The organism is Halomonas shengliensis (assembly GCF_900104135.1).
In the GTDB taxonomy this organism is placed as follows: Bacteria; Pseudomonadota; Gammaproteobacteria; order Pseudomonadales; family Halomonadaceae; genus Halomonas; species Halomonas shengliensis.
On record NZ_FNIV01000001.1, the window covers coordinates 53,449 to 166,229 of the forward strand.

A 112,781-nucleotide genomic window follows, 5' to 3' on the forward strand; every position below is an offset into this window, starting at 1 on the left:
GGAGCTCGGCGGCAACAACCCGCTGGTGGTCAAGGATGTCCCCGACCAGGACGCCGCGGTGCTGACCATCCTGCAGTCCGCCTTTCTTTCCGGCGGCCAGCGCTGCACCTGCGCGCGCCGCCTGATCGTTCCCGAGGGCCAGGTGGGGGATCACCTGCTCGACGCCCTGGCGGACGCCATCTCGCGGCTGCGGGTGGCGCCTCCCTTCGCCGAGCCGGCGCCCTTCTACGGCGGCCTGGTGAGCGTGGCCGCCGCCGACGGCCTGCTCGAGGCCCAGGCGGCGCTGGAGGCCCAGGGCGGCACGGTGCTCGCGCGCATGGAGCGCCTGGAGGCAGATACCAGCCTGCTCAGCCCGGCGCTGATCGACGTCACCGGCCTGGCGGTGCCCGACGAGGAGCACTTCGGCCCGCTGCTCAAGGTGTATCGCTACCGCCACTGGGACGAGGCGATCGCGCTCGCCAACGACACCCGCTACGGCCTCTCCGCCGGGCTGATCGGCGGCGAGCCGGATGACTGGGATGACTTCCTGCTGCGCATCCGCGCCGGCATCGTCAACTGGAACCGCCAGACCACCGGCGCCTCCGGCGATGCCCCCTTCGGCGGGGTGGGCGAGAGCGGCAACCACCGCCCCAGCGCCTACTACGCGGCGGACTACTGTGCCTACCCGGTGGCCTCCATGGAGAGCGAGGAGCTGCACCTGCCCGACCAGCTGCCGCCGGGGGTGAGCCTGTGAGCCGGGATGCCATGACCGACGTCCTCGAGGTCAACTTCGACGGCCTGGTGGGACCGACCCACAACTACGCCGGCCTGGCGCTTGGCAACGTCGCCTCCATGCGCCACGGCGGCCTCGAGGCCAACCCCCGCGAGGCTGCCCTGCAGGGGCTGGCCAAGATGAAGTCGCTGATGGACGCCGGCTACGCCCAGGGGGTGCTGCCGCCCCAGCAGCGCCCGGATCTCGGCGCGCTGCGCGCCCTGGGCTTCTCAGGCAGCGACGAGCGGGTGCTGGCCCGGGCCGCCGGCGAGGCGCCGCAGATCCTGCGCGCGGTGTGCTCCGCCTCGAGCATGTGGACCGCCAACGCCGCCACGGTGACGCCGAGCCTCGATGCCCCGGATGGCCGGGTGCACTTCACCCCGGCCAACCTGCAGTCGAGCTTCCACCGCTTCCTGGAACCCGCCACCACCGGTCGGGTGCTGGCGGCGATCTTCCGCGATGATGCGCACTTCGCCCACCACCCGGCGCTGCCCGCCACCCCGGCGTTCTCCGACGAGGGCGCGGCCAACCATACCCGCCTGGCCGGCGACCATGGCGAGCCGGGGGTGCACCTCTATGTCTACGGCCGAGAGGCGTTTGGCTGGGGCACCGAGGAGCGCCCGGCGCCGCGGCGCTTCCCGGCGCGCCAGACCCTGGAGGCGAGCCAGGCGGTGGCCCGCCAGCACGGCCTCGCCGAGTCGCGGCTGGTGTTCGCCCAGCAGCATCCCGAGGCCATCGACGCCGGGGTCTTCCACAACGATGTGATCAGCGTGGGTAACGGGCCGGTGCTGCTCTACCACGAGATGGCCTTCCTCGACGAGCCGGGCACCCTGGAGGCGCTGCGCCAGCGCATGGACGCGCCGCTGATCCCGGTGCGCATCCCCGCCGAGGCGGTGAGCCTGGCGGACGCGGTGTCGTCCTACCTCTTCAACTCCCAGCTGCTCTCCAACCCGGACGGCAGCATGTCCCTGGTGGTGCCCGGCGAGTGCCAGGAAAACGAAGCGGTGTGGCGCACCCTGCAGGACCACCTGCTGGCCGGGGCCAACCCCATCGGCGAGGTGGTGGTGAAGGACGTCAAGCAGAGCATGCGCAACGGCGGTGGCCCCGCCTGCCTGCGCCTGCGGGTGGTGCTCTCCGCCGCGGAGCGCGCGGCGCTCTCCGGCCGGGTGCTGCTGGACGATGCCCTCTATGACGCCCTGGTCGCCTGGGTGGAGCGCCACTACCGCGACCGCCTGCTGCCCGAGGAGCTGGCCGACCCGGCGCTGACCAGGGAGTCGTTGACGGCTCTGGACGAGTTGAGCCGTCTGCTCGGGATCGGCAGCGTCTACCCCTTCCAGCTGGAGGGAGCGTGACACGCCAGGGGAATGGCGAGGAGGCCAGTCACCGGCACGCCCTGTCTTCTCCCCTGGCCGCCTACCATGAGGCCCTGGCGCACCAGGGGTTCGTCGCCGATTCGTCGCAGCGGTCCGCCGCCGAGGTCCTCGAGGCCTGCTTCGACGCCGTGCATGGCGCGTCGCCGGTCGCCCAGCCCGGCGGGGTCTACCTGTGGGGGCCGGTGGGGCGTGGCAAGACCTGGCTGATGGATGCCTTCCATCAGGGGCTGCGCGTGCCTGCACGCCGCCAGCACTTCCACCACTTCATGCGCTGGGTGCACCGCCGGCTCTTCCAGCATGGCGGCACGCCGAACCCCCTGCTGACCCTGGCTGGCGAGCTGGCGGCCGAGGTTCGGGTGCTCTGCCTCGACGAGCTGTTCGTCAGCGACATCGCCGATGCGATGCTGCTCGGCCGCTTGCTGACGGCGCTCTTCGAGCAGGGCGTGGTGCTGGTCTGTACCTCCAACCAGGCGCCGCGGCAGCTGTATGCCGACGGCTTCAACCGTGAGCGCTTCCTGCCGGCCATCGCCGCTATCGAACGTCATATGCGCGAGGTTGAGCTCGACGGCGGCCAGGATCATCGCCTGCACCCCGGATGGACCCGGCAGCGCTACTGGGTCGTGGGCCCCGAGCAGACGGCCGCCCTGTCGGAATCCTTCGGCCGGCTCAGTGAGGGGGAGGAGAGGTCGACGACGCCGATAGAGCTGGGTCACCGCACCATCGCGGTGCGGGGACGCAGCGCCTCGGCGGTATGGTGCGACTATGCCGAGCTCTGCGAGCAGCCCCTGGCGGCGCTGGACTTCATCGAGCTGGTCGACCGTTTCGAGCATATCCTGCTGGAGGGGGTGCCCTGCCTGAGCGATGCCCGCCTGGCGGGCGGCATCGCCCGGGGAACCGAGGATGGGGTCAGCCGGGTCGAGGCGGGAGATCGGGAATTGCCACCGCTGTCACGGCGTGATGACGGCGTGCGTCGCTTCATCGCGCTGGTCGACGAGTGTTATGACCGGCGCACGCCACTCTACCTCGCCGCGGAGGTGCCCATGGAGGCACTCTATCCCCGGGGGCATCTGGCCTTTCCCTTCCGGCGTACCCTCAGCCGGCTGCGCGAGATGCAGCTGGCCAGGTTCGGCACAGGCGACCCGCCGAAACAGCGCTGACCCCCTTCCCCATGGCCGAAATTGGTCTATCCTGTGCGGCCATTCGAAACCGGTCGGCGGGAGGAAGCTGACGTTGAACGCTCTGATCTATTGGCTGGACATGGCGGGGGTCATCGTCTTCGCGCTGTCGGGGGTGGTGCTCGCCTGCCGCACGCGCATGGATCCCTTCGGCATGCTGGTGCTTGCCGCGGTCACCGGCATCGGCGGCGGCACCCTGCGCGACATGGTGCTCGGGGTGGGGCCGGTATTCTGGGTCACCGACCCGACCTACCTGTGGGTCATCCTGGTAACGGTGGGGCTCTCCATCCTCGGTTTCCACTACATCCACCGTCTGTCGCGCGGCTTCCTGCCCGTGGCCGACGCCTTCGGACTGGCGCTGTTCGTGGTGATCGGCGCCCACAAGGCGTTACAGCTGCAGATGCCCGGCCTGGTGGCCGTGCTGATGGGCATGATGACGGGAGTGGCGGGTGGCATGGTGCGCGACATGCTGGCGCGCCGGGTGCCCATGGTGCTGCGCGAGGAGATCTACGCCACCGCGGCCATCGCCGGCGGCATCGCCTATGTCGGCCTGGATGCCCTGGGGGCGCCGGGTCCCCTGGCCGTCGCTGTGTCGCTGGCCACCACTCTCGGCCTGCGCCTGGCCGCCATCTACTGGCACCTGGCGCTGCCCACCTTCGCCTGGGTGGTGATCCCGTCAGCTTCCGAGGCGGCGCCACCCGCCGATCAGGAGGTGGCTCCACCGGCACCTCCCGCCGAACCTCCACGCCCCAAGGTGCGGGTGCGCATGATCCGCCCCGAGCAGTCACGGCGCAGGAAGAACCGCTCATGAGCCTGGTGGCTCTCCACCCCCGGTGGCTGGCCTGGCTTGCCCTCGGTGTACTGGCGCTGCAGCTCTCGGCCTGCGCCCTGCAGCCCGCCGAGGGCGACCCTGCCGAACGCCACCGCCAGGCGGCGGCGCTGATCCGCGCCACCTATGACGCCGCCTTGCCCGAGCTGCCTGCCAGCAAGCGGCGCCACTATGCCCAGCGCCTCTACCGGCTGACCGGGGAGGCGCGCTACCTGGCCGATAACCATGACTACATGGCGCGTCTGCAGGCGCGTCTCGAGAGCGAGGTCGCCATGCTGGCGGTGCCGGGGCGCACGGAGGCGCTGGCGCGTGAAAGCATCGACGGCTACCCCCGCCGCACCGAGAAGCAGCGTGCCCGGGCGGCGATGTTGGCCGACTGGGGCGAGATCGCCTACGCCCGTGGCCTGCTGTTCCGGATGGTCCAGGCGGACTATCACGGCCTCCTCCAGGAGATTTCCGGGCATGAGCGGGCGCTGGACTACCTGGGCGAGCTGCCATGGGAAGCCTTCCTCACCGACCCCGAGGTGCTGCGCGTCTACGCCGCCCAGGTGGCCAACCAGGTGCACTACCTGCATCAGTTAGGGGTGGTGGACCTGCGTGCGGAGGTCGAGGCGGCGTTCCGGCGGCGCTATCCCCCCGAGGTGGTGGAGGGGCTCGACAACCGCGAGTACCGCAACTGGCTCTATGGCCTGACCCACTTCGTCATCGCCGCCAGCCGCTACTATCAGCAGCGAGTCGATGGCGAGGCGCATGCCTGGGTGCTGACGGCCTTCGAATCGGATCCCGAACGGATCCTGCGTGAAGCCACCGAGGATATCCAGGCGGAGGTGGCGCTGAGTTTCCTGCTGGCGCGTCAGGAGCAGCACCCGCTGGTGGCGCGGATCCGCGATGTCCTGGTCGCGGCGCTGGATCGCGAGCACGGCATGATCCCGTCCCCGGCGGGCAGCACAGACCTGGCCCGGGGGGAGCATCGCAACGTGCTGGCGATCATGGTGCTGGGCTGGCAGGGCCGGCTCCATCCGGGGCCATGCTTCGATGGTTGACCGCGGCCGGGCAGGTGAATCAGATCTGCGGCTCGGCATCGCCCATCATATCCATTAAAGGTTCATGGCCGCCCTGTGCGTCAGGTCATCCGATGAGATGAGCTGTGCCTCCAACTGGTCGCGTATGTGCTCGTACAAGGGGATCAGCTGCCGATTCATACCGGATTCTGCCTGCTCGCGTGTGATGCAGTAGGCACTGCGGCGACCATGAAAGTCGATGGTGTCGCCTACCTTGGTGAAGTGGAAGCCTGACATCGAGAGGAGCCTGGGTAGACGCGGCTCCATCATCGCGAAGGCGATGCTCTTGTCCAGCAGTCTGCCTATCGCATACCCGGAAATGAAGAGCCCGCTGACCAGCATGGAGAAGGTTTCCCGTTCCTTGTCTGTAAACTCGAGGGGGGTGTCGCAGATTCCCGGAACCGCCTTGCCATGAAGCCGGGTTCGAAAGGCCCTGGCCACCGCCAGTCGAGAAATCTCGTAATAGTCGGCAGGGGGCAGCCTTTGTGGATGAAGTTCCGGGTGGGTCAGGCTTCTTCCTCCGTAGCTCTCCATCGGCAAGCGATCGAAAGGCGGCTTCGCGTCCGGCTGGGGCAGTACGATTCTCGTGCAGGCGGCAGTCACGCCGGTACGGCGATGCTCGATCAAGCAGTGGATCGCCCTTTCATCGTAGCCATCGTATTCAAGCTTGTTGACCGGGTCGCTCGGCGGTTCGTAGTTCAGTTCTTCACAGTAGATATCGTGTCGCAATCGGTAGACACGACGCTTCTGGCTATCGTCGGAAGCGATCATGAACGAGAACTCGTTCATGAAACGAGCCAGGAGAGGTTGCAGGTCCATCACCTTTCCTTCATTAACTCTGGAAGTATGCATTCCACCTCTTCCTTGCCAGTTGTCTAGTGGTCGGACGGCTTGACATTATCCTTCCCCCTGGAGCTCGACAGATAGCCGAAGGCGTCGGCGACATGCCTCGGTTTGCCGAGGTGAAAGCCTTGTCCATATGCGATGCCATAGTCGCTCAGAATGGGCAGGAGCGCCTCCTGGTCGACGAACTCAGCGATGGCCTGCTTGCCGAACCCGTTGGCGATATCGGCGATCGCCTTGACGATGACGCGACTGTCGGCATCGTGAGCCAGGTTGCGAATAAAGCTTCCATCGATCTTGATGTAGTCTACCGGCAATTGGCTGAGATAGTGGAAGCTGCTGAAGCCCACCCCGAAGTCATCCAGGGCGGTGCGACATCCCAACTCACGCAGTGACTGCAGGACGCCACGGGCCGTCGAGAAGTCGGTTACCGCGGCGGTCTCGGTCACCTCAAGGATCAGGAATTGGGGATCGGCGCCGCTGACGGCGATCTCATTGGCCAGGTAATGCCTCAGGTCATCATCATGGAGTGACTGCCCCGACAGGTTGATCGCCAGGCTGACGCCCGACCCCTCCAGCGCCTTGACGACCCTCAGGGCATGGTGAAGGACCCAGCGGTCGATCTGCAGGATCTGGCCGCTGCGTTCGGCCACCGGGATAAAGGCACCGGGGGAGATCAGCTGCCCGGCCTCGTCGCGCATCCTCAGCAGCACCTCGTAGTGGCGGATGTCGCGATCCTCCAGGCGCACGATGGGCTGCACCATCAGCTCGAAGCCATCCTCCTCCAGGGCGTGGTGGATGCGCTCCTCCCAGTAGACACGCTCCTGCAGTTCGCCACGCGCCGCGGCCAGGGTCGATAGCAGGTGCCAGCGCTGGCTGCTGGAGGCCTTCGCCTTGTACATCGCCATGTCGGCGCTGGCCATCAGGTCGATGGCGTTGTCACCGTGGACCGGGAACAGGGCGATCCCGATGCTGGCGCCGGCGCGGTGGCGGCGATCGCCCACATCGAGCAAGACGGTGGCCAGGATCTGGTTGACCTGCTGGGCGATGCGGGTGGCCAGGGTCTCGCCGGCGCCCACCAGGAGCAGCGCGAACTCGTCACCGCCGAGCCTGGCCAGGGTGCCGCGGTGACCGAGCTCCTCGCCGAGTACCGTGGCGACCTTGCGCAACAGCTGGTCGCCTGCCTGGTGGCCACTCAGTTCGTTGACGTCCTTGAACTGGTCCAGGTCGAGCAGCAGCAGGGCACCGGCGTGTCCCTGGGTGATGGCGCCGTCGAGGGCCTCCTTGAGGAAGCGACGGTTGTAGAGCCCGGTCAGCGGGTCGCGCTCGGCGAGCCAGGTCAGGCGTGCCTCGGCGGCCTTGCGCTCGGTGATGTCCAGGCCGACGGAGATGCGGCCGTCGGGCTCCCCGGGATTGCCGGGAAGCGAGGCGTGGTACCAGGCGATGGTGTGCCGCTTGCCATCGGCGGTGGTGAGGTTGCGCTCCTCCTGCCCCTTGCCATCGCTCCCTGCCAGTGACTGGCGTTGCCCTCCGAAGACGTCATCGAAGAGACGCTTGAGCAGCAACGCCTCGCTCACCCCCATGACCGACAGTGCATAGTCGTTGACCAGCGTGATCCGGCCATCCGGATCCTGGGTCACGATGAACACGCGTGCCGTATCCAGCAGGCTGCCGATGAAGTCGCGCTCGTGGGCCAGCTCATCCACCCGCTGGGCCAGCTGTTCGCCGCGGGAGCGAACCTCGCCCTCGAGGGTCTCCAGCTGGTCGGCCAGGCGCAGGGTGGCACCCTCGAGGATATCGATCTCGTCGGCCAGGCGCGGATCGGGAGGGGGAACCGCGGCGCGGGCCTGGGCGAACTCGCCCCTGGCCAGGTTCGGCAGGATGCCGGAGATGCGTCTCAGGCGAGCCATCGGGCTGAGCAGGATGGCCAGCAGCAGCAGCTCGGCGGCCACCCAGCCGCCGAGGCCGACCATCGTCAGGGTGCGCGTATCCTGGCGAATGGCCTGGATCTGGTCGGTAATGTCGTTGGTGAACAGGACATAGCCGGTGCTGCGGCGGTCGCCGTCACCCTCCATGCGCACCGCACTGAGTTCCATGTCACGCCCCGAAAGCCGGAAGCGGCTGGGACTCGTGGTGATCTCGCCGAGGGTCGTCACCTCCGCCGCTCGCTGGAGTACCGGCAGGCTATGCTCTTGCTCGGTCAGGGCGACCAGCTGTCCCTGCCAGCGCGGGAGCTGGCGTTCGGGAGGGATCTGGGAGTCCTGCAGGTTGCCGGTCACCAGCAGCGCCACATTGCCCTCCGCGATCTGGTGGGCCTGGCGCATCAGGTCCGCCAGCGAGCGCGACAGGATCACCACGCCGGCGCTGCTGCCCGCCATGAGGACCGGCACCGCGGCGTACTGGCGGCAGTCGCTGGAGCAGCGCAGGGCGGTGAGCGGGGTTTCGGTCTCGATGACGCGGCGCACCCACTGCTGGACGGGGCGGCCGTTCTCCGCCTGGGGCGTGCCCCACTCCGCGGCGAGGCGGCCATCGGCATCGAACAGCAGGATCTCGTCGACCCCCGACTCCAGCTGCAGGGTCGGCCACTGCGGACCCAGGCTCTCCAGCAGCTCCTCGCCGGTGCGGCGGGTGAGGGCGGCACCCAGCCCCTGGGTGGCGGCCACCAGCGAGGCCAGCTGGCGAACCCCCTCCGCGGAGCGCTCCATGGCCAGGCGTATCTCGCCGGCCTGGCGGCTTGCACTCTCGTTGCGGCTCTCCTCGAACTGGCGGGTGAGGTTGGCATGGCCGACCCAGGAGAAGGCCAGCACCAGGCCCAGCACCAGCAGGCTGCTCAGCGCGATGACGCGCCAGGTCAGGCTGAGGCGGTGACGTGTGGTGATTCGGCTGGCGGGGCTCATGGCGGCGTGATCTCCCTAGGCTTCGTAGGCTCAGAAGCGCAGGGAGAGCTGGAAGAGCAGCATGTTCCAGCGGCGCTCGGTCTCCGAAGGATCCGGGTTGTCTTGTATCGGCAGCCAGCCGGTGCCATCCACATGGTGATATTCGGCCGCCAGCATCAGGCGGGGGTTCACGCTCCACTGCAGGCCCAGGGTGATGTCATCGGCGAACTGGCTGTGGGCGGGGCCGGCGCCGCTGGCTGCATAGGCCTCGCCGTCGCGATCGTCGCGGTTGCTGGTCAGGCTGTCGTAGCGCACCAGCCACTGCCAGTTATCGTTGAAGCGCCGCGCATACTGCACATACCAGCTTTCTCCTGTCACGTCGAAGTTGACGCTGTCATTGTTGAAGTTCTCCAGTCCCGAGTTACGCCAGGCATATTCGGCGGTGAGGCTCCAGTTCTCTTCGTTGTACTGCAGCGACAGTATCCAGGGGCGAAAGTAGAAGTCGCCATTGCTCAGGAACGGTGAGCCGGACTCGAAACGCGCATTGGCATCCGCCCCACTGATGGCTGCTACGAAATGCCCTCCCTGGTGCTCGTACTTGATCTGGCCGATAGCGGAAGCGCGAGGGTCCAGGGAGCCAGGAATGGTGTCGAGTCTCAGGGTGCTGCTCAGGTCGTCCCCAGCTTGTGGCACACCGAAGCCCAGCTGGGCCCTCAAGGTACCGGAGGGGATGCGCTCTTCCATGTAGGCGGCGATACCGTCACCCGAGAGTGCCAGGGAGCGGGTCCTGTCGAAGTAGATCGACTGTGGCAGCAGGATGCTGGGTCGCGTGAAGGCGACATCGCGGGTCTGGTTGTAGAAGCCGAAGGGGTTCTTGGTTCGGCCGAGCTGGACGCCAAGGGTTCGCTGCTGATTGGAAAGGAACTGGTAGTCGAGAATGCCGTAATCAAGCACTGGCCTGGCATCACTGCCATCTCCGCCGGCTCGACGACTCAGCACTTGGGCCGCCAGCAGCACGTTCTCGTGAGGGCGCAGCGACACGTTAGCGCCGATCTCGGTGTATTTCAGGCTGCCGTCGCTTTCGCTGCTGGGCCCGAAGAAGTTGTTGTCGTCGGTGATCACCAGCGCCTGGCTGAGGAAGCCGTGCATCTGCAGCGTATCCAGGACCCCCTCGTCGGCCCACGCCTGTCCCGCCGGCAGTGCCAGCGTGGCCAGCAGGCCCAGGGCGACAGGGGCAGGCCCGTCAATCCATCGAAATGACTTGGATACGCTCATCCAGGTACTCCCTTTCCAGATAGCCCACCGCGCCGGGGGTGGTGGCGATTCGCTCGCGCATCTCGGCCTGGTCTCGCACCCGGTCCGGTGCCTGACCGGTGCCTGAGAAGACCATGCGGTCCCACGCCAGCTGAAGTTGATGGGGATAGACGGCCAGCCGCTCCTTGACGAAGCGTTCATGGACCGGGTGGTCGTTGTGCAGCACGAAGACCCGAGCCGACTGACCATCGGGCCAGGTACGCTGGCGCATGGCGAAGATGGCCCGGGTGGTGTCGCGGGTCAGGCGCTGGGTGGCGACGTCGGCATGGGCTACCAGCAGGGGGGCCGGTTCTTCGGCAGTGGCCTTGCCGCCCGCCACGGCGAGCAGGCAGAGCAGCAGGGTGGCCTTCAGCCACGCCATGGCTCGACCCCTGGTGGCGTCGTATGGCGGAAGGGCGGCGAGGCGTGCTGGCGGGTCGTCATGGCGTATCGGCTTCCCTTGTGTCGGGCTCTGGTTGCCTGCAGTCACGGTAGTCGCGTCACGGTGACAGGCCTCGCGCTGACCGTGAACGAGCCGACACGCAGCGGTGTGCCGTGACGGTCATCTTCTCTCTACGCTACATCAAGGGAAGGGAATGTAAAGCGCTGCGCTTCAACGCAACCGCTGCCCGGCGGCCGTGCCGCCGGGCAGCGAGGGCTCAGCCGAAGACCTGGAAGGTACCGGCGTTGAGCCACAGGTGGGTGGCGATGCTGGCCGCATAGCCCAGGGCGATCACCGGGGCCCAGCGCAGGTGGCCCATGAAGGTGTAGTTGCCGCGGGCCTGGCCCATCAGTGCCACCCCGGCGGCGGAGCCGATGGAGAGCAGGCTGCCGCCGACACCGGCGGTGAGGGTGATCAGCAGCCAATGGCCATGGGACATCTCCGGCTCCATGGTCAGTACCGCGAACATCACCGGGATGTTGTCGACCACCGCGGAGATCAGGCCCAGGGCGATGTTGGCGTTGGTGGCTCCCCAGCCGCTATAGAGGGACTCGGAGAGCATCGCCAGGTAGCCCATGTAGCCCAGGCCGCCGACGCACATCACCACCCCGTAGAAGAACAGCAGGGTGTCCCACTCGGCGCGCGCCACACGGTTGAAGACGTCGAAGGGCACCACGCTGCCCAGCTGGGCCAGCTTCTTGTCGTCGCCGCGACGGGCGTAGCGGGTGCGCTTCTTCTCCAGCGAGCGCGGCAGGGTGCGGCGCAGGAAGTAGCCGAAGAACTGCAGGTAGCCCAGGCCCGTCATCATGCCCAGCACTGGCGGCAGGTGCAGGAAGGTGTGGCAGGCCACGGCGGTGGCCACGGTGAGCAGGAAGAGGAAGATGATGCGTCGGGCGCCGCGTTTGAGCCACACCTCCTCTTCCATGCTGTCCGGCTTGCGGTTCTTGATGAAGAAGCTCATCGCTACCGCCGGGATCAGGAAGTTGACCAGCGACGGCCCCAGCAGCACGAAGAACTCCTGGAACTGGATCATGCCGGCTTGCCACACCATCAGGGTGGTGATGTCGCCGAAGGGACTGAAGGCGCCACCGGCGTTGGCCGCCACCACGATGTTGACGCAGGCCAGGTTGATGAAGCGCTTGTCGCCCTCGGCCACCTTGGTCACTACCGCGCACATCAGCAGGGCGGTGGTCAGGTTGTCGGCGATGGGGGAGATCACGAAGGCCAGCGAGCCGGTGATCCAGAACAGCTGGCGATAGGTGAAGCCCTTGCGCACCATCCAGCTGCGCAGCACGTCGAAGGCGCGGCGCTCGTCGAGGGCGTTGATGTAGGTCATCGCCACGAGCAGGAAGAGCATCAGCTCGGTGAACTCGAGCAGCGTCTCGCGGAAGGCGTGCTCGGCCTCGGTGGGCATGCCGGCCTGCACGTAGACCCAGCCGATCAGCGCCCAGATGATACCGGCGGCGACCAGCACAGGCTTGGACTTGCGCATGTGCAGCTTCTCCTCGCCCATGACGAGCGCATAGGCGAGGACGAAGATACTCACGGCGACAAGGCCGACCACCGAGTCGGTGAGGTCCAGCTCGCCGGTGACGGCGAAGGCCGCGGGGCTGAACAGCAGACAGGCGAGCACAAGGCATCCCGACCACCAGGCGGGGTGCCGGGGCCGTAAGGTTTGTCGTCCGAAGGATGGCATGGTGTGGAATCCAGGAAAGGGGTGGGTGGGAAGGGGTTGGAAAGCGTGCCTATTCTAGCACCGCTAGTGCAGCGCAATATAGGCGCAAAGCCTTACCACCAAAGGAGTAGTGCCACGAACGCGGGGCCTCCGGCTCCCCCAAAGGCGGTTTTGTGGCATCATCTGCCCTCCGGCAGTCGCCGGCCGCTTTCGGATCGCCAACGACGCAGGCAAGTCACGCATGTTTCTCGATGAATTTCATACGCTGGCAGGGGACCGCATCACCATCTCGGCGGAGCAGGCCAGCCGCTTCGCCAAGGGAGTCGCCGGCGACTACAACCCCATCCACAACCCGGATGCCCGGCGCTTCTGCGTCCCGGGGGACCTGCTGTTCGCCATGGTGCTGGCGCGCTTCGGTCTCTCCCAGCGCATGGAGTTCCGCTTCCTCAACATGGTGGGGGACGGTACACCGCTGCGCTTCCGGGAGCATGAAGACGGGGTGATCCGGGTCTGCGACGACGCCGACAAGTGCTACCTGGAGGTGACCCGCAGCGGCGAGACCACCCGTGACGAGGCGGTCGTCGAGGCCTTCACCCGCTGCTACGTCGCCTTCTCCGGCAAGAACTTCCCCCACTACCTCAAGCCGTTGATGGAGGAGAAGGGGGTGATGTTCAACCCGCGTCGACCGCTGGTGATCTACGACAGCATGGGCTTCTCGCTGGAGCGCCTCGATGGCCTCGCGCCCGCCCTGGAGCTGCGCGATGCGACGCTCGAGGTCAACGGCAAGCGTGGCGACACCCTGCTCGACTTCCGCATCGACTCCGGCGGCGAGCCGGTGGGCACCGGCTCCAAGAAGCTGGTGGTCAGTGGCCTGTGCGACTATGACGCCGCTGCGATGGACGAGATCGTCGCCGAGTTCTACCGCCTCAAGGCCGCCTACGAGGCCTGAGCCCCGCTTCAGGGCACTACGCAGACGGGGCAGGGGGCCAGGTTGATCACTCGGTGGCTGACGCTGCCCAGCAGCGACTCCCGCCAGCGGCCCAGCCCACGTCGCCCCATCACGATCAGCGGCCGCTCGGCCTGGCGCCGGCGCGCCAGCTCGACGATCGCCTCCGCGAAGCGCTCCGCCGGCAGCACCGTCTCCACCACCTCGGCGGGGGCCTCGCCCAGTGTCTCGCGGGCACGCCGGAAGACGGCGGAGGCGGAGTCAGCCTCGCTGTCCGCGGCCTGGCCAGGACGGCAGAAGAGCAGCTCCACCGCCACTCCGGCCGCTCGCGCCAGCTCGCCGGCCAGGCTAGCCGCTCGCCGGGCGTGCTCCGAGCCGTCCACCGGCAGCAGCACGCGGCCGATGGCGGCGGGATCGACCCCGGGTTCGTCATGGACGATGGTGACCGGACAGCCGACCTGGTGCAGCACGCCATGGCTGACGCTGCCCTGCACGAAACGGTCGACGCCGCGAAGGTGCCGGGCGCCCATCACCAGCAGGCAGCCCGCCTCGCCCGCGACATGATCGGCGATGGCCCGCTCGGGGCTGCGCAGGAAGCGGGCGTCCTCCACCATGCGCTCCTCGGCCTCCAGCGCCGGGTCGAGCGCCTCGCGCGCCCGGGCGATGGCGGTTTCGGCCCGCTCGCGCCGTATCGCGAGGTCGTGGTCGGCCGTGGCCTGGCGGTTGGCGGGGATGTCACTGAGCTCCGCCGGGGGCAGCGGCACCACATGCAGCAGTCGCAGCGGCACCTGCAGCAGGGTGGCCAGGTGGCCGGCATGGCGGACCGCGGCGCCGGCCGCGGGGGAGCCATCCACCGGCACGACAAGACGGGTGATCGGGGTGGGCATCGGCGCACTCCTCGAGCGGGATGAGCCTAAGCGTAGCAGCCGGCGAGGCGGGGTGTCGCCGCTCGGGCCAGCGATACCCTGGACCGGCCAGACCCCGGGCCGGCAAGGTCATGGCCGACGGGAGACAGCGGCCGGCGACTCTGCAAGACTCAGCGCATCGACCACCGGGAGAGCAAGGGATGATTCGCGCGATACTCACCGAGGCCGACGGCCATGCCACCCGCGGCGATGCCGCCCTGATCGAGCGCTGGCGGGCGACGCCACACAGCCACCTGTGGCTGGACCTGGAGGGGGAGCCCGAGGCGCGCGAGCGCGAGCTGCTGGAGGCCTTCGGCTGCCACCCGCTGGCCATCGACGACGCCCATCGCGACCGTCATCCGCCCAAAATCGAGGAGTTCGAGGGGCACACCTTGATCATCTACCGTGGCATCGGCTCCTTCGATGCCGAGCTCGAGTTCGTGCCCCAGCGGGTCGCCTTCTTCATCGGCGAGCGTTTCCTGATCAGCCTGCACCCCGGCACGGCGCTGAGCCTCGATCGCCTCTACGGCGCCGAGGGCGAACGGCTGCTGGCGCGCTCCCCGGAGCATGTGGCGCTGCGTGCCATGTACCTCTCGGCGGGCTACTACCTGGACAGCCTGCTGCAGTTCGAGAACCGGCTGAGTGACCTGGAGGATGGCCTGGTCGAGGGCGGCGACGATGCCCTGATGCGCCAGTTGATCGGCTACCGCTCGCGGCTGGTCAAGATGCGCCGGGTGTTCAACTACCACGTGGGCATCACCCAGGAGCTGACCGCCTACGACTACGCCCACCTGCCCCGGGACGTCGACGAGACGCTGCACGCCATCAACGACGTCCACGAACGGTTCGAGCGCCTGCACAGCCTGACCCAGATGTACTACGACATCTGCGGCGACCTGATCGACGGCTACATCTCGCTCTCATCCCACCAGCTCAACATCACCATGCGCCTGCTCACGGTGATCACCGCCATCTTCGTGCCGCTCACCTTCCTCGCCGGCATCTACGGCATGAACTTCGCCCATATGCCCGAGCTCGGCTTCCGCTACGGCTACTTCATGCTGCTCGGCGTGATGCTGGCGATCGCGGCGGGCCTGATCTGGCTGTTCCGGCGCATCCGCTGGCTATAGGCGCCTCTCGGGCCAACACTGATCGACTGCGAGATCCGACTCTCTCGTGACGATCGATCACACCCGCCAGGCGCCTGGGGCCCGTTGACGCAGGCGCTTGGCGCGGCGGGGTGGGGGCCGTAGGCTCCAAGGCTACCCCTTTCGAGACTCGACCATGCACCCACAGCGAGAGCGACTGCACAACGAGCTGCACGCCCGGCCCTCGATCTATTTCGACGAGCCGGCCACCCTCCACCACTACGCCCTGCTCGACGAGGCCGGCGCCTGCGAGGCGGTGCTGGCCCGCCTGGTCGAGCGCACCGGGGCACCGCCACCGGTCGATGCTGTCCAGCAGATCCTCGAGGTCGAAGGCCTGACCCTGAAGTGGGAGCGCCACACCGAGTTCCTCACCCTGACCCTGCTGGCGCCGCGCGAGCCGGAGGAGACCGCCTGGCCACTCCCACCGCCGCTGCTGGAGACTCTGGTGGCGGGCCACGAGGATCAGCTGATCGGCGTCACCCAGGTGCTGGTGGCGTCCGCCCACCGCTGGGCCGGCAGCGCCGCGGCCTATGGTTTGCGCGACCCGGCAGGCTCGCGGGTGGGCGACGGCGACGCCATTGTATGGAGCGACTTTCGCCTGACCGAGCAGGGCATCAACCGCCTGCTGCTGGTCAACCAGGGACTGGATGCCTTCCGGCTGGGACGCATGACGCGTCGCCTGCTGGAGATAGAGACCTACCGCATGATGGCGAGCCTGGCGCTACCCCTGGCCAAGGAGCTGGAGCGCGAGCTGCAGGTCCACGAACAGGAGCTCGGTGAGCTCTCGGAGCGCAACGCGGAAGGGCAGGCGGAGAGCTCTCGGCCGCTGCTGGCGGCCCTGTCGTCGCTCTCGGCGCGCCTCGAGCGCTCCGGGGCGCGCTCGCGACGCCGCTTCAGCGCCACCGAGGCCTACGCGCGGATCGTCTTCACCCGTATCGAGGAGCTGCGCGAGAGCCGGGTCGGCGACAGCCCCGGGCTCGGCACCTTCATCCTGCGCCGCTTCCGGCCCACGGTGCACTTCTGCGCCTCGATCCATCGCCGCCAGCAGGACCTGGCCGAGAGCGTCGCGCGCCTCAACGACCTGCTGCGTACCCGCGCCCAGGTGGAGATCGAGGAGCAGAACGCCGCGATGCTGGCGAGCCTCAACGAGCGCACCAGCAGCCAGCTGAAGATCCAGAAGGCGGTGGAGGGGCTGTCGATCATCGTGATCAGCTACTACCTCTTCAGCCTCTTCAAGCTCGGCCTGCAGAGCCTCGACGCCCTGGGGGTGAGCATCGTGCCCGCGGTGGCAGCGGCGGTGCTGGGACCGCTGGGGCTGAGCATCATCGGCGTGCTGGCCTGGCGCATCCGGCGCGTCAAGCAGCACTGAGGCCCTCTGCCGCGCCGGTCCTGCCGCGCCGTGGATTCAGGCAGGAGCGTCGTCGGTGACCGGCCAGCCCTCGGCCTCCAGGCGCTGCCAGACCGCCTCGCGGGCATCCTCGTCCAGGCGCGACCAGGCGGCGATCTCTTCGAGGCTGCGTCCGCACCCCTCACAGCGGCCGCCGCCTGGTGTCACGCGGCAGATCCGCACGCAGGGCGAGGCCGGTCGATCCTGACGCCTTTTGCTCATGGGCTCACCTTGCCGCGCAGGGCCTTGGTCCTGCCCTTGCGGGTCTTGGCATCCACCCGGCGGCGCTTGGCGGCGCGGCTCGGCTTGGTGGGCTTGCGCACCTTGTGCTGCTTCACCGCCTCGCGGATCAGCTCGCTCAGCCTCTCCAGGGCATCCTCGCGGTTCTGCTCCTGGGTGCGGAAGCGCTGGGCCTTGATGACCACTACCCCGTCGCGGGTGATGCGCTGGTCGGAGAGCGCCAGCAGCCGCTCCTTGTAGAAGGGCGGCAGGCTGGAGCGGGGGATGTCGAAGCGCAGGTGGATGGCGCTCTCCACCTTGTTGACGTTCTGGCCGCCGGCGCCCTGGGCGCGGATCGGCTGGAGCTCGATCTCCCAGTCGCCGAGCGTCACGCTGTTGGAAATCTTCAGCATCACCGGGTCCGTGGTCGGGTCAGGAACGGCGCAGCGGCTCTAGTAGGCCGCCCAGGCCGTTGTGGTCGATCTCGTGCATAAGGGCGAGCAGTCGCCCGAGCTCGCCGTGGGGAAAGCCCTCGCGGGCGAACCACGCCAGGTAGGGGCCGGGCAGGTCGGCCAGCAGCCGCCCCTCGTACTTGCCGAAGGGCATGCGCATCCTCACCAGGGTCAGCAGGTCTTCGGGATTCACGGGCCACCTCACGGCTCGCCGATGGCAGGGGGCGCCATGCTACCCGGATTTCGTGGCCTTGCCCATGACCGGTTGCGCGGCCTCCAGCACCCGGTTGCGCCCTGCCTCCTTGGCGCCGTAGAGGGCGCGGTCGGCGCGCTCCATCAGGGCGTCGCTATCCTCGCCTGGGGCCAGCTCGGCGACCCCGGCGGAGAGGGTCAGGGTCAGCGGCGGCGCCTCCAGGGGCGTGGCGGAAAGCGCCAGGCGCAGACGCTCCATGGCCTGCCACCCCTCGGCCAAGGAGATGCCGGGCAGGATCACCAGGAACTCCTCGCCGCCCGTGCGCACCAGGTGGTCGTGCTGGCGCAGCGCCCGGCGCATGCGCATGGCCGCCTCGCGCAGCACGTTGTCGCCGGCGGCATGGCCGTGGCGGTCGTTGATTCGCTTGAAGTGGTCGAGGTCGCAGGCGGCGATGGCCAGCGGCGTGGAGTAGCGGCGGGAGCGGGCGATCTCCTCCTCCAGCAGCGCCAGGCCGGCGCGGCGGTTGAGCAGCCCGGTCAGCTCGTCATGGCGGGCCAGGAACTCCAGGCGCTGCTCCATGCGCTTGCGCTCGGTGATGTCCACCACGAAGGTGACCTTCTTCACCGCCCCCTGGTTGTCGACGATGCGTGCCGCCCGGGCCAGGATGTTGCGCAGCTCGCCGTCCTTGCCGTGCACCTCCCACTCTTGGGCCAGTTCCTCGTCATCCTCGCCGGCGATGAAGCGGTCGTGGAGCGCCTGCAGGATGGGGCGGTTGGCCTCCGGCACCACCAGAGTGAAGGGCTGGCCGATCAGCTCCTCCTCGCGGTAGCCATAGAACTCGCAATAGGTGGGGTTGACCCGCTCGAAGCGTCCCTGGGCATCGGTCACGCAGATGCCGATGGGGGCGGCCTGGATCACCCGCTCGACATTGTCGAGCCGGTCCGGTGTCAGCGGCATCGGGACACTCCGGCGGGAAGGGGAGCGAGCACCGCCGCGAAGGCGGGCTCGAGGTCGCCGGCCAGGGCATCCACGGCCGGGCGGGCATAGAAGTAGCCCTGCTGCAGGGGGATGCCGGCTTGGTGGAGCCAGCGCGCCTCGTCCACCTCCTCCACGCCCTCGGCGATCAGCTTGATGCCGAGCCGGCGGGCGGCGGCCACCATGGCATCGACCAGCGCCTGGCGGCGCGGGTCACGGTGGCAGCCCTGGATCAGCTGGCGGTCCAGCTTGAGCTTGTCGGGGGTCAGCTCGGTGAGCAGGTCGAGGTTGGCGTAGCCGGTGCCGAAGTCGTCCAGCGCCACGCGGAAGCCCATGCGACGGTAGGCGGTGATGATGTCATGCAGATGCTCGCGGTCGGTGATCTGCTCCGACTCGACCACCTCGAAGATTAGCTTCTCGAGCGGGAAGCCGGCGCGGCGCGACGCCTCCAGGGTGGCCTGGATGCACGCCTCGGGCTCGTAGACGGCGTTGGGCAGGAAGTTGATGGAGAGCGACTCCTGGATCCCCAGCCGGCTGGCCTGCTCGATGGCCTGCACCCGGCAGGCCTGGTCGAAGCGGTAGAGCAGCTCGTCGGTCACCCGTTCCAGCACCTGGCCGGCGGACTCGCCGCCGGCGCCGCGCACCAGCGCCTCGTAGGCGTGGATCTCGCGGCGCTCGAGATCGACGATCGGCTGAAAGGCCATGATGATGTCGAAGGGCAGGTCCCCCTCGCAGCGACGGCATTCCCCGTCCACTCTTGCGCAACCCATGGGGCCTCCTGTGGGCGATGTCGGCGATCGATACTCATGGCGGTCGGCCCGTGGGCGTACCGTCTTTTCTTCTTTTATGGTGCCGGGCCTCGCGTGGGGCCCGGTTCCTGCAGCATACAGGTTCCGCGGCGGCCTGACGCCCCTGCCGTCAGCGCAGCCGTGCCTCGAGGTCGGTCAGGAAGGTGTGGATGCGCGCGGCGTTGGTGCCCAGGTCGCTGCGCCCCAGGCGCGAGGCCGAGCGCACGTCGACCCGCACGCCATCGGCCTGCTCGGTGAGGCGCACCGCGACATCGTCCTCGAAGCCGAACCAGCGGGTGGTGGCGGTGGCCTCCAGGTGCGTCTCCTCCACCGCGGCGATGGCCCAGCCGCGTTCGCGCGCCTCGGCCTCGGCGGCGGCCATGACCTCGTCGAGCGGGCGATCCACCACCAGCGGCTGCAGGCCGGGGTAGGCACGGCGCTGCTGGCTGGCGAAGCGCTCGCCGGGGTAGTCCACGGCGTTGGGGGCGGCCTCGCGGGCGGCGGCCAGGGCCTCGAAGGCCGGCGGGTCCACCATGTCGGTGGTGATGTCATGGATCGGCGGTACCGCCTGGGCGCGCTGCATCAGCTGCCAGGGCACCGCCATCATCGCCGCCACCAGCGCGATCACCAGCAGGCCGACGAAGGCCGGCCGCCAGCGGCGGCAGAGGCTGGCGATCACCAGGGTCAGCAGGCCCAGGGCGGCGGCGCCGACGCCCAGGTAGGCGCCCAGGCGCAGCAGGTCGAAGGCGGTGCCCAGCGGCAGCAGGCCGAGGCGATGGGCCGGGCCGGCGCCGCCCATCAGGACCGCGGCGGCCACCAGCAGCAGCACGCCGAGCCAGGCGGGGGCCGTCGGCCAGCGGCCACCGCGTGGTCGAGGTCTCAGGCTGAAGGTCGACATGGGCTCTCCCTGTGGCGATTGTTGTTGTGGCCACAGCATACCGATTCGCGCGGTGAGGTTGGACTGTGCCATTCCACGCTGGTCCTGCTGCCTTGAGTCGCTACGCCCGCGGTGGCAGTGCCAGCAGCAGCGGTTCCCCGGCCAGCCCCTGGGCGACGCGGCTGGCGAGCAGCTCGAGGATGCCGTCGTGCTCGCCCACCAGCCGGCTGGGGGTGACCGAGAGCCCCGGCGAGGCGGCCATGGCCCGCGCGGCGATCTCGGCGATGTCGCCGCCCTCGCCGGCGTGGCGACCGGGGGAGAGGAACAGCATCGCCAGGATCACCTCGCGACCGGCCAGCGCCGGGTCGGCAAGCAGGTCCTCCAGCAGCGGCTCGTTGAAGCGGTACGCCTCGCCCTCGCGGCGCTCCATGGAGGCGAAGGTGACGCTGCCCGCCTCGCCCTCCAGCAGGGCACCCAGCTGGCCGGCCAGCACGTTGCGCACCGCGGCCACCTCGGGGATCGGGCTGCCGTGGTCCACCAGCACCACCGTGGGGCGGCACGCATCTTCGCCGCCCTCGCGGGCCGGTCCCATGGCCTCTCGGACATTGTCGGCCAGCAGGCGCGCCAGGCGCAGGTCCAGGCCGTGCAGGGTGTTAAACAGCGGCAGCGCCACCCGAACCGCCAGGCGCGGATGTGCCGCCTGTACCTCCGCCAGGCGCTCCGGCAGGTAGCGGGTCAGCGCCTGGCTGGGACCGAAGAAGAAGGGCACCACCACCAGTTCCGTCTCCCCCTCGGCGGCCAGTCGCTCCGCCAGCGGGCCCAGGGTCACCGCCTTCTCCCCCTCCAGCCGCTCGGCGGGCACCTTGTGGGAGTGCAGCAGCGAGGCGGCCTCCACCGTCTCGCCGGTGCGTCGCGCTAGCGCCGCGGCCAGGCGGCGCAGGTTGAGGGTGGCCTGGGGGCGCAGGGAGCCGTTGTCGACGAGCAGGATGCGTGGCATGCGGGGCCTCGGGGCGGCAAGGGAGAGAGGTCACACCCTAGCCGGCGCCGGCGGCGCTGAAAAGCACGGCGGTGAAAGGCGGTGCAAGCGGCGGGCGCGTCATGGAACAATGAGCGGGATAACGACACACCCACCCGTCGAGCGAGGCCCCATGAACCCCACCATCGAGTTGCTGAAGTCCCACCGCTCCATCCGCAAGTTCACCGACCAACCCGTCTCCCGGGAATTGCTGGAGACGCTGATCGAGGCCGGCCAGGCCGCCGCCACCTCCAGCCACGTGCAGGCCTACTCGGTGATCCATGTGACCAAGCCAGAGAACCGCGAGGCGATCGCCGAGCTCGCCGGCGGCCAGGGCTACGTGGCCAGCTGCGGCGCCTTCCTGGTGTTCTGCGCCGACATGAAGCGGCCCACCGACGCCGCCGAGCGCACCGGTGCGCGGGTGGTGCGCGGCATGACCGAGCAGCTGCTGGTGGCCACCGTGGACACCGCGCTGATGGCCCAGAACGTGGCGGTGGCCGCGGAGTCCGAGGGGCTCGGCATCTGCTACATCGGCGGCATCCGCAACAACCCCCAGCAGATCAGCGACCTGCTGGGGCTGCCGGACCACGTCTACCCGGTGTTCGGTATGTGCCTCGGCTATCCGGCCCACGACCCCGACGTGAAGCCGCGCCTGCCGGTGTCGGCCATCCTCAAGGAGGACCGCTACCAGGACGACGGCGAGGCGGTGGCCGCCTACGACGATGCCATGCACGCCTACTACCAGAGCCGCAAGGGCGGCCCCAAGGACACCACCTGGTCGCGCAACCTCACCCCGCTGTTCGACACCAAGCTGCGCCCCCACATGCGCGACTTCCTGGTCAAGCGCGGCTTCGAGATGAAGTGATCCGCGCCCGGGGTCAGGCCCCGCCGTCCTCGAACGCCTCGGGATAGCGGCGCTTCGCCCGCCACAGGCGCCAGATGGTGAAGGCGTTGGTGACCACCACCAGCGCCTCGGCCAGCGAGCCGCCCACGGCGCCCACCAGCAGGTGGCTGAGCAGCCAGGCCACCGCGGCCAGCCCCAGCATCACCCGCATGGGGATGCCGCGCAGCAGGAACATGCCCACGGTGCCGAGCACCATGGCCACCAGCGCCGGCAGGTCGGCCCAGCCCTGCCAGGTGACCAGGGCGGCCACGGCGCTGGCCGCCAGTACCCCGGCCATCACCGCCTTGCTGCCCGGGTAGCGTCGCGCCAGGGCGATGCGCACGATCACCAGCACGGTCAGCGCCGCCGCGGTCCAGCTCTCCAAGAACAGGAACTGCAGGGCGAAGGCGACATTGGCCGAGATCAGCAGCACCAGCAGGCGCTCGTCGCGCTTGCTGGCGAAGGCGGCGATGCACAGCAGCAGGGCGGCCAGGCCGGCCGCCTGGCCGGCCAGGGCGGTGGGGTTGTCCAGCATCGGTGCTCCGGGCGGGAAGGAAACGCCGCACAGCATACCCGCTCCGGCGGCGGTTGACGCAAGCCGCCGGCGCCGCGCATCTTGGCAGCACCACCCAGCAGGAGGCGCCATGGACACACTGCTCGATGCCAGCACCCCGGTCAGCGAGGCGGCACTCGTCGCCATCGCCTACATGCCCACCCGTAGCCTGCCGACGCTGATGAACGACGACTTCGCCCGCCGGCTCTCCGACGCCGACTTCATGCGCATCGCCGTGTGGCTGGCGCAGAAGAGCTTCGACGAGGGCGGCTGTCCCATCGGCGCGGTGATCGTCGACAACGCCACCCGGCGCATCCTCGGCAAGGGCCACAACACCCTGGTGCAGGAGAACCACCCCTACCACCACGGCGAGACCTCGGCGCTGCGCGACGCCGGGCGCATCGACTTCGGCCGCACCACCCTCTTCACCTCGCTGAGCCCCTGCGAGATCTGCGCCACCCTGCTCAGCATGCGCGGCTTCTGCCGGGTGGTGGTGGGCGACGTCACCAACGCCTCGGGCACCGAGCCGCTGCTCAAGGCCCGGGGCGTGCGCGTGGATATCCTCGAGGATGCGCGCGGCATCGAGCTCTACGCCCGCTTCCGCGCCGAGAAGCCCGAGCTGGACCTGGAAGACTGGAAGGGGCTGAGTGCCACCCGCTGAGCGGACCTTCGCCCTCGAGGCGCCTGTCGGGGTGATCAGCGACACCCATGGCCTGCTGCGTCCCGAGGCGCTGACACTGCTGGAGGGCTGCGGGCTGATCCTGCACCTGGGCGACGTGGGCCACCGTGACGAGGACGCCGCCATGCTCGAGCGGCTGGCCGAGCTGGCCCCGGTGCTGGCGGTGCGCGGCAACGTCGACACCGCGCCCTGGGCCGAGGCGCTGCCGATGACCCTCGACCTCACGGTCAACGGCTGGCGCCTGCACCTGGTGCATCGCCTTTCCGACCTCGACCCGGCCACCGCCTGCGACGCCGTGCTTCACGGCCACTCCCACAAGCCCCGCAACGAGTGGCAGGAGGGGCGGCTGCTGTTCAACCCGGGTGCCGCCGGCAAGCGACGCTTCCGGCTGCCCATCACTCTGGGCAAGCTGTGGGCCGACCCTCGCGGCCTGCGCGGCGCCATCCTGCACCTGCCGCTGTGATGACGGCCCCTCGCGCCCTGCGCTGCTCACTCCCCGGGAGGGAAGACACCTCGTGAACGACCCTGACGATCTCGCCCCGCGCCTGCGGGAACGGCTGGAGCAGCTGCCTTCCGAGGCGCTGCCGATCAGCTACCACCAGGCCGCCGAGGCGCTGGGGCTCTCGCCGCCGCGTACCATCCAGCGCGTCGCTCAGGCCCTGGAGGCGCTGATGCGCGAGGACGTCGCCGCCGGGCGGCCGATGATCGCCACCCTGGTGGTCAGCCGCCGCGGCGACCTGCCTCGGCAGGGCTTCTTCGACCTGGCGGTGGCGCTCGGCCGCTTCCCGGCCGACCCGGCCGCGCATGAGGCGGCCTATCGGCAGGAGCTGGAGCGGGTCATGGCGCTGCGGGAGTAACCAGTAGTCGAGGTCAGGGCGAAGTCACTCATAGCGGTGTTGCCAGCCCTTCACCGCGATCTGCTCCTTGAGCAGCTCCAGCATGTCCACCAGCACCTGCTCGGTGACCTGCTCGGTGTGCGGGTCGGTGCGCAGCCAGGCGTCGAAGCCGCTCTCGGCGAGGTGCTCCACCAGGGCGGTGAACTCCGGCGACTGCAGCCCCGCCAGGGCCTCGTTGACCAGCCGGCAGGCCAGGTCGGAGAGCGAGGCCTCGAGCCCGCGGGTCAGCTGGCCGCCCAGCGGCAGGCGCTCCAGGCGGCGGACCTCCGGGCTCTCCGCCAGGGTGCGGCCCACCAGGCCGCGCACGTAGCGCAGGATGTCCTCGCGGTTGTGGGTGTAGGCGCTGTCGGCCATCGCCTCCAGGCGCTGGCTGATCTCGTGGATCAGCGCCTGCTGGCGGGGGCGCACGACCTGCTCCACCACGCCGCGGGAGAGCGAGTCGCTGGCGCGGATCTCCGCCTGGACGTTGTCCAGCAGGCGGATGGCGATGCGGTCGGTGAGCTCCTCCAGCAGGATGTCGTAGTACTTGGCGAACACGCCGTAGAGGTACCAGCGGCGCACGTCGATCAGCCCCATGCGCTGCAGGCGATGCAGCAACGAGATCACGCGCAGGATGCGCAGCAGACGGAAGCCGCCCACCGGAATGCAGCCCAGCACGTCGTACCAGTGCACGAAGGGGTAGAAGAACCAGCGGTGGTAGCGCCGCTCGGCGATGGCCACCGCCCAGCCAAGCAGCACGTCGAGCACGAAGACGGCCACGAAGGCCAGGTCGATGGCCAGGAAGTTGGCGTGGACATGGCGCTCGTAGGCGCCGTGCAGGCCCGGTGCCGTGGCCTCGAAGGCGGCATTGAGCGGCGCCAGCAGGAAGAGGCTGTCGAACAGCAGCAGCGACAGGTTGGCGACCACCAGGGCGATGACCAGCAGGTCCCACCCTAGGTGAAGCCGCTCCAGGGTGGGATGCAGGCGTCTCTCTCGGGTCTCGCTCATGCTGGCGCCTCCCCGGGGCCGTCAGCCGGCCCGGCTACTTGAAGCGCGAGCGGGCCTTCTCGAAGGCGTCGCTCATCGACTCCCATGCACGCTCCGCGCCCGCCCGGATGTCGTCCCAGGCGTCGTCGCCGGCCTCGCGCAGCTCCTCCAGCCTGCGGCGCACCTCCTCGCGCCTCTCCTCCAGGCGCTCGGCCTCCTTCTCCCGCTCGATGCGGGCATCGGCATCGGCGCCGCGGGCCTGGGCCTTCAGCTTGTCGATCTCCGCTTGCCACTCGTCCAGCTTGGCACGCAGCTTCTGCTCGTAGGCGTCACGGTGGCTCATGCGTCACTCTCCTCGTTGTCGACGGTCTGGATGACCTCGAAGCCCTCGAAGCTCGGCGGGCCCAGGTAGAGCCCCTCGCGCTTGCTCTGGCCGGCGTTGGCGTGGGCCTGGCGGAAGGCCTCGGAGCGGGTCCAAGCCTCGAAGTCCTCCCGCGAGCGCCACACGGTATGGGAAGCATAGAGCACATGTTCCTCGCGCTCCGGTCCGCGCAGCATATGGAAGGCCTCGAAGCCGGGCAGCCCCTGCAGGTGGGTCTCGCGCTCCAGCCAGATCTGCTCGAACTCCTGCGTGCGCTCGGGGTTGACCCGAAAACGGTTCATGGCGATATACACGGCGTGATCTCCCTGTCTGGTGACACTGCCGCCCGACCATGACAGCTCGCCCCGGGCGGGACAAGGTCGCATCTGCGGGTCGCGGCCCTTGTCGATACCGCCATGCTGCTCCACGCTGGGAGGGTGCCGGCGCGTCTGCCCCCGTGACGGCGGCGACGCACTTCCTCCACGCGGTCTGGCGGAGGACACATGATGAGGCTTACCAGCACGGGGTTCGCCATCCTCGGGGCCGGGCTGATCGCGATCAGCTACGGTCTCGCCCGTTTCGCCTTCGGGCTCTTCGTCCCCCCGATCCGCGACGAGTTGGGCCTCTCCTCCTACGTGATCGGCATCATCGGCTCGCTGCCGCTGATCAGCTTTCTGCTGGCCACGGCGGTGGCGCCCCTGATCACCGACCGCCTCGGTGCCCGTTATACGGCGGTGCTCTCCGGCGGTTTCGGCGTCGCCGGGCTCATGCTGATCAGCCGGGCCACGGGCCCGGTGATGCTGGGCTCTGGGGTGTTCGCCTGCGGCATCTGCACCGGCCTGATGATGCCCGCGCTCACCGCCGCCATGCAGGCGATGGTGAGGCGCTCGTTGCACGGGCGGGTCAGCTCGGTGATGAACGCGGGCACCAGCATCGGCGTGATCGTGGCCGTGCCCACGGTGCTGTTCATGGTCGGCGCCTGGCGCCTCGCCTATCTCTCCTTCGCCGTCATGGCCGGCCTCGGCGTGATTGCCGCCTGGCTCTTCTTGCCCTCGGTCTCGCGCATCGTGCCGGCGGATGCGGCAGACCCACCGCCGCTCAATGAGCTGCCCTGGTCGCGCCTGGTCAGGCTCACGCTGTTCGCCTACCTGATGGGCTTCGTTTCCGCCGCCTACTGGATCTTTGCGCCCGACCTGGTGGTGAGCCTCGGCGAGCTGCCCGCCAGCGCTACCGCCTGGCTGTGGTTCGCGGTGGGCCTGGCCGGCCTGGGTGGCGCCGTGGTGGCCGACCTGGCCGATCGCAACAATCCACCGATCACCCAGGCGCTGATGCTGATGATGCTCTCCGCGAGCCTGGCGCTGCTCGCCGCCAGCCCCGCCCAGCCGCTGCTGGCGGCCTTCTCCGCGCTGGTCTTCGGCCTGGCCTACATGAGCCTGGCCGGGCTCTACCTGATGACCGGCATCCGCCTGCTGCCTGGCCGCCTCTCCGTCGGCCCGGTGTTGCCCTTCATGGCGGTATCGCTGGGCCAGGCCACCGGCTCGCCGGCGGTCGGTGCGCTGGTGGGAAGCTTCGGCTACGCCGACGCCTTCGCCATGTTCGCCGCGCTGGGTATCCTGGTGGCCGTGCTCTCGCCCTTCTACCCGGGCGCCATCGCCCAGGCGGAGGAGGAAGAGGTCGCCGAGGAGGAGACCGGCCTCCAGGCGGCCTACGACCAGCAGCTCCAGAACGAGGAGGGCGAGCCGCTGGAGGACCCCCTCGAGGAGGAAGAGGAGCAGGTCACCACCACCTGGTGAGCGGACCAGTTGGCCGAGAGTTCGCCCGGCCATGACGTGTCAGGCTGGACGTTGGTCATAAGCGATCTGTCGTCGGCGATGGCGCCCAGGCCTGTTACGCTATGCAGATCAATATTAGAAAAAACACAGAGAATGATCATGGACGATGCCACCGAGCCCCGCATCACGCTGCATCCGCATTCCCGCCGGGTGCGCGTCGTCATCGATGGCACCCTGCTTGCCGACACCACCCGCGCCATCGAACTGCGCGAACGTGGCTACCCGCCACGCCAGTATCTCCCCCGCGAGGATGTGCGAATGGACCTGCTGACTCCCTCGGACACTGTGACCCACTGCCCTTTCAAGGGGAATGCCTCCTACTTCACCTTTGGTGAGCATAAGGATTTGGCGTGGAGCTATGGGCGGCCGAAGGAAGGAATGGAGGCGATCGAGGAGCGGGTGGTCTTCTATCGAGGCGTCATCGACTGACATGCCTGGCGGGCGAGCGTGACCATGATGAATGAAGTAGTGAAGATCGTCGTACTGACGCTGATCGCCGGCCTGGCGATGCCGCTGGGGGCGACGCTGGCGGCGGTCGAACGGATACGGCCATTCTGGCTGGAAAACGAGCTGCGCCACGCCGTGATCGCCTTCGGGGGAGGGGCGTTGCTCGCCGCCGTGGCCCTGGTGCTGGTGCCGGAGGGAATGCATGGCCTGCCGCCGTGGGCGGTGGTGGCGTCCTTCGTCAGCGGCAGCCTGCTGTTCATGTTGCTGGACATGCGGCTGGCGGCGAACGACACCCAGCTCAGCCAGCTGGTCGCCATGCTCTCCGATTTCGTGCCGGAGGCCCTGGCGCTGGGCGCGGCGTTCACCTTCTCGGAGAGCGCGGGGCTCCTGATGGCCGGCATCATCGCCCTCCAGAACATGCCGGAAGGCTTCAATGCCTATCGGGAGATCATGGCGTCCACCGACTATCGGCGCCTGCCCATCATCGGTGCCTTCGTCCTGATGGCCCTGCTGGGGCCCATCGCCGGGCTCACCGGCTATGCCTTCCTGGCCGAGTATCCCCGAGTGATCTCCTGCATCATGCTGTTTGCGGCCGGCGGTATCCTGTACATCATCTTCCAGGACATCGCCCCCCAGGCCAGGCTGAAGAGCCACTGGGCGCCTCCCCTGGGCGCTTCCGCCGGCTTCCTGCTTGGCGTGGTGGGCAAGATGCTGACGGGGGCATGACCGGCAGCCGACGACTTCTCCATCCATGTCGCCGATGGCCTGGCTTTGGGCTCGCGCTCCCTGTGGTGGCAGTCCTGACTGTCCCGTCACGCCTCGTCACTCACTTCCTGGCTCACCACGGCCCGATTCCTGCCGGCGTGCTTGCCGGCGTAGAGGGCCTGGTCGGCCTGCTGGATCAGGGTGTCCAGGTCGGCGTCCTCGTCGACGCCTCCGGCGATGCCGATGGTGACGGTGAGGCGGTGCTCCGGCAGCGCTTCCATCACCTCAAGGTCGCTGATCCTCTGCTGCAGGCGTTCCGCCACCATCAGCGCCTCCCTGGGGTGAGTGTCCGGCAGGGCGACGATGAACTCCTCTCCGCCGAAGCGGCCGATCACGTCCTGGGGCCTCAGGGAACGCTGGCAGGTCTCCGCGAGCGCCGCCAGCACCCGGTCGCCTTGGCCGTGCCCCCAGGTGTCGTTGATGGCCTTGAAGTGGTCCACGTCGATCATGAACAGGCTGAAGGGCGCCTTCTCGTGCCGCGCGCGGCGCAGCAGCGCCTCGGCGCGGGCCATGAAGTGGCGGCGCGAGTCCAGGCCGGTCAGCTCATCGCGCTCGGCGACCTGGCGCAGCTGCGCCTCCAGCGACTTGCGATGGGCGATCTCCTCCATCAGCTGGCGGTTCTGCACCCGCTCCTCCTCGAGCAGCGCGAACTGCGTCCGCTGCAGCCGCTCCAGGCGCAGCAGGGCGAAGAAGCCCACGGCGTTGGTCATCACCAGCAGCAGTCCGATGCGCAGCACCACCACGGCCGAGATGTCGGTCATCGCCACCGCCGAAGCAAGGAACCCCAGGTTCAGGTAGAGGCTGGCGAAGGCCACCACCGGCAGCAGGTTGGGGATCAGCAGGTAGAAGGCGATGGTGGCCACCACCAGCGCGGTGACCTGGGTGGCGAGGCTCTCGGGGCGCAGGAGCACGATCAGGATGATGCCCGTCGCCAGTATCCACAGCGGCAGGGCGTGCAGCCACAGCCGGCGGCTGAAGTCGCCGAGGCGCCCGATCGCGACCGCCAGCGCCAGGCAGGCGACCACCACCACCAGGCGCATGGCGAGCAGCAGGGTCAGCTCTATGCTCGGCTCGAGGTAGTGATAGTCGGAGATGGCGAACATGCCGAAGACCGGCGCCGCCACGCAGAGCGCCAGGCTGGATTCGAGTCGCGCCCGGGGCGCGATCTCGCGGCGATAGCTCGCCTCCCTGGCCGGCTCCAGGAACTGGCCGGTGAGCCGGTGCAGCGGATAACGTGGGGTGGGTGATGACAAGGGCCGCTCTCCCGGTCCTGGGGTGGTCGATGACATGAGCAGGGGGTCGGCGCCGCCGGCCCGCTGCAATATAAGCGTTACCGGGTTACGGGAAAACGGCTGGTCGCCAACGCTCAGCCGCCGCCCAGCCCGCTGACCCGCATCACCCGCCGCTCCACCGCGTCCAGCAGCTGGCCGCGCCCGGTCTCCACCAGGGTGAGCCAGTGCCTGGCGCGGGTGATGCCGGTGTAGACCAGCTCCCGGGTGAGGATCGGGTTGGGGGCGTCGGGGAGCAGCAGGGCGGTGTGGGTGAATTCCGAGCCCTGGGACTTGTGCACCGTCATGGCGAACACCGTCTCCACCGCCTGCAGGCGGCTGGGCAGCACCCACTTGACCTGGCCGCTGCCGTCCCCGGCGGGGAAGGCGACGCGCAGCGCCGGGCCACGGCCTGTGCCCTCGGCGGAGGCCACCCCGGGCAGCGCCAGGGTGATGCCGATATCGCCGTTCATCAGTCCCAGGCCGTAGTCGTTGCTGGTCACCAGCACCGGGCGCCCGGGGTACCAGAGCCGGCGGCCCTCGCCGCTGTCGATCAGGCCTTCTTTCTCGAGTGCGGCGCGGATGCGCTCGTTCAGGCCCTCCACGCCCCAGGGGCCGCGGCGCAGGGCACAGAGCAGCTGGAACCGGCCGTGGGCGTCGAGCACCTTGCGTGCCCAGTCGTCCAGGTCCTCGCGGTCGACTTCGCCATTGGCACTCAGCTGCGGCGCGGCGGACTGGATGACCGCGAGATAGTGGCGATAGCCCACCGGCGGCGGCAGCGGCGTGCCGTTCACCACACGGCCCTCGCCACCGTCGGGGAAGCCGGCGGCATGGCCCGAGACCACCAGCCGTTCGAGGCCGCGATCATGGTCGGTCTCCAGCCTGAGATGCGAGAGGTCGGCGTAGCCGTGGCCCAGCACCTCGCGGATGGCGGCGCGCTTCTCGCGTCCCGGGGCGTCGCGATTCACCGCACCGGCGAGCCGGCCGATGCCGCTCGCGGCGTCGAAGCGGTGGCTGACCCGCAGCATGGCGATGGCCTGGTCCAGCGCCGTGCCCTCGGCGTCGAGCATCTCGGCGGGCAGCGCCTGGCCGATGGCCTGGCGGAGCCAGTCGGCGGTCTCGGTGGTGTAGTGGCCGCCCTCGGCACGGGCGCACAGGTCGCCCAGCACCGAGCCGGCTTCCACGGAGGCGAGCTGGTCCTTGTCGCCGAGCAGCACCAGGCGGGCGCGGGGCGGCAGGGCGTCGAGCAGCGCGGCCATCATCTCCACGTCGACCATGGAGGCCTCGTCCACCACCAGCACGTCCAGCGGCAGCGGGTTTCGGGCGTTGTGGCGGAAGTGGCGGGTATCGGGGCGCGAGCCGAGCAGCCGGTGCAGGGTGGTGACCTCGGTGGGAATGGCGCGGCGGAGCGGCTCGGTATCGCTCCCCCCACCCCCGAGTAAAGGAGCAAGCGCATCCAGATCGAGCCCCGAGACCTGCCCGGCGATGGATTCGTTGAGCCGCGCGGCGGCCTTGCCGGTGGGGGCGGCCAGGCGGATGCGCAGCGCGCGGCTGCCTTCGCCCAGCGCCAGGGTCTGCAGCAGGGCGAGCAGCTTGACCACGGTGGTGGTCTTGCCGGTGCCGGGGCCGCCGGTGATTACCGCGAAGGGCGAGCGGGCGGCCAGGGCGCAGGCGGCCTTCTGCCAGTCCAGGGTGTCGCTCGCGGGGAAGAGGGCGGCCAGGGCCCGGGCCAGGGTGGCGGGGTCGCGGGCGTCGCTGGCATCGCCCTCCAGCCGGGCGGCGATATGCTGCTGGATCGAGCGCTCGTGGTGCCAGTAGCGGCGCAGGTAGAGGCGGGTGGCGTCGAGCACCAGTGGCGTGTTGCCGGGGCCGTCGCCGACGATCAGCGGGTGAGCGAGCGCCGCCTGCCAGTCGGTGAGGGCCAGCGCACCCAGCAGGGCGCTGGGGCGTGGCGGCGGGTCCTCCAGGCTGTCGCCCTCGGGGGGCAGCGAGAGGGCCAGGTCCGGCTCGGCCAGTGTCTGCGCCAGGTCGAGGCAGACATGGCCGCGGCCGAGCTGGTGACTGGCCAGCGCCGCGGCGAGCAGCAGCGGGGCGGGGGCGTCCGGCACCTCCCGGGCCAGGAAGGCGGCGAAGGCGCGGTCCAGGGCGCGCAGCCAGCCGCGGGCCACCCAGCGGTCGAGCAGGGTGAACAGCGCCTCGCCGTCGTGCAGGGCCTCGGCGGTGGCGGCCTCGGGGGTAGGCGGGTGGTCACTCATGGCAGGGCTCCTCTCGCGTGGCGCGCTCGGCGTCGCGGAACAGGGCGTCCAGGTCCTCGATCAGCCGGCGCGGCGGACGCTCGCGATGCACGCCGCGGGAGGGGGCGTGGAGCCCGCGCAGGAAGACGTAGAGCGCCCCGCCCAGGTGGCGATCGATGTCGTAGTCGGGCAGGCGTGCCCGGAGCAGGCGGTGCAGGGCCAGCAGGTAGAGGCAGTACTGCAGGTCATAGCGCTTCTCGCGCACCGCCTCCGCCATGGCCGCCTCGCTGTAGGCCTCGTCGTCGCGGCCCAGGTGGTTGGATTTCCAGTCCAGCACGTAGAAGCGCCCCTCGTGCTCCACCACCAGGTCGATGAAGCCCTTGAGCATGCCGTTGAGGCGGTCGCGCTCGAGCGCCGGCCGCGCGGCGCCGCCCAGGGTGTGAGCGCTCACCAGGGCGTCGAGGCGGGTGGTGTCGACGTGGCGGGCGGCGAACCAGAACTCCATCTCCACCTGATAGTGAGCGCTTCCCAACCGGTCCAGGCGCAGCGGCGCGAGCGCGCCCTCCGGGGCGCTCGGCAGCGGCAGCTCGCAGGCCAGCAGGCTCCGCAGCCAGGCCTGCAGCGCCGGGATGCGCTCGCGCCAGCCGCGCAGGTTGGCGCGCCGGGCCAGGGTGTCATCCAGGCGCCCAGGCTCGGCGGCCAGCCGCACGAAGCCCTCGGCGCCGGCCCACTCCAGCAGGCCGTGGAGGAAGGTGCCCGCCGCCGGGCCGCGGGGGAAGCGGTGGAGCGAGTCATCACTCGCCGGCTGGCCCGGCTGCGCCGGGTCCTGGGGCTCGTCGCGCATCTCCCGGGCGGTGGCCTCCAGAGCGGTTTCGGGCTCTGTCGAGAGCGCCGTTTCGGGTTCTTCCAGAAGAGCTGGCTCTTTCTCCCCACCCCCGATCCTCTCGCCACCCAGGCGTAGCGCCGAGTAGCTGGCGATCCACCAGTGCTCCCGGGCGCGGCGGGCCGGCGTCAGTGCCTCGCGCAGGGCCTCGCCGTTCTCCTCGACGGGCACCGCGAGATCGCTGGGCTCCGGCGCCGGCAGCACCTTCAGTTCGGTTTCCTCCGCGCCCTGGGCGAGGGGGAACAGGGCATCGATCAGGCCATCCGTCGAGCTTGGCGAGAGTGGCGCACCGGCGGTGAGCACCTGGCCGATGGCGCTGCGCTCGAAGCCCTTGAGCGGCGCGAGGCCCAGCCAGGTGGCGTGGCGGGCGCGGGTCAGCGCCACGTAGAGCTTGCGCAGGTCCTCCCCCAGGCGCTCGTCGTCGGCACGGGCCAGGGCGTGCTCGTCGGGGGCCAGCGACAGCCGGCGGCGGCCCGCCGCGTCGTGCCAGGTGAGCGGCAGGTCGCCGGCCTTCCTCTCGCGGAAGGCGCAGATGAAGGGCAGGAAGACCAGCGGATACTCCAGCCCCTTGGACTTGTGGATGGTGATTACCTGCACCAGGTCGGCGTCGCTCTCCAGGCGCAGACGATGGGTGTCGGCCTGCGCCGGAGGCTGGGCGCGGGCCTCGCTCAGGTGGCGCAGCAGGGCGTGCTGGCCATCGAGCTCGGCACTGGCCTGCTGCAGCAGCTCGCCCAGGTGCAGCAAGTCGGTCAAATGGCGCTCCCCACTGGCGTTCCTGAGCAGCCGGGTGGGCACGGCGAAGTCGGCAAGCAACCGGTGCAGCATGGGCAGCACGCCCTGGCGCTGCCACTGGCGGTGGTAGCCCCGGAACTGCAGCACCTGTTCCTCCCAGGCCAGCTCGTCGTGCTGCAGCGCGTCGAGATCGGCGAGGCCCATGCCGAGGCTCGGCATGGCGAGCGCCGCATGCAGGCGCCGCTCGCTGTCGGGCTCGGCACAGGCCGCCAGCCACACCTCGAGCTCTAGGGCCGCCGGGGTCTCGAAGACGCCTTCCTTGTCGGAGAGGTAGACGCTCCTGATGCCGCGGGCCAGCAGCGCGCCGCGGATCGCCTTGGCCTCGCTGGCGTTGTTGACCAGCACGGCGAGGTCCGACGGTGCCAGCGCGCGGAAGGGCTCGCCGGCCTCGGCGAAGCCGGTGCGCCCGGCCTGGCCCTCGCGTAGCAGGGTGGCCATCTCGGTGGCGCAGCGCTCGGCCATGGTGTCGAAGTAGGCGCCCTTGCTCATGCCCTTCTCGGCATCGTCGCCCTGCGCCGCAAGGTGCCACAGCGTCAGCGCGGGAAGCACCGTACCGTCGCGGATCAGGGTGTCCTTTCTCCCTTTCGCGGCCACCGGTAGAAAGGGCACCGGGTTGTCGCCTTCGGATGAGCGGAACAGGAAGGCGCCGCGGCCGGCGGGGTGGGCGTCGGCGAAGCGGAAGACGCGGTTGACGGCCTCCACCATGGCGCTGGCGGAGCGGAAGTTGGTGCCGAGCGTCACGTGGCGCCCGGCGGTGTCGCGGCGCGCCTGCAGGTAGGTGTGGATGTCGGCGCCGCGGAAGGCGTAGATCGCCTGCTTGGGGTCGCCGATCAGCAGGATGCCGCTGGGGTCCTCGGGGTCCGGTGCCTGGGCGAGGCGGTAGACGTGGTCGAACAGCCGGTACTGCACCGGGTCGGTGTCCTGGAACTCGTCCACCAGCGCCACCGGGAACTGTCGGCGTACCTGGGTGGCCAGCGCCTGGCCGGCGGGCCCGTCGAGGGCCTCGTCGAGACGCTCGAGCAGGTCGTCGGGGCCGAGTTCGGCGCGGCGCTGCTGCACCCGGCGGCGACGCTCGCCCATCCAGCGCACGGCGTGGGCCAGCAGGTCGGCGCGGGCGTCGGGCAGGGCCTCGAGCCGTTCGGGCAGTTCGGCCAGGGCGTGCAGGGCGGGGTGGTCCAGGGGCTCGCCGGTCTTCCAGATCTCGGCCATGCCCTCGGGCGTCAGGCGCTTCCAGGCGGTATCGGTGAGCGCCGGAGCGGTGAGTTCGGGGTCCTGGGCCCAGTCGCGCAGTTTCGCCAGCCAGTCGGCGCGGCTCTTGCTGTTGAGCTTGCGCTGGTCGAAGGCCTTGGCGGCGGCGGCCGTCTCGAGTCGCTCGGCGAGTTCGTCGAGCCAGGCGGGCCAGGGCGCCTTGAGCTCGGTGAGCACCCGCTCGCGTTCGGCGCGCATGGCGGCCAGGGCGCCGGCGGGGGGCGGGGCGTCGGGGAGCAGGTCGGCCTCGCCCTGCAGGCGGCGCACGTCCTCCACCAGATCGTCCGGGGTCTCCCAGTGGCGGGTGACCACCGCCAGGGCATCGGCGTCCAGGGCGTAGTAGAAGCTGCGCCAGTAGTCCCGGGCGACCTCCAGCTCGAGCTCGGACTGGTCGAGGTTCATCTCCAGCGAGAAGAGGCTGCCGCTCTCGAAGGCGTGCTCGCGCAGCATGCGGTGGCACCAGGCGTGGATGGTGGAGACCGCAGCCTCGTCCATCCACTCGGCGGCCAGCTGCAGGCGGCGGGCGCAGGCGGGCCAGCGCTCGCGGGGGTAGCTGTCGCGCAGGGCCAGCAGCGGATCGCCGCCGGGCTTTTCCACCGCCGCCGAATTATCCACGGCTTCCGAGTTATCCACCGGTGGTTCGGCGAAGAGATCCCCTGTCATGGACGGGGCTTTCCCCGGCGCTTCGTCTGCTGAGTCGCCCGCTGCTTCCAGAAACGCATCCGCGGCCTCCACCAGCCGGGCGCGGATGCGGTCGCGCAGCTCGCGGGTGGCGGCGTTGGTGAAGGTCACCACCAGGATCTCCGGCGGGGTAAGGGCGCGGGGGAAGCTCTCGGCGTCGTCCTCGTTCCGCGGGCCCAGCACCAGGCGCACGTAGAGCAGGGCGATGGTGAAGGTCTTGCCGGTGCCGGCGCTGGCCTCGATCAGCCGGCTGCCGGTAAGCGGCAGGTGGGTCGGGTCCAGGGTGGGGGGCGTGTGGTGATCGCTGCTCATGCCTGGCCTCCCTTGCCACTGTTTCCCTTACCCTTGCTCGTCCTCGGCTTGCGCACCGCATGCAGCAGCGGGGCATAGAGCCGCTCGGCCAGCTCGGCGAAGCCGCCACCTTCCGGCGAGTGCAGCAGCGCCTCGAGCGCCGGCCACTGACGCATCAGGTAGGGATCGCGGCCGCGCTCGCCATGGTCGTTGTTGTAGCCGCTGCCGTGGAAGGTGGTGTCCAACGCCTTCCAGGCCTTGGCGTCCTCCTCGCTGGCCTTGCCGGCAAGGCAGCGTTGCATGGCCTGGGGCGTGCCGCCCTTCTCCAGCCAGGCGAAGGCAGAGTCCCGGGCTAGCGGCAGCGGGGTGGCCATGCCGTGCTGCCAGGCGGCGGCGATGTCGGCGAGGTGGGCCCGGGCCTGCTCGGCGGGTATCGGGGCCAGGGTGCCGCCGCCGGCGCGGGAGAGCAGGCGGGTGGTCATGGGGCCCTGCAGCTGGCCGGCCAGATGAGCGACCCAGGGGCCGATCCAGTGGCGCCACTGGTACTTGCCCTTCTTCACCAGGCTGCTGGTGACCAGCAGCAGCCGGCAACGCTCCATGGCGTCGTTGACGCGCAGCTCGCCCAGCCAGTCCTCCAGGGCGAGGCCTGCGCTCCGACTCTCATCCCACCCTTCGCCCAGCGCCTCGCCAAGCGCCAGCGAGATATCCAGCGGCGCCTGCATGGCATGGGGCCATTCCGCGAGGGCCTGGCGGTAGTCGGCGAAGAGGGTCTCCATGGGCTCGACGAGGCTGTCGCGCATCCGCTCGGCGAAGCCGCCCATGGCCAGGCGCCCCTGTCGCTCGAGGCGCTCCAAAGTGGCCAGCATGGCTGGCTCATGGGGCTCGCCGGCCTCCACCGCCACGCGGCTCGCCTCGATCAGCGCCTGCTGCAGCTGCCAGTGGTCGAGGCCGTCCAGGGCGAAGGGCTCGTGGTCGAGCCGCTCCATGGCCTCCGTTTCGAGATGGACCCTGAGCCGGGTGGTATAGAAGGCCTGCACCGGCGCCTTGAGGAAGTTGCCCAGCTGCGCCAGGGTCAGCGGGCGCTCCTGCCGGTAGGGCGCGAGCGGCGGTTCCACCGCCGGGGACGGTGCCGCCTCGGCCTCGGGGCGGTGCAGCTCGCGCCACTCGTGGGCGTAGGTGAAGAGTCCCGAGCCCTCTCTATCGGTGCCCGGTGCCGCACCACGGAAGTACTCGATGCTGAACGGCTGCAGCGGGTGCTCGGTGGTCAGCGCCTTCAATAGCGCCCTGCCACCGTCGTCGTCCTCTCTTCCCTCCAGCTTCCAGCCCCGGGCGAGGTGGTCGCGCAGCTGGCCCAGCAGCACCGAGGGGGGCTGCTCCGTGTTGTCGACGATGCTGCGCCCCACCCAGCTGATGCTCAGCCGGTCGCGGGCCGAGAGCAGCGCCTCCAGGAAGAGGTAGCGGTCGTCCTCGCGGCGCGAGCGGTCGCCGGGGCGGTAGTCCTGGGCCATCAGGTCGATGTCCAGCGGGCGCTGCACCCGCGGGTAGTCGGCGTCGTTCATGCCCAGCAGGCAGACGTGGCGGAAGGGGATGGCGCGCATCGGCATCAGGGTGGCGATGTTCACCGCCCCGGCCAGGAAGCGCTGGGAGAGGCTCGCCTCGTCCACCTGGGCGAGCCAGTGCTCGCGCACCACCGAGAGCGGCAGGGGCTCGGTCAATCCGGCCTCCTCGGCGCTCTCCTGCCACGCCTCCAGCGCCTGCTCGAGGCGGGTCAGCGCCATCAGATCCTGGTCGGCCTCGGCCAGGAAGCAGGCCGAGAGCAGCTCGCGCAGCCGCTCGCCCCAGCTGGCCACGTCGCAGGGCTCGGCCAGCCGCCGCCACTGTTCCTCCAGGGTGTCGATCATCGTCACCAGGGGGCCGGCCAGCGCCGCCTCGAGCCCGCCGATGTCGTCATAGGGCTCGATCGCCTGCCAGGGGCCCTCGGCGGCGGCGCCCACCGCGTAGCCCAGCAGCAGGCGGCGCAGGCCGAAGGCCCAGGTGTTGGCGGTGAGGCCCTCCGGCAGGTCGAGGCTCTGGCGCTGGCGGGCGTCGAGCCCCCAGCGGATGCCGGCGCCCTCGATCCAGCGGCGCAATGTGGGTAGGCCATTCTCCGGGATACCGAAGCGCGCGCGTATCGCCGGCACCTCCAGCAGGTCGAGCAGGTCGCTCACCGAGAGACGCAGCTCCGGCAGCCGCAGTAGCTGCTCGAGGGCGATCAGCAGCGGCAGGCGGTGGCGGCTCGCCTGGTCGGAGAGGGTGAAGGGGATATGCCGCGGATCGTCGGGGTCCAGCCGGCCGAACACCGCCTGCACCGCGGCGGCGTACTGGTCCACGTCCGGCACCATCACCAGGATGTCGCGGGGCCTGAGGGTGGGGTCCTCGCTGAAGGCGGCGAGCAGTTGGTCGTGGAGGACCTCCACCTCGCGCAGGGCACTGTGGGCGACCTGGAAGCGCAGCGAGCGGTCGCGGCTTGGGTCCACGGCGGGCCAGGCCTCGCGGGTCTCGGCGAGCGGGCGCAGCTCGAGGATATCGTCCTGCAGCTGGCGCAGCAGGCTGGGCTCGGCGTTGCTTTCCCCTTCACCCAGCGGTGAGTCGAAGAGGTCGATGCGCAGCGCCTCACCCTCGAAGAGGTGGCGGTAGGCCTGGGCCTCGTCGAACTCGTCCAGCAGGCGCAGGGTGTCGCGGCCCTGCTTGCCCCAGGCGGCCAGCAGCGGCTGGGCATGGAGGTGCAGCTCGGTCTCGGCGAGGTCCGCCGGCATACCGGGGCGGCGCCGCTGGCGCTTCCTCTCGGCGCGAAGCAGCTCCTTGTGCTCGATGATGTCCGCCCAGTAGTGGCGGCAGGGGTTGTGCATGCAGAGCAGCACCTGGCTCACCCGCGCCATGGCGGCCAGCGCCTCCAGGGTCTGGGCGGGCAGCGAGGAGATGCCGAACACCACCACCCGCCGCGGCAGGCCGGGCGGACGCTGTGTCGCATCGAGCGCCTGGCAGGCCGCGAGGAAGCGCTCGTGCACCGCCGCGCGGCTGGAGGCCAGGCCCGCCTCACCGTGGGCGCTTTCGATGTCGTCGCGCAGCGCCCGCCACAGCTCGGCCTGCCAGCGCTGCTCCTCGGCGAGCGGGCGTGATTCGCCCCGGGCGGTGAGGATCACGTCCTCGCCCGCGGCCCAGGCGGCGAGCCAGTCGGCGCGGTAGACCTGGTACTGGTCGAAGAGGTCGGCCAGGCGTTCGGCGAGCTGGTGGCGCTTGCGCAGGTCGTCGTCGCCTTCCAGGAAACGTGCCAGGGGGGTGAAGGTATCCGAGTCGAGCAGGGCGGGCAGCAGGCGCATCAGCCGCCACACCAGGCGCGGCTTGTCGAAGGGCGAGACCGGCGGCACCGCGTCCTCGCCCTCCCGTTGAGAGAGTACGGAGCGGTAGGCCTGCCACAGGAAGCGCGCCGGCAGGGTGACATCCAGCGCCGCGGCGATGCCGGCGCCGCCCCGCTCGCGGTCCTCGGCCAGCGCCAGCTTCAGCCACTGGCTGATGCCGTTGCTCTGCACCAGAATCGTCTCGTTCTCCAGCACCCCCAGCGGATGGCCGCGCATCCACTCCACCGCCAGGCCGCGCAGGACCTCCAGGCGGTTGCCGTGGATCACCATGAAGCCGGGCTGCAGGGAGGCGTCGTGAGCGGGCATGGCGCGGTTCCTTCGCTGGGTGCCGGGGAGACAGGGTCATGGTGCCACAGCGAGGTTCTGGATGGGCTACCATCGGGGCATCGCGATTCTCACGGAGCCCTGTCATGAGCGACTACCTGCTGGAGGAACACCCCCTGAGCCCGGGCAAGGTCTACCGCCTGCTCTCGGGCAGCATCTGCCCACGCCCCATCGCCTGGGTCTCGACCCTGGACGCGGCGGGCAACGCCAACCTGGCGCCCTTCTCCTTCTTCAACGTGGTGAGCGTCAACCCGCCGGTGCTGGGCTTCTCGCCGCTGCTCGACGGCGACGGCCATCCCAAGGACACCATCCGCAACCTCGCTGAGGTGCCGGAGTGCGTGGTGCATATCAGCGGCGAGGGGCTGGTGAACGAGATGAACGCCACCAGCGCGGGGCTCGAGCACGGCGACGACGAGTTCGTGCATGCCGGCCTCGAGAAGGTGGCGATGCCCGGCGTATCGGTGCCGCGGGTGGCCGGTGCCCCGGTGGCCTTCGGCTGCCGGCTGAGGGAGATCGTGCGCTTCGGCGACCAGCCCCTGGCCGGCAACCTGGTGCTGGCCGAGGTGGTGTCGATCCATGTCGACGACGCCCTGTGGGACGGCCGCCACGTGGATGCCGAGGGGCTCAGGCCCATCGGGCGCATGGCCGGCAACGACTACGCCCGCTGCACCGACCTCTTCGAGGTGGAGCGCCCCGCCTCGGGCAGCGCCATGAGCGCCCAGCAGCGCGGCGGTTGAGCCTGACCATGGGCTCCGCGCCACTCACGACGCCGGACGGGCGCTATATCGTGGTCCGGGGCCGCCTCTGGCGCTGCTCTGACCCTTCACTGCCGGAACCACAGCGCAAGGACGCGGTGCAGCGGCTGATGCAGGCCCGTCGCGACGTGGGCCAGGCTCGTCGGGAGGGCGACGCCCGTGCCGAGCGCGAGGCCCGGGAACGGGTCGATGCCGCGAAGCATGCGCTGGGTGAACGTGGGCCGGTATGGTGGGAGGACGGTGCTCCCGACCACACCCGGCGCAAGGTCGAGAACACGCCCTATGCCGGCTGGTACGCGGGCTTGCGGGCTCGGCGAGGATGACCCGCGTCTGGCCCCACCTTGCGGCTGGCATCCGTCAAGGGTGTGCTCCGCCGGGCAGGCCGAGCCGGTCGGCCAGCTCGTGGAAGTCGTCGGCCACCAGGTCGAAGCACGGGTCGACGGTGAGGTCGGGGGTGGCGTCTGGGCCATGCTCCAGGGGGCGCCGTACGAAGGCGGTGCGGAAGCCCTCGCGGTGGGCGGCCTGGAGGTCGTCCTGGTGGGCGGCGACCATCAGGATGCGCTCGGGGGGCTGGTCGAGCAGGCGGGCGGCCATGCGGTAGACCTCGGGGTCGCGCTTGTAGTGGCCGGCGAGCTCCGCCGAGAGCACGCAGTCCCAGGGCAGCCCGGCGCGCCTGGCCATGTTCACCAGCAGCGAGACGTTGCCGTTGGAGAGGGTGGCCAGCACGTAGCGCTCGCGCAGGCGGGCCAGGCCGGCGACGCTGTCCGGCCAGGGATCCAGGCGGTGCCAGACCCGGTTGAAGCGCTCCCGCTCGGCCTCGTCGAGGGCATCGGCGATGCCGAACGCCTCCAGCAGGCGGTCCAGCGTCATGCGGTGCAGGTCGTCGAGGCGTGTCCAGGGCAGCTCGCCGTGGCGCACCCGGTCCATGGCCGGCGCATAGCCGCCGCGCCAGGCGTCGGCGAAGGCCGCCCAGTCCACCGCGAGGCCCAGGCGCTTGCCCAGCGCCTCGCCCTCGCGGATGACGCTGCTGCGCCAGTCCACCACGGTGCCGAAGACATCGAAGGTCAGGGCCCTGACATCGGCCAGGGCGACGGGAGGTTGTGGCATGTCGTGCTCTCCTGGGGGGAACCGCTGATGAGTCTAGTCCAAGGGGTCAGGCGCGGCGCGCCAGGGCCTCCTCGAGCAGTTCCAGGCGGTCCTGGCCCCAGAAGGGCTCGCCGTCGAGCAGGTACCAGGGCGCCCCGAAGCAGCCATCGTCCAGGGCGGCCCGGCAGGCCTCCTCCAGGTGCCGTTGGCCCGCCTCGCTCTCGGCCTCCTCCAGCAGGGCGCTGCCGTCCAGCCCGCAGGCGTCGGCGACCTCGCGCAGGGTCGCGGGGTCGGCGATGTCGCGCTCCTCGGCCCAGCAGGCGCGCATGAGCGCAAGCGACAGCTCGGCGATGTCATGCCCCCGGGCCTTGGCCGCCAGCGCCAGCCTCGCCGCCGGGCGGTCATCGGTCGGGAAGTGCGCCGGCTCCCGGTTGAGGGGAATACCCAGCCGCTGCGGCCAGCGGCTGAGCTCGGCCATGCGGTAGGCCTGGCGCTCGGGGGCGCGCTTGGCCAGCGGCAGCCCGCCGGTGCGCGGGAAGATCGCCCCCAGGGTGAGCGGCACGTAGTCTACGCTGGCGCCGTGGCGGGTGGCGATCTCGCCGAGACGGGCATGGCCCAGGTAGCTCCACGGTGAGATGTGGGTGTAGTAGTAACGGATCGTGGTCGGCATGAGGGCTCCTCAGCGATAGGTGTCCTGGAACTGCTGGCGCAGCTGGTTCTTCTGTACCTTGCCCATGGTGTTGCGGGGCAAACTGTCGACGAAGAAGACCCGCTTGGGCTGCTTGTAGCGGGCCAGGCGCCCCTGCAGTTGCCCGAGCACCTCGGCCTCGGTGAGCTCGGCGCCGGCCTCGGGCACCACCACGGCGGTGACCCCCTCGCCGAGGTCGGGGTGGGGCAGGCCGACCACCGCCGACTCCACCACGCCCTCGAGCTCGTCGATCACCTGCTCCACCTCCTTCGGGTAGACGTTGAAGCCGCCGGAGATCACCAGGTCCTTGTCGCGGCCGACGATCTGCACGTAGCCGTGCTCGTCCACCAGGGCCAGGTCGCCGGTGATGAAGAAGCCGTCCTCGAGGAGCTCCTCGCGGGTCTTCTCGGGCATGCGCCAGTAGCCGATGAAGACGTTGGGGCCGCGCACCTGGAGCATGCCAATCTCGCCCCGGGGGACCTCCTCGCCGCTCTCGCGGTCGGTGATGCGGATCTCCACCCCGGGCAGCGGCTGGCCCACGGTGCCGGCGCGGCGCGCGCCGTCGTAGGGGTTGGAGATGTTCATGTTGGTCTCGGTCATGCCATAGCGCTCGAGGATGGCGTGGCCGGTCTTCTCCTCGAAGGCCTGGTGGGTCTCGGCGGTGAGCGGCGCCGAGCCGGAGACGAACAGGCGCATCCTGGCGGTGACCTCGGGGGTGAGGCGGTCGTCGGCCACCAGGCGGGTATAGAAGGTGGGCACGCCCATCATCACCGTGCCGCGGGGCATCTCCTCGAAGATGACGTCGGCGTCGAACTTCGGCAGGAACAGCATGCTGGAGCCGGCCATCAGGGTGACGTTGCAGGCCACGAAGAGGCCGTGGGTATGGAAGATCGGCAGGGCGTGGATCAGCCGGTCCTCCTCGCCGAAGCCCCACGCCTTCACCAGGGTGGCGGCGTTGGAACCCAGGTTGCGATGGGTGAGCATGGCGCCCTTGGAGCGTCCGGTGGTGCCCGAGGTGTAGAGGATGGCGGCGAGGTCATTCTCCTCGCGGGGCTCGACCGCCTCGCGCGGGGTGGCGCTGGCGGTGGCCTCCATCAGGCTGCCGTCGGCAGCGGTGCCCAGGGTCTGGACCGCCGGGCAGCCGGTCTCCCCGGCGATGGTGCGCGCCTCATCGAGCACCGCCGGGCGGCAGACGAACAGTGCCGGCTCGGCGTCGGAGAGGAAGTAGCGGATCTCGTCGCCGGTGTAGCCGGTGTTGAGAGGCAGGTAGACGGCGCCGACGCGCAGGGTGGCGAGGTAGAGCAGGATCGCCTCGGGGCTCTTGTCCACCTGCACCGCCACCCGATCCCCCGGCGTCACGCCCAGCTCGACCAGGACGCCGGCCAGGCGGGCGCTCCCGGCCAGGGCGTCGGCGTGGGAGTAGCGGCGCCCCTCGCGGGTGGTGACGAAGTCGGCGTCGCCGCGGGCCTGCATGCGGGCGGCGAAGGTCTCGAACAGGTTGTGGCTCATTTGCTTGTCTCTCCCTTGGCCTGCTTCCTGGCCTTGCGCACGAGGTCCTTCACCTCGCCCGAACAGGCCACGGTTCCGTGGGCCGTGTAGTTCTCGTGGTTGCGCTCGATGTCGTTGAGCACATAGAGGTAGTTGACCATCAGCCCGGCGCCCTGCTCGAGTCCCTTGGTCGAGACGTCGCCGAGCCAGTTGATGCGGTGCAGTTCGGCACCGTTGCCCAGGTGGAAGCGGGCCACCGGGTTGAGCGGCAGGCCGCGGGCGTTCTTCTCCTCGGCGAGGTAGCGCGCCGCCAGCGGGCGCAGCCGGGCCTTGAGCGCCTCGGCGCGCTCGGCATCGGCGTGCCAGTCGGGTGCCTCCAGCGAAGCCAGTGCCTCACGGGTGGCCGCCGGCAGGGCCTCGTCGTCGCGCCGCTCGGCCAGCCACCGGGCGAAGCCCGGCACCGGCGAGAGGGTCACGAAGTGCTTCAGTTGCGGCAACTCCTGCTTGAGCTCCTGCACCACCTGCTTGATCAGGAAGTTGCCGAAGGAGATGCCGCGCAGCCCGGTCTGACAGTTGCTGATGCCGAAGAAGGCGGCGGCATCGGCCTCCTCAGGCTCCTCCACGCCGCTCTCCTCGCCGGCCAGGATCGGCTGGATGCGCGCCGGCAGCCCCTTGCACAGCGCCACCTCCACGAAGATCAGCGGCTCGTCGCCGATTGCCGGGTGGAAGAAGGCGAAGCAGCGCCGGTCGCGGGCGTCCAGGCGGCGGCGCAGGTCGTCCCAGTCGCGGATTTCGTGCACCGCCTCGTAGCGGATGATCTTCTCGAGGATCGAGGCCGGGGTGTTCCAGTCCATGCGCTTGAGCATCAGGAAGCCGCGGTTGAACCAGGAGCCGAACAGGTGGGCGAAGTCGCTGTCGATGGCGGCGAGCTCGGGGTGCTCGCGCAGCATACCGAGCAGGTCCTCGCGCATGCGCACCAGTGCGTAGGTGCCGTCGCGGGCCAGGTTGAGGCGCCGGAAGAGCTCCTGGCGGCGCGGCTCGCAGGCCTCGAACAGCGCCTCCAGGGCGGCGTTGTCGCGGCCCTCGCGGTAGGCCGCGTAGGCGGCGTCGATGGTCGCCGGCTCGGCGGCGAACTCTCCGCCCAGCCGCACGAAGAAGGCCAGGCGCTGCTCTTCGGCGAGGCACTCGTACATGTCCAGCGCGCGGCTGGCCAGGGCGATGCTGGAGGCCTCGCCGTCGCTCTCGAGCAGGGCGTGGCAGGCGGCCACCAGGTCCTCGTGGTCCGGCGACTCGTCACCCCCGTGGCGACGCCGCAGCAGGGCGTCGCGCTGGGTGATGTTGTTGAACAGCTCCTGCAGGAAGGTCATGTTCATGTAAATATGCCTTAACTTCTTGTAGACGTCCCCCGGACACGCCGGGGGACAATCATTTCATTTATGGAAAGAAAGTCAGGCCGATTATATAGAAAGGAACTGCAACTAAGAGCAATGTCATGCAGTAGCCCATGATATGGCGCGCCTTGACCCCTGTGATGCCAAGCAGTGCCAGTGCCCAGAATGGTTGGAACATATTGGTCCAAGTGTCGCCTGCGCCGAAGGCAGTAATGATTCTCCCAACGGACACACCAAGCTCTTGAGCCACCTCTGCCAAGATGGGACCTTGCACAGCCCACTGACCGCCCCCGGAAGGTACAAAAATATTAAGCAAACCGGCAGAGAACCAGCTGATCACTGGAAGGGTTTGTGGAGTCGCTATGCTTAGCATTGCATCCACGAAGATTACTGCCAGACCTGATAGGGTCACCATACCCATGATGCCGCCATAAAACGGAAACTGAAGTATGATCCCGCTCGCTCCCTTGGCAGCATCTGTCACAGCATTCATATATCTGACTGGTGTTTTATGTAAGGCCAAGCCAAGGAAAAGGAAAACAAAGTTGACGATATTTAGGTTAAGATCAAACCCATTTCGAGAAAAGTGCAAGAATGCATAGCAACCAGCAAGCGCTATAAAAATTACCGTGAACCAAACTGAATCCATTCGCGCCCCGATACTATTAGAAGTATCTATGTTTGCGTTGGGGTCTTCTTCTTTGAGGAATTGCGGTGCGTACTCTTCAATTCCAGATAGCTCGTTTTCTTTGCGAGGCGACATCAGGAAGAAAGTGACAGGGACAACTACTGCAATGAGCATCAGGCTATTGAGAAGCGCATAGCTAGAGAAAGCTGTTTCTGTGATAGGTATGATGCCGATGGCGTCTTCAAGAAAATGGCCGCTGGTTGCAACAGTCAAGCCTGATGAAGAAGACGGACCCAGATGCCATACCATTTGTCCAGAATAGCCGGCTGCCACAATTAATGGGTAGTGTAGCTTTACACCTTGCTTATATGCGGCCTTTCCTATCTCTAATGCAAAAATAGCCCCTACAATCAATCCAAGTGCCCAATTGAACCACGAAAAAATACAGGCTACCAGGGCAGTTAGCGCTGCTGCTTGTGCGCTGCTGCTTGGCTGAGAGGCCAGCCGCTGTATCCACTTCTTTACGGCAGGTGCAGTTGCCAATGCATGGCCAGTGACCAATATCATTACCATCTGCATGGTAAAGGATAGAAGATTCCAGAACCCTTCATACCAATGATCAACCATTGTTATTATGCTGCTATCTGTAAGCAAGAGTCCAAGTACAAAAGTTACAATTGTTAGCAAGAAAGCAAAAATTATTGGCTCAGGCATGAATCGCTCTGAGAATGTGGAGAATACATCGCCGAGTTGCTTTATCATAAGGGAGTCTCTTTGGTTGATTTGATTGTTTCCCTCCGCTGGAGGGTTTTATGGGCTTGCGTGTTCAACCAGGCATCTTTCATTAATTATTATCTTTTTTTTCTAAAATTTTGGGCTTTCTTTTTTTCCAGTCTGGAGCTGCCTCCTCGTAAGCTTTAGCAAGTTTGAGAAGCGATAGTTCGCTTCGGTGTGGAGCGATGACCTGAATGCCCATTGGGAGTCCTTGGGGGTTGAACCCCGCCGGAATGTTCAATATTGGGCATCCGGAAAGGGAGCCGGGTACAACTACTTGCATCCATCGATGGTATGTGTCCATCACCTTTCCGGATATTTCGCTAGGCCAAGGTGTTGTTGCAAGGAACGGGAAGCATTGCGCGCTTGGCAATGCTAAGAAGTCATAATTTTCAAAACATTCGAAGAGAGTTGTGTACCACAGGCTTCTTGTTACGCTAGCTTCATGGATCTCATGTGCAGTGAGAGATAAGCCCTCTCTTATCTCCCATTGTGCTTCCGGTTTAAGCAGGCTGCGTTTTTTTTCGTCTTTATAGAATGTTGCAAGGTTTCCTGATATTGCCCATTGGCGAAGTTTGGTCCAGCTTTCCCAGATTTGACTCATTGCCATGGGGGGAGGGCTGTTTTCGACTATACAGCCGATGTCGCCAAAAGTTTTTAGGGCCTCTTCACAAACCTCTATTACTCCCTCTTCCATCGGGAGTTCGCCGCCCCAGTCTTTTAGCCAGCCAATGCGTGTGCCTTTTTGGTTGCTGCTCAAGCCTCCTAATAATTTGGAGGGATCATCCGTAAGTGTTAGTGGGCTTCTTGGCTCATGTCCTGACTGTGTATGAAGCAGTCTTTGTAAATCATCAATGTTCCTCGCCATCGGGCCTTCAGTGCCAAGTTGATGACAAAAAAATTCCGGTGCCGGGCCTGACGGTATTCGGCCAAAAGAAGGCCTTAATCCATATATGTTATGGTATGCGGCTGGGTTTCTCAGTGAACCCATCATGTCGCTACCATCTGCGACAGGCAGCATGTGTAATGCTAGAGCGGCAGCAGCACCGCCACTAGAGCCGCCTGCTGTAAGTTTGTTGTCGTATGCATTCCTGCTTATTCCGAATACGTTGTTGAAGGTTTGTGAGCCCAGCCCGAATTCTGGTGTATTGGTTTTGCCTATTATGATTGCTCCTTTTTCCCTTATTCTGCTCACCATAAAGCTATCTTTCTGTGGTACGTTGTTTTTGAAGAGAGGTGAGCCCAGGGTGGTTTTTATTCCTGATGTTGCTGATAAATCTTTTATTGCCAACGGTATTCCATGTAGCCACCCGCGTGATTTGCCTCTTGTTAACTCAAGATCATATTGGCGAGCTTCTTCGAGCAGCTCCTCTGTTGGCCTGATGGATACAATTGCATTTACTGAAGGGTTTATGTTGTCAATATGCTTGAGGTAAGCTTCCATAACCTCAGTGCAGCTGATGCGCTTTGCATGAATCTCTTGAGAGAGTTCGGTTGCCCCATAGGCTAGAATCTCAGGCATCTTGTAACCAACTGGCCACTCGGCAGCGTCACTCGTAGGTATCTCGGATCTAAAATAATTGTTCATGTCATATATCATGTTGTTTGTTGTATACTTCAGAATGTATAACGCATACATCAGCATTGTGCAAGCATGGAGCTTGCAGGGCACGCTAAGGTAATTCTCATGGACATCCAAAAACGCTCGAACGCCCAGCGCCTCAGGGACGCCCTCGAGGACGACATCATCAACGGCCGGCGCACGCCCGGCGAGCGCCTCGATCCAGAGGCGCTGTGCCGCGAGTTCGGGGTGTCGCGCACCCCGGTGCGCGAGGCGGTGCAGCAGCTGGTGGCCAGCGGCCTGGTGACGGTGTCGCCCAAGAAGGGTACCTTCGTCGCCCGGGTCGGCATCGACGAGCTGATCGAGATGTTCGAGGTGATGGCCGAGCTCGAGGGGATGTGCGGCCGCCTGGCCGCGCGGCGCATCGGCGGGGAGGAGCTGGCCGCGCTGCGCGAGGCGCACCGGCGTTGCGAGACGGCCGCCCAGGCGGGAGACGCCGACGACTACTACTACGAGAACGAGGCCTTCCACGACTGCATCTACCGCGCCAGCCACAATGGCTTCCTGGCCGGCGAGGCGCGCCAGCTCAAGCAGCGCCTCAAGCCCTACCGGCGCCTGCAGCTGCAGGTGCGCCAGCGCATCGGCTCCTCGCTGCAGGAGCATCGCGAGATCGTGGCGGCCATCGAGGCGGGTGACGCGGCGCGCGCCGAGCAGGCGATGCGCGACCACGTGCTGATCCAGGGGGAGCGCTTCAGCGACTTCGTCGCAAGCGTGCGGCGCTTCGGTGCCGACCGGGCGGACGGCGTCGGCGAGATCGCGGCCCGCTGAGCCCTCGCTCAGCCCCTAGCCCTGAGCCCTGAAACCGAGCTCAACCCAGCAGCATCGGCACCTCGCCGGCCTCGAAGGCGAGCAGCCAGCGCTTGCGGCCGATGCCGCCGGCGTAGCCGGTCATGCGTCCGTCGCTGCCGATCACCCGGTGGCAGGGCACCACGATGGCGATGGGGTTCCTGCCGTTGGCCGCACCCACCGCGCGCTGGCCGCCCTTGCTGCCGAGCTGCTCGGCGAGCTCGGCGTAGTTGCGGGTCTCCCCAAAGGGGATGCCCGCCAGGGCCTCCCACACCCGCCGCTGGAAGTCGGTGCCCTGCGGGGCCAGCGGCAGGTCGAAGTCGCGGCGGCTGCCGGCGAAGTACTCGGCGAGCTGCTCCCGGGCCAGCTCGGTGAGCGGCCCGGGACGCGCGGGCTCGGTCTCTGCGTCGACGAAGTCGATCTCGGTCACCCCCTCGGCGCTGGCGCGGATCAGCACCAGCCCCAGGGCGTCCGCGTCCGGGGGGCGGTAGTAGTCGAGGGTGTCGTGGCTCATGGCGCGTGCTCCTGCCGGCGATCGGCGTCGCGGATCCTTACCCGAGTCTACCGCGTCTGGCCGCCATGGCCAGGCCTCCATCTCCAGACCCCGATCTCCAGACCCCGATCTCCAGAACCCCAGGGCCACAACGTCATCGGCCCCGCGGGCAGTGCCGGCGGGGCCGATGGCGTTTCTCAGCGGTGGCCTACACCAGCTCGCGGTTCTCCGCGCGGGCGCGGCACTGGTCGCGCCACACGGCGCGGCAGATCAGGGCCAGCACGCCCAGGGTCAGGGCGGGCCAGACCAGCACATAGAAAGTGAACAGTGTCGTCATGGTGACGTCTCCTCTGGAATGGGGAGCGAGAAAGGGTGGCGCGGTGCCGTCGGGCGGCACCGCTTGGACTCAGCGCTGCGCAGCCAGGCTCGCCGCGGCGGGGATCGCCTCGCCCGCCTCGGGCTCGGCCTCGTGGGCGTCGTAGTCGCCCACCCGCTCGCGGATGGTGGCGAAGTCGAAGCGCTCGCGGCTGGCCAGGCTCATCACCACGCACACCAGGGTGCTGGTGCCGTAGGCAGTCAGCGAGGCGAGCAGCACGGTGTAGTCGCGCAGGAAGCCGGTGGCGAACACCAGCATGGCGACCAGCGCCAGCGCACCGGCGACGAAGCCGGCGGTGCGGCCGAGGAAGCCGAACACCATCAGGCCGATGATCACACCGCCGCCGATGCTGGCCAGCAGCTCGAAGAACAGGCCGCCGGGGCCGGCGAGGTCGACCAGCTCGAAGCGGGCGACGCAGAACAGCACCATGGCCACCAGCACCGAGGTAGTGAAGGCCTGGTTGGTCACCCGGCTCCAGAAGCAGCTGGCGATCACCGGAAAGACGATGGCGCCCCACAGCGCGCCCACGAACACCAGCATCACCAGGATATCCAGCGAGAAGCTGGCGAAGACGATGCCCACCGCGGTGGCGGTGATCATGGTCAGCCGGCCGACCAGCAGCATGCGCTTGGGGTCGGCTTTGCCCCTGGCGATGTTCTTGCCGTAGACGTCGGCCATCATGATCGCCGACAGCGCCGAGAGGTCGGAGTCGGCGGTGGAGGAGAGCGAGCCGATCACCAGGATGAAGAACAGCGCGATGAATACCGGCGGCAGGTAGCCGGAGACCATCTGCGGGATCAGGTTGTTCATGTCGCCGTCGAGCGGCTGCACACCGATGGTCAGTGCCATCAGGCCGATCATGCCCAGGCCGATGACGATGGCACCGTAGCCCACGGTGGCGGTGAGGAAGGTGGGCTTGATGTGGTCCTCGTTCACCGCGAACAGGCGCTGGGAGATGGTCTGGTTGCCGATGGCGTAGGCCAGCACGGCGACGAAGAAGGGCGCGCCCTGTTGCAGGATCGCCTCGCTGGAGAAGAAGTTGGCCTGCTCCGGCGTCAGGTTGTCGAGGCCGGCGACCAGCGTCTCGGGGCCGCCCATGGCGAAGAACACCGCCGGAATGATCACGATGGCGATGGCCATCAGCGCCACCAGCTGGGCGAAGTCGGTCAGCACCGAGGCCCGGAAGCCGGACCACAGGGTATAGAGCAGCACGCCCACGCCGGCGATGATCACCCCGGCCTGGAAGGAGAGCGGCGAGAGCACCGAGACCAGCGCGCCGGCGGCGGTGAAGTTGACCATCAGGCTGATCACGCTGCCCAGCACGTTGGAGAGCGCCAGGATCAGCTGGCTGGAGGAGCCGTGGCGGGCGTGGATCAGCTCGCCCAGGGTGTGGGCGTTGGGGGCGAGCTTGCGGAAGCGCCGGCCGAAGGGATAGATGAAGAGGATCATCAACGCGCCCCACAGGCCGTAGTGGATGGGGCCAGAGACGCCGTAGGTGTAGCCGGAGGTGGCCGCGGCGTAGAAGGAGGCCGCCCAGATCCAGGTGGCGGTCATGCTGGCGGCGCCGATGCCGAAGCCGATACGGTGGTTGGAGACCATGTAGGCATCGGCGTCCTCGTTCTTCCGGCGGATGCCGAGCGTCATCAGGTAGGTGCCGCCGTAGAAGGCGAGCAGCAGCAGGATCACGGTCAGGGTCGAGAATTGGTACAGAGATTCGCTGTTCAAGGGCAGTCCCTCGGTGGGTGGAACGTAGGCGTCCCGGGCATCCCGGACGAGGCCGGATGCCGAACGCGGTGATGGTGCTGGGGGTGGTGCCAGGGTCACGAACGCCGACGCAGGTGACCCGGCCGCCGGGATGGCAGCAGGACGAGGTAGCGTCAGGGATGGCGTTCAGGCACGGCAGTGGCTGCCGTGGGCGGCATTACCCCGCGTGGGGGAGGTGGGGCGGCGGGCGGCGCGGCATGCAGCGGCCCTCATCGGCGTAGTGGCGCGACATGGATTCGTTCTCTCTCGATGGCGTCGACGACGGTCAGTCGAAGGTACGGCGATCCAGTCTGCGGTGAGGCAAGACCAGGGTGGCCCGGCCGGTGGCCGTGGCTCGTCAGGGATCGGTTGTTGTCGATGTTGTCCTGATCCGGGGGACGGATACCCTACCCACCCGAAGGGCGAATGTCCAATCTGCCCCGAACGCGGGGGGAAAAGGTGTCAGCGTCGCCGAAAACGGCGAGGTGCCCGGAGAGGGCCGTGTCGCGCCGGCTCCCGGCTCGCGGTCAGGCTACCGGCCACCACCAGCAGCGCGGCCAGTGGCAGGCGCCAGTCCGGGGTGGTCACGCCGGCCATCACCAGGAACAGCGTGGCCAGCACCGGCACCGCGTGGGCCAGGTTGCCGAGGCGGTGGGCGAGTGGGTCGCGCATGGCCCGGTCCCAGGCCAGCATGGCCAGGCCGTAGGGGCCCAGGCCCAGGACGGCGGTGGCCAGCAGGGCGTCACGGGAAGGCAGGGCATGGGTGCCTTCCAGCGCCAGGCTGAGGCCACCCACCATGACACTGGCGACCAGCAGCAGGTGGGGCAGGCGCTCGCCCAGGCGCCAGGCGGCTACCTGGCTGGCCAGCGAGTAGAGCGCCCAGCACAGTGCGCCCAGCAGCGCCAAGGCGTAGCCGCCCCAGGCGCCCGAGACCCCGCCCGCCAGGGCGTCGGGCAGCACGAGCAGCGCCGCGCCGCCGAACGCCAGGCCGGCGCCGACGACGGTGCCGGCCGACAGCCGGCCCAGCGCCAGCCGCCGGCTCGCCAGCAGGAAGAGCACCGGCCAGGTGTAGAGGATCAGTGCCGCCTCCCCGGCGGGCGCCAGTCGGAAGGCGGCGAAGCAGGCGCCCACCGCGCCGGCCACCAGCAGTGGCACCCCCAGGTAGACCATCACGCGCTGGGCCGGCGACAGCGGCGCGTCGCGGTGGCGCCGGCGCCTGGCCATGGGCAGGGTGCCGAGAGCCCCTGCCAGCAGCGCCAGGGCCGCCAGGCGCAATGGCGGCAGCGCCTGGGTGTCGGCGGCCAGCAGCGGCACCAGCGCCCACAGCACCACCGCCAGGGCGGCGGCCCCGCCACCGAGCCAGGGGGAGTGGGCGAGACGGGAATGGCGCAGCTGCATGGTGGAGACCTCCGGTGCCGGGGCGGGTGGATGATGCCGCCATGCTAGCCATGCCATACTCATCACGATAACGATCTTTCTTGAAGTCATTCATCAAGGAGCTTGATGGATTTATGCGTGCCCCGACCCTCGACCTCGCCCTGCTGCGCACCCTGGTGGCGGTGGCCGATACCGGCAGCGTCACAGCCGCCGCCCGGCAGCTGGCCTACACCCAGTCCACGGTGAGCATGCAGCTCGCGCGGCTCGAGGGCTCGTTGGGCGTGGCGCTGCACGAGCGGGAGGGGCGGCGCATCCGCTTCACCGCCGAGGGCGAGCGCCTGCTGGGCCATGCCCGCCGGCTGCTGGCGCAGAACGACGAGGCGCTGGCCGACATGAAGGCGCGCCGGGTGACCGGCGAGCTCAACCTGGGGATTCCCGAGGACTACGCCACCCTGCTCACCGCGGTGTTCTCCTGGTTCCACCAGCTCTACCCGGACGTGGGGCTCCAGGTCACCTGCGGCACCAGCGCCGACCTGGTGGAGCGGGTGCGCGGCGACGAGCTGGACCTGGCGCTTGTGACCCGCCAGCGGCGCTCGCCGGGGGGCGAGGTGATCCGCCGCGAGCCCCTGGCCTGGGCGGTGGGGCTGGAGCGCCAGCCCTCGCTCACCGACCCGCTGCCGCTGGCGCTCTACTCGCCGGGTGCCGACCTCTTCCGCGAGGTGGCCGAGGAGGCCCTGGCCGCGGCCGGCCGCACCTGGCGGGTAGCCTATACCAGCCAGTCCATGGCCGGCCTGTCGCCGGTGGTGCAGGCGGGGCTCGCCATCGTGGTGGTCACCCGCAGCATGCTGGGCCCCCAGCTGCGTGCCCTGGACGAAGCCAGCGGCCTGCCGGCGCTGCCCGCCGTGGAGCTGGCCCTGCACCGGGCCGCGCGCCGCCCCACCGAGCCGGCGCGGCGCCTGGCCGAGCTGATCCGAGAGGCACTAGCGCCGACGGCGGGGTAGGGAAAGTCGGGAGACGTCCACCTCGAAAGGCACAATCTTGAGCGTTATACTCGGGTATTCAACCATCGGCCGTGATCGCCCCGACCGGAGCCGCCATGTTCCCCGAGTTCAGCCTGCGCTATGCGCGCCTGCCCGACCGCTTCTTCCTGCGCTTCGACCCGGTGCCGGTTCCCGCACCGCGCCTGGTGGCCTTCAACCGGCCGCTGGCCGAGACGCTGGGCTTCGACCTGGCCGCCTTCGACGAGGCCCGCGCCGCCGACTGGTTCGCCGGCAATGCCGTGCCGGAAGGCTCCGAGCCCGTGGCCCAGGCCTACGCCGGCCACCAGTTCGGCCACTTCAACCCGCGCCTCGGCGACGGCCGCGCGGTGCTGCTCGGCGAGGTGGTCGACCGCGAGGGGAGGCTGCGCGACATCCAGCTCAAGGGTGCCGGCATGACCCCCTTCTCGCGGGGCGCCGACGGCCGCGCACCGCTGGGCCCGGTACTGCGCGAGTACCTGGTCAGCGAGGCGATGCACCGCCTCGGCGTGCCCACCACCCGGGCGCTGGCCGCGGTGACCAGCGGCGAGCGGGTCTTCCGCCGGGTGCCGGAGCCCGGCGCGGTGCTGACCCGGGTGGCCGCGAGCCACCTGCGCGTCGGCACCTTCCAGTACTTCGCCGCCCGGGACGACGTGGAGGCGGTGCGCACCCTGGCCGACATGGCCATCGAGCGCCACTACTCCCCCCTGGCGGAGCGGGAGGGGCAGGAGCGCTACCTGGCCCTGCTGGAGGCGGTGGCCGAGCGCCAGGCGGCGCTGGTGGCGAAATGGATGGGGCTCGGCTTCATCCACGGCGTGATGAACACCGACAACTGCAGCATCGCCGGCGAGACCATCGACTACGGCCCCTGCGCCTTCATGGAGGCCTACTCGCCGACCATGGTGTTCAGCTCCATAGACGAGCAGGGGCGCTACGCCTACCGCAACCAGCCCTGGATCGCCCAGTGGAACCTGGCGCGCCTGGCCGAGACGCTGATCCCGCTGATCGACGACGACCAGGAGGCGGCGATCGCCAGGGCCACCAGGGTGATCGAGGCCTACGAGCCCCGCTACGAGGCCGAGTGGCTGGCGGTCTTCCGCGAGAAGCTCGGCCTGGCCCGCAAAGAGGAGGGCGACCGTGCGCTGGCGGAGGCCTTCCTCGAGGCGCTGGCGGCCGGCCGCGCCGACTTCACCCTGGCCTTCCGGCGTCTCGCCGAGGCGGTGGAGGCGGACGCCCCCGCGCTGCTCGAGCTGTTCGAGGACGGTGGGGCCCTGGGCGACTGGCTGCCGCGCTGGCGCGAGCGCCTGGCCCGGGAGTCGGCCTCGCCCGAGGCGATCGCGGCGCGCATGAACGCGGTCAACCCGCTCTATATCCCGCGCAACCACCAGGTGGAGCGGGTGATCGCCGCGGCCGCCGAGCATGATGACTTCGCTCCCTTCGAGGCGCTGCGCGAGGTGCTGGCCGAGCCCTTCACCGCGCAGCCCGGCCGCGAGGCCTATGCCGAGCCGGCCCCGGCCACCGAGCGGGTATTGCGCACCTTCTGCGGCACCTGAGCCGTCTGCTGCTGCCCCTGAACACGCAAAAAGACGCCCGGGTTTCCCCGGGCGTCTCTGTATGGGCTTGCGTGTGGCGTTCCTGGCCGGGCAAGCGCCCGGCCAGGTGGCGGCTCAGCGCGTCTCGACGTCGAAGCGGTCGGCGTTCATCACCTTGGTCCAGGCGGCCACGAAGTCCTTCACGAACTTCGCCTCGTTGTCATCCTGGGCGTACACCTCGGCGTAGCTGCGCAGGATGGAGTTGGAGCCGAACACCAGGTCGACCCGGGTCGCGGTGAACTTCGTGCTGCCGCTCTTGCGGTCGACGATGTTGTACGCGTTCTTGCCGGTGGGCTCCCAGCGGTTGCCCATGTCGGTCAGGTTGACGAAGAAGTCGTTGGTCAGCTGTCCGACGCGGTCGGTGAACACGCCATGCTGGGTGCCGCCGTGGTTGGTGCCCAGCACCCGCATGCCGCCGAGCAGCACGGTCATCTCCGGGGCGGTGAGGCCCATCAGCTGGGCGCGGTCGAGCAGCATCTCCTCCGGCTTGACGACGTAGTCCTTCTTCTGCCAGTTGCGGAAGCCGTCGGACAGCGGCTCCAGCGGCTCGAAGGATTCGGCGTCGGTCATCTCGTCGGTGGCGTCGCCGCGGCCCTTGAGGAAGGGCACGTGCACGTCATGGCCCGCGGCCTTCGCGGCCTGCTCGATGCCCAGGTTGCCGCCCAGCACGATCACGTCGGCGATGCTGGCGCCGGTCTCGGTGGAGATCTTCTCGTAGACCTTCAGCACCCTGGCCAGGCGATCCGGCTCGTTGCCCTCCCAGTCCTTCTGCGGGGCCAGGCGGATGCGCGCGCCGTTGGCACCGCCACGCATGTCGGAGCCGCGGAAGGTGCGGGCGCTGTCCCAGGCGGTGCAGACCAGTTCGTTCAGCGAGAGGCCGGCCTGGGCGATCTTCTCCTTGACCACCTCCTCGACGTAGTTGGTCTCGCCCTGGGGGACGGGATCCTGCCAGATCAGGTCCTCGTCCGGCACTTCCGGGCCGATGTAGCGGGCCTTGGGCCCCATGTCGCGGTGGGTCAGCTTGAACCAGGCGCGGGCGAAGCAGTCCTTGAAGTACTCCGGGTCGGCCATGAACTTCTCGCAGATCGGCCGGAACTCCGGGTGCATCTTCATGGCCATGTCCGCGTCGGTCATCATCGGGTTGTGACGCACGGACGGGTCGGTGGCATCGACCGGCTTGTCCTCTTCCTTGATGTCGATGGGCTCCCACTGCCAGGCGCCGGCCGGGCTCTTCTTGAGCTCCCACTCGTAGCCGAACAGCAGGTCGAAGTAGCCCATGTCGAACTGGGTCGGGTGGGTCGTCCAGGCGCCTTCCAGGCCCGAGGTGACAGCGTTGGTGGCCTTGCCCTGCAGGTTGGGGTTCAGCCAGCCGAAGCCCTGGGCCTCGATGTCGGCGCCTTCCGGCTCGGGCCCCAGCGCCTCGGCATCGCCGTTGCCGTGGGTCTTGCCCACGGTGTGACCGCCGGCGGTCAGCGCCGCGGTCTCCTCCGCGTTCATCGCCATGCGGGCGAAGGTTTCCAGCACCTGGTCACCGGTCTTGATCGGGTCCGGCTCGCCATTCACGCCTTCCGGGTTCACGTAGATAAGCCCCATCTGCACCGCGGCCAGGGGGTTCTCCATGGTGTCCGGCTTCTCGACGTTCTCGTAGCGGCTGTCGGAGGGTGCCAGCCACTCCTTCTCGGCCCCCCAGTAGATGTCCTTCTCGGGATGCCAGATGTCCTCGCGGCCGAAGGAGAAGCCGAAGGTCTTGAAGCCCATGGACTCGTAGGCGACGTTGCCGGCCAGGATGATCAGGTCGGCCCAGCTGATCCTGTTGCCGTACTTCTTCTTGATCGGCCACAGCAGGCGACGCGCCTTGTCCAGGTTGCCGTTGTCCGGCCAGGAGTTGAGCGGGGCGAAGCGCTGGTTGCCGGTGCCGCCGCCGCCGCGGCCATCGGCCAGGCGGTAGGTGCCGGCGGCGTGCCACGCCAAGCGGATCATCAGGCCGCCGTAGTGGCCCCAGTCGGCCGGCCACCACTCCTGGCTGTCGGTCATCAGGGCGTGCATGTCCTTCTTCAGTGCCTCGAAGTCGAGCTTGCGGACTTCCTGGCGATAGTCGAAGTCCTCGCCCATCGGGTCGGTCTTGCGGTCATGCTGATGAAGGATGTCCAGGTTCAGGGATTCCGGCCACCAGGCGACCACATCGGCCTTCTCCTGGGTGTTGGATCCATGCATCACCGGACACTTGCCTGCGTTCTGCTGATCACCCATGTTGCTCTTCCCTCTTGTCGGCGTTGAGGAGCTGCCATCCTTGTATAGACGATGGCGCTCCGGCGGGGCAATGAGCTCGGTCAACTCTCGGCCGTAACCCGGAAGAGCGACCGGCGACTCCTTCTCGGTTCTTCGTCCAAGCTACTCCCGCCTGCTCCATAAGGACAATGCGAGATTGCCGACCGATGTCATAGCCAGCAGCTATCGGCGAGAAGGCGGACGTGAGGCTAGCCGGGCGAGGAAGGGGCCGGCGTGGCCTCGGGCAGGCGCAGCTCGTGGCTCTCGCCCATCAGGAAGGCGTGGTTGGCCTCCAGTGCCTCGCGCAGGAAGTCCCACAGCAGTCGCACCCGGGCCAGGCGGCGCTGCTCCTGGCGGGCGGTGATCCAGAACTGGCGGTCGACCGCGACCTCTTCGGCCAGCACGCGCTCGAGCCCGGCGTCCGTCTCGGCCATGAAACAGGGCAGCACGGCCAGCCCCGCACCGTGGCGGCAAGCCACCTGCTGGGTGGTCACGCTGGTGCTGCGCACCGTCAAGTGGGGTGGCCGGCCCACCACCGCGGGGTCCACCAGCGGCTCCAGGTAGCTGAGCTGCTGGCTGAAGATCAGGTCGTCGACGTAGCCGATCAGGCGGTGCTTGCCCAGCTCGGCGAGGCGCGCCGGCCGCCCGTGGCGGGCGAGGTAGGCGTGGCTGGCATAGAGGCGCAGGCGGTAGTCGCACAGCCGCGAGATCACCAGGCCCGGGCTCACCGGGCGCTCCACGGTGATGGCGAGGTCCGCCTCGTGGCGGCTCAGGTTGACCACCCGGGGCAGGGCGAGCAGGTCCAGGGTGACGCCGGGATGTCGGCTGCAGAAGGCCGAGAGCAGCGGGGCGATCACCCAGGTGCCGAAGCCCTCGGTGACCCCCAGGCGGATCTGGCCGCTCACCTGGTGGTCCTTGTCGGAGAGGCTCTCGCCCGCCTCGAAGGCGTGGCGGGCCATCTCCTCGGCGTGGGCCAGCAGCTGCTGGCCCGCCTCGGTGAGGTGGTAGCCGTGGGTGCTGCGCTCGAAGAGCTGGGTGTTGAGCTTCTGCTCGAAGCGCCGGGTGCGCCGCGAGAGGGTGGAGTGGTCCAGCCCCAGGCGCCGGGCGGCGTCGGTGAGGCGCTGGGTACGCGCCACCTCCAGGAAGATCTGGATGTCATGCCAGTCGAGCATGGCGGGGCTCCACGGAGAAAACTCGGTTGTGCATCAGTGCACAAGCAATGTGCCTGAGTGCCCGTTGTCACGCCATCCGACCTCTGGATACACTCGATGCCATCATCGCTCGTGTTTTTATACACACAAAGTCTAATGCCGGGCGACGGCAGCGGCCATCGGCCGCGCCTCGAGCACAAGCAAAAGCACAAGCCGCCCACCGGCAGCGACAGCACCCAGAGGAGCACGCCCATGTCAGTCCGCGAAATCCCCATGTACATCGACGGCCAGCCCGTTCAGTCCCAGAGCCAGGAGTGGCGCGACGTGGTCAACCCGGCCACCCAGGAGGTGGTCGCCCGGGTGCCGTTCTGCACCGCCGAGGAGGTCGAGCGCGCCGTGGCCAGTGCCAAGGAGGCCTTCAAGACCTGGCGCAAGGTGCCGCTGGCCAAGCGCATGCGCATCATGCTCAAGCTGCAGGCGCTGATCCGCGATAACACCGACGAGCTGGCCGCGCTGATCACCGAGGAGCACGGCAAGACCCTGCCCGACGCCGCCGGCGAGGTGGGTCGCGGCCTGGAGGTGGTGGAGCACGCCTGCTCGATCACCTCCCTGCAGCTCGGCGAGCTGGCCGAGAACGCCGCCAGCGAGGTGGACGTCTACACCCTCAACCAGCCGCTGGGCGTGGGCGCCGGCATCACCGCCTTCAACTTCCCCATCATGCTGCCCTGCTTCATGTTCCCGCTGGCCATCGCCACCGGTAACACCTTCGTGCTCAAGCCCTCCGAGCAGGACCCGAGCTCCACCATGCGCCTGGTCGAGCTGGCCCACGAGGCGGGCATCCCGGCCGGCGTGCTCAACGTGGTCCACGGCGGCCCGGACGTCGCCAACCAGATCGCCGACCATACCGACATCAAGGCGCTCTCCTTCATCGGCTCCACCCACGTGGGCTCGCTGCTCTACAACCGCGCCGCCGCCGCCGGCAAGCGCATGCAGTCGATGATGGGTGCCAAGAACCACTGCGTGGTGATGCCGGACGCCAACCGCAGCCAGGCCATCAACAACCTGCTGGGCTCCGCCTATGGCGCCGCCGGCCAGCGCTGCATGGCCAACTCCGTGGTGGTGCTGGTGGGCGAGGCCCGTGAGTGGCTGGACGACATCGTCGAGGGCACCAAAACCATGAAGGTGGGCCCCGGCACCCAGACCGACGCCGACCTCGGCCCGCTGGTCTCGCCCCAGGCCAAGGAGCGCGTCGAGCGGCTGATCACCGCCGGCGAGAAGGAGGGCGCCAAGCTGCTGGTGGATGGCCGCGGCTACCAGGTGGAAGGCTACCCGGACGGCAACTTCGTCGGCCCGACCCTGTTCACCGACGTCACCCCGGAGATGACCATCTACCGCGAGGAGATCTTCGGCCCGGTGCTCTGCGTGGTCACCGTCGACACCCTCGACGAGGCGATCGCCTTCATCAACGCCAACCCCAACGGCAACGGCACCTCCATCTTCACCAACTCCGGCTGGGTGGCGCGCCGCTTCGAGAGCGACATCGACGTCGGCCAGGTGGGCATCAACGTGCCGATCCCGGTGCCGGTCGCCTACTTCAGCTTCACCGGCTCGCGCGCCTCCAAGCTGGGTGACCTGGGCCCCAACGGCAAGCAGGCCATCGCCTTCTGGACCCAGACCAAGACCGTCACCGCCCGCTGGTTCGAGCCGGAGAACGTCTCCAGCGGCATCAACAGCACCATCTCGCTGAGCTGATCACACCCGCTCGGTAACAACGCGGCCCCGCCTCGAGAGAGGCGGGGCCGCGTCGTGTGTGGACGGCGGAGGTCCTTTGTGGAAGCGCATGGTCCGGCGTTCCGGCTTCGCTGCGTGAAGGACGACAGGAAATCATCCAGCGTTTCACTCTTCTGGTGGGAGGCCGGCTTCGCCGGGCGAATGGAGGCCGAAGGCCTCCTACAATGGACCGTTACTGCTACCCTGGTGAGCATCGACGGGGCAGGGAAGAGACACCATGGACCGGTTGCCGGAAGGCCTATACGAACGGCTGCTCGATGAGGAGCTTTGGGAACAGCTGGAGGGACATCCAGAGCTTAGGCCGGTGCTGCGCAAGCTCGACGATGAGTCGGCCCCCCACACTTACGCCCTGTTCCTCGGCCAGCTGCTTCATCAGGCCTTGAAAATCGTCGACGCCGATCGACGCCTGCCGCTCCTCAATCGCCTGATCGAGTTGATCTCGGCCACCGATGGCCTCGACTACCTGGTGCGCAAGAAGCTGCTGGCGGTGGATAAACCGATACTCAGCGAGCTGGGCCGGGGGAGTCATCCACTCCCACGGCCGGCGACACCCTTGGCGACAAGCGCCCTGCTCACGGGGCTGGGGCATGACCCGCCACTCGAACACGAGCTACGCGCCGAGATGGCCACCGCCGACGGCGTCGACATCCTGGTCTCCTTTATCAAATGGTCGGGGCTTCGGCTGCTGATGCCCGCCTTCGAGCGCCTGGCCGATCGCGGCATACCGGTGCGCCTGATCTCCACCAGCTATATGGGCGCCAGCGATCCGACGGCACTGGAGTGGCTGACCCAGCAGCCCAATGTCACCGTGCGGGTCTCCTACGACACCGGCGGCACGCGCCTGCATGCTAAGGCCTATCACTTTCGCCGCGAGAGTGGTTACTCCACGGCCTATATCGGCTCGGCGAACATGTCCCACTCGGCGATGACCCAAGGGCTGGAATGGACCGTCAAGGTCACCGCTCAGGACATGGCGCATATCCTCGAGCGCTTCGAAGCGGAGTTTTCGGCCTACTGGGAGAACGACGAGTTTGAGCCCTATACGCCCGACGATTTCTCGCGCTTTCGGCGGGCGATCGTGGCCCATAAGGCTCAAACCCAAGTTGGGGCGACATTCTTTGCCGAAATCACGCCGCGCCCCTTTCAGTTGAGAATCCTGGAAGCCATCGATGCCGCTCGTCAGCGTGGCTCGTTTCGCAACCTGGTGGTCGCGGCGACCGGTACCGGTAAGACCGTGATTTCGGCGCTGGATTATCGACGAGTCTGTGAGCATGAGAAGCGCCAGGTACCCCTACTCTTTGTCGCCCATCGCAAGGAGATCCTTGAGCAGGCCCAGGCCTGCTACCGCACCGTGCTACGCGACCAGAACTTCGGTGAGCTCTGGGTGGGTGGCCATGTGCCGACGGAGCAGCGTCATCTGTTCGCCTCGGTACAGACACTCAATCGACAGCGCCCCTGGGAGTCGCTGGGGACGGAACACTTTCAGTACGTGGTGATCGACGAGGCCCATCATGAGGCCGCCAGCAGCTATCGGCCGTTGCTCGAGGAGTTACAGCCAGCCGTGCTGCTGGGCCTGACGGCCACCCCCGAGCGCATGGACGGTAGCAGCATACTGCCGGACTTCGATGGCGACTTCGCCGCCGAGATTCGCCTTCCGGAGGCGTTGGAAGAGAAGCTGCTATGCCCCTTCCACTACTTCGGGGTCAGCGATAGCGTCGACCTTAGTGATGACTCGCTGTGGCGCAACGGCCGCTATGACGTCCGTCAGCTGGAGAATTTGCTAACCGGTGATGATTTTCGGGCCAGGCAACGGGTCGACACCGTCCTGCAGGCGCTGAAGCGTTACCAGCCCGATCTACACGGCATTCGTGCGGTAGGGTTCTGCGCCGGCGTTCGCCATGCCGAATACATGGCCGTGTGTTTCAATCGGTTGGGCGATGAGTATCGGGCCTCCGTCCTTGTCGGAGACACGCCGGCGGAGGTTCGCGCCGAACGGTTGCGTGAGTTCCGTGACGGAAAGCTGCCCTTCCTGTTCACGGTGGACGTGCTGAGCGAAGGGGTCGATGTTCCCGATATCGACCTTGTGATGTTCCTGCGGCCGACCGAGAGCCTGACGGTCTTCCTCCAGCAGTTAGGGCGTGGATTGCGCCACGCGCCGGGGAAGGAGTGCCTCACCGTCCTGGATTTCGTGGGGCAGACGCATCGCCGCTATCGCCTGGATACCAAGTTCACGTCGCTGCTCTCCGGGAGGCGCCAGCGGCTGGATCGTGAGGTGGAGGCCGACTTTCCTAGCCTGCCTCCCGGCTGCAGCATCCAGCTCGAGCGGGTGGCGCGGGATCGGGTGCTGAGCAAGATTCGCTCGGTACTGGCCGATCTCAATCAGTTTATCCCCGAGACACTGCGCACCTGGTCGGAAGAGGTCGGGAAGCCACTCACTTTCGGGCGTTTCATCGAAGTGACTGGGCTGACGCCTGTACAGGTGCTGTCGCGTCGCAGCTGGTCGGAGTGGAAGGCATTGGCCGACCGTCAAGCGATGCCCGAGGATCCCGATATCGATCAGGCACGCAAGGCGCTGCCGCGGATCGCACTGCGCAGCGATCCCGAACTGCTGTCGGCCATCGAGACGCTCGGCGAGACAGAGGGAGTCGAGGAGGCCTTGGGGCGCTACGACACCGCACGGCAAACGGCACTGCATTATCTGCTATGGGGCCAGAAGGGCGGCCTGGTTGGCGTCGATAGCCTCGAAGAGTCGCTACGTAAGTGGCGCGCCAACCCCAGTGTCGCGGCCGATGCCGCCGAGATTGCAGCCTGGAAGCTAGCTCATCAGCAGGTGCCCCTGCGGCGCCTGAGTGAGCTGCCTTTCGACTGCCAGCTGCTCCTGCATGGCGCCTATGGTTTGCCAGAGATCAAGGCAGCACTCGGGTTGTCGAGCTTGGAAAAGCCGGGCGCCACCGGCGTGGGGGTGATCCATGCAAAGGAAATCCGTGCCTATATCCACCTGGTGACCTTCCAAAAGGATGACACCGACTTCTCCCCCACCACACGTTATCGAGATTACCCCATCAGTCGCACTCTGCTGCACTGGGAGAGTCAGTCGAACACCAGTCAGGCCAGTGCAACGGGGCAGAACTACCTTCACTTCGAGGAGCGCGGTTACACCATCCTCTTCTTCGCCAGGTTGACCAAACGCACCGACGGTGAGACGGCGCCCTTTACTTTCCTGGGGCCGGCCAAGGCTCTCAAGAGTTACCAGGGGGACCGGCCTATCGCCATGACCTGGGAACTGGCCCACCCCATGTCTGCCGAGCTATTCGAGGAGGCGCGACCGGCATAGTGGCCCTGCTTTCGGTGTATGCGACTTTGGCAGGCATGTTGACGTTAACGTAAGCTGTTATGTTGGTTCGGCGACGATAACCACAACTCCAGGAGCCATCATGACCGCGTCCATCAGCCGCTTTCCCGTCCCCGAGTCGATCCAGGACCTGCCCGAGGATATCCGCGATGCCATGCTGGCGGTGCAGGAGAAGGCCGGCTTCGTCCCCAACGTCTTCCTGATGCTGGCCCACCGTCCGGCCGAGTTCCGCGCCTTCTTCGCCTACCACGACGCCCTGATGGAGCGGGAGTCCGACACCCTCACCAAGGCGGAGAAGGAGATGATCGTGGTGGCCACCAGTGCCCGCAACCGCTGCCTCTACTGCGTTGTGGCCCATGGCGCCCTAGTGCGCATCTACAGCAAGGACCCGCTGCTGGCCGACCAGGTGGCCATCAACCACCGCACCGCTCCGATCAGCCAGCGCCATCGCACCATGCTCGACTTCGCCATGCACTGCGGCCTGGAGGTGGGGGAGCTCACCGACGAGTGGGAGGCCCGCCTGGCGGACGCCGGGTTCACCCGCGATGACATCTGGGACATCGGCGCCATCGCCGCCTTCTTCGGCCTCTCCAACCGCTTGGTCACCCTGACCGGCACCCCGCCCAACGAGGAGTTCTACCTGATGGGACGGGTGCCGCGGGAAAAGTAGCGCAAGGTTTGGCGTCACGTTATGTGGCTGGTACCTCAGTCAGTCCAGCGCTATGATGCCCCCGGTCACGCCTTGCCTCTGTGTAAGCGTGGCTCCACAATTCATCCACTTGTCGCCAGGGGAGTCCCGCCGCATCGCGGGGGCTGAGAGGGCCATGCGCCGACCCTGGAACCTGATCCGGTTAATACCGGCGGAGGAAGCGCGACATGCCCTACCTGACGTCTGCCGTGCTCGGCGCGGCGCTGCTGTGCTTTGCTTTCCTGGGCCTGCGGGCCCGCCGGGCCGATGGCCCCCTCGACGACTACGTGACCGCCCGCAACTCCCAGGGTGCCCAAGCCATTGGCTTGTCGTTCCTGGCCTCCGGCATGGGGGCCTGGATCCTCTTCGCACCGCCCGAGATCGGTGCCTTCGTGGGGCCGATGGCGCTGGCCGGCTATGCCATCGGCTCCTCGCTGCCCTTCATCGTGCTGGGCCTCTACGGACCGGCGATCCGCCGCCACCTGCCGGAAGGGCGCAGCATCGGCGAGTTCGCCGAGGCGTGCTACGGTGCCGGGGTGCGCCGCTGGGTGGCCTTCGTCTCGGTGGCCTATATGGCGCTCTTCCTGGCCGCCGAGCTCACCGCCATCGGCGCCATCGCCGCGCTGCTTTCCGATGTGCCACCCTCCCTGGTGATCCTCGGGGTGGCGGTGGTCACCCTGGTCTACACCACCCTGGGCGGGCTGCGGGCGAGCCTTGCCACGGATCGCTGGCAGGCCTGGCTGCTGCTGGCCTTGCTGGTGATGGTCGGTGGGGTGGCCTGGTGGTGGCTGCCGCCGATGCCGGCAGGGGCGGTGATGCCGGCCATTCCCGTCGGCAGCGCGCTCTCCGTGGCGTTGACCCTGGTGATCGCCGTCACCGCGGCCAACCTCTTCCATCAGGGGTACTGGCAGCGCATCTGGGCCGCCGAGGACGATCGCGCCCTGGGCCGCGGCGCGCTGCTGGGCGGCGCCAGCAGCCTTCTGGTGGTGATGGCGATCGGCGGCCTCGGCATGCTGGCGGCGATGCACGCGCTGCCGCTGGGCGAGCCGCCGATGCCCTTCTTCGCGCTACTCTCCGCGGCGCCGGCCTGGCTGGGCCTGCCGGCGCTGGTGCTGGCGGTGACCCTGGTGGCCTCCAGCGTCGATACCCTGCAGAACGCCATCGCCTCCATGGCGGTGGCGAGTTCCGGCAAACGCGGGCTCTCGGTACGCGCCGCGCGCCTGATGACGGTGGCGCTGATGCTACCGGTGGTGTGGGTGGCCCTGCAGGGCTTCTCGGTGCTGCGCCTCTTCCTGATCGCGGATCTCTTGTGTGCGGCCATCGTGGTGCCGGTGCTGCTGGGGCTGTGGCGACGCATGTCGCCGCTGGCCGCGGTAGCCGGCGGGCTCGCGGGCATGGCCGGGGCCATCGTGCCGGGCTGGAACGCCACGGGCAGCCTCGCCGCCGGCGTGCTGGCCGCCACCTTCCCGGACAGCATCCCGACCCTGCCGCCCTTCCTGGGGGCGCTGGTCGCCTCCACCCTGGCGAGCCTGCTGATCGCCTGGTGGCGCCCGGGAACCCGAGGCCAGCCGACCGTTCAAGGAGATGCCCGATGACCACCCGCGCCGACTTCAACGCCTGGGCCGCCAATCAGGAGGCGCCGCGCATCACCACCTGGCTGCGCGAGACCAGCGAGCCCGACTGGTCCGCCACCGTGCACCACCCGCTTTTCGATGCCCTGGCCGAGGGGCGCCTCGCCGGGGACGAGTTCGCCGCCTACATGGTGCAGGACTACGGCTTCGTGGACCCCTTCACCGCCCTGATCGGCCACGCCATCGGCCGGGCGCCGGGCATGGCGGACCGGGTGGTGCTGGGGCAGTTCATGGGCATGCTGACCAGCGACGAGAACAGCACCTTCCAGCGCACCTTCGAGGCCTTCGGCGTGCCCGTCTCGACCCGCGAGGCGCCGGACTACCTGCCCGAGACCCGCGCCTTCCAGGCGCTGCTGCGCGAGACCGGCGATGGCGGCGGCTACGCCGATATCCTCGCGGCGCTGGTGGTCACCGAGTGGGTCTACCTGGCGTGGGCGCTGCGCATCACCCGCGCCGAGGGCCTGCACCCGCTGGTGGGGGAGTGGATCGACCTGCACGACAACCCGGCCTTCCAGGACTTCGTCGCCTGGCTGCGCCGCCGCCTGGACGAGGAGGCGGAGCGGCTCGATGACGCCGCCTTCACCCGCATGGCCGAACGCTTCCGCGAGACCGTCGCCAGGGAGCGCGCCTTCCACGATGCCGTGATGCCGCGCTGAGCGAAGCAGGCGCCATGCTTGCCGTCGTTTTCGGTGGGTGTCGCCCAGGGAAGAGGTGAGTCCCCCTTCAGTCGAGGAAGAGGTCGGCAGGCAGCCCGAAGCGCAGGGTCAGGGCCTTGATCTGGCGAACGTTCAGGCGTCGCTTGCCGTTCAGGATCTCCGAGATCACCGATTGGGTGCCGACTTCCGGCAGGCTCGACTGGTCGAGGCCATGCCACTGCATCAGGTGGCGGAGCATGTCGGCCCCCCTCACCTCCGGCATCGGGCGATTGGCATCGTCGTACTCCTCAATGAGGTCACCCATGTGGGAGGCGAGGCTTGCCAAGGGGTGTTCTTCGTCGTCCCCGACCAGCCCCAGCAGCTCATCGAGCGCTGCGACAAGGGCGTCGTAGTCATCTTCCGATTGCGGGGCGTTGAGCAGGGGGGCCACGAAGCGCCAGTGGGCGGCCGCCTGTTGGACGATGCTGGTCATGTTCACTCCTTCCAGGTGCCCCTGTCGTATTCGGTGTGGTCGAGGACGTGCTGGATATAGACCTTCTTGAATCGATAGTGCACCACGGCGATGAGGCGAATCTTGTTGCCACCGATATCGAAGACATGCTGTCGGCCGACCTTGTCGGTGGCGGGAAACAGCGCCTTCATCTCGGCAAAGCTGCCAGGCTCGCTCGACTTCATCAGCCGATACCAGGCATCCAGGGCAGAGGCGGCCTGGGGCCATTTCTGCTTGGCTTCCCAGATGCGCTTCTGGGTGATGACATGCATGGCGGTTGCTCTATCGCATTCTGCGATAAAGAGTAGTCGTCTCCGCTTCATGTGGCAAGGTTGGCAGGTCGTCCATGGACAGCCACATGAGTTGCGGTCCACCCTCTGAGGGTCTCACCCTCTGCACAGGAGCCCTGCCATGAGCGATACCCCGAAGGACCCCCGCCGCCGCCACTCCGCCCCGGTGGTGGATGGCCCCGGCAAGGCGGCCAGCCGCGCCATGCTGCGTGCGGTGGGCTTCACCGACGAGGACTTCAGGAAGCCCCAGGTGGGCATCGCCTCCACCTGGAGCAACCTCACTCCCTGCAACAGCCATATCGACGAGCTGGCGCGCCACGCCAGCGACGGCGCCGACGCCGCCGGCGGCAAGGGAGTGATCTTCAACACCATCACCATCTCCGACGGCATCGCCAACGGCACCGAGGGCATGAAGTACTCGCTGGTGTCGCGGGAGGTGATCGCCGACTCCATCGAGACGGTGGCCGGCTGCGAGGGCTTCGATGGCCTGGTGGCCATCGGCGGCTGCGACAAGAACATGCCGGGCTGCCTGATGGGGCTGGCGCGGCTGAACCGTCCCAGCGTGTTCGTCTACGGCGGCACCATCCTGCCCGGCAAGGGCCACACCGACATCGTCTCGGTGTTCGAGGCCATGGGCGCCCACAGCCGCGGCGACATCGACCTGATCGAGCTCAAGCAGATCGAGGAGACGGCGATCCCCGGGCCGGGTTCCTGCGGCGGCATGTACACCGCCAACACCATGGCCTCGGCCATCGAGGCGCTGGGCATGAGCCTGCCGGGCAGCTCCGCCCAGAACGCCGTCTCCAGGGACAAGCGCCAGGACTGCGAGGCGGCGGGCGCGGCGGTGCTCGAGCTGCTCGAGCGCGACCTCAAGCCTTCGGACATCATGACCCGCGAGGCCTTCGAGAACGCCATCACCGTGGTGATCGCGCTGGGTGGCTCCACCAACGCGGTGCTGCACCTGATCGGCATGGCCCGCACCATCGGCGTAGCGCTGACCCTCGAGGACTTCACCCGCATCGGCCGGCGCGTGCCGGTGGTGGCCGACCTGCGCCCCAGTGGCCACTACATGATGAGCGAGCTGGTGGCGATCGGCGGCATCCAGCCGCTGATGAAGACCCTGCTCGACGCCGGCCTGCTGCATGGCGACTGCCTGACCGTGACCGGCAGGACCCTGGGCGAGAACCTGGCGAGCGTGGCCCCCTATCCCGATGACCAGCGGATCATCGCGGCGCTGGATGCACCCATCAAGGCCGAGAGCCACCTGCGCATCCTGCACGGCAACCTGGCCCCCGAGGGAGCCGTGGCCAAGATCACCGGCAAGGAGGGCACGCGCTTCTCCGGCACCGCCCGGGTGTTCGGCTCCGAGGAGGAGGCCCAGGCGCGCATCAACGACGGCACCGTGGTGGCCGGCGACGTCATCGTGATCCGCTACGAGGGACCGCGGGGCGGGCCCGGCATGCGCGAGATGCTCACCCCCACCTCGGCGATCATGGGCCGCGGGCTCGGCAGCGAGGTGGCGCTGATCACCGACGGGCGCTTCTCCGGCGGCAGCCACGGCTTCGTGGTGGGCCACGTGACGCCGGAGGCCTTCGACGGCGGCCCGCTGGCGCTGGTGGAGGATGGCGACCGCATCACCATCGACGCCGAGGCCGACACCATCGACGTCGACCTCCCCGACGAGGAGCTGATGCGTCGCCGCGCCGCCTGGCGCCAGCCGGCGCCGCGCTACACCCGCGGGGTGCTGGCCAAGTACGCGCGCCTGGTCAGCTCGGCCAGCACCGGCGCGGTGACCGACGCCGAGTCGTCACCGTGACGGGGGCGGGGCGCTGAGCATGGCGGCGCCCGCCTTCGGGGTCCACTCCGAGACCGGCACCCTGCGCGAGGTGATCGTCTGCCGCCCGGGCCTCGCCCATCGGCGGCTGACGCCCTTCAACTGTCGCGACCTGCTGTTCGACGACGTCTTCTGGGTCAAGCAGGCCCAGCGCGACCACGACGCCTTCGCCGCGATGATGCGCGAGCGCGGTGTCGCGGTGCTGGAGCTCCACGACCTGCTCGCCGAGACCCTGGAGATCCCCGCGGGGCGCGCCTGGCTGCTGGAGCGCCGGCTCTCCTGGCAGAGCGTCGGGGTGGGACTGGTGGCGGAGCTGCGCGCCTGGATGGAGACGCTGCCGAGCCGGGCGCTGGCCGACTGGCTGGTCGGCGGGGTGAGGGCGGGGGAGCTGCCCTTCGACGCCGGGTCGCTGTTCGGCAGCCACCTCGGGGCATCGGGCTTCGTGCTGCCCCCGCTGCCCAACCTGCTGTTCACCCGCGACAGCAGCGCCTGGCTGCCTGACGGCGTCATCCTCAACCCCATGCGCTGGGCTGCCCGGCAGCCGGAAACCCTGCTGATGACGGCCATCTACCGCTTCCATCCCCACTTCGCCGGCCGGGCGAGGGTGCTCTGGGACGCGCCGGCGGGCGCTGCCGGCGCCGCCAGCCTGGAGGGCGGCGACCTCATGGTGCTGGGCAAGGGCACCCTGCTGGCGGGGATGGGCGAGCGTTCCTCGCCCCAGGCCATCGGCAGGCTCGCCCAGGCGCTGTTCGAGGATGGCACGCTGGAGCGGGTGATCGCCTGCCGGCTTCCGGCGACGCGCTCGGCCATGCACCTGGATACCGTCTTCACCCTGTGCGGCGGCAACGTGGCCACGGCGTTCCGCGAGGTCGCGGACGGCGTGGTGTGCCACGACCTGCGTCCGGGCGAGAACGGGCGCACCCCCAGCTGCCGGCCCGAGCGGCGCCACTTCTTCGACGTGGTCGCCGAGGCCCTGGGCTACCCGCGGCTGGAGGTGGTGCCCACCGGTGGCGACACCCCGGAGGAACGCGCCCGCGAGCAGTGGAACGATGGCAACAACCTGCTGGCGCTGAGTCCCGGCGTGGTGGTGGCCTATGACCGCAACGACGACACCAACGCGGCGCTGGCGGCGGCGGGCATCGAGGTGCTGGCCATCCCTGGCGGCGAGCTGGGGCGTGGCCGGGGCGGCAGCCGCTGCATGAGCTGCCCGACCCGGCGTGATCCGACATGACCGGAGGGAGGCGCCGACCTGCAGGGGTGGCGGCACCGGGCGGCAACGCCTTGCCTTATCCCGTCAGGCGGATGGGCGGGGCGGCAGGTCGTTGAAACGGGCCATGAAACGCCGGTCGATCCAGTCCTTCCAGCGCCATACCCAGTCGCCGGCGAGATAGAGCCCGCCCCGGGAGGCGACGGCGTGGCGGTCCCCGGTGCTGATCAGCGACAGCCACCTCGCCTGCGGGCGATAGGGGCGCAGCCGGCGGCCGGTCACGGCGGCGCGCAGGTTGTCGGCCAGGGGGCGGCCCTGGCGCACGGCGAAGACCCCAGCCTTCTCGCGGGGATGGTTGACCTGGTGGGCGATATCGCCGGCGGCGAAGACCCGCGGGTCCGACAGCGACTGCAGGGTATCGCCGACCTCGATGAAGCCGTCGTCGTCGAGCATGAGCCGTGTGTCCCTGAGCCAGTCGGCCCCGCCGGCGTTGGTCACCCAGACGACCTCGTCGGCGGCGTGCCAGCGGCCGTCGGCGGCCTGGAGCCGGCCCGCCTCGACGGCGACCACCTCGGTGGCGGTATGCACCTCGATGCCCCGGCGCCGCAGCGTGGCCTCGAAGTGGGCGCGCACCCGGGCGTTGTGGGTCGGGAGTATTCGCGCGCCGCGGGTGAAGAGCGCGAAGGTGAGCTCGCCAGGGTCGCGTCCCCGGACGGCCAGCTCCCGGTGCAGCCGGACCTGCATGGCCAGCAGCAGCTCGACCCCGCCGGCCCCGCCGCCCACCACCGCCACCCGGATCGGTCCGGGGTCAGCCTCGATACGTTCGAGAAGCGTCTGCCAGCGGGCGTTGAAGCGGTGGATCGGCTTGACCGGGACGGCATGCTCGCCGGCCCCGGCGGTGGCATCCAGGCGCGGGGTCGAGCCGATATTGATCGACAGCCAGTCGTAGGGCACCGGCGGCCGCGAGCGGCAGCGCACGCTGCGCGCCTCGTGGTCGATGCCCACGGCCTCGTCGCGGAAGAAGCGGGCCCCGGCGTACTGGGCCAGTCGCCGCAGGTCGATATGCACCTCGTCATAGCCGTAGTGCCCGGCCACGTAGCCCGGCAGCATGCCCGAATAGGGGGTGTGGGTGTCGCGACAGATCAGGGTGAGCCGCACGCCCGGTTCGGGGCGCATGGCGAAGCGTTTCAGCACGCCGACATGGGCATGGCCGCCGCCGATGAGGACGATATCGCGCGAGACCGGTGGTAGAGGTGGCTGCATGGTCGGGGTCGCTCATGACAGAGGGGACGGTGGCCCAGTCTAGAGCAAAAGGCGCGCGCCGGTTTCCCGGCGCGCGCCCTGGTGCCGTGGCCAGAGGCCGTTCAGGCGTCGAGCCGGGTCACCCGGATCGGCATGCCCTGGCGCACGGCGGCGCCGCTGATGGGCTCGAGCCAGGTGCCGTCGACGCTTCGGGTCGGGTCCCTGAAGCCCAGGTCGTTGATGTTGATGCCGGCGCGCAGCCACTCGAGGTCGGGCTGGGACTCGCCGTCGATCACGTGGGGGGTGGCCCCCAGGTCGCGGTGGCCATAGCCGTGCTCGATGCCCAGCGCGCCGGGCATCACCCCCTCGCCGACCAGCGCCAGGGCGACCACGCTGCCCCCGGGGCTCTCGATGCGGATGGTGTCGCCGTGACTGATGCCGAAGCGCTTGGCGTCCTGGCGGTGCATCATCACCGGGTTGTAGGGCTTGATCATGCGCAGCCGCTCGAGGCCGATGGCGTAGGAGTTCATCAGGTTGGACTTGAACGAGAACGCCAGCAGCGGCCACTCCTCCTCGCTGAACACCTCGCGCATGGCGCGGCCGTCGGCCAGCGGCGGCAGGCCATGGCGCGGCACGCCGCGGTTGGGCTCGCCGGTCTGGGTGTTGATGCTGGTGCCCACCTGCTCGTTGTAGACGCACAGGGTGCGCTTCCAGGCGCTGGTGAGGTTCTCGCCCTTGAAGTGGTCCTGGAAGTCCTCGAAGCGTCCGCCGCGGGCGTAGAGGTAGGCGACCGGGCCGCGCTCCTCGGGCTTGAGGGTGCGCTCGAGTTTCGGCAGCAGGGGCGCGATCCCGCCATGGGCGATATCGCTCTCGTCGGCGTCGGGCAGCGGCTCGCCCTGCATGGCCACGTTGGCGGCGGCGCGCAGGAAGAAGTCCTCGGCGCGGTTGAGCGGGTGCAGGTTGCCGTCGGCGTCGGGGATCGCCCCCTCGCCGAAGCCGGGCAGCCCCAGGCGCCTGGCGGTGGCGATGAAGAAGCTCTCCATGGAGACCGGCTCGCCTTCTTCGGTCTTCTGCTGGCGCGGTTCCACCACCGGCCAGCAGGCGGTGGTCATCCTGCCCAGGTTGCCCTTCCAGGCCCCGGTGAAGCCCCATACCTCGTACATCACCGAGTCCGGCACGATGTAGTCGGCGTAGCGGTTGGTCTCGTTGAGGAAGCCGTCGACGGCCACGAACAGCCCCAGGCGCTTGGGGTCCTTGAGCTTGTCGGCGATCAGCGCCTCCAGGCCAGCCTGGCCGTAGATGGGGTTGGCCATGCAGCCGATCACCGCCTTGATCGGGTAGGGGTAGCCGTCCAGCGCCGAGGGCAGGTGCTCGGTGAGGGTGGGCGGTGCCAGCGAGCGCCAGGGGGCGCGGGCCGGGTAGGGGTTCTCGCCGGCGGCCACCTTGCGCTGGTACTCGGAGGACTTCTCGTAGGGGAAGCGCGAGCGGGAGAGGAACACCCCCTTGGGTCCGCGCTTGCCGGGGAAGTTGGCCAGGTCGTAGCGGGGACCGCTGCCCACGCCGTTGAACTGGCCGCCTCCGGCGGCGCTGCCGCCCTTGCGGTTGTGGTTGCCGGCCAGCACGTTGAGCATCTGCATGCCGAAGGCGGCATAGAAGCCGTTGCCGGACATCATGCCGCCATGGGAGTTGGTCACCGCGCGGCGACCGTGGCGGGCGAAGCGCTCTGCCAGGTCGACGATGGTGGCCTCGGGGATGCCGCAGTGCGCGGCATACTCGGCCAGGCTGTACTCGTTGGCGGACTCGCGCAGCAGCACCATGCTGCTCTTGACCCTCACGGTCTCGCCGCCCGCCAGCGTGACGTCGCGGTCGACGAACAGCTCGGCGGCCATGGCATCAACGCTCCTCGCGAGTTCGCCGTCGGCCACCACCATGGGCACGTCGCCATCGCTCTCCGCCTCGGCCAGGCCCAGGTCGCTGGCGCGCAGGAAGCGGCCGCGGCGCGGGTGGTCTTCTGTGGTAATCACCAGGTGGGTGGCGTTGGTGTGGGTCGCTTCATTGGCGGCGTCCGCGGCGGGCTGGCCGGGCAGCTCGAGGAAGGCCTTCGCGTAGCCCTCGTGGTCGAGCAGCCACTGGATCATGGCCATGGCCAGGGCGCTGTCGGTGCCCGGCCGGATCGGCACCCAGCGGTTGTGGTCGGCGGCGTGGGAGGCCGAGGCGTTGAGGCCCGGATCCACCACCACGTACTCCAGGCTGCCCTCGGCGCGCGCCTGGGCGATCAGCCGCCCCTGGCGCTTGAAGGGGTTGCCGGCCTGGCTGGGGGCGGTGCCCACGTAGAGGATGAAGCGGGCGTTCTGGATGTCCGGCTTGGTGTGGGCGTTCTTGGCCAGGTCGTCCATCACCGCGCCCGAGCCCATGCGATAGGCCAGGCCGCAGTAGGAGCCGTGGTGACCGTAGTTGCGGGTGCCGAAGGCGTTGAAGGCGAAGCGCTTGAGCAGCGCCGAGCGGCCGTAGTCGGTGGCCTCCATCACCATCAGCTGGTTGGCCTTCGGGCCGTACTCGGGATTCTCCGGGTCGATGGGGGTGTCGAGGTCGTGGATGGCGCGCAGGCCGTCCACCTGGCCCTCGCCGAACAGGTCGCCGCCCTCGCAGATCTCCTCGATGACCTGCTCGAAGGGCACCCTCTGCCATTCGCGGCTGCCGCGCTCACCCACCCGCTTGAGGCAGTGGGTGACGCGGAAGGGGCTGTCGATCTGCGCCATCATGGCGTTGCCCCGGGCGCAGGCGGTGGAGCGGTTCTGCTGGCCCTGGTCGCCGAAGGCGCTGACGCTGCGGAGCGCCTCGGCCACCGGGGTGCGCATGGGCAGGTGCTCGTCGGCGGAGAGCGGGTGGTAGGGGTTGCCGGCCACGCGCAGCACCTGGTCGGTTTCGTTGTCGACGCGCACCCGCACGCCGCACTTGGTGGTGCAGCCGTAGCAGACGGTGAAGGCCACGCGCTGGTCCGGGTTGAGGGTCAGCTCACCGCTCTCCGGGTCGACGGTGTACTCCGGCGCCAGGGAGTTGCCGTGGATGCGGTGGTTCGGCTTCTCGCCGGCGCTGCCGGTGACGCCCTTGGCCATCTTGACCAGCGGGTCGGAGTAGCCGGCGGCGAAGGTGGCGGCACCGCCGGCGGCGGCGGCGGCCTTGAGGAAGCGGCGACGTGAGGTGTCGGGTGACTTAGCCATGACGGAGGGCTCCTTCGACGTCAGGGTGGTCGGGGTCGGCGGGGGAGGCGTCGGCGGCGCTGCCACCCTGGGTGGCGTGACGCCACGGCACGAGGAGGTCGACCAGCAGCAGGGCGGCGAGCCACAGGCCGAAGGTGCCGACGATGCCGAGGATGCCGGACGAGCCGGCGGGGATGCCGTAGTGGTGGAAGCCGGCGCTGTGGCGGGCCACGGTCTGCACGTCCATCAGCACTACCCAGCGGAACATCCAGCCCACGTGCAGGGCCACCAGGCCGAGCACCCACGCCCAGGCGTAGAGCGCCGGGCGGCGTGACACCGGGCGGGTGAGCAGGTAGAGCACGGCGCCGAACAGCACCAGGCCGGTGAGGCCGCCCCACAGGGCGGTGCTGCGCCATTCGGCGCTGTCGCGCACGGAGGCCATGGCCGCGGCCACCGAGCCGACATTGGCGTTGATGCCGTCGAGGAACCAGCTGCCGGCGACCAGCCCGGCGACCAGGCAGGCCCCCAGCATCACCTTGAGCATCTGCCGAGTGACCACGCTGCTGCGCTCACCGGCCACGCGGTTGAGCACCAGGACCAGGCCGGTGGCGGCGATAAAGCCGGTGGCCGCGAACATCGGCGGCAGCCACACGGTGTGCCACAGCGGGCGGGCCTTGACGATGGCCACCTCGGCGCCGGTGTAGAGCATGATGCCGGTGGAGAGGGCGAGGGTGCCCAGGCCCACCAGCACCACCAGGGCGCGCGGGGTGGGGGCGGAGCCGAAGGAGAGCCAGCGGGCGACCAGGCCGGGAAGGCCGCTGGCCTGGCGATGGGCCTGCAGCGCCGGGCGCCAGGCGAGCCAGGCCAGCACCATCACCCCGACCACGTAGAGGGGCAGCACCAGGCTGCCGACCGACATCCAGGAGTGGCTGTTGGCGTAGGCGTAGAAGTGCCAGAAGCGCAGCGGCTGGTGGAGGTCGGCGAGCAGCGCCACCGGCGCCACCAGGGTGGTGGTGAGGCAGGCGAGCAGTGCCAGGCGTGCCGTGGGCAGCCAGCGCTGTCGACCGAACACCAGCGCCGGGGCGGCCAGCCACAGGGTGGCGTAGGAGAGCGCGATCATGAAGAAGTACTGCACCGCCCAGGGGTACCAGGCGATGTCGTAGCGCGGGGCGAGCAGCTCAATGGCGGAATTCATAGCCCATCTCCTTGCCGTGGGGGTCGAGGACTTCCAGGGCCACCGGCTCGGCGTCCGGGCGAGTGACGAAGCGCTCGTCCATGCCGAGGTAGAAGACCTGGGGCAGGGTGTTCTTCTCCGGCTGCAGCACCATCAGTTCATCGCGGTGCTCGGCGATCATGCGGCTGATCTGGCTCTCCGGGTCGCGCATGTCGCCGATGATCCGTGCGCCGCCCACGCAGCTCTCCACGCAGGCCGGCAGCAGGCCCGCCTCCAGGCGGTGGGCGCAGAAGGTGCACTTGTCGGCGGTCTGGGTGCGCTCGTTGATGAAGCGGGCGTCGTAGGGGCAGGCGTTGACACAGTAGGCGCAGCCCACGCAGCGGTCGCTGTCCACCACCACGATGCCGTCCTGGCGCTGGAAGGTGGCCTCCACCGGGCACACCGGCACGCAGGGCGGGTTCTCGCAGTGGTTGCACAGGCGCGGCAGCATGAAGGTGGCGACCTCGCCGCTCGCCTGGTGCTCTACCTCGTACTGGGAGACGGTGGTGCGGAAACTGCCCAGCGGGGCGGCGTTCTCGATATGGCACGACACGGTGCAGGCCTGGCAGCCGATGCACTGGCGCAGGTCGATGAGCATGCCGTAGCGCTTGCTGGGGTCGCCTTCGCGACGGGGCGGCTGCTGGTTGATGCCGGCGCTGGCGACGCTCGAGAGCGGGATCAGGGCGGCACCCGCGCTGAGGCGGGCCAGCTGGCCGAGCAGGGTGCGGCGTAGGGGGTCCATGGCGCCTCCGGTGGCCTGGTGGGGCGCGGGGATGTCCGCGCGATGAAGGGGTGGCGATACCGGAAGGCTACCTGCGACCAAGGTCTAGGCGCTTGATGTCGATCAAGAGTTAGTTAGCAAACTCTTAATGTTGACGTAATGTTGGCACAAGTGGTTGGTGATAAAGGAGTTTCCTGTAGGTAGGGCATCACGAAAAACGCCCCGCAGGTAGCGGGGCGTTCGCTGTTCATGATGGCGGTGGCGACCGGCCCGGTGAGCGGGGCCTAGTGGGTCGCGCCCTGTCCCTCGATGGTGCGGTGGACGAGGCGGAGCTCGTCGAGGGAGAGGTGCTCCAGCTTCCCCGCGAGGAGGTCGCTGATCTTCTGCATCGGCAGCCCGGCGCGGCGGGCGATCTCGCGGCTGCCGAGGTCGGACACGGCGATCAGCCGGGTCACGATGCGCATGAGGCGTGTACGTTGTTCCAGGTCCCTGACGTCGAGGTCAGGGCTGCTTCGCGGAGGGTCCAGGAGGTCCGCGGATCGGGACTGTCGTGCCGTGCTCATGATGCTCCAGTGGGCGGTTGCGACAAGCACACTATGGGGGCTCTTCGGCGTTTTTGCCAGTCTCGATTGCATGCGGCTTTGGTGGCAGGCAGAGTGCCACCAGGCGTGCAATATCCTTCACGCTGATCGTGTCGACCGAGGCCCGTCACGAGGGGGTGCCAACCCTTGTAGTAGCTGGGCCGGCGGCGGGGCGTCGACCAATGTCTAGCATCAAGAATTTCGAACAACCTTGTCGTATGGTGCCTCTTTCCCTATTTTGTCGACGTTACGTGAAAACAAAGTTTTTAGGATAAAACGACAACGATCGAGGACCATATGACCCAAGATGCCACGACCTCTCAAGGCCAGCTGACGCGCGTGCTGGCCCGCAAGGATGTCCTCGCCCTGGCGTTCGGCGCCATGATCGGCTGGGGCTGGATCGTGCTCACCGGCAGCTGGATCCAGTCCGCCGGCAGCCTCGGGGCGATCACCGCCTTCCTGATCGGCGGGCTGATCATCGTGCTGGTGGGCCTCACCTATGCCGAGCTCGCCTCGGCGATGCCCCAGGTGGGCGGCGAACACGTCTACAGCTACCGTGCCATGGGGCACTTCGCCTCCTTCCTGTGCACCTGGGCCATCACCCTGGGCTATGTGAGCGTGGTGGCCTTCGAGGCCGTGGCGCTGCCCACGGTTGTGGAGCACCTCTTCCCGAACTACGCGGTGGGGCACCTGTGGACCATCAACGGCTGGGAGGTGAAGGCCACCTGGGTGGCGGTCGGCGTGGCCGGCTCACTGGCCATGATGTGGATCAACTACATCGGCGTGCGCACCGCTGCCCTGGTGCAGAAGGTGGTGACCCTGCTGATCCTGGCGGTGGGCATCCTGTTCATCACCGGGGCCCTCTTCCAGGGCAGCACCGCAACCATGCAGCCGCTTTTCAGCGTCGAGGAGGGCGTGATGGGCGGCATCATGACGGTAATCATCATGGTGCCCTTCATGTTCGTCGGCTTCGACGTGATCCCCCAGGCCGCCGAGGAGATCAACCTGCCGTTCCGCGAGATCGGCCGGGTGCTGATGATCTCGGTGATCCTGGCGGTGTTCTGGTACGCCTTCATCATCCTTGGCACCTCGCTGATGCTCGACCCCGAGGCGCTGGGCGCGAGTTCGCTCGCCGTGCCGGATGCCATGCAGGCGGCCTTCCAGGCGCCCTGGGCCGGCAACCTGATGATCATTGCCGGTATCGCCGGCATCATCACCAGCTGGAACGCCTTCTACATCGGCGGCTCCCGGGCCATCTACGCCCTGGCGCACTCTGGCATGCTGCCCGCCTGGCTGGGCAAGCTGCACCCGACCTATCGCACGCCCACCAACGCCATCCTGGTGATGGGCATCCTCTCCGCCATCGCGCCCTTCTTCGGTCGCCCGGCGCTGGTATGGCTGGTGGTGGCCGGCGGGCTCGGGATCGTCATCGCCTACCTCTTCGTGTCGCTCTCCTTCGTGGTGCTGCGTCGCCGTGAACCGGAGATGGAGCGCCCCTTCAAGGTGCGCCAGGGCAAGCTGGTGGGTGCCCTGGCGGTGCTGCTCTCCCTGGGCCTGACCGCCATGTACCTGCCGGGCAGTCCCTCGGCGCTCTCCGCCATCGAGTGGGCGATCTTCGCCGGCTGGATGGGGATCGGCCTGGCGCTCTACGCCTGGTCCCGCGCCCGCTATGGCACTGCCTACAGCGACGGCATGATGCAGCGCGAGCTGGCCGGGGCGGACCCCTACCAGGGCCGCTGAGCCTCGCCAGCCCCGTCGTATCGCCTCGAACCCCGGCCCTTGCGCCGGGGTTCGGCGTTTCCGGGCGCGCCGTGCCGTGGCTCTGCTTCGCCGGGTGGCACGGGTGCCGTATTTGTCAATTATACCTATTAATGTTGATGAAATTTAAAAATGTAGATATTTTTAACGGGCAAGCCCACAAGACCCGGAGACCCTGACATGACCGTGCTGACCCAGCTTCCCGATACCGCCATGCCGCTTCCCGCCGACATCCGCGGCTTCACCCTGGCTCCTTCCGCGGCGTCGCCGCGGCTGCTGCAGCTGACGATCTCCCGCGACGTGGTCGAGGCCTTCCTCGCGGCCGTGGCCGAGTGGCCAGTGCAGGCGCTGGAGTACAAGTCGATGCTGCGCTTCCGCGTGGCGAAGGTGCTCGATGACCTGTGCGACAACACCCTGCAGCCGGTGCTGGTGAACACCTTGGTGGATCGCGCCACCGGGGGCTTGCAGGTGGTGCCGGAGGGACTGGATCGCGTCGAGCAGGCCGACGACATGGTCAAGCTGGCCACCGCGGTGGCGCACCTGATGGGGCGCTCCAACTTCGATGCCATGAGCGGCCAGTTCTACGCGCGCTTCGTGGTCAGGAACGTCGACGACTCCGACAGCTACCTGCGCCAGCCGCACCGCGTGATGGAGCTGCACAACGACGGCACCTTCGTCGAGCAGGACACCGACTACGTGCTGATGATGAAGATCGACGAGCAGCACATGGAGGGCGGCAACTCGCTGCTGTTGCACCTGGATGACTGGGAGGACCTGGCGCGCTTCTTCGCCGATCCGCTGGCCCATCGGCCGATGCGCTGGAGCGCGCCGCCCAGCAAGAACGTGGTGCGCGACGTCTTCCACCCGGTGTTCGACGTCGACCGCGAGGGGCGCCCGATCATGGCCTACATCGACCAGTTCGTGCAGCCCAGGGACTTCGAGGAGGGCAACTGGCTGTGCGACCTCTCCGCGTCGCTGGAGGGCAGCCCGGCGATCCTCTCGGTGCCCAACCCGGTGGGCAGCTTCCTGCTGATCAACAACCACTTCTGGCTGCACGGTCGCGACCGCTTCACCCCCCACCCGGAGCTGCGCCGCGAGCTGATGCGCCAGCGTGGCTACTTCACCCACGCCCGCACGCTGCGCGCTCCCGCCCGGGCGTGAGGTGACGGCCGCCGTCGCGGCCGTCAAGATAGCCTGTCCGGCCACGCCGATGGCGGCGTGGCCGTTGCCTTTACCAGCCCGTTCCCGGGTCAAGCAGAGGGGTGACATGCACGACTTCATCATCATCGGCGGCGGCATCCTTGGCATGTCCACCGCCATGCAGCTCAAGCAGGCCTATCCCGACAGCAAGATGCTGTTGTTGGAGAAGGAGACTGGCCCGGCCCGTCACCAGACCGGCCACAACAGCGGGGTGATCCATGCCGGGGTCTACTACACCCCGGGCAGCCTCAAGGCGCGCTTCTGCCTGGAGGGCAATCGGGCCACCAAGGCGTTCTGCGACGAGCACGGCATCGCCTACGACACCTGCGGCAAGCTGCTGGTGGCCACCAGCGAGCTGGAGATGGAGCGCATGAAGGCACTGTGGGAGCGCACCGCCGCCAACGGCCTCACGCGAGAGTGGCTCTCCGCCGGGGAGCTGGCCGAGCGCGAGCCCAACATCACCGGGCTCGGCGGGATCTTCGTGCCCTCCAGCGGCATCGTCGACTACGCCGCGGTGACCCGGGCCATGGCCGCCGAGTTCGAGCGGATGGGCGGGGAGATCCGCTATGGCGCCGAGGTGACCGCGCTGGAGGAGCGTCGCCAGGAGGTGGTGGTGGGCAGCGGCGCCGGGACCTTCACGGGGCGCTACCTGGTGAGCTGCTCGGGGCTGATGGCCGACCGGGTGGTGCGCCTGCTGGGCCAGGAGCCCGGCTTCACCATCTGCCCCTTCCGCGGCGAGTACTACCGGCTGCCGGAGAAGCACAACGCCATCGTCAACCACCTGATCTACCCGATTCCCGACCCCGCCATGCCCTTCCTGGGGGTGCACCTGACACGGATGATCGACGGCTCGGTCACGGTGGGCCCCAACGCGGTGCTGGCCTTCAAGCGCGAGGGCTATCGTCGGCGCGACGTGTCCCTGGGCGACATGGCGAGGATGTTCAGCGACCCCGGCATCCTCAAGGTGCTGGGGCGCAACCTGCGTCCGGGCCTCACCGAGATGAAGAACTCGCTGCACAAGCGCGGCTACCTCGAGCTGGTGCGCAAGTACTGCCCGAGCCTGACGCTCGGGGACCTCGAGCCCTATCCGGCCGGGGTACGCGCCCAGGCGGTCTCCCGCGACGGCAAGCTGGTGGACGACTTCCTGTTCGTCAACACGCGGCGCACGGTGAACGTGGGCAATGCCCCGTCGCCGGCGGCCACCTCGGCGCTGCCCATCGGGGCCCATATCGTCGACAAGGTGCGCGAGATGGTCGCGGCGTGACGGCCGCGACCATGGTGGCATTGCTGAAATTCTCGAAAAACGTAGAAATCATGGTGTTCGTCTCTCACGCAGCCCGCGTGCTAGCTTGAGTCAGGACGTCGACCACTGCGTCGACAACGACAATACTCCAACTGGTTCCAGGACCGGAGGAACGCCATGAAAGCCATGAAGTATGCCGTCGCCGCCTCGCTGATCGCGACGGCCCCGCTGGCCGTCGCCCAGCAGCAGCTCTCCGTCGCCACCGGCGGCACCGGCGGCACCTACTACCCGCTGGGCGGTGGCCTGGCGGAGATGATCGGCAAGCATATCGAGGGCTATGAAGCCGTCGCCGAGGTCACCGGCGCCTCGGTGGAGAACATGGGGCTGGTGTGGCGCGGTGACTCCGACCTCGCCCTGGCCCTGGCCGACACCGTCCACCAGGCCTACACCGGCACCGGCGACTTCGAGGGCCGCCAGCTCGAGAACATCCGCGCCCTGGCCTCGGTCTACCCCAACGCCGTGCAGATCGTCACCCTGGCCGACTCCGGCATCGAGAGCCTCTCCGACCTCGAGGGCAAGGTGGTCTCGGTGGGCGCACCCGGCAGCGGCACCGAGCTCAACGCCCGCGCGCTGCTCGAGGCCAATGGCATCACCTACGACGACTTCGACCCGCGCCGTCTCAACTTCAACGAGACCGCCGACGCCATCCGCGACGGCGACATCGACGCCGGCTTCTGGAGCGTGGGGCCGCCCACCAGCTCGATCATGAACCTGGCGACCACCCGCGACATCCGCCTGATCGGCCTCAGCGACGAGGAGGTGGCCAACGCCCGCGAGGAGGTCTCGGTGTTCGCCCCCTACGAGCTGCGCGCCGGCCTCTACGAGGGCATGGAAGAGGGCGTGCAGAGCATCGGCATCCCCAACGTGCTGGCGGTGAGCAGCGAGATGGACGAGGAGCTCGCCTACCAGATCACCAAGATGCTCTTCGAGCGCACCGACGAGCTGATCGAGGTGCACCCGGCCGCCAACGACACCACCGTGAAGTTCGCCGTCGACTCCACCCCGATCGCCTTCCACCCCGGCGCGCTGCGCTACTACGAGGAGGTCGGCGCCGAGGTCCAGGATCACCAGCGTCCTGAATGATGCGTGACACGCGCCACCTGGCAGGGCGGGCCCGGCTGCTCGCCCTGCTGCTGTGTGCGGGCCTCGTCCTGGCCGGTCCCGTGGCCGGCCAGGACGAGGCCCGCCTGGTGGTGAGCAGCGCGGCGGGCGAGCCCCTGGTGACGCTGCCGATGGCCGAGGGCGAGGGGTGGTGCCTGGAGTGGAACCACTCGGTGGAGGGCTTCGCGGTCCTCGACTGCTATCGCCACCGCGACGGGCGCATGGTGCTCGAACGCAGCCACCTGCCGGACTTCGCCGCCGGCCTCGACCACATTCCCGGCCGCGGCCGCCAGGTCTCCGACGGCGAGGGCGGCTACTGGATCGAGGACCTCGACGAGCCGGTCCCGGGCAACGCCTATCGCCTGCGGGTCGGCAGCCTCGCCGTCGACCACCGCCTGGTGGTGGATGGCGAGCGCATCAGCCTGAGCCGCCTGGCTGCCGACCGCGCGGTGACCCTGCGCCTCGTCACCCCCTGACCGAACCCACGACCCTGAGAGAACCACGATGAGCGAAACGGGCAACTCCCCCGTCGTCCCCGGCAGCCAGTCCAACCACGCCCGATCGGTGCTGTGGCTGATCACCCTGGTGGCGGTGGGCCTGTCGCTATTCCAGCTCTACTCCGCCGGCATCCAGCCGCTGGGGCTCTTCTACCAGCGCAGCATCCACCTGATGCTGATCATGATGCTGGCCTTCCTGATGTTCCCGGTGTTCGGCCCGCGCCGCGCGCGGGGGCTGGCCGGCTGGCTGCTGGACGCCATCTTCCTGGCCGGGGCCCTGGTCACCGGTGGCTATCTGGTGCTCTACCTCGACGAGATCATCAACCGTGCCGGCTTCTGGAGCCAGACCGACATCGTGGTGGGCTGCATCGCCACGCTCACCGTGCTGGAGGCGGCACGCCGTGCGGTGGGGCTGGGCATGACGGTGATCGGGGTGATCGCGATCCTCTACGCCTTCGCCGGCCCCCGCGGCGACCTGCCGTGGCTGGGGGAGTGGCTGCCGGGCATCCTGGAGCATCGTGGCTACAGCCTGGATCGCCTGGTGGGGCAGCTCTACCTGGGGCAGGAGGGGATCTTCGGCCTGCCCATGGGGGTGGCCGCCACCTACATCTTCATCTTCGTGCTGTTCGGCGCCTTCCTGGAGATCACCGGCGCCGGCAAGTTCTTCATCGACCTGGCCTACGCCGCCACCGGCCGCCAGCGGGGCGGCCCGGCCAAGGCGGCGGTGATCGCGTCGGCGGGCATGGGCTCCATCTCCGGCAGCGCCATCGCCAACGTGGTGACCACCGGGGCCTTCACCATCCCGCTGATGAAGCGCCTGGGCTATCGCCCCCACCAGGCCGGCGGCATCGAGGCGGCGGCCTCCACCGGCGGCCAGATCATGCCGCCGCTGATGGGCGCCGGTGCCTTCCTGATCGCCGAGTACACGCGGATGCCCTACCTGGAGGTGGTCAAGGTCAGCATCCTGCCGGCGGTCATGTACTTCGGCACCGTCTACCTCTTCGTGCACATCATCGCCCTCAAGCAGGGGATGCAGGGCATGGCCCGCTCGGAGCTGCCCCAGATGCGCGACGTGATGGCCTACGGCTGGCACTTCCTGCTGCCGCTGGCGGTGCTGGTGGTGCTGCTGGTGATGAACCTCTCGCCGATGCGGGTGGGCTACTTCGCTATCCTCACCATGCTGGGCGTGGCGGTGCTGCGCTTCCTGGTGTGGTTCTTCTTCGTGGCGCCGGGGGAGGGCCAGCCGGTGACCGGCGAGCGGCTGGCCACCGCCACCCGCAACGGCCTGGTCAGGCTGGTGGAGGGCCTCGAGCTCGGCGCGCGCAACGCCGTGGCGGTCTCCATGGCCTGTGCGGTGGCCGGCATCATCGTCGGCGTGGTGGGGCTGACCGGCCTGGGGCTGAAGTTCTCCTCCATGATGCTGGCCTTCTCCGGCGGCAACCTGCTGCTGGCGCTGGTCATGGTGCTGCTGGCCAGCCTGGTGCTGGGCATGGGGCTGCCGGTCACCGCCAGCTACATCGTGCTGATCGTGCTGGTGGGCCCGGCGCTCACCGCCGAGTTCGGCGTGCCGCTGCTGATCGCCCACCTGGTGGTGTTCTGGTACTCCCAGGATTCCAACGTCACCCCGCCCATCGCCCTGGCCGGCTTCGCCGGGGCGGCTATCGCCGGGGCCAAGCCCATGGAGACGGGCTTCCAGGCCTGGAAGTTCGCCAAGGGGCTCTACCTGATCCCGCTGTTCATGGTCTACAACCCGGAGATCATCATGGGCGGGCCCTGGCCGCTGCTGATCTGGACGGCGCTGACCGGCTTCCTGGCCCTGGGGGCCTTCGCCGCGGCGCTGGAGGGGTACCTCTTCACCCGCATGGGCTGGCCGCTGCGGGTGCTGCTGCTGCCGGCGATCGTGGCGGTGTTCTACCCCAGCCTGATGGTGGAGGCGGCCGGCGCCGCGGTGATGCTGGTGGTGCTCCTCGGCAACTGGCTGGCCAGCCGGCGTGCCGCCATGGCCTGAGCAGACCCTTCGAGCGACGCGGCCCGCCCGGGAATCCGGGCGGGCCGCGTCGTGTCAGGGCCGGGGAAAGGCCTACTGGGTAGTGGTCTCGGCCTCTGCCTCGACCTCGGCTTCCGCGCCCTCGCCGCCGGAGGTCATCTCGCGGGCCTCCTCGACCAGCTCGCCGGCCTTCTCCTTGGCCGCCTCCACGGCGTCGGCGGTCACCTCACGGGCGGACTCGACGGCATCGGCGGTGGCATCGCGGGCGGCGTCCAGGGCGCTTCCGGTCTCGGCGGCGGCCTCGTCGCCAACCTGCTCGGCGTCGGCGGCGGCCTCGCTGGCCTCCTGGGCGGCCTCGTCACCGGCCTCCTCCAGCGTCTCGCCGGTGGCCTCGGCGGCCTGTTCGGTCTCGGCAGCCGCCTCGTCCAGGGCCTGCTCGGTCTCGGCGGCGGCTTCCTCGCCAACCTGCTCGGCGTCGGCGGCGGCCTCGCTGGCCTCCTGGGCGGCCTCGTCACCGGCCTGCTCCAGCGCCTCGCCGGTCGCCTCGGCGGCCTGTTCGGTCTCGGCAGTCGCCTCGTCCAGGGCCTCCTCGGTCTCGGCGGCGGCGTCATCCAGCATCTCGCCGGCCTCCTCGGTGGCCTCCTCCAGCTCGGCCTCCGCGGCCTCGGTGGCGTCGGCGGCGGCCTCGGCGGTCTCCTCGGCGGCCTGTTCCGCCGAGTCCATGGCCTGCTGGGCCTCCTGCTCGACGGCCTCCTCCTGCTGGGTGTTCTCCTTGCCGTCGCAGCCGGCGAGCAGCAGCGATCCGGCGAGTACCGCGGTAACGATCAGGGTGCGCTTCATGGTCTGTCTCCTTGTTGGCTTGCCGATGGGCGTCTCCGTGCTGCCCACTCCTCTCGACCTTAGCAGTCATCGACGCACATAGCATGGAACCATCTGTCTCTTTAAGGCGACATCTCTGGTCGGTTGTCCGGCTGGTCAAGGTGACGGGCCAGGTCCGCGGGGCTAGAATGTGCGGCTTTCCTTTCGCACTCTTTACCGCATCCATCCATCGCATCAAAGGCAGTTGCCGAGGAGCCGTGCATGCAGTCCGAACCGTCGCCGAAGGTCGGCGTGATCATGGGGTCGAAGTCCGACTGGCCGGTGATGGAGCACGCCGTGGCGATGCTCGAGCGCCTGGGCGTGCCCTGCGAGACCCGCGTCGTCTCCGCCCATCGCACCCCTGACCTGCTGTTCGACTACGCCAAGGGGGCGGCCGAACGCGGCCTTCAGGTGATCATCGCCGGCGCCGGCGGCGCGGCGCATCTGCCCGGCATGGTGGCATCCCAGACCGCGCTGCCGGTGCTCGGCGTGCCGGTGGAGTCCAAGGCCCTCAAGGGGCTCGATTCGCTGCTCTCCATCGTGCAGATGCCGGGTGGCATCGCCGTGGGTACGCTGGCCATCGGCAAGGCCGGCGCCACCAACGCGGGCCTGCTGGCCGCGCAGGTCGTCGGCCTGCAGGACGCCGAGGTGCGCGCCGCCGTGGAGGCGTTCCGCGCCGAGCAGACCCGCAGCGTGCTCGATAACCCCGACCCCCGGCCCGACAGCGACTGAAGGAGCCCACCATGAACATCGGCGTCCTGGGAGCCGGCCAGCTTGGCCGCATGCTGGCGCTGGCCGGCTACCCGCTGGCCAACCGCTTCACCTTCCTCGACACCACCGGCCATCCCAGCGCCGGCATCGGGGACGTGATGATCGACACCGACCGGAAGCACCTCGAGGCCTTCCTCGAGAAGGTGGACCTGGTGACCTACGAGTTCGAGCACCTGCCGGTGTCGCTGGTGCAGGCGATCGAGGAGGTGAAGCCGGTCTACCCCTCCAGCGAGGCGATCCGCGTCTGCCAGAATCGCGCCGAGGAGAAGGCGCTGTTCGACCGCCTGGGCATCCCCACCCCGGCCTACCGGCTGGTGGCGCATGCCGACGAGCTCGAGGCCGCGGTCCGCGAACTCGGCTGTCCGGTGGTGGCCAAGTCGGTCACCGAGGGCTACGACGGCAAGGGCCAGGCGGTGATCCGCGACCCCGCCGAGGCGGCCGAGGCGTGGCGTGCGATCAACCACCCGCAACTGATCGTCGAGGCCTTCGTCGACTTCGAGCGCGAGGTGTCGATCATCGCCGTGCGCGGCCGCGACGGCGAGGTGGCCTTCTACCCCATGGCCGAGAACCAGCACGTCGACGGCATCCTGCGCTACTCCATCGCCCCGCTGCCGGACCTGGCCGAGAGCGTCCAGCAGACCGCCGACGGCTACATCCGCGCGCTGCTCGACGAGCTCGACTACGTGGGCGTGCTGACCCTGGAGCTGTTCCAGTGCGCCGACGGCAGCCTGCTGGCCAACGAGATGGCACCCCGGGTGCACAACTCCGGCCACTGGTCCATCGACGGCGCGGTGACCAGCCAGTTCGAGAACCATCTGCGGGCCATCCAGGGGTTGCCGCTCGGCGACACTACGGCGCGCATGCCCACCTGCATGGTCAACGTGATCGGCCGCGAGGGGGAGCCGGCGGCGATCCTGGCGCTGCCGGACGCCCACCTGCATCGCTACGACAAGAGCGAGCGCGCCGGGCGCAAGCTGGCCCACGTCAACCTGCTGGCGCCCACCCACGAGGCGCTGCTGGAGCGGGTGCGGGCCTGTGCGGCGCTGCTGCCGGATGCCCCGGCGCCGCGCTTCAGCTTCGAGTAGGCGGGGTGCAGGGTGGCAGCACCACGCCCGCCGTGTGGCGGGCGAGTCGTCCGGGCTTCCTGGTGCTGGCGCCGCTCTGCGTGGTGCTGGGCCTGCTGCTGGCGGTGCGCCAGGGGCTGACCCCGTCAGCGCTTCAGGTGGCCCTGGTGCTGCTCGGCGGCCTGCTGGCCCACGCTGCGGTCAACCTGCTCAACGAGTATGACGACTTCCGCTCGGGACTGGATCACCTGACCCGCCGCACGCCCTTCTCCGGCGGCAGCGGGGCCCTGCCCGAGGCCCCCTGGGCGGCGCCGGCGGTGCTGGCCGCCGGGATCTCGGCGCTGGCCGGGGTGGTGGCCATCGGTGGGCTCTTCCTGTGGTGGCGGGGCTGGCCGATGCTCGCCGTGGGAGTGCCGGGGCTGGCACTGATCGTCGCCTACACCCGCTGGCTCACCCGTTCCCCCTGGCTCTGCCTGCTGGCGCCGGGGCTCGGCTTCGGCCCGCTGATCGTGCTCGGCACCCTGCTGGCACTGGGTGGCATGCCGGATGCCGCGGCGCTCTGCGTGGCCGCGGTGGCGGGGCTGCTGGCCAGCGAACTGCTGCTGCTCAACCAGCTGCCGGATCGCGACGCCGACCGCCGCGTGGGGCGCCGGCACCTGGCGATCCTGCTCGGTCCGCGTCGCACCGCGCAACTGGTGAGCGAGCTGCTGCTCGCCGCCCCGGCGCTGCTGGCGCTGGGGGTGCTGGCCGGCTGGCTGCCGGCGATGGCGGGGCTCGCCTGGCTGGCGCTGCCCGGGGCGCTGTGGCTGGCCTGGCGCCTGCCCGGGGCCCTGGCGGCGCATGACCGCCTGGAAGCGCTGATGGGCCTCAACGTGGTGGTGCTGCTGGCCAGCCTGGCGCTGCTGGCCCTGGGGCTCGGGCTCGACTGAGCCGTGCCCGGCGCGGCGGCCTGTGTCAGGCTGGGGCTCCTGACACGCTTTCACTCCTCCTTCGTCTCCTGACCCGCAAGGAGCCTTCCTATGAGCGACTCTTTCCTGCCCGTGTCGGCGCACCTGACGCCTGCCGCCGGGGCGCTGCTCTTCCTGGGGCTGATCCTCGCCTCGAGCATCCTGGCCGACGTGGTCGCCAGTCGTACCCGGCTGCCGCGGATCTCGCTGCTGGTGATGGTCGGCCTGGGGGTGGCGGTGGTGCAGCAGCTGGTCCTGGGGCAGGCCGAGGCGGCGCCGCTGGATGGCCTGGGGGAGCCGCTGATCCAGCTGGCGCTGGTGATGGTGGCCTTCCTGCTGGGGGGCGAGCTGACCCTGGAGCGGCTGCGCACCACCGGGCCGCTGATCCTGATCGTCTCGCTGGCGGTGATCGGCGTCGGGGCGCTGCTGGTGGGGGTGGGGCTCGCCGCGCTGGGCTTCCCGCTGGCGGTGGCGGTGTCGCTTGCCGCCATCTCGGTGGCCACCGACCCGGCGGCGGTGAGCGAGACGGTGCACGAGAGCGGCGACACCCGGCTGCGCGCGCGCCTGCTGCTGGGCATCGTCGCCATCGACGACGGCTGGGGCATCCTCGCCTTCGGCCTGGCCATGGCGCTGCTCGGCTGGTGGCTCTCCGGGGATGGCCAGGCCGCCCTGGCGCTGGCCGGCTGGGAGGTGGGCGGAGCCGTGCTGCTGGGGACGGCGATCGGCCTGCCGGCGGCCTGGCTCACCGGCCGCCTGCGCCCCGGCGAGCCCACCCAGGTGGAGGCGCTGGCGCTGATCCTGCTGCTGGCCGGGCTCTCCAGCTGGCTCGAGGTCTCGGCGCTGCTGGCCGCCATGCTGGCCGGTGCCCTGGTGGCCAACCTGTCGCGCCACCATACCCGCTCGTTCAACGAGATCGAGCATATCGAGTGGCCCTTCCTGGTGTTCTTCTTCGTGCTCTCGGGGGCCAGCGTCGACCTGCGCCACCTGGGCGACGCCCTCTGGCCGATGCTGGCCTATATCGTGCTGCGCCTGGCGGGGCGCTACCTCGGCGGGGTGCTGGGAGTGCGCCTGGCCCGGGTTCGCCAGGCTGAGCTGCCCCGCGACATCGGCCTGGCGCTGACCCCCCAGGCGGGGGTGGCCATGGGCATGGCGCTGCTGGCCGCGGAGCGCTTCCCGCAGCATGGGGCGCTGCTGCTCTCGGCGGTGGTGGGCTCGACCCTGGTGTTCGAGATGATCGGCCCCCTGTTGGTGCGACGCGTGCTGCGCTGAGCCGCTCGCAGGGCAAGCAGGTACCAGACGACACAGGCCGGCTCCGAGGAGCCGGCCTGTGTGGTGTTGCGGACCCGGCAGCGGCTACCGGGCCATCGGCGGGTGGCGCCTATGCGTCGACGCCTTACTCACCGAAGTACTTGGTGTGGATCTCGTCGTAGGTGCCGTTGGCCTTGAGCTCGGCCAGTGCCTCGTTGAAGGTCTCGGCCAGCGCCTCGTCACGCTGGCGGAAGGCGATGCCGAAGCCGTCGCCGAAGTACTCCTTGGGCTCGGTGATCATCTTGCCGACCACCTTGTAGTTGCCGGCCTCGCTCTCCAGCAGGGTCGACTTGCCCACCGGGTAGTCCAGGAAGACGATGTCGAGGCGGCCGGAGTCCATGTCCAGCACCATGTCGTCGGCGGTGGCGTAGCGGTTGACGTCGGCCACGTCGCCATACATATCGGTGACGTAGTTGTCCTGCAGGGTGCCGCGCTGCACGCCGATGGTCAGGCCCTCGAGGCTCTCCTCGCTGGGGGTGCCCACCTCGACATCCGCGGGGGCGAACCAGGCGGAGGGCGGCGTGAAGTAGGGGTCGGAGAACAGCACCTGCTCACGACGCTCGTCGTTGATGGTCATGGAGGACATGATGGCGTCGTACTTGCGCGCCATCAGGCCAGGGATGATGCCGTCCCAGCCCTGCACGACCCACTCGCAGTCGATGCCGATCTCGGCGCACAGGGCGTTGCCGAGCTCGATGTCGAAGCCGGTGAGCTCGCCCTCGGGGGTGCGGTACTCCATGGGCTCGTAGGGCACGTCGACGCCGATACGGATGTCGCGCACGTCGGCGCCGGCGGTGCCGGCGAGCAGGGCGGCGCTCAGGGCGCCGGCGGTCAGGATCTTCTGGATCTTCATGGCGGGGGGTCCCTCGTGTTGGTGGATGCACCTCGTGGGTGACGACGGACTCACCATAGCGGATCGCCGGTGGGCCCGGAAGGGGTGGCGGGGCCGGCAAGCCCCGCGTTTTCCAACGCTCGTTTGACGCTCGCTCAGCCGCCGGCGGGCTTGAGGTGGGCCAGCAGTCGCCGCTCCAGCCAGCGGAAGAAGTAGAGGATCGCGAAGGTCAGGCAGAGGTAGATGGCCGCCACGAACAGGAAGGCGTCGAAGGGGGCGTAGTAGCGCGCATAGACGAAGCGTGCCGCCCCGGTGAGGTCCATGATGGTGACCACGCTGGCGATGGCGCTGGCGTGGAGCATGAAGATCACCTCGTTGCCGTAGGCGGGCAGGGCGCGGCGGAAGGCGCTGGGCAGCACGATACGGCGCAGCATCAGGCCCCGCGACATGCCGTAGGCGCGCGCTGCCTCGATCTCGCCCCGGGGGGTGGCCTTGATGGCGCCGCGGAAGATCTCGGTGGTGTAGGCCGCGGTGTTGAGGGTGAAGGCGATCAGCGCCGGCACGAAGGGCTTCTCCAGGATCAGCCACAGCCAGGTGTCCTGGATCCCCTCGACGAACACCACGCCGTAGTAGATCAGGTAGAGCTGCACCAGCAGCGGCGTGCCACGGAACACGTAGCAGTAAAGGAAGATCGGCAGGCTGATCCAGCGGTGGCGCGAGCCGCGGCCGATGGCCAGTGGCACCGCCATCACCAGGCCGATGACCAGCGACAGGAACACCAGCTGCACCGTGGTCACCAGCCCCTCGCCGTAGTAGGAGAGGGTCTGCAGGGTGAAGATGCTGTTGTCGGCGAGCAGGGCCTCGAGGCGTGCGAGCAGGGCCTCCATCACTTGGTCTCCCCGTAGCCGACGTCATAGCGCTTCTGCAGGCGGGCGAAGGCCCACTCCGAGACGCTGGCGATCAGCAGGTAGATCGCCGCCACGATGATCATGAAGGTGAAGGGCTCGCGGGTCGCCTTGGAGGCCTCGGCGGCCACCCGCACCATGTCGGAGAGGCCGATCACCGAGACCAGGGCGGTGGTCTTGAGCAGCACCATCCAGTTGTTGGAGAGCCCGGGGATGGCGTGGCGCATCATCTGCGGGAAGCGGATGCGCCGGAACACCAGCCAGGGACCCATGCCGTAGGCGCGACCGGCCTCGATCTGGCCGCTCTCCACCGCCAGGAAGGCGCCGCGGAAGGTCTCGCCCATGTAGGCGCCGAAGATCAGGCCGATGGTGAGCACCCCGGCCACGAACTCGTTGACGTTGATGAAGATGTCCCAGCCGAAGTGGGCGTAGAGCGCATCGGTGATGGTATTGATGCCGATCTGGCCGCCGAAGAACAGCAGCATCATCAGTACCAGGTCGGGCACGCCGCGGATAATGGTGGTGTAGAGGGTACCGACGGCATGGGCCAGACGGCTACGCGACATCTTGGCGCTGGCGGTGATCAGCCCCAGCACGATGGCCAGGGCCAGCGACAGCACTGCCAGCTCGGTGGTGATCAGGGCGCCCTCGAGCAGGCGCGGGCCGTAGCCGTGAAGATCGATCATGGGTCTCTCCGCGTGGGCCGGCTCAGTGCTTGGGCGCCAGGAACTGCTTCAGGCGTTCGGAGCGGGGGGTGCCGAACACCGCCTCGGGCGGGCCGGCCTCCTCGATCACCCCCTGGTGGAGGTAGATCACCTGGCTGGAGACATCCCGGGCGAAGGCCATCTCGTGGGTCACCAGGATCATGGTGCGCCCCTCGTCGGCGAGGTCGCGCATCACCTTGAGCACGTCGCCGACCAGCTCCGGGTCCAGCGCCGAGGTGGGCTCGTCGAACAGCATCACCTCCGGGTCCATGGCCAGGGCGCGGGCGATGGCGCCACGCTGCTGCTGGCCACCGGACATCTGGGCCGGGTAGGCGTCGGCGCGCTCGGTGAGGCCGACCCGCTCGAGCAGCTCGCGGGCGTGGGCGATGGCCTCCTGCCTGGGCTTGCCGAGCACGTGGACCGGCGCCTCGATGATGTTCTCCAGCAGGGTCATGTGCGCCCAGAGGTTGAAGTTCTGGAACACCATGGAGAGACGCGCGCGCATGCGCACCACCTGCTTCCAGTCGGCCGGCTCGCGGCCGTGCTTGGTCTCCTTGAAGCGGATCGCCTCGCCATGCACGATCAGCTCGCCCTCGTCGGGCTGCTCGAGCAGGTTCATGCAGCGCAGGAAGGTGCTCTTGCCGGAGCCGGAGGCCCCGATCAGGGTGATCACATCGCCCTGGTGCGCTTCCAGCGAGAGCCCCTTGAGGACTTCGGTGTCGCCGAAGCGCTTCTTGATGTTGCGCACTTGCAGCGGAATCGGGGTGTCAGCCATGGGGTCGGACTCCGGATGGGGCGTGTCGCCAGGCGCGGGCAGCGGCTGCCGGCCGGCCCTTGTGGGGCGGTGGGCGACACGGATCGGGTGCGGATCGGCAAAGGGGCAAGATTCTACCTCCACTTTATCGTTGTTATAAGCGTTTCCGTCGTCCCGGGGCCAGACGACCTACCCCGGTGCCGGCACCGGGCGGGCGAGCAGGGCCGCGCGCGCCCCCGGCTCCACCGCGGCGTTGGGGAAGACCACCGCGAGCGGTGCCTCGCCGACCCGGGTCTCGCCGTGCTCCCCGTCCTCGGCGAGCAGGGTGCCCGGCGCGAACTCGGTGAAGTTGGGCGTGTCGTCGGTGAAGGCCAGACGGAAGGCCTCGCCGTGGCGCATCAGCTCGTGCTCGACGCGGAAGAACACCAGGCCCGCCGGGTCGGCCGCGGCCGGGCGGGCGCCCGTCAGCAGCGCCTCCAGCAGCCGTGCCATGGGCGCCAGTGGCGCCAGGTCGTTGGCGCCGAAGGGGCGCACCCGGCCGAGCTCCAGGGTGAAGGCCATCGCCCCATGATAATGCTTGCTGTAGTGGGAGAAGGTCCAGCTGTGGCGATGCTGGTGGAGCACCGCCTGCAGGCCGGCGGCGGCCAGCCAGCGCCACTGCTCCGCGGCGGTGGGCACCGCGTCGTCGAAGGGCTCCACCGCGAAGCGCGGGTAGCGGCTGTCGCGGATGGCGGTGTGCAGGTCGTAGTGCAGGCGCTCCCGGCCGGGGTGGCGGGCGAAGAAGGCGTCCACAGCGGCCATCAGGGTGCGCGCCCGCTCGGGCTCGTCACCCGCCTCGGCGAGGTCGCGACGGAACAGCCGGTTGAGGTTGGTGGTGACGTAGCGCACCTGGCGGCGGACCGCCGCGGGGCTGCCCAGCACCAGCAGGACCGGCGCGCCAAGCCTGGCCTGACCCTCGGCGAGCCGCTCGAGGCAGCCCTGCAGCAGCTCGATGGGCGCCGTCTCGTCGCCGTGGATGCCGACCGAGACCACGCTGGCGCGGGCGTCGGCGGCGGGGTGCTCGGGCACCAGCTCGATCACCCCCTCGCCGCGTGGCACGGCGCTCCCCCCGAGCAGCGCGAAGGGGGCGATGGGCTCGCCGTCCAGGCAGCGCCACAGCCAGGTCGCCAGCGGCGCACGGGAGGCCGACGGGAAAGGGGGGCGCGATAGGCTCATGGGGCACAATCCTCGACGATACGGGTCCGGCTACCTTCCGCCAGCCGGCGCCGCCGGGCAAGGGGTGCGTCGACGCCGTGAAAGTGCCGGTGCCAGGGTGAAAGTCGCCCGGCGCGGGACCTTTGGCCTATGGGGCGGCCCGCGGCACGGCGCTAAGCTATGGGGCTGATCCCCCTGCCAGGAGCCCGCCATGTCCGCCGACCCCGCTTCGCCCACCCCTTCCCTGGCGGGCCACTACGACGCCCCGGGCCATGCCGGCGGCGAGCCGCTGGTCGCGCGCCTGGCGGCGGCCTTCCGTGCGGCGGGGTGCGATCCCGGGCACCTGAGCCTCGACGAGGTCGCCGGGATCGACCAGCTGCACCTGGGCGGGCGCCGGGCCAGCCGGCACCTGGCGGCGCTGGGACACCTCTCCTCCGGGATGCGGGTGCTGGACGTGGGCTGCGGCACCGGCGGGGCCAGCCGCCTGCTGGCCGCCGAACTGGGCTGCGAGACGCTGGGCGTGGACATCACCCCGGCCTTCGTGACGGCGGCCGAGTGGCTCAGCCGCGCCACCGGGCTGGCCGAGCGTACCCGCTTCCTGTGCGCGGACGCCGCCCGCACCCCGCTGCCGGATCGCCGCTTCGAGGCGGTGTGGTGCCAGCATGCGCTGATGAACATGCCGGACACGGCGGCGGTGCTCGCGGAGTGGCACCGGCTGCTGGTACCGGGCGGACGGCTGCTGCTCCACGAGGTGGTGGCCGGCGACAACCGCGAACCCCTGGCGCTGCCGGTACCCTGGGCCAGCACGCCGGCGGCGAGCCACCTGCAGACCCGGCAGGCGCTGGAGGCGCGCCTGGCCGAGGCGGGCTTCGTGCCCGAGACGCTGGAGGACGTGACCGAGTCGGCCCTGGCCTGGCGACAGAAGCACAGCCGGCGAGAGGGCGGCGGGGAGGTCCCTGCCGGCCCGACGCTGCCCGGCCCCGGGCTGATCTTCGGCGAGCGATTTGCCGAGATGGGGCGCAACCTGCGCGACAACCTGGCGGCCGGCAAGGTACGCATCCTGGCGGGCTGCTGGCGGCTGGCCTGAGGCCACCCGGCGGCTGGCGGCGTCCGTTCGACCGAATCGTCGCCGGCCCTCGAATTCCTTCGCTTTTCCTCTCCGGACATCCGACTAGACTCGGTGGTGTTGCATCCACTGACACAGGAGGTCTGCATGACCCGCGTTCTGGTGCTCTATCACTCCATGTACGGTCACATCGACACCCTGGCCCAGGCGGTGGCCGACGGAGCTCGCCGCGTCGAGGGCGTCGAGGTCACCGTCAAGCGCGCCCCCGAGACCATGGACGCCGAGGTGTTCGAGAAGGCCGGCGGGCAGCGCTTCGACACGCCGGAGGCGTCCCCGGCGGAGCTGGCCGACTACGACGCCATCCTCTTCGGCAGCCCCACGCGCTTCGGCAACATGACCGGCCAGATGCGCACCTTCCTGGACCAGACCGGCGGCCTGTGGGCCAAGGGGGAACTGCGCGGCAAGGTGGCCAGCGTCTTCACCTCCACCGGCACCGGCGGCGGCCAGGAGACCACCATCACCTCCTTCTGGCACACCCTGGCCCATCACGGCATGCTGATCGTGCCGCTGGGCTACGGCATCGAGGAGCAGTACGTCTTTGACCAGGCCGGTGGCGGCAATCCCTATGGTGCCTCCACCATCGCCGGCGGGGATGGCTCGCGACAGCCCGACGAACGGGAGCTCAAGATCGCGCGCTTCCAGGGCGAGCACGTGGCCCGCATCGCCGCCAGACTGGCCGGCTGACCCTCTACTTCTCTACATCCTGGCCGCTGACGAGGCCCGCCCCGCCGACACGGGGCGGGCCTCGTCGCGTTGTGCCCGCCGCCATCCGCCAGGCTCGAACGCGAGAGGGCGACAAGCTGACGCGGGTCGTGGCGGACGAAAATTGACCCCCGTCAAGGCGGGCGGGCGGAAGCTGGCCAATGCTGATGCCAGGCATGCCGTCTGGCTGGCCGCCGAAGGGGGGAGGCATGATGCGGGGGCAGGATCCACGACCGGGACGCTGGGCCCTGGTAGCGCTGCTGATGGTGTGGCTGTCGGTGCCGACGCTGGCCAGCACCGCGGACCATCGTCAGTTCGAGGCGCTCGAGGGACCCTTCGCCAGCGGCGAGGAGGTCACCGAGGCCTGCCTGGGCTGCCATACCGAGGCGGCCGAGGAGGTGATGGCGACCCGCCACTGGACCTGGGAGTACCACAACCCGGTGGATGGTGAGGTGCTGGGCAAGAAGAGCATGCTCAACGGCTTCTGTATCGCCGACCGCTCCAACGAGGCCTTCGTGCCATATCGGTTATGGCTGGGAGGACGAGACCTTCGACTTCTCCAACCCCTTCAAGGTGGACTGCCTCTCCTGCCACAACACCGGCGACTACAAGAAGGTGGCGGGGCTGGCCGGGCGGCCCGCCGTCGAGCGCACCGAGTATCCGCCGGGCTCCGGCAAGTTCCATGGCCCCACCGACCTGGCCGAGGTGGCCCGCCATGTGGGCAAGACCTCCCGGGAGACCTGCGGCAGCTGCCACTTCTATGGCGGTGGCGGCGACGGCGTGAAGCATGGCGACCTCGACTCCTCACTGGTGGAGGCGAGCCGTACGCTTGACGTGCACATGGGGCTGGATGGCGGCGACTTCCGCTGCAGCACCTGCCACCAGACCGAGAGTCATGCGGTACCGGGCAGCCGCATCCAGGTCTCGGCGGTGGACGACAACCGGGCGATCCGCCGCGGCGAGCAGACCGACCGCAACCCGGCCACCTGCCAGGCCTGTCACGGCAATGCGCCCCACGAGGAGGGCGCCATGGCCACCCGGCTCAACGAGCATACCCGGGCGCTGGCCTGCCAGACCTGCCATATCCCCGCCTTCGCCCGTGGCGGGGTGCCCACCAAGATGGCCTGGGACTGGTCCACCGGCGGCCAGCTGGACGAGGACGGCAAGCCGTTCCAGCGCAAGGATGACGATGGCCATGTGATCTACGACAGCCGCAAGGGCGACTTCACCCTGGGCGAGGACGTGGTGCCCGAGTATGTCTGGTTCAACGGCGACGTGACCTTCACCACCACCGAGACCGAGATCGATCCCGACAGCGCCCCGGTGCCCATCAATACGTACCACGGCACGCCGGGCGGCGAGGACTCGCGCATCTGGCCGGTGAAGCTGTTCCACGGCCAGCAGCCCTACGACACCGTGCACAACACCCTGCTGGTGCCCCATGTGGCGATCCCCGACGACACCGCCTTCTGGTTCAACTTCGACTGGGCGAAGGCGCTCGAGGCGGGCACCGAGGCCGCCGGCCAGCCCTTCAGCGGCGAGTTCGACTTCGTCGAGACCACCATGCTGTGGCCCATCACCCATATGGTGGCGCCGAGCGAGCAGGCCCTGAAGTGCGGCAGCTGCCACGCCGAGGAGGGCCGCCTGGCCGGGGTGGAGGGGGTGTGGCTGCCCGGGCGCGATCGCCACGAACTGCTCGACCGCTTCGGCTTCGGCCTGGCCGGGCTGATGCTGCTGGGCGTGCTTGGCCACGGGGCCCTGCGCGTCGCGACCCGCCACCGCCGCAAGGAGCACTGACATGAGCCAGCGCGTCTATCTCTTTACCCGCTTCGAGCGCTTCTGGCACTGGGCCCAGGCACTGCTGGTGCTGGTGTTGCTGTTCAGTGGCTTCGCCATCCGCGGCGTCCACGACCTGCTCCACTTCGGCCCGGCGGTGAGGCTTCACGAGACGGCGGCCTGGTTGCTGATCGGGCTCTGGGTGTTCGCCATCTTCTGGCACTTCACCACCGGCCAGTGGCGCCAGTACATTCCCACCCTGGAGCGCATCGGGGCGGTGGTGCGCTTCTATGCCTACGGCATCTTCGTCGGCGACCCCCACCCCTACCGGCAGACCCCGCAGCGCAAGCACAACCCGCTGCAGCGGCTGGCCTACCTGGGGGTGAAGCTGGTGATCAACCCGCTGGTGTGGGTCACGGGGCTCGCCTACCTGTTCTGGGAGCCGCTGCGCGAGCTGGCCCCGGCCTGGCTGGGCCTGGAGCAGGTGGCGGGGCTGCATGTGCTCGGCGCCTTCCTGATGCTGGCCTTCGTGATCGTCCACGTCTACCTGACCACCACCGGCCATACGCCGCTTTCGCATATCAAGGCGATGATCACCGGCTGGGAGACGCTGCACGACGACGAGGTGATAGCACCCCGGCCCCGCAAGGGCTGAGGCAACGGCAAGGCGAGATGGGATAAACGGCGATGGCCACCGCGGAAGCGATGGCCGTCTCACATCGAGGGGGCGTCAGCCGCTGATGCGCGCGGCGATGGCGCGGCCCAGGCCCTCGGTGGTGCCGGTGCCGCCCACATCCGGCGTCATTACCGCCTTGTCACCCTCGGCGAGCACCGCCTCGAAGGCGGCGACGATGGCATCGGCCGCCTCCTGGTGGCCCAGGTGCTCGAGCATCATCGCCGCCGACCAGATCTGGCCGATGGGGTTGGCGATGCCCTTGCCCGCGATGTCCGGGGCGCTGCCGTGGACCGGCTCGAACAGGCTTGGGAAGGTGCCCTCCGGGTTGATGTTGGCCGAGGGCGCCACGCCGATGGTGCCGGTGCAGGCGGGGCCCAGGTCGGAGAGGATGTCACCGAACAGGTTGCTGGCCACCACCACGTCGAACCAGTCGGGGTGCATCACGAAGTTGGCGGTGAGGATGTCGATATGGAACTGGTCCACCGACACCTCCGGGTAGTTCGCCCCCATCGCCTTCACGCGCTCGTCCCACCAGGGCATGGTGATGGCGATGCCGTTGGACTTGGTGGCCGAGGTGAGCTTCTTCCTCGGGCGCGACTGGGCCAGCTCATAGGCGAACCTCAGCACCCGGTCGGTGCCGTGGCGGGTCATCACCGTCTCCTGGATCACCACCTCGCGCTCGGTGCCCTCGAACATCTTGCCGCCGACGCTGGAATACTCGCCCTCGGTGTTCTCGCGCACCACGTAGAAGTCGATATCGCCGGGCCGGCGGTCCGCCAGCGGGCTCTTCACGCCTGGTAGCAGCTTGCAGGGGCGCAGGTTGACGTACTGGTCGAAGCGGCGGCGGAACTGCAGCAGCGAGCCCCACAGCGAGACGTGGTCGGGCACCGTCTCGGGCCAGCCAACGGCACCGTAGAAGAGGGCGTCGAAGTCCTTGAGCCGGTCGAACCAGTCGTCGGGCAGCATCTGGCCGTGCTCGGCGTAGTAGTCGCAGCTGGCGAAGTCGAAGTCGGTGAGCTCGATCTCGATGCCGAAGCGTTCGGCGGCGGCCGTGAGGGCGCGCACGCCCTCGGGCATCACCTCCTTGCCGATGCCGTCGCCGGGGATTACTGCGATGCGCTGTGCCATCTACCCTTCTCCTCTTCTCTGTGCGGGGAATGCTCCTACTCTAGTCCCTGACAGGAGAGAGATAATCAGGCTAGGATGCAAGGCATTGTTGACCCTGAGTGGAGAGTTCCATGGCGCCGCTTGATGACCTCGCCTTCTTCCAGCGCCTGGCGCGGGCCGGCAGCCTGACGGCGACCGCCCGCGACCTGGGGCTCTCCCTGTCGGCGGTCAGCAAGCGCCTGAAGCAGCTCGAGTCCCGCCTGGGGGTCAGCCTGGCCAGTCGCACCACGCGGCGCCTGACCCTGACGGCGGAAGGGGAGCGTTACCTGGCCGATGGCGGGTCGATCCTCGATGAGCTGGCCGAGCTGGAGGAGGGCCTCGGTGCCCAGCGTGCCGCGCTCTCGGGGCCGCTCAAGGTCAACGCCACCTTCGGCCTCGGGCGCCGCCATGTGGCCCCGCTGCTCTCCCGCTTCTGTGCCAGCCACCCGGGCGTGGAGGGCATCCTCGAACTCAGCAACTTCCCCATGACGCCGGGCGAGCAGGGCGTGGATATCGGCATCCGGGTGGGAGCCCTCCCCGATTCGCGGCTGGTCGCCCAGCGCATCCTCGACAACCGCCGGATCCTCTGCGCGGCGCCCGCCTATGCCGAGCGGATGCCCCGCCTGGCGGAGCCGGCGGACCTGGCGAGGCACTCCTGCCTGGTGCTGCGCGAGAACGACAGCGACTTTGCGCTCTGGCGCTTCGAGCACCGCGCTGGCGCGTGCCCGGACCAGGCGGTCAAGGTCGCCGGGCCCCTGGCCAGCAATGACGGCGAGGTCATCGTCAACCTGGCGCTGGATGGCCACGGGGTCATCCTGCGCTCGCGGTGGGATGTCCAGTCGCACCTGGCGGAAGGGCGCCTGGTGGCGCTGCTGCCCGAGTGGCAGGGCGTGCGCGCCGACTTCCATGCCGTCTATCGCCAGCGTCGCCATGTGCCCGCGCGGATACGCGCCTTCGTCGAGATGCTGCATGACGAGCTGCCCGGGCGGGTGGGGCTTTCCATGGAAAATCTGATGTGGGGGCAGAGCTAACACCGCGAAGCGGTGGAGATCTGCCCTGAAAACCTTCCTACACGGCGACACAACGGCTGATGACGTCAAGATTTCCGGTCCGTCGCTGGTCTCTTACTACCACCACCCACCACGAGCGTATACCCATCTCCTTCTCTGCGATTCGCTGTGCATGAAGCGCTTAGCTTAGACCTAGCCCTCGTAAGGTGTTCGTATGTCAGTTGCGCATGATGCATATTGTGTTACTGTAAGACAGTGTTGGGGGTGCATGATCGGTAAAATTGGCAACCGACCCACCAGCCCATCATTCTGTTGCTCCAACATGACTTTCCAATAACAGGAGTACTGTATGATCCGCACAACAAACCTTATTACTGCCGGAGCCGTCGCTGCATTTGGTCTCACTGCCTGGTCGGGCGTCGCTACTGCTGCTGACAGCCACACCATTAAATTTGGCAACGTTATCTCTGCAGGCGACACGCAAAACCAGGGTTATGAGCTTTTCGCTGAGCAGGTGGCAGAGGGTACCGACGGGCGAATTACGGTCGAGGTGTACCCCGATGGCCAGCTTGGTGGTGAGCGAGAAATGATCGAAGCGACCCAGTTCGGCGATATCGAGATGACAGCGCCTTCGGTTGGCGTGCTTGCCAACTTCGACAAGTCACTCGAGGTCTTTGACTTTCCCTTCATCTTCGAGGACGCGGATACGGCCCATGAAGTGCTCGACAGCGAACTCGGCGACGAGATGCTGGCGGGTTTGGCCGACAGCGGCTTGATCGCGCTCGGCTGGGGCGAGAATGGCTTCCGTAACCTAGCTATGACCGATGGCACGGTCCGCGTGCCGGAGGACATGGAAGGCATCAAGCTCCGTACCATGCAGGTGCCAATGCATATTGCGTATTGGGAGAGTATCGGTGCGGCGCCTACGCCTATTTCCTTTCCCGAGGTTTTCACATCCCTGCAACAGGGCGTCGTGGATGGTGTGGAGAACCCCTACGAACTTCTCTATTCGGCTCGCTTGACCGAGCCCGCGAACTACCTGACCGAAACCCGGCACATCTATGACCCTGAAGTCCTGCTCATCAACAAGGATTTCTATGAGAGCCTGTCCGAGGAGGATCAGGAGGTCATTCAGTCTGCCGCCGATGCGGCGATCGATAAGATTCGCTCTCTCAAGAAGACCGTGAGCGATGAGATCCGTGCCGAAATCGAGGCCGAGGGTGGCACCGTCACCGATCTGACAGAAGAAGAGCGGCAAGCATGGATTGACTCGGCCGTTCCGTTCTATGCGGATAACGCCTCCGAAGTGGATACAGAAAAGCTCAAGGCGATTCTGGAAGCGGCAGGCAACGCCACCTTCCTTGAAGCCATTCAGTAATTTAGGCCAAGAGTGCCCCTATCTGAGTCGACAGGCTTGGGTAGGGGCGCGTTGTCTTTGTCGCAGAATGGATGATAGCCCCATGCTGAAGTGGATATATTCACATTTCGACGATCACATCGAAACCTACCTGGCCACGGTAGCCCTCGTCGTGTTTGCGTCACTGGTGATTTTCCAGGTCGTGATGCGATATGTCTTCAATAGTCCACCCGCATGGTCTGAAGAGCTTGCACGGTATGCGCTTGTCTGGTTCGTCTATTTGAGTGGCAGTTATGCCATCAAGTATCAGCGACATGTAAGGTTTGGCGTAGTCGTTGACCTGATTGGCAAGAAAGTACCTCTCGCTCAACGGATTGTCCAACTTGTTATACTCATCATCTGGCTGGCCTTTCTCGTTTACATGTTTTTTCTGTCGATCGAGATGGTCAGAAGGCAAGTGATTACTGGACAGTTGTCTCCCGGTTCACAGATTCCCATGTATCTCGTCTATGTCGGGCTTCCCCTGGGCCTATCCTTGATGTCGTTTCGGGTGTTGCAGCATACGTTGCGTTCTCTCGTCGATATCATTCGAAACCCCTTCGCCCCTATTCCTCCATCACAGCCCGAAGGTGATTAAGTCATGGGCATCAGTGTTCTGGCAATTAGCTTTATTGTGCTTCTCATACTGGGCATGCCCGTTGCGTTTGCGCTTGGGGTCTCCTCTATGCTCTCGGTCATGATGACTGAGGTCGTGTCGGTCAACTATCTTACGCAAACGATGTTTGGGGCCATTGACTCATACTCATTGCTTGCGGTGCCTCTTTTCGTGCTGTCCGGCGTCATCATGGAGTATGGCGGGCTCTCCAAGAGGTTGATCGAGGCGGCCAAGGCATTCGTTGGCCATATCACCGGCGGGTTGCCGGCCGTTACACTGCTGGGAACCACTGTGTTTGCCATGTTGAGTGGCTCTGGCCCGGCAACGGTAGCCGCCATCGGTGGGATCATGATTCCCGCGATGATCCGGGAAGGGTACGGTCGAGGCTTCAGTGCCGGCACATTGGCGACCGCTGGAGGCGTGGGCATTGTGATACCCCCCAGCATTCCGCTCATCATCTATGGCATAACCACGAACACGTCCATTGGTGACCTGTTTCTTGCCGGCCTCATTCCCGGCCTTGTCATCGTGCTGACCCTTTATATTGTCAGCCGTTACATCTGCAAGAAGAATGGCTACGGTATCAAGTCTCCCAAAGCGAACTGGGGTGAGCGCCGTGAGGCCATATGGAGGGCAAAGTGGACGCTGCTCATGCCTGTGGTGGTGCTGGGTGGCATCTATGGCGGTGTGTTCACGCCGACCGAGGCTTCGGGTATCGCCGTGGCCTACAGTCTGGTGCTTGCATCCTTGTATCGCGAGGCCCAGCTGTCACAAATACCCTTGATGCTGAAAACCACCTTCCTCATTTCCGGGATGATCCTGGTGATTATCGCGACGGCATCCACTTATGCTAGAATCTTGACGCTCGAACGAATCCCCACCTTGATTGCCAACTTTCTCGGTGCGTTGCCTGTGCCGATCTGGATCATTCTCGCCGTGATCGTTCTGTTGTTGCTGTTCGTTGGCATGTTCATGGAGACGGTGGCGGGGATCATCCTCTTGGCGCCCATACTCGTTCCCGTGGTCATGCAGATGGGAATGGACCCGGTCCATTTCGGCATTGTGATGATCATGGCTTCCATGATTGGCTTTGCCACGCCGCCCGTGGGTGACAACCTCAATGTGGCCAGTGCCATCAGCGGCTTGTCGATAGAAAAGGTGAGCATCGCGGCGCTGCCGTTCGTGGCGGCACTTATCGCCATCCTGTTCCTGGTGGCGTACGTGCCGCAGATCTCTCTCTTCTTGCCCAATTTGCTGGGATGACACGTTCCTTGTGAACCTGGCGGGGCGCTGGCGGGGCATCCGTCCGGCGCCCCACTCGGCGCAAGGTAGGAGGAGGGGATTGGCGGGCTCAAGCCAGGGAAGGGTTGCTTGCCATCACAGAGTTGTGCGTCGTGGTGCCTTGCTTGGGGTCAAGAATGGAGAACACAGGGCTTGCCCTTTCCATGAAGCCGATATCCACGCTGGTTTTTCCATCGATCACCAATTGGCAACCGATCTCGCCGATGGCGGGAGAGACACGGAAGCCGTGCCCCGAGAATCCTGTCATGACAATGACATTCGGGTTATCGACATGCGGCCGAATATACTCGAGCATGGAACGCGTATAGCTTTCGACATACGTTTCGACACGGTAGGGGCGGCGACTGAGCCATGGCAGCATGCGCTCGCGAACCCATTCGAACTTGCCCAGTTCCGCTGCGAGATCAGCCCCTTCGAGTTGTCGCGGTAGCCTGTCGGCATCGCCGGTGACGTAATGGTCATTGAACCCAAGCCCGAGCTTGACCGAGCGCCGGTCATGGCTGGGAATGCCATAGCAGTATTGAGGCGCCGTTCTCAGGAATGGCGGCACGTCGATGAAATCGTCCTGGCGTGCATGGAACCACAATGAGGTCAGGCGCCTTGTCACCACGTCTTGCTGGATATGGGGTACCAGTTTCGGTGTCCAGCCGCCACAGCATATCACCACACGGTCGAAGGCCTGCCTGCCGGAAGGTGAGAGTAGGCTGACCTTGGAATCTGTGACATCGAGCGCTTTGACAGGGCTGAACTCATGAACGACAGCACCGTGCCGGCGGGCCAGTGCCACCGTGACTTCCACGGTACGCTCTGGCCGAATGACGGCCCCATTGATGTCCCAGAGGCCAAGGGAACGATCATCGAACGCCATGCGTGGAAAACGACGTCGCAGGGCGGGTGTCTCCAGGGGCTCTACGGGTACGTCTAGCGCCTTGGCGGAGTGAAGCGCGCACTGCATCTGGGCGTCCTGTTCTCCTCCGTAGATCAGCACGCCAGTGGGGTCGCGCAGCACCTGGCAGCTAAGGGCTTCGAGTTCACGCCATGCCACCGCGGCACGCTCGATCAGGGGAGTGTAGGCCGGCTCGGCCAGTTCCAGGTTCCAGAACAGCCGGCTTTCTCCGCCTACGCCAGCTGCCTGATGGCCGGGGTACTCCTTATCGAAGCCATGGACCTCGACGCCGCCGACGCGGCTCAACTGCCACAGAACCTGTGCGCCGATGGCCCCGAGTCCGACGACCGCGACTCTCACTTTTCGGCTTCCTCTTCAGGCGCCTTGGCATTTTGATGAACGGCTTGACGCTCGCGTTGCGCTTGTATCGCCCGATTGATGAACGCTTCTGACTCTTCTATGTGGATGCGGCTAGCGTTTGCGGCCGTGTCAGAGTCTCCACTGCGCAGTGCATCGAGCAGCTCACGATGTTCCTGAGCGATCACCTTGGGTGACGAGTTGGCCGAGCGGTAATAGGAGAGTGCCAGGCGCTTTTCAGCCGAAATGCTGCGATAGAACCGCTGCAGGCGTGGACTGCCAGTGGCTTCAATCAGTGCTTGATGGAACTGAAAGTCGAGCTTCAGGACTTCGTCCCAGTCGTTTTCATCACATAGCACTTCCATGAACCGTACAGCGCTTTCGGCACTTTTGGGGACCACCTTCCGCGATGCGAGGATGCGGGCCGTTTCGATCTCGAGCAGCCGGCGTACGGCAAAAAGATCGCGAAGATCATCTTCCGAGAACTGCGGTACGTATACGCTCTTGTTGGGCTCACGCCGGAGGATGCCATCATGTATCAGCACCACGACCGCGGAGCGGATCGTTTGCCGAGGTACCTGGTAGCGGTTTGCGAGTTGCGATTCCACCAATACGTCACCGGGACGAAAGGTACCATCGAAAATTGCCTCGCTGAGTTGCTCGGCAACCGCATCCACGACTGAGATAGTACGAAGCTTGGGTGTGCTCATGGTGGGTGGGAGATACCTTGAGCTGGGGAACCAGGCGGGGATACCCATCCCTGTTGACGGTAGTGGCGCCGTCTCCCTGCTCCTGTTTCCTGGGTGAATGAAACAAGATGATACCGGGCCTGGGTATCGCCTTGCATCTTTTAACCCCTAACGTAAAACCATAAGTAGGGGGCCCCTCGACGAACGGGGCCCCGGTGGCAGCCGTGGCCCTGTTCGTGGGAATCGCTCACACGGTGGGGCGACGCGCGATATTGTAGTAACGGATCTCCTGGTATTCTTCCAGCCCTTCGTGGCTGCCTTCGCGGCCAAGACCGGAGTGCTTCATGCCACCAAAAGGCGCTGCCGGGTTCGAGGGCACCCCATTGTTGATGCCGACCAGGCCGGTTTCCAGCTCGTCCGCGACATTGAGCGCGCGGTCGAGGTTTTCCGTAAAGACGTAGCCGGCCAGCCCGAACGGCGTATCGTTCGCGCGGGATACCACCTCTTCCTGGGTCGAGAAGCGCGAAATGGCTGCGATGGGGCCGAAGATCTCGGTGTTTGCGATTCTGGCCTCAGCCGGCACGTGATCGAGCACGGTCGGGGCGAAGAAGTAGCCGTTGCCATCCGGGGCTAGCCCGCCGGTGCGCAGCTCGGCACCGTGGGCAATGGCATCACTGACAAGGTGCTCAAAGTTGTTGACGGCACGACGGTTGATCACCGGACCCAGGCCAACTCCCTCGGCGATGGCATTGCCAACGACGACCTCGGACATCCGCTTGCTGAAGGCCTCGACGAACGCATCGGCAATGCTGTCCTGCACATAGAAGCGGTTTGCCGCCACGCAGGATTGCCCGCCATTGCGCAGCTTTGCCAGCATCGCTCCCTCAACGGCGCGCTCGAGGTCGGCGTCGTCGAAGACGATGAGCGGGGCGTTACCCCCCAGTTCCATCGAGCTCTTGACGATATTCTTGGCCGCAAGCCCCATGAGCGTACTGCCCACACTGGTGGAGCCGGTGAACGAAATCTTCCGCACTCGCGGGTCCGAGAGAACCGTTTCGCTGAACGCGGCGGGATCCGCCGTGGTGACCACGCGCATCAGCTCACGCGGCACACCGGCTTCCGCCATCAGCTCGACGGTCAGCAGCGTGGTCAATGGTGTCAGGGCTGCTGGCTTAATCACGGAGGCGCAACCGGTGGCAATCGCTGGCGCGATCTTGCGCGTGATCATCGCCATGGGGAAATTCCATGGCGCGATGAGCAGGGCCAGGCCCACGGGAGCACGGCGTGTCAGAATCGTCGAGCCTCCCGCCGGATTCTCGCGGTACTCCCCAGCCGGGCGCAGTAACTCTTCGGCATACCACCGGACGTAATCGGCGGCATACTGCACCTCGCCCTGGGCCTCTGCCAGCGGCTTGCCCATCTCGCGACTGATCACATAGGCCAGGCGTTCCTGATTGGTGATCAGTACCGAATAGACATTGTGCAGGGTGTCGGAACGCAACCGCGGCGTCGTCTTCGCCCAGGAGCGGCCGGCCTTGTCGGCTATCGCCACCTCGGCCAGGGCTTCCTGTGGCGTCATGCTGGGCAGGGTGGCGATACGCTCCTCCGTGGAGGGGTCGAGGACGGCAAATTCCTTGTCGCCGGGCGCATGGTTGCGATGGCCGGGCAAGCTCTTCAGGGCCTCATCGGAAGCGGCGAGGCGCTCAGGTGAAGGGGTAGGTTGTTGCATGGTAGGTACTTCTCCGTTCTTCACTTATGCCGAGGCCCGAACTACGCCTGACCGAATGTCGTCGAGTACGTGTCGAACACCGTTGACGAGGTCGCGCACTTCCTGGTCCGTCGTGATGAAGGGCGGGCTGATCTGCACGGTGTTGCCCCGCAAGGGGCGAGTGATGAAGCCGAGGTCGAGAATCTGGTCGGTGACCCATTCCGCCTGAACCTCGTCATTCAGCTCGATGGCCCCCAAAAAGCCACCGACACGCGTGGCTGTCACGAGTTCATGCGATGCGATCGCCGCCAGCTCACCGGCCAGCACGCGCTCGAGCGCCGCCGCGCGCTCCACCAAGCCCTCGCGTTCGATGATGTCGAGGTTCTTAATGGCGAGGGCGGCGGTAACGGGATGGCCGGAATACGTCGTGCCGTGGCGGTATACCGGAGAGGCGGCTCCCCGTTCGAAGAAAGGCCGCCACACGCGGGGGGCAACGAATATCCCACCTAGGGCGGCATAGCCGGAGGTCACGCCCTTGGCGAAGGTGACAATATCCGGCTGCAGCGCATAGCGGGTCGAGGCAAACATGGCGCCGGTTCGCCCGAAGCCGGTGATCACCTCATCGGCGATGAACAGGATGTCGTTCTCATGGCATAGCCGCTGAATTTCCGCGAAGTAGCCCTCTTGCGGAGGATGCACCCCACCGGTTCCCATCACGGGTTCGGCGATATAGGCGGCGATGTTGTCCGCGCCGATCCGCTGGATAGCCTCGGCGAAGGCCGTTGTCGAGTGCTTGTCGACGCGTTCGGTGCCATCGACCAGGGAATCCGTTCCGTAGCCTTCACGGTTGAAGTCGAGCCCGGCGACGCTGGTGCCATACGCGTGGAGCCCGTGGTAGGAGTGCTCGCGGCTGATCACTACCCGCTTCGATGTGCGGCCCATCTGGTTCCAGTAGCGGCGCGCCAGCTTCAGCGCCACATCGATGGAGTCGGAGCCGCCGCTATTCAGGATGACCTTGGCATCGTCGATCGGGGCCATACTGACGAGCGTTTCCGCAAGCGCAACGGCCCGGTCATTCGTGTAGCGGCCGAACACATGGTAGGAGTCGAGCGTCTTCATCTGCTCGTAGGCGACCTTCGCCATCTCCTCGCGCCCGTGGCCGATGTTGGCGTACCACAGGGATGCGGTGCCATCGAAGAGCCTGGCGCCGGTATCTGTGGTGAGATAGGCGCCTTTCGCGGAGACCACCTGAATCTGTCGGCCGGTCACCGAAGGCATGTGCGCTTGGGCACTCCACAAAGCTGGAGTCGTCATTTTGTTACCTATAAGGGGTTGAGCTGAATTTTTTAGAGGAAATTGTAATACTACTGCTCTGGAATGATAATTGTAACTCTGTCATACAATTTGTCCAGAGCTATGTTTTTCTTGTTGCCGAATTTACGAGGATGAGTCGCATTTCAAATAGTTGGTCGGCAATGTCTAGCAGGTAAAAAGTTATGTTTGTAATGGACGCCTGGTGGCGCCGCTGCCCTAGTGGCAGGGCGTGCGCGCCGACTTCCATGCCGTCTATCGCCAGCGTCGCCATGTGCCCGCGCGGATACGCGCCTTCGTCGAGATGCTGCATGACGAGCTGCCACGACGGGTCGGGGCATCTGGACCTTCCGCCGTTACCCCGGCTTAGACATGGCCCACTACCTTGCCAGTCATCGAGTGCGGCGATGTTCGGCACGCGCTGTGAGTGTCGTCCCGGGAAAATGCGATGAACCAAAAAAATGTCGGGAGCGCATATCCAGATAGTGCACACAGTCGCTTCTTCGACAACATGCGTCAGGCCGGCGCCTAGCTTGTATGCTGGGAACTTCATCTTCCGGGTAAAGTCGCTAGGATACGGATGGGAGTGCACAGGGCGTTGTCTCACTTGGCTTTCAGCCACGATGTCGCGGCTAGCGACGGATACTCATGGAGGTGGATCATGAACAGGATGCAAGGATTGACGCTGGGTGCCCTGGCCCTGTCCCTGATGGTGGGCCTGTCGGCCTGCTCCGGGATGTCGACCCAGGACAGGAACACCGCCCTCGGTGCGGGTGCCGGTGCTGTCGGCGGCTCGGTCCTGACGGGAGGCAGCACCGCCGGTACCGTTGGCGGTGCCATCGTTGGCGGCGTTATCGGCCATCAGGTCGATGACGACGATGACTGATAGGTGAGTGTGAGGCAGCCGATCCGCCATGGTGGGTCGGCTGCGCCAGCTTGCAGTCCCCATAAGGCCTACAGATGCTGCCGTCTGTGCGCTTGCCCCTGACTTCACACTTGCCACGAGCTGCTACGGAAAGCCCGGTAGCGAGTCTTGCCAGAAGCAAGGTTCGTTCCTTCCACTCAGGTGCTGTCCCCGATCAGCAGCTCGAACCCGACGTCATGCTGACGACGGGTGACGCGTTTGCCCTCCAGGCGCTGGAGGAGCTCCTGCGCCGCCAGTCGACCGATGGTATCCCGGGGTGACTGGATGGTGGTCAGGCGCGGGGTGATGAACTGGCCCAACGGGAGGCCGTTGAAGCCTGCGATCGCCACCTCTTCCGGCACCCTGATCCCGAGCCGAAGGGCGTGGAGGAGGGCGCCGCTGGCCAGGTCGTCGTTGGCGAAGTGGATCGCATCGACATCGGGGGTCTCGCGCCTTGCCCGCTCGAGGCCAGCGGCCCCCGCTTCCAGGCTGCCCAGCTGATCGAGCTCCAGCACCGTTGGTGACATGCCGGCAGCCTCCAGGATCTCGGCATGGCCGCGGTAGCGCATCTGCGCCCGATAGTCGTCCCCCAGCCTTGCGCCCACGAAGAGCGGGCGTCGATACCCTCTGTCGACCAGGTGGCGCGCCATGGCACGTCCTGCCTCCACATGGTCGAGCCCCACGTTGAGATCCAAAGCATCGCCCAGCTCCATCACCTCCATCACCGGACGATCGCAGCCCTTGAGGAGCTTGCGACAGGCATCGGTGTGGCGAAGCCCGGCGGTGACCAGCGCGGAGCAGGACCAGCCCAGAAAGGTCCGGACCAGCCGATGCTCGCGCTCGATATCGTAATCCGTGTTGCCCAGCAGGATCTGGTAGCCCGCCGCCTCGAAGGTGGACTGCAAGCCCTTGATCACCTCGATGAACACCGTGTTGGCCAGCGATGGGACGATGACGGCGATGAAGCGCGAGCGCGAGGAGGCGAGGCTGCCCGCCACGAGGTTCGGCACATAGCCCAGGCGGTCCATGGCATCCAGCACCCGCTGTCGGGTCGCATCGTTCACTCGCTCCGGGGCATTCAGTGCCCGGGATGCTGTGATGGAGGAGACGCCGGCCATTTCCGCGACCTGGGCCAGGGTGGGCTGGTCGGATCCCCTGCGGTGACGTGGCTGGGGAGGATGTGTAGACATTGGTCGCACTCCCTGTCGTGACGCTTGCTGGATGAAGGCCGATCCTCTACAACAATGTTAGCGCTAACATGTTAGCGCTACCAGCCGAACCCGGAACAAGCGACCACACAATTACAGGGGGAGTCCGGTGAGCCAACCAAACCAAAGCCTGCGAATCGGCGTGATCGGCCTGGGGGCCATGGGCCGAGGCACCGCTCTGGCGCTTCACGAGCGAGGCCTCGATGTCGTGGGCTGCGACATCATCGAACAGGCCCGCCAGGCCTTCGAGGCCGGGGGCGGGCGCAGCGTCGCGCTTCCCTCCGACCTTGCCGACTGTCATGTCGTGGTGGTGCTGGTGGTCAATGCCCAGCAGGTCGAGTCGGTGCTGTTCGGTGAGCAGGGGCTGGCCCGCCACCTGACCCCGGGCAGCCTGGTGATCCAGTGCGCTACCGTTGCCCCCGCCTTCGCCCGTGAGCTGGGGGAGCGCCTGGGAAGCCTGGGGCTGGCGATGCTGGATGCCCCCGTCAGTGGTGGTGCCGCCAAGGCACGCAGCGGTGAGCTGTCGGTGATGGCCTCCGGGGACGCTGGCGCCTTCGAGAAGGCCGAGCCCGTTCTGGATGCCATGGCCGCCACCGTCTACCGCCTGGGCGACAGCGCCGGTGTCGGCTCCAGCATGAAGTTGGTCAACCAGCTGCTGGCCGGGGTGCACATCGCGACCGCCGCGGAGGCGATGGCGCTGGGCATCCGCCTCGGGCTCGATCCCGAGACGGTATATGAGGTCATCACCCACTCGGCGGGCAACTCCTGGATGTTCGAGAATCGGGTCCCTCACATCCTCAAGGGGGACTACACGCCGCTCTCGGCCGTCGACATCTTCGTCAAGGATCTCAACTTAGTGCATGAGACCGGGCGGGACCTGGCCTTGCCCACGCCGGTGGCGTCCAGCGCGCTACAACAGTTCACGGCGGCCA

Annotated in this window: 101 protein-coding genes and 1 riboswitch (2 of these 102 only partly in view); of the genes, 47 read left to right on the top strand and 54 right to left on the bottom strand. The window is 68.0% G+C overall.

The genetic code is table 11. The features are described 5' to 3' along the window. The 5 genes from astD to BLP95_RS00305 form a co-directional block, all read left to right on the top strand. Positions 1-733: the 3' portion of a succinylglutamate-semialdehyde dehydrogenase gene (gene astD, locus BLP95_RS00285; protein WP_089676204.1), read on the top strand. It extends 737 nt beyond the left edge of the window; 733 of the gene's 1,470 nt are visible here — the last part of the coding sequence; its start codon lies beyond the left edge, outside the window; its stop codon occupies positions 731-733. A gap of 11 nt (positions 734-744) precedes the next feature. After that, positions 745-2,103, top strand: a complete 1,359-nt coding sequence (gene astB, locus BLP95_RS00290; RefSeq protein WP_089676205.1) for an N-succinylarginine dihydrolase — start codon at positions 745-747, stop codon at positions 2,101-2,103. After that, complete coding sequence (zapE, locus tag BLP95_RS00295) at positions 2,100-3,281, top strand: cell division protein ZapE (protein WP_245678636.1); 1,182 nt, start codon at positions 2,100-2,102, stop codon at positions 3,279-3,281. The genes astB and zapE overlap by 4 nt, the downstream gene beginning before the upstream one ends. Positions 3,282-3,354: 73 nt before the next feature. Continuing rightward, the gene (locus BLP95_RS00300) at positions 3,355-4,110 is read left to right on the top strand and encodes a trimeric intracellular cation channel family protein (protein WP_089676206.1); all 756 of its coding nucleotides are present in this window, start codon (positions 3,355-3,357) and stop codon (positions 4,108-4,110) included. Then, positions 4,107-5,171, top strand: coding sequence for a DUF3541 domain-containing protein (locus BLP95_RS00305; RefSeq protein WP_089676207.1), 1,065 nt, complete (start codon positions 4,107-4,109; stop codon positions 5,169-5,171). The genes BLP95_RS00300 and BLP95_RS00305 overlap by 4 nt, the downstream gene beginning before the upstream one ends. Before the next feature lie 54 nt (positions 5,172-5,225). Here BLP95_RS00305 and BLP95_RS00310 read toward each other — a convergent pair whose 3' ends face one another. The 5 genes from BLP95_RS00310 to nhaD form a co-directional block, all read right to left on the bottom strand. Beyond that, positions 5,226-6,008, bottom strand: coding sequence for a PEP-CTERM/exosortase system-associated acyltransferase (locus tag BLP95_RS00310; RefSeq protein ID WP_176760194.1), 783 nt, complete (start codon positions 6,006-6,008; stop codon positions 5,226-5,228). A gap of 56 nt (positions 6,009-6,064) precedes the next feature. After that, positions 6,065-8,929 carry a bifunctional diguanylate cyclase/phosphodiesterase gene (locus BLP95_RS00315; RefSeq protein WP_089676209.1) on the bottom strand — a complete coding sequence of 955 codons (2,865 nt, stop codon included), beginning with the start codon at positions 8,927-8,929 and terminating at the stop codon, positions 6,065-6,067. Between the two features lie 30 nt (positions 8,930-8,959). Then, the gene (locus BLP95_RS00320) at positions 8,960-10,183 is read right to left on the bottom strand and encodes a hypothetical protein (RefSeq protein ID WP_245678637.1); all 1,224 of its coding nucleotides are present in this window, start codon (positions 10,181-10,183) and stop codon (positions 8,960-8,962) included. Then, a complete protein-coding gene (locus BLP95_RS00325) occupies positions 10,152-10,583 on the bottom strand; it encodes a hypothetical protein (protein WP_089676211.1) in 432 nt (143 codons plus the stop codon). The genes BLP95_RS00320 and BLP95_RS00325 overlap by 32 nt, the downstream gene beginning before the upstream one ends. 277 nt (positions 10,584-10,860) lie before the next feature. Next, the gene (gene nhaD / locus BLP95_RS00330; protein WP_425402528.1) at positions 10,861-12,276 is read right to left on the bottom strand and encodes a sodium:proton antiporter NhaD; all 1,416 of its coding nucleotides are present in this window, start codon (positions 12,274-12,276) and stop codon (positions 10,861-10,863) included. Positions 12,277-12,559: 283 nt separating this feature from the next. Between nhaD and BLP95_RS00335 the strand changes: the two genes are divergently transcribed. Continuing rightward, positions 12,560-13,267: a DUF3581 domain-containing protein gene (locus BLP95_RS00335; protein WP_089676213.1), complete on the top strand. Its 708-nt coding sequence runs from the start codon at positions 12,560-12,562 to the stop codon at positions 13,265-13,267. A gap of 8 nt (positions 13,268-13,275) precedes the next feature. On the opposite strand, the gene BLP95_RS00340 is transcribed toward BLP95_RS00335, so the two are convergent. Beyond that, positions 13,276-14,151, bottom strand: coding sequence for a universal stress protein (locus BLP95_RS00340; protein ID WP_089676214.1), 876 nt, complete (start codon positions 14,149-14,151; stop codon positions 13,276-13,278). A 179-nt stretch (positions 14,152-14,330) separates the two neighbouring features. On the opposite strand from BLP95_RS00340, the gene BLP95_RS00345 reads away from it, so the two are divergent. Both BLP95_RS00345 and BLP95_RS00350 read left to right on the top strand, forming a co-directional pair. Then, on the top strand, positions 14,331-15,299 hold the full coding sequence (locus tag BLP95_RS00345) for a magnesium transporter CorA family protein (protein WP_089676215.1): 969 nt from the start codon (positions 14,331-14,333) through the stop codon (positions 15,297-15,299). 154 nt (positions 15,300-15,453) lie between these two features. After that, entirely contained in the window at positions 15,454-16,686 is a 1,233-nt protein-coding gene (locus tag BLP95_RS00350; RefSeq protein WP_089676216.1) for a DUF3422 domain-containing protein, read from the top strand. 36 nt (positions 16,687-16,722) lie between these two features. Here the strand turns inward: BLP95_RS00350 and BLP95_RS00355 are convergent, their stop codons facing one another. The 7 genes from BLP95_RS00355 to BLP95_RS00385 all read right to left on the bottom strand — a co-directional run bounded on the left by BLP95_RS00355 (position 16,723) and on the right by BLP95_RS00385 (position 21,205). Continuing rightward, a complete protein-coding gene (locus BLP95_RS00355) occupies positions 16,723-16,926 on the bottom strand; it encodes a DUF1289 domain-containing protein (RefSeq protein ID WP_089676217.1) in 204 nt (67 codons plus the stop codon). Next, positions 16,923-17,336, bottom strand: a complete 414-nt coding sequence (gene arfB, locus BLP95_RS00360; protein WP_089676218.1) for an alternative ribosome rescue aminoacyl-tRNA hydrolase ArfB — start codon at positions 17,334-17,336, stop codon at positions 16,923-16,925. Before arfB ends, BLP95_RS00355 begins: the two co-directional genes overlap by 4 nt. Before the next feature lie 19 nt (positions 17,337-17,355). Then, a complete protein-coding gene (locus BLP95_RS00365) occupies positions 17,356-17,568 on the bottom strand; it encodes a DUF3820 family protein (protein WP_089676219.1) in 213 nt (70 codons plus the stop codon). A gap of 39 nt (positions 17,569-17,607) precedes the next feature. Further along, positions 17,608-18,525 (bottom strand): sensor domain-containing diguanylate cyclase, encoded by a 918-nt coding sequence (locus tag BLP95_RS00370; protein WP_089676220.1) that lies wholly within the window; start codon positions 18,523-18,525, stop codon positions 17,608-17,610. Next, positions 18,516-19,313 (bottom strand): EAL domain-containing protein, encoded by a 798-nt coding sequence (locus BLP95_RS00375; protein WP_089676221.1) that lies wholly within the window; start codon positions 19,311-19,313, stop codon positions 18,516-18,518. Before BLP95_RS00375 ends, BLP95_RS00370 begins: the two co-directional genes overlap by 10 nt. A 148-nt stretch (positions 19,314-19,461) precedes the next feature. Continuing rightward, positions 19,462-20,229, bottom strand: coding sequence for a DUF1499 domain-containing protein (locus BLP95_RS00380; protein ID WP_089676222.1), 768 nt, complete (start codon positions 20,227-20,229; stop codon positions 19,462-19,464). 100 nt (positions 20,230-20,329) lie between these two features. Then, positions 20,330-21,205 (bottom strand): sirohydrochlorin chelatase, encoded by an 876-nt coding sequence (locus tag BLP95_RS00385; RefSeq protein ID WP_089676223.1) that lies wholly within the window; start codon positions 21,203-21,205, stop codon positions 20,330-20,332. 151 nt (positions 21,206-21,356) lie between these two features. On the opposite strand from BLP95_RS00385, the gene nfsA reads away from it, so the two are divergent. Continuing rightward, a complete protein-coding gene (gene nfsA / locus BLP95_RS00390; protein ID WP_089676224.1) occupies positions 21,357-22,088 on the top strand; it encodes an oxygen-insensitive NADPH nitroreductase in 732 nt (243 codons plus the stop codon). A gap of 13 nt (positions 22,089-22,101) precedes the next feature. Here the strand turns inward: nfsA and BLP95_RS00395 are convergent, their stop codons facing one another. Then, complete coding sequence (locus tag BLP95_RS00395; RefSeq protein ID WP_089676225.1) at positions 22,102-22,641, bottom strand: YgjV family protein; 540 nt, start codon at positions 22,639-22,641, stop codon at positions 22,102-22,104. A gap of 109 nt (positions 22,642-22,750) precedes the next feature. Here BLP95_RS00395 and BLP95_RS00400 point away from each other — a divergent pair, with 109 nt between their 5' ends. The 3 genes from BLP95_RS00400 to BLP95_RS00410 are packed head-to-tail and all read left to right on the top strand — an operon-like array spanning position 22,751 to position 24,195. Next, a complete protein-coding gene (locus BLP95_RS00400; protein ID WP_089676226.1) occupies positions 22,751-23,320 on the top strand; it encodes a nucleoside deaminase in 570 nt (189 codons plus the stop codon). Continuing rightward, positions 23,307-23,801, top strand: a complete 495-nt coding sequence (locus BLP95_RS00405; protein ID WP_218118497.1) for a metallophosphoesterase family protein — start codon at positions 23,307-23,309, stop codon at positions 23,799-23,801. The genes BLP95_RS00400 and BLP95_RS00405 overlap by 14 nt, the downstream gene beginning before the upstream one ends. Positions 23,802-23,853: 52 nt before the next feature. After that, positions 23,854-24,195 (top strand): hypothetical protein, encoded by a 342-nt coding sequence (locus BLP95_RS00410; RefSeq protein ID WP_089676227.1) that lies wholly within the window; start codon positions 23,854-23,856, stop codon positions 24,193-24,195. A gap of 24 nt (positions 24,196-24,219) precedes the next feature. Here the strand turns inward: BLP95_RS00410 and BLP95_RS00415 are convergent, their stop codons facing one another. Genes BLP95_RS00415 through hmuQ form a run of 3 tightly spaced genes read right to left on the bottom strand, consistent with a single transcriptional unit; the run spans position 24,220 to position 25,875 of the window. Continuing rightward, on the bottom strand, positions 24,220-25,221 hold the full coding sequence (locus BLP95_RS00415) for an ion transporter (protein ID WP_089676228.1): 1,002 nt from the start codon (positions 25,219-25,221) through the stop codon (positions 24,220-24,222). A gap of 34 nt (positions 25,222-25,255) precedes the next feature. Next, positions 25,256-25,543: a sll1863 family stress response protein gene (locus BLP95_RS00420; RefSeq protein ID WP_089676229.1), complete on the bottom strand. Its 288-nt coding sequence runs from the start codon at positions 25,541-25,543 to the stop codon at positions 25,256-25,258. Beyond that, positions 25,540-25,875 carry a heme-degrading protein HmuQ gene (gene hmuQ, locus BLP95_RS00425; protein WP_089676230.1) on the bottom strand — a complete coding sequence of 112 codons (336 nt, stop codon included), beginning with the start codon at positions 25,873-25,875 and terminating at the stop codon, positions 25,540-25,542. Before hmuQ ends, BLP95_RS00420 begins: the two co-directional genes overlap by 4 nt. 189 nt (positions 25,876-26,064) lie before the next feature. Here hmuQ and BLP95_RS00430 point away from each other — a divergent pair, with 189 nt between their 5' ends. The 3 genes from BLP95_RS00430 (at position 26,065) to BLP95_RS00440 (ending at position 28,566) form a co-directional block, all read left to right on the top strand. Continuing rightward, positions 26,065-27,354, top strand: a complete 1,290-nt coding sequence (locus tag BLP95_RS00430; protein WP_089676231.1) for an MFS transporter — start codon at positions 26,065-26,067, stop codon at positions 27,352-27,354. Between the two features lie 138 nt (positions 27,355-27,492). Next, complete coding sequence (locus tag BLP95_RS00435) at positions 27,493-27,822, top strand: DUF427 domain-containing protein (RefSeq protein ID WP_089676232.1); 330 nt, start codon at positions 27,493-27,495, stop codon at positions 27,820-27,822. A gap of 24 nt (positions 27,823-27,846) precedes the next feature. Further along, on the top strand, positions 27,847-28,566 hold the full coding sequence (locus BLP95_RS00440) for a ZIP family metal transporter (RefSeq protein ID WP_342670375.1): 720 nt from the start codon (positions 27,847-27,849) through the stop codon (positions 28,564-28,566). An 86-nt stretch (positions 28,567-28,652) separates the two neighbouring features. On the opposite strand, the gene BLP95_RS00445 is transcribed toward BLP95_RS00440, so the two are convergent. From BLP95_RS00445 to recC, 4 genes are all read right to left on the bottom strand, one after another. After that, positions 28,653-29,858, bottom strand: a complete 1,206-nt coding sequence (locus tag BLP95_RS00445) for a GGDEF domain-containing protein (RefSeq protein WP_245678638.1) — start codon at positions 29,856-29,858, stop codon at positions 28,653-28,655. A gap of 113 nt (positions 29,859-29,971) precedes the next feature. After that, entirely contained in the window at positions 29,972-32,128 is a 2,157-nt protein-coding gene (recD, locus tag BLP95_RS00450) for an exodeoxyribonuclease V subunit alpha (RefSeq protein WP_089676233.1), read from the bottom strand. Further along, positions 32,121-36,023 (bottom strand): exodeoxyribonuclease V subunit beta, encoded by a 3,903-nt coding sequence (gene recB, locus BLP95_RS00455; RefSeq protein ID WP_089676234.1) that lies wholly within the window; start codon positions 36,021-36,023, stop codon positions 32,121-32,123. The genes recD and recB overlap by 8 nt, the downstream gene beginning before the upstream one ends. Next, a complete protein-coding gene (gene recC / locus BLP95_RS00460) occupies positions 36,020-39,706 on the bottom strand; it encodes an exodeoxyribonuclease V subunit gamma (RefSeq protein WP_089676235.1) in 3,687 nt (1,228 codons plus the stop codon). Before recC ends, recB begins: the two co-directional genes overlap by 4 nt. 104 nt (positions 39,707-39,810) lie before the next feature. On the opposite strand from recC, the gene BLP95_RS00465 reads away from it, so the two are divergent. Both BLP95_RS00465 and BLP95_RS17010 read left to right on the top strand, forming a co-directional pair. Beyond that, positions 39,811-40,461, top strand: coding sequence for a flavin reductase family protein (locus tag BLP95_RS00465; protein WP_089676236.1), 651 nt, complete (start codon positions 39,811-39,813; stop codon positions 40,459-40,461). A gap of 128 nt (positions 40,462-40,589) precedes the next feature. Continuing rightward, on the top strand, positions 40,590-40,802 hold the full coding sequence (locus BLP95_RS17010; RefSeq protein ID WP_245678639.1) for a hypothetical protein: 213 nt from the start codon (positions 40,590-40,592) through the stop codon (positions 40,800-40,802). 34 nt (positions 40,803-40,836) lie between these two features. Here BLP95_RS17010 and BLP95_RS00475 read toward each other — a convergent pair whose 3' ends face one another. The 6 genes from BLP95_RS00475 to BLP95_RS00500 all read right to left on the bottom strand — a co-directional run bounded on the left by BLP95_RS00475 (position 40,837) and on the right by BLP95_RS00500 (position 48,206). Continuing rightward, positions 40,837-41,586: a haloacid dehalogenase type II gene (locus BLP95_RS00475; protein WP_089676238.1), complete on the bottom strand. Its 750-nt coding sequence runs from the start codon at positions 41,584-41,586 to the stop codon at positions 40,837-40,839. A gap of 46 nt (positions 41,587-41,632) precedes the next feature. Continuing rightward, positions 41,633-42,235 carry a 2-hydroxychromene-2-carboxylate isomerase gene (locus tag BLP95_RS00480; RefSeq protein WP_089676239.1) on the bottom strand — a complete coding sequence of 201 codons (603 nt, stop codon included), beginning with the start codon at positions 42,233-42,235 and terminating at the stop codon, positions 41,633-41,635. Positions 42,236-42,244: 9 nt separating this feature from the next. Next, the gene (locus tag BLP95_RS00485) at positions 42,245-43,762 is read right to left on the bottom strand and encodes a malonate--CoA ligase (protein WP_089676240.1); all 1,518 of its coding nucleotides are present in this window, start codon (positions 43,760-43,762) and stop codon (positions 42,245-42,247) included. Continuing rightward, the gene (locus BLP95_RS00490; RefSeq protein WP_089676241.1) at positions 43,759-45,114 is read right to left on the bottom strand and encodes a malonyl-CoA decarboxylase; all 1,356 of its coding nucleotides are present in this window, start codon (positions 45,112-45,114) and stop codon (positions 43,759-43,761) included. Before BLP95_RS00490 ends, BLP95_RS00485 begins: the two co-directional genes overlap by 4 nt. A 61-nt stretch (positions 45,115-45,175) precedes the next feature. After that, positions 45,176-46,522 carry a short-chain fatty acid transporter gene (locus BLP95_RS00495; protein ID WP_089676242.1) on the bottom strand — a complete coding sequence of 449 codons (1,347 nt, stop codon included), beginning with the start codon at positions 46,520-46,522 and terminating at the stop codon, positions 45,176-45,178. Between the two features lie 82 nt (positions 46,523-46,604). Continuing rightward, positions 46,605-48,206, bottom strand: coding sequence for an amidase (locus BLP95_RS00500; RefSeq protein WP_218118499.1), 1,602 nt, complete (start codon positions 48,204-48,206; stop codon positions 46,605-46,607). Positions 48,207-48,221: 15 nt separating this feature from the next. Between BLP95_RS00500 and BLP95_RS00505 the strand changes: the two genes are divergently transcribed. Further along, complete coding sequence (locus BLP95_RS00505) at positions 48,222-48,923, top strand: GntR family transcriptional regulator (RefSeq protein WP_089676243.1); 702 nt, start codon at positions 48,222-48,224, stop codon at positions 48,921-48,923. 40 nt (positions 48,924-48,963) lie between these two features. On the opposite strand, the gene BLP95_RS00510 is transcribed toward BLP95_RS00505, so the two are convergent. From BLP95_RS00510 to BLP95_RS00520, 4 genes are all read right to left on the bottom strand, one after another. After that, complete coding sequence (locus tag BLP95_RS00510; protein WP_089676244.1) at positions 48,964-49,455, bottom strand: methylated-DNA--[protein]-cysteine S-methyltransferase; 492 nt, start codon at positions 49,453-49,455, stop codon at positions 48,964-48,966. 187 nt (positions 49,456-49,642) lie between these two features. Then, the gene (locus BLP95_RS16935) at positions 49,643-49,771 is read right to left on the bottom strand and encodes a putative transporter small subunit (RefSeq protein ID WP_218118500.1); all 129 of its coding nucleotides are present in this window, start codon (positions 49,769-49,771) and stop codon (positions 49,643-49,645) included. 69 nt (positions 49,772-49,840) lie between these two features. Then, a complete protein-coding gene (locus tag BLP95_RS00515) occupies positions 49,841-51,535 on the bottom strand; it encodes a sodium:solute symporter family protein (protein WP_089676245.1) in 1,695 nt (564 codons plus the stop codon). Between the two features lie 480 nt (positions 51,536-52,015). Further along, positions 52,016-52,951 carry a DMT family transporter gene (locus BLP95_RS00520; RefSeq protein ID WP_089676246.1) on the bottom strand — a complete coding sequence of 312 codons (936 nt, stop codon included), beginning with the start codon at positions 52,949-52,951 and terminating at the stop codon, positions 52,016-52,018. A 113-nt stretch (positions 52,952-53,064) separates the two neighbouring features. Between BLP95_RS00520 and BLP95_RS00525 the strand changes: the two genes are divergently transcribed. Both BLP95_RS00525 and BLP95_RS00530 read left to right on the top strand, forming a co-directional pair. Further along, positions 53,065-53,931, top strand: a complete 867-nt coding sequence (locus BLP95_RS00525; RefSeq protein WP_089676247.1) for a LysR substrate-binding domain-containing protein — start codon at positions 53,065-53,067, stop codon at positions 53,929-53,931. Between the two features lie 95 nt (positions 53,932-54,026). After that, positions 54,027-55,499 (top strand): protein adenylyltransferase SelO, encoded by a 1,473-nt coding sequence (locus BLP95_RS00530; RefSeq protein WP_089676248.1) that lies wholly within the window; start codon positions 54,027-54,029, stop codon positions 55,497-55,499. Between the two features lie 114 nt (positions 55,500-55,613). On the opposite strand, the gene katG is transcribed toward BLP95_RS00530, so the two are convergent. Together katG and BLP95_RS00540 are read right to left on the bottom strand one after the other, a co-directional pair. Then, the gene (gene katG, locus BLP95_RS00535) at positions 55,614-57,788 is read right to left on the bottom strand and encodes a catalase/peroxidase HPI (RefSeq protein WP_089676249.1); all 2,175 of its coding nucleotides are present in this window, start codon (positions 57,786-57,788) and stop codon (positions 55,614-55,616) included. Positions 57,789-58,015: 227 nt separating this feature from the next. Then, positions 58,016-58,978 carry a LysR family transcriptional regulator gene (locus BLP95_RS00540; RefSeq protein ID WP_089676250.1) on the bottom strand — a complete coding sequence of 321 codons (963 nt, stop codon included), beginning with the start codon at positions 58,976-58,978 and terminating at the stop codon, positions 58,016-58,018. A gap of 231 nt (positions 58,979-59,209) precedes the next feature. On the opposite strand from BLP95_RS00540, the gene BLP95_RS00545 reads away from it, so the two are divergent. The 5 genes from BLP95_RS00545 (at position 59,210) to BLP95_RS00565 (ending at position 67,075) form a co-directional block, all read left to right on the top strand. Further along, positions 59,210-60,709, top strand: coding sequence for a CoA-acylating methylmalonate-semialdehyde dehydrogenase (locus BLP95_RS00545; RefSeq protein ID WP_089676251.1), 1,500 nt, complete (start codon positions 59,210-59,212; stop codon positions 60,707-60,709). 256 nt (positions 60,710-60,965) lie between these two features. Next, a complete protein-coding gene (locus tag BLP95_RS00550; protein ID WP_089676252.1) occupies positions 60,966-64,082 on the top strand; it encodes a DEAD/DEAH box helicase in 3,117 nt (1,038 codons plus the stop codon). A 100-nt stretch (positions 64,083-64,182) separates the two neighbouring features. Beyond that, positions 64,183-64,770 carry a peroxidase-related enzyme gene (locus tag BLP95_RS00555; RefSeq protein ID WP_089676253.1) on the top strand — a complete coding sequence of 196 codons (588 nt, stop codon included), beginning with the start codon at positions 64,183-64,185 and terminating at the stop codon, positions 64,768-64,770. 107 nt (positions 64,771-64,877) lie between these two features. After that, positions 64,878-64,987, top strand: a riboswitch (TPP riboswitch). Continuing rightward, positions 64,977-66,383, top strand: a complete 1,407-nt coding sequence (locus BLP95_RS00560; protein WP_089676254.1) for a sodium:solute symporter family transporter — start codon at positions 64,977-64,979, stop codon at positions 66,381-66,383. (Overlaps the previous riboswitch by 11 nt.) Continuing rightward, complete coding sequence (locus tag BLP95_RS00565; protein ID WP_089676255.1) at positions 66,380-67,075, top strand: TenA family protein; 696 nt, start codon at positions 66,380-66,382, stop codon at positions 67,073-67,075. The genes BLP95_RS00560 and BLP95_RS00565 overlap by 4 nt, the downstream gene beginning before the upstream one ends. A 67-nt stretch (positions 67,076-67,142) precedes the next feature. Here the strand turns inward: BLP95_RS00565 and BLP95_RS00570 are convergent, their stop codons facing one another. Together BLP95_RS00570 and BLP95_RS00575 are read right to left on the bottom strand one after the other, a co-directional pair. Continuing rightward, positions 67,143-67,547, bottom strand: a complete 405-nt coding sequence (locus tag BLP95_RS00570; protein ID WP_089676256.1) for a helix-turn-helix domain-containing protein — start codon at positions 67,545-67,547, stop codon at positions 67,143-67,145. Positions 67,548-67,549: 2 nt separating this feature from the next. Beyond that, on the bottom strand, positions 67,550-67,837 hold the full coding sequence (locus BLP95_RS00575) for a type II toxin-antitoxin system HigB family toxin (protein WP_089676257.1): 288 nt from the start codon (positions 67,835-67,837) through the stop codon (positions 67,550-67,552). Positions 67,838-67,976: 139 nt separating this feature from the next. On the opposite strand from BLP95_RS00575, the gene ilvD reads away from it, so the two are divergent. Beyond that, complete coding sequence (gene ilvD / locus BLP95_RS00580; protein WP_089676258.1) at positions 67,977-69,671, top strand: dihydroxy-acid dehydratase; 1,695 nt, start codon at positions 67,977-67,979, stop codon at positions 69,669-69,671. Positions 69,672-69,690: 19 nt separating this feature from the next. Then, positions 69,691-70,920 carry an arginine deiminase gene (locus BLP95_RS00585; protein ID WP_089676259.1) on the top strand — a complete coding sequence of 410 codons (1,230 nt, stop codon included), beginning with the start codon at positions 69,691-69,693 and terminating at the stop codon, positions 70,918-70,920. A 63-nt stretch (positions 70,921-70,983) separates the two neighbouring features. Here the strand turns inward: BLP95_RS00585 and BLP95_RS00590 are convergent, their stop codons facing one another. From BLP95_RS00590 to BLP95_RS17145, 5 genes are all read right to left on the bottom strand, one after another. Further along, complete coding sequence (locus tag BLP95_RS00590) at positions 70,984-72,159, bottom strand: FAD-dependent oxidoreductase (protein ID WP_089676260.1); 1,176 nt, start codon at positions 72,157-72,159, stop codon at positions 70,984-70,986. 101 nt (positions 72,160-72,260) lie between these two features. Continuing rightward, a complete protein-coding gene (locus BLP95_RS00595) occupies positions 72,261-75,359 on the bottom strand; it encodes a molybdopterin-dependent oxidoreductase (protein WP_089676261.1) in 3,099 nt (1,032 codons plus the stop codon). Further along, positions 75,352-76,533 (bottom strand): NrfD/PsrC family molybdoenzyme membrane anchor subunit, encoded by a 1,182-nt coding sequence (nrfD, locus tag BLP95_RS00600; protein WP_089676262.1) that lies wholly within the window; start codon positions 76,531-76,533, stop codon positions 75,352-75,354. The genes BLP95_RS00595 and nrfD overlap by 8 nt, the downstream gene beginning before the upstream one ends. Then, a complete protein-coding gene (gene dsrO / locus BLP95_RS00605; RefSeq protein WP_089676263.1) occupies positions 76,517-77,293 on the bottom strand; it encodes a sulfate reduction electron transfer complex DsrMKJOP subunit DsrO in 777 nt (258 codons plus the stop codon). The genes nrfD and dsrO overlap by 17 nt, the downstream gene beginning before the upstream one ends. 263 nt (positions 77,294-77,556) lie before the next feature. Next, the gene (locus tag BLP95_RS17145; RefSeq protein ID WP_342670376.1) at positions 77,557-77,907 is read right to left on the bottom strand and encodes an XRE family transcriptional regulator; all 351 of its coding nucleotides are present in this window, start codon (positions 77,905-77,907) and stop codon (positions 77,557-77,559) included. A gap of 243 nt (positions 77,908-78,150) precedes the next feature. Between BLP95_RS17145 and BLP95_RS00615 the strand changes: the two genes are divergently transcribed. The 6 genes from BLP95_RS00615 (at position 78,151) to BLP95_RS00640 (ending at position 85,720) form a co-directional block, all read left to right on the top strand. Then, on the top strand, positions 78,151-79,593 hold the full coding sequence (locus tag BLP95_RS00615) for an APC family permease (protein ID WP_089676265.1): 1,443 nt from the start codon (positions 78,151-78,153) through the stop codon (positions 79,591-79,593). Positions 79,594-79,791: 198 nt separating this feature from the next. Continuing rightward, positions 79,792-80,772 carry a glutarate dioxygenase GlaH gene (glaH, locus tag BLP95_RS00620; protein WP_089676266.1) on the top strand — a complete coding sequence of 327 codons (981 nt, stop codon included), beginning with the start codon at positions 79,792-79,794 and terminating at the stop codon, positions 80,770-80,772. A 106-nt stretch (positions 80,773-80,878) separates the two neighbouring features. Then, the gene (gene lhgO / locus BLP95_RS00625) at positions 80,879-82,075 is read left to right on the top strand and encodes an L-2-hydroxyglutarate oxidase (protein ID WP_089676267.1); all 1,197 of its coding nucleotides are present in this window, start codon (positions 80,879-80,881) and stop codon (positions 82,073-82,075) included. A gap of 156 nt (positions 82,076-82,231) precedes the next feature. After that, the gene (locus BLP95_RS00630; RefSeq protein ID WP_089676268.1) at positions 82,232-83,197 is read left to right on the top strand and encodes a TAXI family TRAP transporter solute-binding subunit; all 966 of its coding nucleotides are present in this window, start codon (positions 82,232-82,234) and stop codon (positions 83,195-83,197) included. Beyond that, complete coding sequence (locus tag BLP95_RS00635) at positions 83,197-83,691, top strand: DUF1850 domain-containing protein (protein ID WP_089676859.1); 495 nt, start codon at positions 83,197-83,199, stop codon at positions 83,689-83,691. The genes BLP95_RS00630 and BLP95_RS00635 overlap by 1 nt, the downstream gene beginning before the upstream one ends. Before the next feature lie 28 nt (positions 83,692-83,719). Then, entirely contained in the window at positions 83,720-85,720 is a 2,001-nt protein-coding gene (locus BLP95_RS00640; RefSeq protein ID WP_089676269.1) for a TRAP transporter permease, read from the top strand. A 72-nt stretch (positions 85,721-85,792) separates the two neighbouring features. Here BLP95_RS00640 and BLP95_RS00645 read toward each other — a convergent pair whose 3' ends face one another. After that, complete coding sequence (locus BLP95_RS00645; RefSeq protein ID WP_089676270.1) at positions 85,793-86,539, bottom strand: hypothetical protein; 747 nt, start codon at positions 86,537-86,539, stop codon at positions 85,793-85,795. 240 nt (positions 86,540-86,779) lie between these two features. Between BLP95_RS00645 and purE the strand changes: the two genes are divergently transcribed. The 4 genes from purE (at position 86,780) to BLP95_RS00665 (ending at position 90,608) form a co-directional block, all read left to right on the top strand. Next, positions 86,780-87,289 (top strand): 5-(carboxyamino)imidazole ribonucleotide mutase, encoded by a 510-nt coding sequence (purE, locus tag BLP95_RS00650; protein WP_089676271.1) that lies wholly within the window; start codon positions 86,780-86,782, stop codon positions 87,287-87,289. Positions 87,290-87,300: 11 nt separating this feature from the next. Further along, a complete protein-coding gene (locus tag BLP95_RS00655) occupies positions 87,301-88,413 on the top strand; it encodes a 5-(carboxyamino)imidazole ribonucleotide synthase (RefSeq protein ID WP_089676272.1) in 1,113 nt (370 codons plus the stop codon). 5 nt (positions 88,414-88,418) lie between these two features. Beyond that, a complete protein-coding gene (locus BLP95_RS00660; protein ID WP_089676273.1) occupies positions 88,419-89,321 on the top strand; it encodes a prenyltransferase in 903 nt (300 codons plus the stop codon). 90 nt (positions 89,322-89,411) lie between these two features. Next, positions 89,412-90,608, top strand: a complete 1,197-nt coding sequence (locus BLP95_RS00665) for a cation:proton antiporter (RefSeq protein ID WP_089676274.1) — start codon at positions 89,412-89,414, stop codon at positions 90,606-90,608. 124 nt (positions 90,609-90,732) lie between these two features. Here BLP95_RS00665 and BLP95_RS00670 read toward each other — a convergent pair whose 3' ends face one another. From BLP95_RS00670 to BLP95_RS00690, 5 genes are all read right to left on the bottom strand, one after another. Beyond that, the gene (locus BLP95_RS00670; RefSeq protein ID WP_089676860.1) at positions 90,733-91,494 is read right to left on the bottom strand and encodes a transporter substrate-binding domain-containing protein; all 762 of its coding nucleotides are present in this window, start codon (positions 91,492-91,494) and stop codon (positions 90,733-90,735) included. 140 nt (positions 91,495-91,634) lie between these two features. Further along, positions 91,635-92,366, bottom strand: coding sequence for an ABC transporter permease (locus tag BLP95_RS00675; RefSeq protein WP_089676275.1), 732 nt, complete (start codon positions 92,364-92,366; stop codon positions 91,635-91,637). Then, complete coding sequence (locus tag BLP95_RS00680; protein ID WP_089676276.1) at positions 92,366-93,070, bottom strand: ABC transporter permease; 705 nt, start codon at positions 93,068-93,070, stop codon at positions 92,366-92,368. Before BLP95_RS00680 ends, BLP95_RS00675 begins: the two co-directional genes overlap by 1 nt. Positions 93,071-93,092: 22 nt before the next feature. Then, the gene (locus BLP95_RS00685) at positions 93,093-93,863 is read right to left on the bottom strand and encodes an ABC transporter ATP-binding protein (protein ID WP_023005062.1); all 771 of its coding nucleotides are present in this window, start codon (positions 93,861-93,863) and stop codon (positions 93,093-93,095) included. 168 nt (positions 93,864-94,031) lie between these two features. Beyond that, positions 94,032-95,057, bottom strand: a complete 1,026-nt coding sequence (locus tag BLP95_RS00690) for a succinylglutamate desuccinylase (protein WP_089676277.1) — start codon at positions 95,055-95,057, stop codon at positions 94,032-94,034. A gap of 190 nt (positions 95,058-95,247) precedes the next feature. On the opposite strand from BLP95_RS00690, the gene BLP95_RS00695 reads away from it, so the two are divergent. After that, positions 95,248-96,123, top strand: coding sequence for a class I SAM-dependent methyltransferase (locus tag BLP95_RS00695; protein ID WP_089676278.1), 876 nt, complete (start codon positions 95,248-95,250; stop codon positions 96,121-96,123). 126 nt (positions 96,124-96,249) lie between these two features. Further along, positions 96,250-96,846: an NAD(P)H:quinone oxidoreductase gene (wrbA, locus tag BLP95_RS00700; RefSeq protein ID WP_089676279.1), complete on the top strand. Its 597-nt coding sequence runs from the start codon at positions 96,250-96,252 to the stop codon at positions 96,844-96,846. A 328-nt stretch (positions 96,847-97,174) separates the two neighbouring features. Here wrbA and BLP95_RS16940 read toward each other — a convergent pair whose 3' ends face one another. Beyond that, a complete protein-coding gene (locus tag BLP95_RS16940) occupies positions 97,175-97,336 on the bottom strand; it encodes a hypothetical protein (protein WP_218118515.1) in 162 nt (53 codons plus the stop codon). Between BLP95_RS16940 and BLP95_RS00705 the strand changes: the two genes are divergently transcribed. Both BLP95_RS00705 and BLP95_RS00710 read left to right on the top strand, forming a co-directional pair. Then, positions 97,309-98,661 (top strand): tetrathionate reductase family octaheme c-type cytochrome, encoded by a 1,353-nt coding sequence (locus tag BLP95_RS00705; protein ID WP_245678642.1) that lies wholly within the window; start codon positions 97,309-97,311, stop codon positions 98,659-98,661. The genes BLP95_RS16940 and BLP95_RS00705 overlap by 28 nt on opposite strands. 1 nt (position 98,662) lies before the next feature. Next, the gene (locus tag BLP95_RS00710) at positions 98,663-99,295 is read left to right on the top strand and encodes a cytochrome b/b6 domain-containing protein (RefSeq protein WP_089676280.1); all 633 of its coding nucleotides are present in this window, start codon (positions 98,663-98,665) and stop codon (positions 99,293-99,295) included. A gap of 75 nt (positions 99,296-99,370) precedes the next feature. Here BLP95_RS00710 and BLP95_RS00715 read toward each other — a convergent pair whose 3' ends face one another. Next, positions 99,371-100,444 (bottom strand): tartrate dehydrogenase, encoded by a 1,074-nt coding sequence (locus tag BLP95_RS00715; protein ID WP_089676281.1) that lies wholly within the window; start codon positions 100,442-100,444, stop codon positions 99,371-99,373. 110 nt (positions 100,445-100,554) lie between these two features. Here BLP95_RS00715 and BLP95_RS00720 point away from each other — a divergent pair, with 110 nt between their 5' ends. From BLP95_RS00720 to BLP95_RS00735, 4 genes are all read left to right on the top strand, one after another. Continuing rightward, positions 100,555-101,493 carry a LysR family transcriptional regulator gene (locus BLP95_RS00720; RefSeq protein WP_089676282.1) on the top strand — a complete coding sequence of 313 codons (939 nt, stop codon included), beginning with the start codon at positions 100,555-100,557 and terminating at the stop codon, positions 101,491-101,493. A gap of 328 nt (positions 101,494-101,821) precedes the next feature. Beyond that, on the top strand, positions 101,822-102,850 hold the full coding sequence (locus BLP95_RS00725; protein WP_089676283.1) for a TRAP transporter substrate-binding protein: 1,029 nt from the start codon (positions 101,822-101,824) through the stop codon (positions 102,848-102,850). Between the two features lie 82 nt (positions 102,851-102,932). Beyond that, complete coding sequence (locus BLP95_RS00730) at positions 102,933-103,466, top strand: TRAP transporter small permease (protein WP_176760196.1); 534 nt, start codon at positions 102,933-102,935, stop codon at positions 103,464-103,466. A 3-nt stretch (positions 103,467-103,469) separates the two neighbouring features. Then, on the top strand, positions 103,470-104,747 hold the full coding sequence (locus BLP95_RS00735; protein ID WP_089676285.1) for a TRAP transporter large permease: 1,278 nt from the start codon (positions 103,470-103,472) through the stop codon (positions 104,745-104,747). An 88-nt stretch (positions 104,748-104,835) separates the two neighbouring features. Here BLP95_RS00735 and BLP95_RS00740 read toward each other — a convergent pair whose 3' ends face one another. The 5 genes from BLP95_RS00740 to BLP95_RS17230 form a co-directional block, all read right to left on the bottom strand. Next, positions 104,836-106,032 (bottom strand): FAD-dependent oxidoreductase, encoded by a 1,197-nt coding sequence (locus BLP95_RS00740; protein ID WP_089676286.1) that lies wholly within the window; start codon positions 106,030-106,032, stop codon positions 104,836-104,838. Further along, positions 106,029-106,739: a GntR family transcriptional regulator gene (locus tag BLP95_RS00745; RefSeq protein WP_176760197.1), complete on the bottom strand. Its 711-nt coding sequence runs from the start codon at positions 106,737-106,739 to the stop codon at positions 106,029-106,031. The genes BLP95_RS00740 and BLP95_RS00745 overlap by 4 nt, the downstream gene beginning before the upstream one ends. 226 nt (positions 106,740-106,965) lie before the next feature. Next, on the bottom strand, positions 106,966-108,447 hold the full coding sequence (locus BLP95_RS00750) for an NAD-dependent succinate-semialdehyde dehydrogenase (protein ID WP_089676288.1): 1,482 nt from the start codon (positions 108,445-108,447) through the stop codon (positions 106,966-106,968). A gap of 24 nt (positions 108,448-108,471) precedes the next feature. Next, a complete protein-coding gene (locus tag BLP95_RS00755; protein WP_218118502.1) occupies positions 108,472-109,704 on the bottom strand; it encodes an aminotransferase family protein in 1,233 nt (410 codons plus the stop codon). A 136-nt stretch (positions 109,705-109,840) separates the two neighbouring features. Then, on the bottom strand, positions 109,841-110,050 hold the full coding sequence (locus tag BLP95_RS17230; RefSeq protein ID WP_176760198.1) for a hypothetical protein: 210 nt from the start codon (positions 110,048-110,050) through the stop codon (positions 109,841-109,843). A 348-nt stretch (positions 110,051-110,398) separates the two neighbouring features. Between BLP95_RS17230 and BLP95_RS00760 the strand changes: the two genes are divergently transcribed. After that, positions 110,399-110,623 carry a glycine zipper 2TM domain-containing protein gene (locus BLP95_RS00760; RefSeq protein WP_023004555.1) on the top strand — a complete coding sequence of 75 codons (225 nt, stop codon included), beginning with the start codon at positions 110,399-110,401 and terminating at the stop codon, positions 110,621-110,623. Between the two features lie 176 nt (positions 110,624-110,799). Here BLP95_RS00760 and BLP95_RS00765 read toward each other — a convergent pair whose 3' ends face one another. Next, complete coding sequence (locus BLP95_RS00765; protein ID WP_089676290.1) at positions 110,800-111,831, bottom strand: LacI family DNA-binding transcriptional regulator; 1,032 nt, start codon at positions 111,829-111,831, stop codon at positions 110,800-110,802. A 127-nt stretch (positions 111,832-111,958) separates the two neighbouring features. Here BLP95_RS00765 and ltnD point away from each other — a divergent pair, with 127 nt between their 5' ends. Continuing rightward, positions 111,959-112,781, top strand: partial view of an L-threonate dehydrogenase gene (ltnD, locus tag BLP95_RS00770; protein WP_089676291.1) — the 5' portion only. 107 nt of this gene lie beyond the right edge of the window; the window shows 823 of its 930 coding nt (coding positions 1-823); its start codon is at positions 111,959-111,961; the stop codon falls past the right edge of the window.

Excerpts from the sequence above, each read along its gene's own strand:
- astB (WP_089676205.1), top strand. The coding sequence starts at position 745 with ATGACCGACGTCCTCGAGGTCAACTTCGACGGCCTGGTGGGACCGACC.
- BLP95_RS00305 (WP_089676207.1), top strand. The coding sequence starts at position 4,107 with ATGAGCCTGGTGGCTCTCCACCCCCGGTGGCTGGCCTGGCTTGCCCTC.
- BLP95_RS00310 (WP_176760194.1), bottom strand. The coding sequence starts at position 6,008 with ATGGACCTGCAACCTCTCCTGGCTCGTTTCATGAACGAGTTCTCGTTC.
- BLP95_RS00315 (WP_089676209.1), bottom strand. The coding sequence starts at position 8,929 with ATGAGCCCCGCCAGCCGAATCACCACACGTCACCGCCTCAGCCTGACC.
- BLP95_RS00320 (WP_245678637.1), bottom strand. The coding sequence starts at position 10,183 with ATGAGCGTATCCAAGTCATTTCGATGGATTGACGGGCCTGCCCCTGTC.
- BLP95_RS00325 (WP_089676211.1), bottom strand. The coding sequence starts at position 10,583 with ATGGCGTGGCTGAAGGCCACCCTGCTGCTCTGCCTGCTCGCCGTGGCG.
- BLP95_RS00335 (WP_089676213.1), top strand. The coding sequence starts at position 12,560 with ATGTTTCTCGATGAATTTCATACGCTGGCAGGGGACCGCATCACCATC.
- BLP95_RS00340 (WP_089676214.1), bottom strand. The coding sequence starts at position 14,151 with ATGCCCACCCCGATCACCCGTCTTGTCGTGCCGGTGGATGGCTCCCCC.
- BLP95_RS00345 (WP_089676215.1), top strand. The coding sequence starts at position 14,331 with ATGATTCGCGCGATACTCACCGAGGCCGACGGCCATGCCACCCGCGGC.
- BLP95_RS00350 (WP_089676216.1), top strand. The coding sequence starts at position 15,454 with ATGCACCCACAGCGAGAGCGACTGCACAACGAGCTGCACGCCCGGCCC.
- BLP95_RS00355 (WP_089676217.1), bottom strand. The coding sequence starts at position 16,926 with ATGAGCAAAAGGCGTCAGGATCGACCGGCCTCGCCCTGCGTGCGGATC.
- arfB (WP_089676218.1), bottom strand. The coding sequence starts at position 17,336 with ATGCTGAAGATTTCCAACAGCGTGACGCTCGGCGACTGGGAGATCGAG.
- BLP95_RS00370 (WP_089676220.1), bottom strand. The coding sequence starts at position 18,525 with ATGCCGCTGACACCGGACCGGCTCGACAATGTCGAGCGGGTGATCCAG.
- BLP95_RS00375 (WP_089676221.1), bottom strand. The coding sequence starts at position 19,313 with ATGGGTTGCGCAAGAGTGGACGGGGAATGCCGTCGCTGCGAGGGGGAC.
- BLP95_RS00380 (WP_089676222.1), bottom strand. The coding sequence starts at position 20,229 with ATGTCGACCTTCAGCCTGAGACCTCGACCACGCGGTGGCCGCTGGCCG.
- BLP95_RS00385 (WP_089676223.1), bottom strand. The coding sequence starts at position 21,205 with ATGCCACGCATCCTGCTCGTCGACAACGGCTCCCTGCGCCCCCAGGCC.
- nfsA (WP_089676224.1), top strand. The coding sequence starts at position 21,357 with ATGAACCCCACCATCGAGTTGCTGAAGTCCCACCGCTCCATCCGCAAG.
- BLP95_RS00395 (WP_089676225.1), bottom strand. The coding sequence starts at position 22,641 with ATGCTGGACAACCCCACCGCCCTGGCCGGCCAGGCGGCCGGCCTGGCC.
- BLP95_RS00400 (WP_089676226.1), top strand. The coding sequence starts at position 22,751 with ATGGACACACTGCTCGATGCCAGCACCCCGGTCAGCGAGGCGGCACTC.
- BLP95_RS00415 (WP_089676228.1), bottom strand. The coding sequence starts at position 25,221 with ATGAGCGAGACCCGAGAGAGACGCCTGCATCCCACCCTGGAGCGGCTT.
- BLP95_RS00420 (WP_089676229.1), bottom strand. The coding sequence starts at position 25,543 with ATGAGCCACCGTGACGCCTACGAGCAGAAGCTGCGTGCCAAGCTGGAC.
- BLP95_RS00430 (WP_089676231.1), top strand. The coding sequence starts at position 26,065 with ATGATGAGGCTTACCAGCACGGGGTTCGCCATCCTCGGGGCCGGGCTG.
- BLP95_RS00435 (WP_089676232.1), top strand. The coding sequence starts at position 27,493 with ATGGACGATGCCACCGAGCCCCGCATCACGCTGCATCCGCATTCCCGC.
- BLP95_RS00440 (WP_342670375.1), top strand. The coding sequence starts at position 27,847 with ATGATGAATGAAGTAGTGAAGATCGTCGTACTGACGCTGATCGCCGGC.
- recD (WP_089676233.1), bottom strand. The coding sequence starts at position 32,128 with ATGAGTGACCACCCGCCTACCCCCGAGGCCGCCACCGCCGAGGCCCTG.
- recB (WP_089676234.1), bottom strand. The coding sequence starts at position 36,023 with ATGAGCAGCGATCACCACACGCCCCCCACCCTGGACCCGACCCACCTG.
- recC (WP_089676235.1), bottom strand. The coding sequence starts at position 39,706 with ATGCCCGCTCACGACGCCTCCCTGCAGCCCGGCTTCATGGTGATCCAC.
- BLP95_RS00465 (WP_089676236.1), top strand. The coding sequence starts at position 39,811 with ATGAGCGACTACCTGCTGGAGGAACACCCCCTGAGCCCGGGCAAGGTC.
- BLP95_RS17010 (WP_245678639.1), top strand. The coding sequence starts at position 40,590 with ATGCAGGCCCGTCGCGACGTGGGCCAGGCTCGTCGGGAGGGCGACGCC.
- BLP95_RS00475 (WP_089676238.1), bottom strand. The coding sequence starts at position 41,586 with ATGCCACAACCTCCCGTCGCCCTGGCCGATGTCAGGGCCCTGACCTTC.
- BLP95_RS00480 (WP_089676239.1), bottom strand. The coding sequence starts at position 42,235 with ATGCCGACCACGATCCGTTACTACTACACCCACATCTCACCGTGGAGC.
- BLP95_RS00485 (WP_089676240.1), bottom strand. The coding sequence starts at position 43,762 with ATGAGCCACAACCTGTTCGAGACCTTCGCCGCCCGCATGCAGGCCCGC.
- BLP95_RS00490 (WP_089676241.1), bottom strand. The coding sequence starts at position 45,114 with ATGAACATGACCTTCCTGCAGGAGCTGTTCAACAACATCACCCAGCGC.
- BLP95_RS00495 (WP_089676242.1), bottom strand. The coding sequence starts at position 46,522 with ATGATAAAGCAACTCGGCGATGTATTCTCCACATTCTCAGAGCGATTC.
- BLP95_RS00505 (WP_089676243.1), top strand. The coding sequence starts at position 48,222 with ATGGACATCCAAAAACGCTCGAACGCCCAGCGCCTCAGGGACGCCCTC.
- BLP95_RS00510 (WP_089676244.1), bottom strand. The coding sequence starts at position 49,455 with ATGAGCCACGACACCCTCGACTACTACCGCCCCCCGGACGCGGACGCC.
- BLP95_RS16935 (WP_218118500.1), bottom strand. The coding sequence starts at position 49,771 with ATGACGACACTGTTCACTTTCTATGTGCTGGTCTGGCCCGCCCTGACC.
- BLP95_RS00520 (WP_089676246.1), bottom strand. The coding sequence starts at position 52,951 with ATGCAGCTGCGCCATTCCCGTCTCGCCCACTCCCCCTGGCTCGGTGGC.
- BLP95_RS00525 (WP_089676247.1), top strand. The coding sequence starts at position 53,065 with ATGCGTGCCCCGACCCTCGACCTCGCCCTGCTGCGCACCCTGGTGGCG.
- BLP95_RS00530 (WP_089676248.1), top strand. The coding sequence starts at position 54,027 with ATGTTCCCCGAGTTCAGCCTGCGCTATGCGCGCCTGCCCGACCGCTTC.
- katG (WP_089676249.1), bottom strand. The coding sequence starts at position 57,788 with ATGGGTGATCAGCAGAACGCAGGCAAGTGTCCGGTGATGCATGGATCC.
- BLP95_RS00540 (WP_089676250.1), bottom strand. The coding sequence starts at position 58,978 with ATGCTCGACTGGCATGACATCCAGATCTTCCTGGAGGTGGCGCGTACC.
- BLP95_RS00545 (WP_089676251.1), top strand. The coding sequence starts at position 59,210 with ATGTCAGTCCGCGAAATCCCCATGTACATCGACGGCCAGCCCGTTCAG.
- BLP95_RS00550 (WP_089676252.1), top strand. The coding sequence starts at position 60,966 with ATGGACCGGTTGCCGGAAGGCCTATACGAACGGCTGCTCGATGAGGAG.
- BLP95_RS00555 (WP_089676253.1), top strand. The coding sequence starts at position 64,183 with ATGACCGCGTCCATCAGCCGCTTTCCCGTCCCCGAGTCGATCCAGGAC.
- BLP95_RS00560 (WP_089676254.1), top strand. The coding sequence starts at position 64,977 with ATGCCCTACCTGACGTCTGCCGTGCTCGGCGCGGCGCTGCTGTGCTTT.
- BLP95_RS00565 (WP_089676255.1), top strand. The coding sequence starts at position 66,380 with ATGACCACCCGCGCCGACTTCAACGCCTGGGCCGCCAATCAGGAGGCG.
- BLP95_RS00570 (WP_089676256.1), bottom strand. The coding sequence starts at position 67,547 with ATGACCAGCATCGTCCAACAGGCGGCCGCCCACTGGCGCTTCGTGGCC.
- BLP95_RS00575 (WP_089676257.1), bottom strand. The coding sequence starts at position 67,837 with ATGCATGTCATCACCCAGAAGCGCATCTGGGAAGCCAAGCAGAAATGG.
- ilvD (WP_089676258.1), top strand. The coding sequence starts at position 67,977 with ATGAGCGATACCCCGAAGGACCCCCGCCGCCGCCACTCCGCCCCGGTG.
- BLP95_RS00585 (WP_089676259.1), top strand. The coding sequence starts at position 69,691 with ATGGCGGCGCCCGCCTTCGGGGTCCACTCCGAGACCGGCACCCTGCGC.
- BLP95_RS00590 (WP_089676260.1), bottom strand. The coding sequence starts at position 72,159 with ATGCAGCCACCTCTACCACCGGTCTCGCGCGATATCGTCCTCATCGGC.
- BLP95_RS00595 (WP_089676261.1), bottom strand. The coding sequence starts at position 75,359 with ATGGCTAAGTCACCCGACACCTCACGTCGCCGCTTCCTCAAGGCCGCC.
- nrfD (WP_089676262.1), bottom strand. The coding sequence starts at position 76,533 with ATGAATTCCGCCATTGAGCTGCTCGCCCCGCGCTACGACATCGCCTGG.
- dsrO (WP_089676263.1), bottom strand. The coding sequence starts at position 77,293 with ATGGACCCCCTACGCCGCACCCTGCTCGGCCAGCTGGCCCGCCTCAGC.
- BLP95_RS17145 (WP_342670376.1), bottom strand. The coding sequence starts at position 77,907 with ATGCAATCGAGACTGGCAAAAACGCCGAAGAGCCCCCATAGTGTGCTT.
- BLP95_RS00615 (WP_089676265.1), top strand. The coding sequence starts at position 78,151 with ATGACCCAAGATGCCACGACCTCTCAAGGCCAGCTGACGCGCGTGCTG.
- glaH (WP_089676266.1), top strand. The coding sequence starts at position 79,792 with ATGACCGTGCTGACCCAGCTTCCCGATACCGCCATGCCGCTTCCCGCC.
- lhgO (WP_089676267.1), top strand. The coding sequence starts at position 80,879 with ATGCACGACTTCATCATCATCGGCGGCGGCATCCTTGGCATGTCCACC.
- BLP95_RS00630 (WP_089676268.1), top strand. The coding sequence starts at position 82,232 with ATGAAAGCCATGAAGTATGCCGTCGCCGCCTCGCTGATCGCGACGGCC.
- BLP95_RS00635 (WP_089676859.1), top strand. The coding sequence starts at position 83,197 with ATGCGTGACACGCGCCACCTGGCAGGGCGGGCCCGGCTGCTCGCCCTG.
- BLP95_RS00640 (WP_089676269.1), top strand. The coding sequence starts at position 83,720 with ATGAGCGAAACGGGCAACTCCCCCGTCGTCCCCGGCAGCCAGTCCAAC.
- BLP95_RS00645 (WP_089676270.1), bottom strand. The coding sequence starts at position 86,539 with ATGAAGCGCACCCTGATCGTTACCGCGGTACTCGCCGGATCGCTGCTG.
- purE (WP_089676271.1), top strand. The coding sequence starts at position 86,780 with ATGCAGTCCGAACCGTCGCCGAAGGTCGGCGTGATCATGGGGTCGAAG.
- BLP95_RS00655 (WP_089676272.1), top strand. The coding sequence starts at position 87,301 with ATGAACATCGGCGTCCTGGGAGCCGGCCAGCTTGGCCGCATGCTGGCG.
- BLP95_RS00665 (WP_089676274.1), top strand. The coding sequence starts at position 89,412 with ATGAGCGACTCTTTCCTGCCCGTGTCGGCGCACCTGACGCCTGCCGCC.
- BLP95_RS00675 (WP_089676275.1), bottom strand. The coding sequence starts at position 92,366 with ATGGAGGCCCTGCTCGCACGCCTCGAGGCCCTGCTCGCCGACAACAGC.
- BLP95_RS00680 (WP_089676276.1), bottom strand. The coding sequence starts at position 93,070 with ATGATCGATCTTCACGGCTACGGCCCGCGCCTGCTCGAGGGCGCCCTG.
- BLP95_RS00685 (WP_023005062.1), bottom strand. The coding sequence starts at position 93,863 with ATGGCTGACACCCCGATTCCGCTGCAAGTGCGCAACATCAAGAAGCGC.
- BLP95_RS00690 (WP_089676277.1), bottom strand. The coding sequence starts at position 95,057 with ATGAGCCTATCGCGCCCCCCTTTCCCGTCGGCCTCCCGTGCGCCGCTG.
- BLP95_RS00695 (WP_089676278.1), top strand. The coding sequence starts at position 95,248 with ATGTCCGCCGACCCCGCTTCGCCCACCCCTTCCCTGGCGGGCCACTAC.
- wrbA (WP_089676279.1), top strand. The coding sequence starts at position 96,250 with ATGACCCGCGTTCTGGTGCTCTATCACTCCATGTACGGTCACATCGAC.
- BLP95_RS00705 (WP_245678642.1), top strand. The coding sequence starts at position 97,309 with ATGGTGAGGTGCTGGGCAAGAAGAGCATGCTCAACGGCTTCTGTATCG.
- BLP95_RS16940 (WP_218118515.1), bottom strand. The coding sequence starts at position 97,336 with ATGCTCTTCTTGCCCAGCACCTCACCATCCACCGGGTTGTGGTACTCC.
- BLP95_RS00710 (WP_089676280.1), top strand. The coding sequence starts at position 98,663 with ATGAGCCAGCGCGTCTATCTCTTTACCCGCTTCGAGCGCTTCTGGCAC.
- BLP95_RS00715 (WP_089676281.1), bottom strand. The coding sequence starts at position 100,444 with ATGGCACAGCGCATCGCAGTAATCCCCGGCGACGGCATCGGCAAGGAG.
- BLP95_RS00720 (WP_089676282.1), top strand. The coding sequence starts at position 100,555 with ATGGCGCCGCTTGATGACCTCGCCTTCTTCCAGCGCCTGGCGCGGGCC.
- BLP95_RS00725 (WP_089676283.1), top strand. The coding sequence starts at position 101,822 with ATGATCCGCACAACAAACCTTATTACTGCCGGAGCCGTCGCTGCATTT.
- BLP95_RS00730 (WP_176760196.1), top strand. The coding sequence starts at position 102,933 with ATGCTGAAGTGGATATATTCACATTTCGACGATCACATCGAAACCTAC.
- BLP95_RS00735 (WP_089676285.1), top strand. The coding sequence starts at position 103,470 with ATGGGCATCAGTGTTCTGGCAATTAGCTTTATTGTGCTTCTCATACTG.
- BLP95_RS00745 (WP_176760197.1), bottom strand. The coding sequence starts at position 106,739 with ATGAGCACACCCAAGCTTCGTACTATCTCAGTCGTGGATGCGGTTGCC.
- BLP95_RS00750 (WP_089676288.1), bottom strand. The coding sequence starts at position 108,447 with ATGCAACAACCTACCCCTTCACCTGAGCGCCTCGCCGCTTCCGATGAG.
- BLP95_RS00755 (WP_218118502.1), bottom strand. The coding sequence starts at position 109,704 with ATGCCTTCGGTGACCGGCCGACAGATTCAGGTGGTCTCCGCGAAAGGC.
- BLP95_RS17230 (WP_176760198.1), bottom strand. The coding sequence starts at position 110,050 with ATGCAGCATCTCGACGAAGGCGCGTATCCGCGCGGGCACATGGCGACG.
- BLP95_RS00760 (WP_023004555.1), top strand. The coding sequence starts at position 110,399 with ATGAACAGGATGCAAGGATTGACGCTGGGTGCCCTGGCCCTGTCCCTG.
- BLP95_RS00765 (WP_089676290.1), bottom strand. The coding sequence starts at position 111,831 with ATGTCTACACATCCTCCCCAGCCACGTCACCGCAGGGGATCCGACCAG.